General features: G+C 60.8%; 108 protein-coding genes, 5 pseudogenes and 1 riboswitch (2 of these 114 only partly in view). Of the genes and pseudogenes, 42 read left to right on the top strand and 71 right to left on the bottom strand.

From position 1 onward, the window contains the following. A protein-coding gene (gene purC / locus HCN50_RS07650) for a phosphoribosylaminoimidazolesuccinocarboxamide synthase (RefSeq protein WP_171708996.1) crosses the window boundary here: on the bottom strand, window positions 1-453 show its 5' portion. 315 nt of this gene lie to the left of the window's left edge; only the first 453 of its 768 coding nucleotides appear in the window; its start codon is at window positions 451-453; its stop codon lies off the left edge, out of view. Window positions 454-771: 318 nt separating this feature from the next. Between purC and HCN50_RS07645 the strand changes: the two genes are divergently transcribed. Then, window positions 772-1,095 (top strand): DUF1476 domain-containing protein, encoded by a 324-nt coding sequence (locus HCN50_RS07645; protein ID WP_171708995.1) that lies wholly within the window; start codon window positions 772-774, stop codon window positions 1,093-1,095. A gap of 89 nt (window positions 1,096-1,184) precedes the next feature. Here the strand turns inward: HCN50_RS07645 and HCN50_RS07640 are convergent, their stop codons facing one another. Beyond that, window positions 1,185-2,114, bottom strand: a complete 930-nt coding sequence (locus HCN50_RS07640) for a LysR family transcriptional regulator (protein WP_235976818.1) — start codon at window positions 2,112-2,114, stop codon at window positions 1,185-1,187. A 108-nt stretch (window positions 2,115-2,222) separates the two neighbouring features. On the opposite strand from HCN50_RS07640, the gene HCN50_RS07635 reads away from it, so the two are divergent. Continuing rightward, window positions 2,223-3,035: an isocitrate lyase/PEP mutase family protein gene (locus tag HCN50_RS07635; RefSeq protein WP_171708994.1), complete on the top strand. Its 813-nt coding sequence runs from the start codon at window positions 2,223-2,225 to the stop codon at window positions 3,033-3,035. Window positions 3,036-3,144: 109 nt separating this feature from the next. On the opposite strand, the gene cynS is transcribed toward HCN50_RS07635, so the two are convergent. The 4 genes from cynS to HCN50_RS07615 form a co-directional block, all read right to left on the bottom strand. Then, entirely contained in the window at window positions 3,145-3,633 is a 489-nt protein-coding gene (gene cynS, locus HCN50_RS07630) for a cyanase (protein WP_171708993.1), read from the bottom strand. Between the two features lie 68 nt (window positions 3,634-3,701). After that, window positions 3,702-4,628, bottom strand: a complete 927-nt coding sequence (locus HCN50_RS07625) for an ABC transporter ATP-binding protein (protein WP_171708992.1) — start codon at window positions 4,626-4,628, stop codon at window positions 3,702-3,704. 5 nt (window positions 4,629-4,633) lie between these two features. Next, a complete protein-coding gene (gene ntrB / locus HCN50_RS07620) occupies window positions 4,634-5,473 on the bottom strand; it encodes a nitrate ABC transporter permease (protein WP_171708991.1) in 840 nt (279 codons plus the stop codon). A 166-nt stretch (window positions 5,474-5,639) separates the two neighbouring features. Then, the gene (locus tag HCN50_RS07615; RefSeq protein WP_171708990.1) at window positions 5,640-7,022 is read right to left on the bottom strand and encodes a CmpA/NrtA family ABC transporter substrate-binding protein; all 1,383 of its coding nucleotides are present in this window, start codon (window positions 7,020-7,022) and stop codon (window positions 5,640-5,642) included. 165 nt (window positions 7,023-7,187) lie between these two features. Between HCN50_RS07615 and HCN50_RS07610 the strand changes: the two genes are divergently transcribed. Continuing rightward, a complete protein-coding gene (locus tag HCN50_RS07610) occupies window positions 7,188-9,110 on the top strand; it encodes a sigma 54-interacting transcriptional regulator (protein WP_171708989.1) in 1,923 nt (640 codons plus the stop codon). On the opposite strand, the gene HCN50_RS07605 is transcribed toward HCN50_RS07610, so the two are convergent. The 5 genes from HCN50_RS07605 to HCN50_RS07585 form a co-directional block, all read right to left on the bottom strand. Then, entirely contained in the window at window positions 9,060-9,419 is a 360-nt protein-coding gene (locus HCN50_RS07605) for a hypothetical protein (RefSeq protein WP_171708988.1), read from the bottom strand. The genes HCN50_RS07610 and HCN50_RS07605 overlap by 51 nt on opposite strands. Before the next feature lie 289 nt (window positions 9,420-9,708). Continuing rightward, window positions 9,709-10,320 (bottom strand): hypothetical protein, encoded by a 612-nt coding sequence (locus tag HCN50_RS07600; protein WP_171708987.1) that lies wholly within the window; start codon window positions 10,318-10,320, stop codon window positions 9,709-9,711. A 162-nt stretch (window positions 10,321-10,482) separates the two neighbouring features. After that, window positions 10,483-11,361 (bottom strand): sulfurtransferase, encoded by an 879-nt coding sequence (locus HCN50_RS07595; protein WP_171708986.1) that lies wholly within the window; start codon window positions 11,359-11,361, stop codon window positions 10,483-10,485. Window positions 11,362-11,398: 37 nt separating this feature from the next. Further along, window positions 11,399-12,520 carry an acyl-CoA dehydrogenase family protein gene (locus HCN50_RS07590; protein ID WP_171708985.1) on the bottom strand — a complete coding sequence of 374 codons (1,122 nt, stop codon included), beginning with the start codon at window positions 12,518-12,520 and terminating at the stop codon, window positions 11,399-11,401. A 34-nt stretch (window positions 12,521-12,554) separates the two neighbouring features. Then, window positions 12,555-13,097 carry an OsmC family protein gene (locus HCN50_RS07585; protein WP_171708984.1) on the bottom strand — a complete coding sequence of 181 codons (543 nt, stop codon included), beginning with the start codon at window positions 13,095-13,097 and terminating at the stop codon, window positions 12,555-12,557. Between the two features lie 226 nt (window positions 13,098-13,323). Here HCN50_RS07585 and HCN50_RS07580 point away from each other — a divergent pair, with 226 nt between their 5' ends. Further along, window positions 13,324-13,974, top strand: a complete 651-nt coding sequence (locus HCN50_RS07580; protein WP_171708983.1) for a TetR/AcrR family transcriptional regulator — start codon at window positions 13,324-13,326, stop codon at window positions 13,972-13,974. A 32-nt stretch (window positions 13,975-14,006) separates the two neighbouring features. Here HCN50_RS07580 and HCN50_RS07575 read toward each other — a convergent pair whose 3' ends face one another. From HCN50_RS07575 to HCN50_RS07565, 3 genes are all read right to left on the bottom strand, one after another. Beyond that, window positions 14,007-14,801 (bottom strand): DUF2182 domain-containing protein, encoded by a 795-nt coding sequence (locus tag HCN50_RS07575; protein ID WP_171708982.1) that lies wholly within the window; start codon window positions 14,799-14,801, stop codon window positions 14,007-14,009. Window positions 14,802-14,850: 49 nt separating this feature from the next. Next, on the bottom strand, window positions 14,851-15,483 hold the full coding sequence (locus HCN50_RS07570) for a DUF1326 domain-containing protein (RefSeq protein ID WP_171708981.1): 633 nt from the start codon (window positions 15,481-15,483) through the stop codon (window positions 14,851-14,853). A gap of 78 nt (window positions 15,484-15,561) precedes the next feature. Continuing rightward, window positions 15,562-16,776, bottom strand: a complete 1,215-nt coding sequence (locus HCN50_RS07565) for a TrmJ/YjtD family RNA methyltransferase (RefSeq protein WP_171708980.1) — start codon at window positions 16,774-16,776, stop codon at window positions 15,562-15,564. A gap of 300 nt (window positions 16,777-17,076) precedes the next feature. Between HCN50_RS07565 and HCN50_RS07560 the strand changes: the two genes are divergently transcribed. From HCN50_RS07560 to HCN50_RS07550, 3 genes are all read left to right on the top strand, one after another. Beyond that, complete coding sequence (locus HCN50_RS07560) at window positions 17,077-18,804, top strand: alpha/beta hydrolase (RefSeq protein ID WP_235976817.1); 1,728 nt, start codon at window positions 17,077-17,079, stop codon at window positions 18,802-18,804. Window positions 18,805-18,930: 126 nt separating this feature from the next. Further along, the gene (locus HCN50_RS07555) at window positions 18,931-20,145 is read left to right on the top strand and encodes an NADP-dependent isocitrate dehydrogenase (protein ID WP_171708979.1); all 1,215 of its coding nucleotides are present in this window, start codon (window positions 18,931-18,933) and stop codon (window positions 20,143-20,145) included. Between the two features lie 134 nt (window positions 20,146-20,279). After that, on the top strand, window positions 20,280-20,786 hold the full coding sequence (locus HCN50_RS07550) for a DUF3455 domain-containing protein (protein WP_171708978.1): 507 nt from the start codon (window positions 20,280-20,282) through the stop codon (window positions 20,784-20,786). Window positions 20,787-20,813: 27 nt separating this feature from the next. Here HCN50_RS07550 and HCN50_RS07545 read toward each other — a convergent pair whose 3' ends face one another. The 3 genes from HCN50_RS07545 to alaS form a co-directional block, all read right to left on the bottom strand. Then, window positions 20,814-21,488, bottom strand: a complete 675-nt coding sequence (locus HCN50_RS07545; RefSeq protein ID WP_171708977.1) for a DUF2270 domain-containing protein — start codon at window positions 21,486-21,488, stop codon at window positions 20,814-20,816. A gap of 208 nt (window positions 21,489-21,696) precedes the next feature. Next, on the bottom strand, window positions 21,697-22,020 hold the full coding sequence (locus HCN50_RS07540; RefSeq protein ID WP_171708976.1) for a septal ring lytic transglycosylase RlpA family protein: 324 nt from the start codon (window positions 22,018-22,020) through the stop codon (window positions 21,697-21,699). An 811-nt stretch (window positions 22,021-22,831) separates the two neighbouring features. Next, window positions 22,832-25,531, bottom strand: coding sequence for an alanine--tRNA ligase (gene alaS / locus HCN50_RS07535; RefSeq protein ID WP_171708975.1), 2,700 nt, complete (start codon window positions 25,529-25,531; stop codon window positions 22,832-22,834). Between the two features lie 212 nt (window positions 25,532-25,743). Further along, window positions 25,744-25,834, top strand: a riboswitch (glycine riboswitch). A gap of 137 nt (window positions 25,835-25,971) precedes the next feature. Here alaS and gcvT point away from each other — a divergent pair. The 3 genes from gcvT (at window position 25,972) to gcvP (ending at window position 30,555) form a co-directional block, all read left to right on the top strand. Next, the gene (gcvT, locus tag HCN50_RS07530) at window positions 25,972-27,117 is read left to right on the top strand and encodes a glycine cleavage system aminomethyltransferase GcvT (RefSeq protein ID WP_171708974.1); all 1,146 of its coding nucleotides are present in this window, start codon (window positions 25,972-25,974) and stop codon (window positions 27,115-27,117) included. A gap of 18 nt (window positions 27,118-27,135) precedes the next feature. Beyond that, the gene (gene gcvH, locus HCN50_RS07525; protein ID WP_171708973.1) at window positions 27,136-27,501 is read left to right on the top strand and encodes a glycine cleavage system protein GcvH; all 366 of its coding nucleotides are present in this window, start codon (window positions 27,136-27,138) and stop codon (window positions 27,499-27,501) included. A gap of 180 nt (window positions 27,502-27,681) precedes the next feature. Continuing rightward, complete coding sequence (gene gcvP / locus HCN50_RS07520; protein WP_171708972.1) at window positions 27,682-30,555, top strand: aminomethyl-transferring glycine dehydrogenase; 2,874 nt, start codon at window positions 27,682-27,684, stop codon at window positions 30,553-30,555. A gap of 229 nt (window positions 30,556-30,784) precedes the next feature. Here the strand turns inward: gcvP and HCN50_RS33550 are convergent, their stop codons facing one another. The 5 genes from HCN50_RS33550 to recA form a co-directional block, all read right to left on the bottom strand. Continuing rightward, window positions 30,785-31,357, bottom strand: coding sequence for a hypothetical protein (locus HCN50_RS33550; RefSeq protein ID WP_235976816.1), 573 nt, complete (start codon window positions 31,355-31,357; stop codon window positions 30,785-30,787). A gap of 48 nt (window positions 31,358-31,405) precedes the next feature. Then, window positions 31,406-31,768, bottom strand: coding sequence for a hypothetical protein (locus tag HCN50_RS33545; RefSeq protein WP_235976815.1), 363 nt, complete (start codon window positions 31,766-31,768; stop codon window positions 31,406-31,408). Continuing rightward, a complete protein-coding gene (locus tag HCN50_RS33540; protein ID WP_235976814.1) occupies window positions 31,765-32,241 on the bottom strand; it encodes a hypothetical protein in 477 nt (158 codons plus the stop codon). The genes HCN50_RS33545 and HCN50_RS33540 overlap by 4 nt, the downstream gene beginning before the upstream one ends. 5 nt (window positions 32,242-32,246) lie before the next feature. After that, on the bottom strand, window positions 32,247-32,777 hold the full coding sequence (locus tag HCN50_RS33535) for a hypothetical protein (RefSeq protein WP_235976813.1): 531 nt from the start codon (window positions 32,775-32,777) through the stop codon (window positions 32,247-32,249). Window positions 32,778-32,888: 111 nt separating this feature from the next. Further along, complete coding sequence (gene recA / locus HCN50_RS07505; RefSeq protein ID WP_171708971.1) at window positions 32,889-33,977, bottom strand: recombinase RecA; 1,089 nt, start codon at window positions 33,975-33,977, stop codon at window positions 32,889-32,891. A gap of 1,192 nt (window positions 33,978-35,169) precedes the next feature. Here recA and HCN50_RS07495 point away from each other — a divergent pair. The 4 genes from HCN50_RS07495 (at window position 35,170) to HCN50_RS07480 (ending at window position 37,076) form a co-directional block, all read left to right on the top strand. Beyond that, window positions 35,170-35,349: a hypothetical protein gene (locus HCN50_RS07495; RefSeq protein ID WP_171708969.1), complete on the top strand. Its 180-nt coding sequence runs from the start codon at window positions 35,170-35,172 to the stop codon at window positions 35,347-35,349. A 738-nt stretch (window positions 35,350-36,087) separates the two neighbouring features. Then, window positions 36,088-36,279: a hypothetical protein gene (locus HCN50_RS07490; protein ID WP_171708968.1), complete on the top strand. Its 192-nt coding sequence runs from the start codon at window positions 36,088-36,090 to the stop codon at window positions 36,277-36,279. 155 nt (window positions 36,280-36,434) lie between these two features. Continuing rightward, window positions 36,435-36,614, top strand: a complete 180-nt coding sequence (locus tag HCN50_RS07485; protein ID WP_171708967.1) for a hypothetical protein — start codon at window positions 36,435-36,437, stop codon at window positions 36,612-36,614. 219 nt (window positions 36,615-36,833) lie between these two features. Next, entirely contained in the window at window positions 36,834-37,076 is a 243-nt protein-coding gene (locus HCN50_RS07480; protein ID WP_171708966.1) for a DUF6894 family protein, read from the top strand. Window positions 37,077-37,256: 180 nt separating this feature from the next. On the opposite strand, the gene HCN50_RS07475 is transcribed toward HCN50_RS07480, so the two are convergent. The 3 genes from HCN50_RS07475 to HCN50_RS07465 form a co-directional block, all read right to left on the bottom strand. Next, entirely contained in the window at window positions 37,257-37,595 is a 339-nt protein-coding gene (locus tag HCN50_RS07475; protein ID WP_171708965.1) for a PilZ domain-containing protein, read from the bottom strand. 115 nt (window positions 37,596-37,710) lie between these two features. Further along, the gene (locus HCN50_RS07470; RefSeq protein WP_171708964.1) at window positions 37,711-37,941 is read right to left on the bottom strand and encodes a hypothetical protein; all 231 of its coding nucleotides are present in this window, start codon (window positions 37,939-37,941) and stop codon (window positions 37,711-37,713) included. 78 nt (window positions 37,942-38,019) lie between these two features. Then, window positions 38,020-38,298: a hypothetical protein gene (locus HCN50_RS07465; protein ID WP_171708963.1), complete on the bottom strand. Its 279-nt coding sequence runs from the start codon at window positions 38,296-38,298 to the stop codon at window positions 38,020-38,022. A 252-nt stretch (window positions 38,299-38,550) separates the two neighbouring features. Between HCN50_RS07465 and HCN50_RS07460 the strand changes: the two genes are divergently transcribed. Then, the gene (locus HCN50_RS07460; protein ID WP_171708962.1) at window positions 38,551-39,012 is read left to right on the top strand and encodes a PaaI family thioesterase; all 462 of its coding nucleotides are present in this window, start codon (window positions 38,551-38,553) and stop codon (window positions 39,010-39,012) included. Between the two features lie 137 nt (window positions 39,013-39,149). Further along, a complete protein-coding gene (locus HCN50_RS34210) occupies window positions 39,150-39,284 on the top strand; it encodes a hypothetical protein (protein ID WP_283812055.1) in 135 nt (44 codons plus the stop codon). Between the two features lie 395 nt (window positions 39,285-39,679). Here the strand turns inward: HCN50_RS34210 and HCN50_RS07455 are convergent, their stop codons facing one another. Beyond that, window positions 39,680-41,713, bottom strand: a complete 2,034-nt coding sequence (locus HCN50_RS07455) for a pyrroloquinoline quinone-dependent dehydrogenase (RefSeq protein WP_171708961.1) — start codon at window positions 41,711-41,713, stop codon at window positions 39,680-39,682. Window positions 41,714-41,769: 56 nt separating this feature from the next. Beyond that, window positions 41,770-43,215 (bottom strand): caspase family protein, encoded by a 1,446-nt coding sequence (locus HCN50_RS07450; RefSeq protein ID WP_171708960.1) that lies wholly within the window; start codon window positions 43,213-43,215, stop codon window positions 41,770-41,772. Between the two features lie 238 nt (window positions 43,216-43,453). Here HCN50_RS07450 and HCN50_RS07445 point away from each other — a divergent pair, with 238 nt between their 5' ends. Further along, window positions 43,454-43,849 (top strand): hypothetical protein, encoded by a 396-nt coding sequence (locus HCN50_RS07445; protein ID WP_311967381.1) that lies wholly within the window; start codon window positions 43,454-43,456, stop codon window positions 43,847-43,849. A 2-nt stretch (window positions 43,850-43,851) separates the two neighbouring features. Here HCN50_RS07445 and HCN50_RS07440 read toward each other — a convergent pair whose 3' ends face one another. After that, window positions 43,852-45,645 (bottom strand): ShlB/FhaC/HecB family hemolysin secretion/activation protein, encoded by a 1,794-nt coding sequence (locus tag HCN50_RS07440; RefSeq protein ID WP_171708958.1) that lies wholly within the window; start codon window positions 45,643-45,645, stop codon window positions 43,852-43,854. Window positions 45,646-45,775: 130 nt separating this feature from the next. Here HCN50_RS07440 and HCN50_RS07435 point away from each other — a divergent pair, with 130 nt between their 5' ends. The 4 genes from HCN50_RS07435 to HCN50_RS07420 all read left to right on the top strand — a co-directional run bounded on the left by HCN50_RS07435 (window position 45,776) and on the right by HCN50_RS07420 (window position 52,019). Further along, on the top strand, window positions 45,776-46,906 hold the full coding sequence (locus tag HCN50_RS07435; RefSeq protein ID WP_171708957.1) for a FecR domain-containing protein: 1,131 nt from the start codon (window positions 45,776-45,778) through the stop codon (window positions 46,904-46,906). A 61-nt stretch (window positions 46,907-46,967) separates the two neighbouring features. Then, a complete protein-coding gene (locus tag HCN50_RS07430) occupies window positions 46,968-49,694 on the top strand; it encodes an EAL domain-containing protein (protein WP_171708956.1) in 2,727 nt (908 codons plus the stop codon). A 174-nt stretch (window positions 49,695-49,868) separates the two neighbouring features. Beyond that, complete coding sequence (locus tag HCN50_RS07425; RefSeq protein ID WP_311967378.1) at window positions 49,869-51,059, top strand: GNAT family N-acetyltransferase; 1,191 nt, start codon at window positions 49,869-49,871, stop codon at window positions 51,057-51,059. 15 nt (window positions 51,060-51,074) lie between these two features. Continuing rightward, window positions 51,075-52,019, top strand: a complete 945-nt coding sequence (locus HCN50_RS07420) for a cupin-like domain-containing protein (RefSeq protein ID WP_171708955.1) — start codon at window positions 51,075-51,077, stop codon at window positions 52,017-52,019. 5 nt (window positions 52,020-52,024) lie between these two features. Here HCN50_RS07420 and HCN50_RS07415 read toward each other — a convergent pair whose 3' ends face one another. Both HCN50_RS07415 and HCN50_RS07410 read right to left on the bottom strand, forming a co-directional pair. Further along, window positions 52,025-52,663 carry an NIPSNAP family protein gene (locus HCN50_RS07415; protein WP_171708954.1) on the bottom strand — a complete coding sequence of 213 codons (639 nt, stop codon included), beginning with the start codon at window positions 52,661-52,663 and terminating at the stop codon, window positions 52,025-52,027. Between the two features lie 136 nt (window positions 52,664-52,799). Continuing rightward, complete coding sequence (locus tag HCN50_RS07410; protein WP_171708953.1) at window positions 52,800-53,465, bottom strand: DsbA family oxidoreductase; 666 nt, start codon at window positions 53,463-53,465, stop codon at window positions 52,800-52,802. A 161-nt stretch (window positions 53,466-53,626) separates the two neighbouring features. Here HCN50_RS07410 and HCN50_RS07405 point away from each other — a divergent pair, with 161 nt between their 5' ends. Continuing rightward, a complete protein-coding gene (locus HCN50_RS07405; protein ID WP_171708952.1) occupies window positions 53,627-54,421 on the top strand; it encodes a thioesterase family protein in 795 nt (264 codons plus the stop codon). Here the strand turns inward: HCN50_RS07405 and HCN50_RS07400 are convergent. The 4 genes and pseudogenes from HCN50_RS07400 to HCN50_RS07385 all read right to left on the bottom strand — a co-directional run bounded on the left by HCN50_RS07400 (window position 54,409) and on the right by HCN50_RS07385 (window position 58,220). After that, window positions 54,409-55,230 carry a helix-turn-helix domain-containing protein gene (locus HCN50_RS07400; protein ID WP_171708951.1) on the bottom strand — a complete coding sequence of 274 codons (822 nt, stop codon included), beginning with the start codon at window positions 55,228-55,230 and terminating at the stop codon, window positions 54,409-54,411. The genes HCN50_RS07405 and HCN50_RS07400 overlap by 13 nt on opposite strands. 90 nt (window positions 55,231-55,320) lie before the next feature. Beyond that, window positions 55,321-56,142, bottom strand: a complete 822-nt coding sequence (locus HCN50_RS07395) for a helix-turn-helix domain-containing protein (protein WP_171708950.1) — start codon at window positions 56,140-56,142, stop codon at window positions 55,321-55,323. Window positions 56,143-56,731: 589 nt separating this feature from the next. Further along, window positions 56,732-57,626 (bottom strand): annotated as a pseudogene (locus HCN50_RS07390) (IS630 family transposase); the annotation flags it as partial. Between the two features lie 75 nt (window positions 57,627-57,701). After that, window positions 57,702-58,220 (bottom strand): hypothetical protein, encoded by a 519-nt coding sequence (locus HCN50_RS07385; protein WP_171708949.1) that lies wholly within the window; start codon window positions 58,218-58,220, stop codon window positions 57,702-57,704. A gap of 326 nt (window positions 58,221-58,546) precedes the next feature. Here HCN50_RS07385 and HCN50_RS34740 point away from each other — a divergent pair, with 326 nt between their 5' ends. Continuing rightward, window positions 58,547-60,181, top strand: a complete 1,635-nt coding sequence (locus HCN50_RS34740; RefSeq protein WP_376700259.1) for an acyl-CoA dehydrogenase family protein — start codon at window positions 58,547-58,549, stop codon at window positions 60,179-60,181. A gap of 929 nt (window positions 60,182-61,110) precedes the next feature. Here the strand turns inward: HCN50_RS34740 and HCN50_RS07375 are convergent. The 7 genes from HCN50_RS07375 to HCN50_RS07345 all read right to left on the bottom strand — a co-directional run bounded on the left by HCN50_RS07375 (window position 61,111) and on the right by HCN50_RS07345 (window position 66,838). Next, complete coding sequence (locus tag HCN50_RS07375) at window positions 61,111-61,779, bottom strand: hypothetical protein (RefSeq protein WP_171708947.1); 669 nt, start codon at window positions 61,777-61,779, stop codon at window positions 61,111-61,113. A gap of 55 nt (window positions 61,780-61,834) precedes the next feature. Then, the gene (locus HCN50_RS07370; RefSeq protein ID WP_171708946.1) at window positions 61,835-63,244 is read right to left on the bottom strand and encodes a hypothetical protein; all 1,410 of its coding nucleotides are present in this window, start codon (window positions 63,242-63,244) and stop codon (window positions 61,835-61,837) included. 145 nt (window positions 63,245-63,389) lie between these two features. Then, the gene (locus HCN50_RS07365; RefSeq protein ID WP_171708945.1) at window positions 63,390-64,118 is read right to left on the bottom strand and encodes a hypothetical protein; all 729 of its coding nucleotides are present in this window, start codon (window positions 64,116-64,118) and stop codon (window positions 63,390-63,392) included. A 13-nt stretch (window positions 64,119-64,131) separates the two neighbouring features. Continuing rightward, the gene (locus HCN50_RS07360) at window positions 64,132-64,698 is read right to left on the bottom strand and encodes a hypothetical protein (RefSeq protein ID WP_171708944.1); all 567 of its coding nucleotides are present in this window, start codon (window positions 64,696-64,698) and stop codon (window positions 64,132-64,134) included. A gap of 14 nt (window positions 64,699-64,712) precedes the next feature. Beyond that, window positions 64,713-65,117 (bottom strand): hypothetical protein, encoded by a 405-nt coding sequence (locus HCN50_RS07355; protein ID WP_210264806.1) that lies wholly within the window; start codon window positions 65,115-65,117, stop codon window positions 64,713-64,715. Window positions 65,118-65,232: 115 nt separating this feature from the next. Further along, a complete protein-coding gene (locus tag HCN50_RS07350; protein WP_171708942.1) occupies window positions 65,233-66,507 on the bottom strand; it encodes a hypothetical protein in 1,275 nt (424 codons plus the stop codon). Between the two features lie 10 nt (window positions 66,508-66,517). Further along, window positions 66,518-66,838, bottom strand: a complete 321-nt coding sequence (locus HCN50_RS07345; RefSeq protein ID WP_171708941.1) for a hypothetical protein — start codon at window positions 66,836-66,838, stop codon at window positions 66,518-66,520. Window positions 66,839-67,123: 285 nt separating this feature from the next. Between HCN50_RS07345 and HCN50_RS07340 the strand changes: the two genes are divergently transcribed. From HCN50_RS07340 to HCN50_RS07330, 3 genes and pseudogenes are all read left to right on the top strand, one after another. Then, window positions 67,124-68,878, top strand: coding sequence for a hypothetical protein (locus HCN50_RS07340; protein ID WP_171708940.1), 1,755 nt, complete (start codon window positions 67,124-67,126; stop codon window positions 68,876-68,878). Window positions 68,879-69,104: 226 nt separating this feature from the next. After that, window positions 69,105-73,391: a cytochrome gene (locus HCN50_RS07335; RefSeq protein WP_311967370.1), complete on the top strand. Its 4,287-nt coding sequence runs from the start codon at window positions 69,105-69,107 to the stop codon at window positions 73,389-73,391. Between the two features lie 139 nt (window positions 73,392-73,530). Beyond that, window positions 73,531-74,564, top strand: a pseudogene (locus HCN50_RS07330) (IS110 family RNA-guided transposase). Window positions 74,565-75,417: 853 nt separating this feature from the next. Here HCN50_RS07330 and HCN50_RS34735 read toward each other — a convergent pair. The 20 genes and pseudogenes from HCN50_RS34735 to HCN50_RS34205 all read right to left on the bottom strand — a co-directional run bounded on the left by HCN50_RS34735 (window position 75,418) and on the right by HCN50_RS34205 (window position 91,981). Beyond that, complete coding sequence (locus tag HCN50_RS34735) at window positions 75,418-75,633, bottom strand: hypothetical protein (RefSeq protein ID WP_376700270.1); 216 nt, start codon at window positions 75,631-75,633, stop codon at window positions 75,418-75,420. A 464-nt stretch (window positions 75,634-76,097) separates the two neighbouring features. Continuing rightward, window positions 76,098-76,682: a flavin reductase family protein gene (locus HCN50_RS07320; protein ID WP_171708938.1), complete on the bottom strand. Its 585-nt coding sequence runs from the start codon at window positions 76,680-76,682 to the stop codon at window positions 76,098-76,100. 7 nt (window positions 76,683-76,689) lie between these two features. Beyond that, on the bottom strand, window positions 76,690-77,535 hold the full coding sequence (locus HCN50_RS07315) for an ATP-binding cassette domain-containing protein (RefSeq protein ID WP_171708937.1): 846 nt from the start codon (window positions 77,533-77,535) through the stop codon (window positions 76,690-76,692). Between the two features lie 8 nt (window positions 77,536-77,543). Then, a complete protein-coding gene (locus HCN50_RS07310) occupies window positions 77,544-78,350 on the bottom strand; it encodes an ABC transporter permease subunit (protein ID WP_171708936.1) in 807 nt (268 codons plus the stop codon). Beyond that, window positions 78,347-79,519, bottom strand: a complete 1,173-nt coding sequence (ssuD, locus tag HCN50_RS07305; RefSeq protein ID WP_171708935.1) for an FMNH2-dependent alkanesulfonate monooxygenase — start codon at window positions 79,517-79,519, stop codon at window positions 78,347-78,349. Before ssuD ends, HCN50_RS07310 begins: the two co-directional genes overlap by 4 nt. Next, complete coding sequence (locus tag HCN50_RS07300) at window positions 79,516-80,469, bottom strand: sulfonate ABC transporter substrate-binding protein (RefSeq protein WP_171708934.1); 954 nt, start codon at window positions 80,467-80,469, stop codon at window positions 79,516-79,518. Before HCN50_RS07300 ends, ssuD begins: the two co-directional genes overlap by 4 nt. Window positions 80,470-80,509: 40 nt before the next feature. Then, entirely contained in the window at window positions 80,510-81,457 is a 948-nt protein-coding gene (locus tag HCN50_RS07295) for a sulfonate ABC transporter substrate-binding protein (RefSeq protein WP_171708933.1), read from the bottom strand. A gap of 300 nt (window positions 81,458-81,757) precedes the next feature. Next, window positions 81,758-82,699, bottom strand: coding sequence for an ABC transporter substrate-binding protein (locus HCN50_RS07290; protein ID WP_171708932.1), 942 nt, complete (start codon window positions 82,697-82,699; stop codon window positions 81,758-81,760). Then, window positions 82,696-83,796, bottom strand: a complete 1,101-nt coding sequence (locus HCN50_RS07285; RefSeq protein WP_171708931.1) for an LLM class flavin-dependent oxidoreductase — start codon at window positions 83,794-83,796, stop codon at window positions 82,696-82,698. The genes HCN50_RS07290 and HCN50_RS07285 overlap by 4 nt, the downstream gene beginning before the upstream one ends. A 35-nt stretch (window positions 83,797-83,831) precedes the next feature. Further along, a pseudogene (locus tag HCN50_RS07280) lies at window positions 83,832-85,015 on the bottom strand (acyl-CoA dehydrogenase family protein). Then, window positions 85,009-85,806: an ABC transporter ATP-binding protein gene (locus HCN50_RS07275; RefSeq protein WP_171708930.1), complete on the bottom strand. Its 798-nt coding sequence runs from the start codon at window positions 85,804-85,806 to the stop codon at window positions 85,009-85,011. Before HCN50_RS07275 ends, HCN50_RS07280 begins: the two are co-directional and overlap by 7 nt. Further along, a complete protein-coding gene (locus HCN50_RS07270) occupies window positions 85,800-86,840 on the bottom strand; it encodes an ABC transporter permease (protein WP_171708929.1) in 1,041 nt (346 codons plus the stop codon). The genes HCN50_RS07275 and HCN50_RS07270 overlap by 7 nt, the downstream gene beginning before the upstream one ends. Beyond that, complete coding sequence (locus HCN50_RS07265; RefSeq protein ID WP_171708928.1) at window positions 86,818-87,918, bottom strand: ABC transporter substrate-binding protein; 1,101 nt, start codon at window positions 87,916-87,918, stop codon at window positions 86,818-86,820. Before HCN50_RS07265 ends, HCN50_RS07270 begins: the two co-directional genes overlap by 23 nt. A 562-nt stretch (window positions 87,919-88,480) precedes the next feature. Next, on the bottom strand, window positions 88,481-88,804 hold the full coding sequence (locus HCN50_RS07260) for a hypothetical protein (RefSeq protein WP_171708927.1): 324 nt from the start codon (window positions 88,802-88,804) through the stop codon (window positions 88,481-88,483). Window positions 88,805-88,814: 10 nt separating this feature from the next. Further along, a complete protein-coding gene (locus HCN50_RS07255; RefSeq protein ID WP_311967362.1) occupies window positions 88,815-89,636 on the bottom strand; it encodes a nodulate formation efficiency C protein in 822 nt (273 codons plus the stop codon). Window positions 89,637-89,676: 40 nt separating this feature from the next. Further along, window positions 89,677-90,465: a hypothetical protein gene (locus HCN50_RS07250; protein ID WP_171708926.1), complete on the bottom strand. Its 789-nt coding sequence runs from the start codon at window positions 90,463-90,465 to the stop codon at window positions 89,677-89,679. Window positions 90,466-90,661: 196 nt separating this feature from the next. Continuing rightward, entirely contained in the window at window positions 90,662-91,006 is a 345-nt protein-coding gene (locus tag HCN50_RS07245) for a hypothetical protein (RefSeq protein WP_171708925.1), read from the bottom strand. Window positions 91,007-91,032: 26 nt separating this feature from the next. Continuing rightward, window positions 91,033-91,557, bottom strand: coding sequence for a thermonuclease family protein (locus HCN50_RS07240; protein ID WP_171708924.1), 525 nt, complete (start codon window positions 91,555-91,557; stop codon window positions 91,033-91,035). Beyond that, on the bottom strand, window positions 91,548-91,817 hold the full coding sequence (locus HCN50_RS07235; protein WP_171708923.1) for a hypothetical protein: 270 nt from the start codon (window positions 91,815-91,817) through the stop codon (window positions 91,548-91,550). Before HCN50_RS07235 ends, HCN50_RS07240 begins: the two co-directional genes overlap by 10 nt. Window positions 91,818-91,849: 32 nt before the next feature. Continuing rightward, on the bottom strand, window positions 91,850-91,981 hold the full coding sequence (locus tag HCN50_RS34205; RefSeq protein WP_283812054.1) for a hypothetical protein: 132 nt from the start codon (window positions 91,979-91,981) through the stop codon (window positions 91,850-91,852). Between the two features lie 87 nt (window positions 91,982-92,068). Here HCN50_RS34205 and HCN50_RS07230 point away from each other — a divergent pair, with 87 nt between their 5' ends. Together HCN50_RS07230 and HCN50_RS07225 are read left to right on the top strand one after the other, a co-directional pair. After that, window positions 92,069-92,287 (top strand): hypothetical protein, encoded by a 219-nt coding sequence (locus tag HCN50_RS07230; protein ID WP_171708922.1) that lies wholly within the window; start codon window positions 92,069-92,071, stop codon window positions 92,285-92,287. Between the two features lie 15 nt (window positions 92,288-92,302). Next, on the top strand, window positions 92,303-92,524 hold the full coding sequence (locus tag HCN50_RS07225) for a hypothetical protein (protein ID WP_171708921.1): 222 nt from the start codon (window positions 92,303-92,305) through the stop codon (window positions 92,522-92,524). A gap of 903 nt (window positions 92,525-93,427) precedes the next feature. Here the strand turns inward: HCN50_RS07225 and HCN50_RS07220 are convergent. From HCN50_RS07220 to HCN50_RS07210, 3 genes are all read right to left on the bottom strand, one after another. Continuing rightward, complete coding sequence (locus HCN50_RS07220; RefSeq protein WP_171708920.1) at window positions 93,428-93,688, bottom strand: hypothetical protein; 261 nt, start codon at window positions 93,686-93,688, stop codon at window positions 93,428-93,430. Window positions 93,689-93,957: 269 nt separating this feature from the next. Then, a complete protein-coding gene (locus HCN50_RS07215; protein WP_171708919.1) occupies window positions 93,958-94,284 on the bottom strand; it encodes a hypothetical protein in 327 nt (108 codons plus the stop codon). A gap of 660 nt (window positions 94,285-94,944) precedes the next feature. Further along, complete coding sequence (locus HCN50_RS07210) at window positions 94,945-95,784, bottom strand: DUF5655 domain-containing protein (protein WP_171708918.1); 840 nt, start codon at window positions 95,782-95,784, stop codon at window positions 94,945-94,947. Window positions 95,785-96,833: 1,049 nt separating this feature from the next. On the opposite strand from HCN50_RS07210, the gene HCN50_RS07205 reads away from it, so the two are divergent. The 5 genes and pseudogenes from HCN50_RS07205 to HCN50_RS07190 all read left to right on the top strand — a co-directional run bounded on the left by HCN50_RS07205 (window position 96,834) and on the right by HCN50_RS07190 (window position 100,139). Next, window positions 96,834-97,784: a Y4kA family protein gene (locus HCN50_RS07205; RefSeq protein WP_171708917.1), complete on the top strand. Its 951-nt coding sequence runs from the start codon at window positions 96,834-96,836 to the stop codon at window positions 97,782-97,784. 20 nt (window positions 97,785-97,804) lie between these two features. Then, window positions 97,805-98,041, top strand: coding sequence for a hypothetical protein (locus HCN50_RS07200; RefSeq protein ID WP_171708916.1), 237 nt, complete (start codon window positions 97,805-97,807; stop codon window positions 98,039-98,041). 54 nt (window positions 98,042-98,095) lie between these two features. Continuing rightward, window positions 98,096-98,527, top strand: a pseudogene (locus HCN50_RS07195) (SOS response-associated peptidase family protein); the annotation flags it as partial. Between the two features lie 294 nt (window positions 98,528-98,821). Next, window positions 98,822-98,887, top strand: a pseudogene (locus tag HCN50_RS34995) (hypothetical protein); the annotation flags it as partial. A gap of 49 nt (window positions 98,888-98,936) precedes the next feature. Continuing rightward, entirely contained in the window at window positions 98,937-100,139 is a 1,203-nt protein-coding gene (locus tag HCN50_RS07190) for an IS3 family transposase (RefSeq protein ID WP_446471642.1), read from the top strand. 728 nt (window positions 100,140-100,867) lie between these two features. Here the strand turns inward: HCN50_RS07190 and HCN50_RS07185 are convergent. From HCN50_RS07185 to HCN50_RS33040, 4 genes are all read right to left on the bottom strand, one after another. Further along, complete coding sequence (locus tag HCN50_RS07185; protein WP_210264805.1) at window positions 100,868-101,161, bottom strand: ATP-binding cassette domain-containing protein; 294 nt, start codon at window positions 101,159-101,161, stop codon at window positions 100,868-100,870. Window positions 101,162-102,974: 1,813 nt separating this feature from the next. Beyond that, window positions 102,975-104,330: a hypothetical protein gene (locus HCN50_RS07180; protein WP_171708915.1), complete on the bottom strand. Its 1,356-nt coding sequence runs from the start codon at window positions 104,328-104,330 to the stop codon at window positions 102,975-102,977. Window positions 104,331-104,367: 37 nt separating this feature from the next. After that, complete coding sequence (locus HCN50_RS07175) at window positions 104,368-104,724, bottom strand: hypothetical protein (RefSeq protein WP_171708914.1); 357 nt, start codon at window positions 104,722-104,724, stop codon at window positions 104,368-104,370. Next, on the bottom strand, window positions 104,721-105,290 hold the full coding sequence (locus HCN50_RS33040) for a hypothetical protein (protein ID WP_210264804.1): 570 nt from the start codon (window positions 105,288-105,290) through the stop codon (window positions 104,721-104,723). The genes HCN50_RS07175 and HCN50_RS33040 overlap by 4 nt, the downstream gene beginning before the upstream one ends. 130 nt (window positions 105,291-105,420) lie before the next feature. Between HCN50_RS33040 and HCN50_RS07165 the strand changes: the two genes are divergently transcribed. From HCN50_RS07165 to HCN50_RS34725, 3 genes are read left to right on the top strand one after another with little or no spacing between them, the layout of a single operon-like run. Next, on the top strand, window positions 105,421-106,119 hold the full coding sequence (locus tag HCN50_RS07165; protein ID WP_210264803.1) for a multiubiquitin domain-containing protein: 699 nt from the start codon (window positions 105,421-105,423) through the stop codon (window positions 106,117-106,119). Window positions 106,120-106,125: 6 nt separating this feature from the next. Further along, window positions 106,126-107,523 carry a ThiF family adenylyltransferase gene (locus HCN50_RS07160; RefSeq protein ID WP_171708912.1) on the top strand — a complete coding sequence of 466 codons (1,398 nt, stop codon included), beginning with the start codon at window positions 106,126-106,128 and terminating at the stop codon, window positions 107,521-107,523. Then, window positions 107,520-107,855: a ubiquitination-like system serine protease family protein gene (locus HCN50_RS34725; RefSeq protein ID WP_376700258.1), complete on the top strand. Its 336-nt coding sequence runs from the start codon at window positions 107,520-107,522 to the stop codon at window positions 107,853-107,855. Before HCN50_RS07160 ends, HCN50_RS34725 begins: the two co-directional genes overlap by 4 nt. 558 nt (window positions 107,856-108,413) lie before the next feature. On the opposite strand, the gene HCN50_RS35055 is transcribed toward HCN50_RS34725, so the two are convergent. Further along, a complete protein-coding gene (locus HCN50_RS35055) occupies window positions 108,414-108,857 on the bottom strand; it encodes a hypothetical protein (RefSeq protein ID WP_171708911.1) in 444 nt (147 codons plus the stop codon). A gap of 28 nt (window positions 108,858-108,885) precedes the next feature. Here HCN50_RS35055 and HCN50_RS35050 point away from each other — a divergent pair, with 28 nt between their 5' ends. From HCN50_RS35050 to HCN50_RS35035, 4 genes are read left to right on the top strand one after another with little or no spacing between them, the layout of a single operon-like run. Then, entirely contained in the window at window positions 108,886-108,945 is a 60-nt protein-coding gene (locus HCN50_RS35050; protein ID WP_311967567.1) for a hypothetical protein, read from the top strand. 18 nt (window positions 108,946-108,963) lie between these two features. Further along, window positions 108,964-109,089: a hypothetical protein gene (locus HCN50_RS35045; RefSeq protein WP_283812053.1), complete on the top strand. Its 126-nt coding sequence runs from the start codon at window positions 108,964-108,966 to the stop codon at window positions 109,087-109,089. Further along, complete coding sequence (locus tag HCN50_RS35040) at window positions 109,083-109,760, top strand: IS3 family transposase (RefSeq protein WP_512699167.1); 678 nt, start codon at window positions 109,083-109,085, stop codon at window positions 109,758-109,760. The genes HCN50_RS35045 and HCN50_RS35040 overlap by 7 nt, the downstream gene beginning before the upstream one ends. Then, window positions 109,714-110,370 carry an integrase core domain-containing protein gene (locus HCN50_RS35035; RefSeq protein ID WP_512699166.1) on the top strand — a complete coding sequence of 219 codons (657 nt, stop codon included), beginning with the start codon at window positions 109,714-109,716 and terminating at the stop codon, window positions 110,368-110,370. The genes HCN50_RS35040 and HCN50_RS35035 overlap by 47 nt, the downstream gene beginning before the upstream one ends. A gap of 1,141 nt (window positions 110,371-111,511) precedes the next feature. On the opposite strand, the gene HCN50_RS07145 is transcribed toward HCN50_RS35035, so the two are convergent. Both HCN50_RS07145 and HCN50_RS07140 read right to left on the bottom strand, forming a co-directional pair. Further along, window positions 111,512-111,784: a hypothetical protein gene (locus tag HCN50_RS07145; protein ID WP_171709208.1), complete on the bottom strand. Its 273-nt coding sequence runs from the start codon at window positions 111,782-111,784 to the stop codon at window positions 111,512-111,514. Window positions 111,785-111,848: 64 nt separating this feature from the next. Further along, on the bottom strand, window positions 111,849-112,100 hold the full coding sequence (locus HCN50_RS07140) for a hypothetical protein (RefSeq protein ID WP_210264802.1): 252 nt from the start codon (window positions 112,098-112,100) through the stop codon (window positions 111,849-111,851). Between the two features lie 1,117 nt (window positions 112,101-113,217). Between HCN50_RS07140 and HCN50_RS07135 the strand changes: the two genes are divergently transcribed. Further along, the gene (locus tag HCN50_RS07135) at window positions 113,218-113,628 is read left to right on the top strand and encodes a hypothetical protein (RefSeq protein ID WP_171708910.1); all 411 of its coding nucleotides are present in this window, start codon (window positions 113,218-113,220) and stop codon (window positions 113,626-113,628) included. A 395-nt stretch (window positions 113,629-114,023) separates the two neighbouring features. Next, window positions 114,024-114,092 carry the 5' end (the start) of a ferritin-like domain-containing protein gene (locus HCN50_RS07130; RefSeq protein WP_171708909.1) on the top strand. Its footprint extends 432 nt past the window's final position, so the window shows 69 of its 501 coding nt (coding positions 1-69); it begins with the start codon at window positions 114,024-114,026; its stop codon lies off the right edge, out of view.

Below are 114,092 nucleotides of genomic sequence, written 5' to 3'. Positions count from 1 at the left end.
GATGTCGTCGATTTCCTGCGGCGTCGCCCAGCCGAACGCGGTGATGTGCTCTTCCGACACCATGGGGTCGTTGAGCTGGTCGTTCTTGTAGTAGAACTCGATGATCGAGCGCGGTAGTTGGGTGCCCTCCTCGATGCCGAGGCGCTGCGACAGCGAGCCGGCCGCGACGTTGCGCACCACGACCTCCAGCGGCACAATCTCGACCTCGCGAATCAACTGCTCGCGCATGTTGAGGCGGCGGATGAAATGGGTCGGCACCCCGATGTCGTTGAGGTGCTGAAACAGATATTCCGAAATCCGGTTGTTGAGGACGCCCTTGCCCTCGATCACCTGGTGTTTCTTGGCATTAAACGCGGTCGCATCATCCTTGAAGTGCTGAATGAGGGTTCCGGGCTCCGGGCCTTCATACAGGACCTTGGCCTTGCCTTCATAAATTCGGCGTCGACGGCTCATTGGGATGTACCGTGTTTTGTTGAAATCCATGAAATTGGTGTGCTCCGGATGACAAGGGTTTGCGACCACGACGGAGCTGCCGTGAAGGCCAGATCCTGAACTAACACGACCGGAAACAGAACAAGAACCTCGCCTACGGGCAACCTATCCGATTGGCCCACCCAGCACAATCGACCCGGCTCGATTGGGCCCAACTTATCCCGGTCGCCTGCGGCCGAACGGCCTGTTGTTTTACCGAATCGCCCCCTCTATCTAGGTAGGCGATCGGGCCGCGACAACACGGCCTTGTTTACCATTTGCGGGGATTGGAACCGAAGAATGACCACTTTCGACAAGCGCGAGGAAGGTTTTGAGAAGAAATTCGCCCTCGACGAGGAGCAGAAGTTCAAGGCTGAGGTTCGCCGCAACAAGCTGCTCGGTCTTTGGGCAGCGGAAAAGCTGGGATTAACCGGCGATGCCGCCACAGCCTATTCCAAGGAAGTGGTCGCGGCCGATTTCGAACAGGCGGGCGATCAGGATGTCCAGAACAAGGTGGTGAAGGATTTTGCCGCCAAGGGCGTCGCCGTCACCGCGCAAGAAGTTCGCGTCAAGATGGACGAGTTGATGGCGGTGGCTGCCGCCCAGGTAAAGGCGGGGAACTGACCCCAACGTCATTCCGGACGACGCGAAGGGGCGATCCGGAATCTCGAGATTCCGGGTCTGGTCCTTCGGACCATCCCGGAATGACGGCGCTAACGTCCTAGCGCCCTGGTCTCCCGATATTCCTTCCGGACAATCTCGAGCAACCGTCGCGCCGCCGCGCTCAGGAAGCCGCCGCGGCGCGTCACCGTCACCACATCGTGGCTCGCCTTCAGATCGCGCACGCCGATGGTTGCGATCGTCTTTTGTCGCAGCTCCTCGGCTGCGTTGCTCTCAGACAGTAGCGCGATGCCGAGTCCGGCCTCGACCAGCCGCTTCTGCGCCGTCAGACTGTCGACCGGCGTCCACGCGATTTCACCCAGACCATGGGTGTGAAACAGCGCAAAGACATGCGCGGCCGTGATTTCGCGCCGTCCCGGCACGACCGGAAAGGCGATCCAGCGCTCGCCGCGCAGCTCGGCGAGCTTTGCGACCCGGCGGCCGGCGCGCGGATGGTCCAGCGCGCACACCACCTGCAGCCGCTCTGAGGCCAGCAATTCGCAATCGAGGTCGCGCGAGCCGTCGCGGTCGTAACGGAGCCCAATGGTCACCTCGCCGCGCCGGACCATGTCGCTGACCTCCGCACTGGTCGCGGTGCGCAAGCTCAATTCAACCTGCGGATGGGTGGCCGCAAACCGCTTGAGAACCGCCGACAGTCGCCCGCCGGCGAGCGTGCCAACCACGGCCAACGCGATGGGTCCTGAATTCGGCCGCGCCAATGCGCGCACCGCATTCTCTGCATCCTGGGCTGCGGCGACCGCGCGCTCGGCGTAAGGCACCAACACCCTCCCCGCGTCGCTCAACATGGTGCGGCCCGCGATCCGCTCAAACAGCGGCACGGCGAGCTCCTGTTCAAGCAGGGCAATGCGCCGCGAGATCGCCGGCTGGGAACGGTGCAGCGCCTTTGCGGCGCTCGAAATGCCGCCGCGGCGATGTACCGTCAGGAAAGTGAGAAGCGCATCGCTATCCAATTTGGCGTCCATGCAAAAAGCTGATGATATCTAGAGAAATAACAAATTTGGCTGATGGAGGATAGCCCGCTAGTTTCGTCGCCAGCCGGACAAGGCCAACAAACGAAGCGGAGATTGCCGATGCGAAGTCAGATGGAAAGAGCCGAAGCGTTTCGCGAGCTGCATGCGCGGCCCGGCGCGTTCATCATCCCCAATCCGTGGGACGCCGGCACCGCAAAGCTGCTCGGCGCGATGGGATTTGAGGCGCTTGCGACCACGAGCCTCGGCCTCGCCAACACGCTCGGCAGCGTCACCGTCAGCCTGGATGCCATCATCGAGAACTGCCGGGTGATCGCGGAAGCGACCGATCTGCCCGTCAATGCCGATCTGGAGAATTGCGGCGCCGACGATCCGAAGACTGCGGCAAGAGCGATCACGCGCGCGGCGGAAGCAGGCGTCGTCGGCGGCTCAATCGAGGATTTTTCCGGCGATCCGCGGCGGCCGATCTATGATTTCTCGCTCGCGGTCGAGCGTGTGCAGGCGGCGGTTGAAGCAGCGCGCGCGCTGCCCTTCCCGTTCACGCTGACCGCGCGGGCGGAAAACTTCCTGCACGGCCGCAAGGATCTCGACGACACCATCAAGCGGCTGCAGGCGTTCGAGGCCGCAGGCGCCGACGTCCTGTATTCACCCGGCCTCTACGACCTCGCCACGATCCGCACCGTGGTGTCGTCGGTGGGCAAACCGTTCAATTTGGTGATGGGCTTTGCCGATCCGACGCTGACGCTTCCACAGCTCGCCGACGCCGGCGTCAAGCGCATCAGCGTCGGCGGCGCGATGGAGCGCTACGCGCTGGCGGCGTTCCTGAAATGCGCCCGCGAGATGAAGGAGCGTGGCGCGTTCACCTATGTACGCGACATGGCGCCGATCGCCGAAGTGCGGGCGGCGTTTAGGTGATGCTCTCTCCCCGTCATTGCGAGCGCAGCGAAGCAATCCATTCCTCAACGCGGGGATAGATGGATTGCCTCGTCGCTTCGCTCGTCGCAATGACGGGTGGAGAGATGCCTCACCCGTCCTTGAACCCATATTCCGGCACATTGCCGCTGGCGCCGTAATATTTGTACGGCAGGAACTTGCCGGACATCGTGATCTTGACGCGATCGCCCTTCGGATTGGGCAGGCGCTCCATCACCATGTCGAAATCGATCGCCGACATGATGCCGTCGCCATACTCTTCCTCGATCAGCGCCTTCCAGGCCGGGCCGTTGACCATCACCAGCTCGTAGAAGCGATAGATCAAAGGATCGGTCGGCGGCATCGGCGTGCCGGTGCCGCGCATCGGCACCTCGTTGAGCATCGCGATTTCCGCTTTCGACAGCCCGAACAATTCGCCGGCATTGGCGGCCTGCGGTTTGGTCAGCTTCATCTGGCCGAGGATGGCCCCGACGATCAGCACCTCCGAATAGCCGCCGATCTTTTCGCAGATGTGCTTCCAGCTCCAGCCCTTCTCGCGCTTGATGTCGAGCAGCTTTTCGGTGAGGTCTTCACGTTTCATGGATGGTCTCCTTATGTATTCGTCATGCCCGGGCTTGTCCCGGGCATCCACGTCTTGTTTCGCACAGCCTAAGAAGACGTGGATGGCCGGGCCAAGCCCGGCCATGACGCCTCTGTGAAATCCTCGCCTGTCGATGTCACGATGAGCTCCGGCTTGCCCGGCCGCACCACAGGCACATTGCGCGGATCATGATCGGTCACGGTGGCGGCAAACGTCTTGCTGCGGCTGACCAGGAAATCGACGATGTGGTTGCGCACCGCGTAATAGAGCGGATGGCGGTGCAGATCGATGCGGCCGCGATCCTTCGGCAGTGGATTTTCCACGATCTCCGCCAGCACAGCGCCGGGGCCGTTGGTCATCAGAAAAATCTTGTCGGCGAGATAGATCGCCTCATCGACATCATGGGTAATCATGAACGCCGTCTGCCCCGTTTCGAGACAAATGCGCCGCACCTCGTCTTGCAGTGTTCCGCGCGTCAGCGCGTCCAGCGCCGAGAACGGCTCGTCCATCAGCATGATCTTTGGCGTGATCGAGAGCGCCCGCGCAATCCCGACGCGCTGCTTCATGCCGCCCGACAGTTCCGACGGCCGTTTGTGCTCGGAGCCGGTCAGCCCGACCAGATCGATGAACTTCTGCGCATGCGCCTTTACCTTGACGCGATCCCAGTTGCGCCACTTCGAGGTCACGGCATAGGCGACGTTGCCGAGCACCGTGCGCCATGGCAAGAGCGCGTGGCTCTGGAAGATCACGGCGCGGTCGAGGCTCGTGCCTTCGATCGCCTGCCCGTCGACGATCACGGCGCCCTCGCTCGGCTCGTCGAGCCCGGCCAGGATGTTGAGCACCGTGGTCTTGCCGCAGCCGGAATGGCCGATCACGCAGCCGAACTCGCCGCGCTTCATCGACAGCCAGAGATTCTCGAAAATCGTGGTCCCGCCGCCACCCGCGTCCGGATAGCGCCGCGCGATACCCTCGATGGAAATGAATTTGTCGGTCATCGCCATCACTCCGGAAACGTGACCATGCGCGTAAACCGCGCCAGGATCTGGTCCAGCAGCATGCCGACGATGCCGATCATGAGGATGGCGATGATGACGTTGGTGATCGAGAGATTGTTCCACTCGTTCCAGACGAAGTAGCCAATGCCGGTGCCGCCCACCAACATCTCGGCCGCGACGATCACGAGCCAGGCGATGCCGATCGAGATGCGCATGCCGGTCAGGATCGTCGGCGCGGCGGCCGGCAGGATCACGGTGAAGGCACGCCTGACGGTGCCGACTTCCAGCGTGCGCGCGACGTTGATCCATTCCTTGCGTACCGCGGCGACGCCAAACGCGGTATTGAGCAGCATCGGCCACACCGAGCAGATGAAGATCACGAAGATCGCGGAGATCGAGGAATCCTTGATGGTGTAGAGCGCGAGCGGCATCCAGGCCAGCGGCGAAATCGGCTTCAGCACCTGGATGAAGGGATCGAGCGCCTTGCTGATCAACGGCGACATCCCGATCAGGAATCCAAGCGGAATGGCGACGATCACCGCGAGCAGATAGCCGAGGCCGACGCGCGCGATGGAATAGCCGAGCTGGATGCCCAGCCCCTTGTCGTTCGGGCCATTGTCGTAGAACGGTTGCCTGAGGTGCTCCCACAATTTCGCGCCGACATCGAGCGGCCCCGGCATCGCCGATTTGCCCTGGGTTGCTGTCAGCCCCATCAGCTTGGCGTATTCCGGCGACATGGTGGTGGTCGCAGCCGTCGGGCGCGTGGCGAGATGCCAGATACCGAGGAACGCCGCAAACAGCGCGATCGAGACGACAGCCGCACGGATACGAAGGGAGGCGGTCATCGGGGACAGTCCTTCCGTATGTCGTCCCGGCGAACGCCGGGACCCATACGCCGTGCCGGCTCTGTGAGGCACGATGTTGGAGACCTTCCTTCATTACCAGCGCCGCGGAGTATGGGTCCCGGCATTCGCCGGGACCACAGCTGCAAATGGAGGTGCGAGCCTACCATCACGACGCCTTCCTGATCTTGAAGCTTGAGAGATAATCCTCGGGCTTGGCCGGATCGAACATCTTGCCCATCACCGAAAAGCTCTTGGTCGTCGCCGTGGGCGGCGTCAGGCCGGCTTCCTTCATCAGCCGCGTCGCGTCGGTGGCGAGATAGACCTGCGCGGCGATGCCGGCATAATCGATGTCGCCCTTGATCTGACCCCAGCGCTTCATCTGGGTCATGATCCACACCGCAAAGGATTGCCACGGGAACGGATCGAAATCGACACGGTTCGGCTGCTGGACGATGTTGCCGAGCCCGTCGGCAAAGGTACCGGTCAAAATCTGCTCCAGCACGATCGGCGGCTGGTTGAGATAGTTGGCCGGTGCGATCGCCGCGGCAATCTCCTTGCGGTTCTCCGCCTTGTGCGCATACGCGGTCGCCTCGATGATCGATTTGAGCAGCGCGCCATAGGTGTTCGGCATTGCCGTGACGAATTCCTTCGACGCGGCGAAGGCACAGCACGGGTGCCCTTCCCAGATGTCCTTGGTGAGGATGTGGATGAAGCCGACGCCGTCAAACACCGCACGCTGGTTCATCGGATCGGGGCCGAGATAGCCGTCGATATTGTCGGCGCGCAGGTTGGCGACCATTTCCGGCGGCGGCACCGCGCGGATCTGCACGTCGGTATCGGGATCGAGGCCGTGCTCGGCAAGATAATAGCGCAAGAGGTAATTGTGCATCGAATAGTCGAAGGGCACGGCGAACTTGAAACCCTTCCAGCTCTTCGGATCGCGCCTGTCCTTGTGCTTGATCGACAGCGTGATCGCCTGGCCATTGATGTTCTCCACCGCCGGCATGGTGTAGGGAATCGGATTGGAGCCGGCGCCCATGGTGATGGCGAGCGGCATCGGCGACAGCATGTGGGCGGCGTCGTATTCCTTGTTGATGGTCTTGTCGCGAATGACCGCCCAGCCGGCGGTCTTGATTACTTCGACGTTCAAGCCGTTCTTGGCATAGAACCCCATCGGCGCCGCCATGATGATCGGGGTGGCGCAAGTGATCGGAATGAAGCCGACCTTGAGGTCTTTTTTCTCGAGCGGCCCGCCTTGCGCGAAGGCCTCGGTTGCCGTCTTGAGCGGAATGAATTGCGACACCGCTGCCAACGCCGTCGCAGCTCCCACCGATTTCAGGAACGCGCGCCGTGCGGCATCCTGCGGAAACATCGCGCGCATCACGGCGGAGGCGACCACGCCCTCATAGCGCTTTTGCTCGCTCTCGGTGACGGACTGGACCTGTAGTTGCGCCGCCTGATGCTCGGCTTCGCTGAGGTGCCGGCCGCATGAGCAGCCACCGGCATGAAGACGACGATCGGGATCGAATGGATTGTCGAAGGTAGACATCAGCCCTCCTGCGCGACGTTGCCCCCTAATTAAGCAAGGCACATGCCAGCGCGGCGCGCGGGCGACAGCGCTGATATCGCGGGGATTTTGCTGACATTGGCGATTACGAAAATTCGTGATACACGAAAATTCGTAGCTCGATTACGAATTTTCGGAGTACCGCCGATGGATCTCGCGCTCGGTTCAACCGCCCCGCCGCAGGACGCCGAACTGCGCGCCGCCGCATTCGAATTCGCGATCGAGCCGACGCTGCTGATCGATCCGCATGCCGACCAGATCCTGGATGCCAATCCAGCCGCCTGCACCCTGCTCGGCTACGACCGCGCCTTGCTGCGGCAAACCAAGGCCAGCACGCTTCATGCCGGACAATTGCCAGCGCTGATCGTGTTCACGCAGGCCGTGCTCGACAAGGCCGCGTACTGGACCAACGCGTTGACCCCGCGGCATGCGACGGGACAAAGCCTGCGTCTGGAATATGCCGGCACGCTCTTGCCAAGCGAGGGCCGCTCGCTGGTGCTGCTCACCATGAGCGATCTCGATGCGCGCCGCCGCCGCTATGTCGATGCGGCGGCCGAAGATCACATGCGCGGCGGCATCGCCACCTGGCAGCGGGTCGAGCGGGTGTTCCAGGATATCGAGCGAGAAAATCAGTTGATCCTGCGCGCCGCCGGCGAAGGCATTTACGGCGTCAACGCCGAAGGCAAGACCACCTTCGTCAATCCCGCAGCCGAACGGATGCTGGGCTGGAGCGCGGAAGAGCTGGTCGGCAAGGCAATCCATCCGATCGTGCATCACACCCATCACGACGGGCGGCACTATCCCGATCACGACTGCCCGATTTACGCGGCGTTTCGCGATGGCGCCGTGCACCAGGTCGATGGCGAGGTGTTCTGGCGCAAAGACGGCACGGCGGTCTGGGTCGAATACACCTCAACCCCGATCCGCGACCGTGGCGTGGTGGTCGGCGCCGTGATCGTGTTTCGCGATGTGAGCCAGCGGCGCGAGGCCGACGAGAAGCTTCATGCGGCGCTGGCCGAAGTCGATCGCCTGCGCGAGCGGCTCGAACTCGAAAACGCCTATTTGCAGGAAGAAATCCGCATCGAAACCAACCCGCAGGGCATTATCGGCCAGAGCGAGGCGATCCAGAAGACGCTGCGGCAGGTCAAGCTGGTGGCGCCGACCACGGCCGCCGTGATGATCACCGGCGAGTCGGGTACCGGCAAGGAACTGATCGCGCGCGCGATCCATGAGGCAAGCAGCCGCCGCGACCGGCCGCTGATCCGCGTCAACTGCGCGGCGATCCCGCGTGAACTGTTCGAGAGCGAGTTCTTCGGCCATATCAGGGGCGCCTTCACCGGCGCAATGCGCGACCGCATCGGACGCTTCCAGCTCGCCGATGGCGGCACGCTGTTTCTCGACGAGGTCGGCGAAATCCCGCTGGAGTTGCAGGGCAAGCTGCTCCGCGTGCTGCAGGAGGGCAATTTCGAGCGAGTCGGCGAGGAGCGCACCCGCGCGGTCGATGTGCGCGTGATCGCCGCCACCAACCGCGACCTCAAGCAGGAGGTGCAGCGCGGCCGGTTTCGCGAGGACCTCTATTTCCGCCTCAACGTCTTTCCGGTGGAGTCGGTGCCGCTGCGCGAGCGGCGCGACGACATTCCGCTCTTGGCGCAGCACTTTTTGACGCGCGAAAGCAAGGCGCTGAAATCCGAGCTGCGATTATCGGAAGGCGACGCGCGCCGCCTTTCACGCTACGACTGGCCCGGCAACGTCCGCGAACTGCAGAACGTGATCGAGCGCGCGGCGATCCTCGCGCAGAACGGCCGGCTGCGTATCGACCTGCCGGATGTGCCGGGCGGCCCGCCCTCCTCCGGCGCGCCGCGCGTGAAAGCGGATAGCCGCCCGGCCGTCATGACATCAACGGAAATGCGCGCGCACGAACGCGCCAATATCCTCGCCGCGCTGCAAGCCTGCTCCGGAAAAGTGTTCGGCCCCGGCGGCGCGGCGGAAATGCTCGACATCAAGCCGACCACACTGGCCTCACGGATCAAGGCGCTGGGAATTGCGAATGCGCGCGGCTCGGCGGGCTAACGTTTTCCCCTCCACCAGTCGTGCCAATGCCCATACTGGCACTGCAAGTACAGCACCCCAAAGAATGCTGTTTCCAAGAACGACCGCCCACTGCAGCGGCGACGATAACCCTTCGTTCGGTACGCGTGAGATGGGTGAAAGGAGGGCGTCCGAAAGCGCCGTGGCTATACTTTCGAGTTGGCTCATATCGCCACCCGAGTCGAAGCGGCCCGTTCCCAAGGAAAAACTGACGAGAAGAAAGCTCAACGCCAACAATAGATGAACAGTTGCCAAAACTGCGGCAATCGTGAGGTATCTCAGGCGATTCATGCCGCCTTCTAACGCCCTGGTTGACCGGCGGCAGAGCCGTCAGTGTCGAACTGCAAACTAAACGGGCTCATGAACATTCGTACCTTTCCTTGTTTGCGGCAGTCGATCGTACAACTTGTCTCCGCCGATCACATCACGCCGTTCAATCAATCGTGGGCGGACGAGAACGACTGCCTTGGAGAAAAGGCTCGAACTCCTGTTTCAGGCACAACGGCGACATGCATCAATGTTGGCTTGATAATCGCCTTCCGAGAGTAGAGCGGACCTGACTTGATTACGGGCCCATGCCCTAGTAGCGGCGGCCGCCGACCGAGAACGACGAAGCGCCGGGCAGCGAGTTGAATTCGCTGTCGAGCCGCCCCGACTGCTGGACGTAGCCGACGCCGAGCGACAGGCTGAGATTCGATGTCGCCTGGAATTCGACGCCGGCATTCACGCTGGACATCGGCAGCGTGCCGGACTTGGAGTCGAATGGCGCGAACGGGCCGCCGATGCCGGTATTGTATTTCAGCGTGTCGAAACCGGCATAGAAGGTGACGGGCAAGCCGCTGTTCTTCAAGCTGTAGCCGACTTGCATGCCTTCGCTATAGACCGAGCCGAAATTGCCAAACGCACTCTGGCTGATGCCGCTCAAGCCCATGCTGCTGCGCTGGCTGCCGACAAAAAAGCCGTTCGAAAAATTGTAGCGCGCATAGGAAGAGCCGTTTCCGGCGTCGCGAAAGTCGAAGCTCGGAAAATTGCCGTAAGCGTTCGGGCTCTCGCCCGCTTCCCCGCTGAAACCCATCGGCCAGCCCGGGATCCAGTAATTCACCGGCGAGGCCTGGGCGTGAGCGGCGCGAGCGCCAAGGCACAGCATCGCCGCGACGAATACGAGACCGAATTTGCGTGAAAACATTGACATCCGCGACTTCCCGACTGCGCCAGAATTATACGCAGCGGATCGCGGAAACGCCAGAGCGACGCGATGGCGCGGTTCCATCATGTTGCGATGTGGAGCCGAGATCGATGCGGCGTGGTTGCAGTCTGATTTTTCAAGAATCAGACTGCAACATCGGACGCGCCGTCACGCCGCCCTGGTGGTGAGCTTCGCCTCCGTCGGCAATCCCTCCTCGATCGGCAGCGCGGGATCGCGCGACCATTCGTTCCAGGAACCGAAATACATCCGCACGTCCTTCACGCCGGCATTCTTCAATGCCAGGAACGTATTCGAGGCGCGCGCGCCCTTGAAGCAGTAGAGATAGACCGGCGTATTCTCTGTGATGCCGACGGTGGCGCATTCCGCCAGGATTTCGTTCTTGGACTTGAAGCGCGGTCCTTCGGCGGTCGGCTTCATCATGCGGTACCATTCGAGCCAGACGGCGCCGGGGATGCGTCCCTTGCGCGGGCAGAAATCCTTGCCGTAGGGTGAAGAGCTTTCGCCGATCCACTCGTCGATGTCGCGCACGTCGAGGATCGCGATGCCGGGCTTGCCGACCGCGGCGAGCATGGTCTTGGCGTCGATCAGGATATCGCCCGCTTCCGGCAGAACCGCAAACGAGGCCTTCACCGGCGACGGCACGTCCGTGGTTACCGGCAGGCCCGCGGCCATCCAGGCGTCGTAACCGCCATGCAGCACCTTGACTTTGGGATAGCCGAGCATGGTGAGAAGGTAATAACCGCGGCAGGACTGGCCGAAGCCGGAATTCATCGACTGTTCATAGATTACGGCGGTTTCCTTGCCGGAGAGCCCTGCGGCACCGAACGCATCGGCGAATTTTGTCTTGAGCTCGTGAATGCCTTCCGGCGTCGATGTCGCGAGGTAAGTGAAGATTTCGTGGACGTTGACGGCGCCGGGAAGATGTGCCGCGCCGTAAGCCTCGGGGTTGCGGGTGTCGATGATGACACATGGCTCTTGCTTGACGAATTCCGCGAGTTCGCCGGCAGTAATCAGAACGTCCGTCATGGCAGGCCTCTCCTGTTTTCGTGGTTGCGGGTTGGGGTCAGTGCTCGTCGCCGGCCAGCATCTTGCGAAGCTGCTTGGTGGCGGGGGTGACGATGGCGACGAAATAGGCTTCGCGCAGCCGGCGCTGGGCGCGATGGCTCTTCAGATAGCCGCGCGCACCGCAATGGAGCATCGCCGCATGCGCGGCCGCGACGCTGGCGTCGCCAAGCCGCAGCCGCAGCGCAACCACGCGCCGCCAATAGCTGTCGTCGGAGTTGTAGGGATCGCGCGCCAGTGCCATCGTCTCCTTCTCGAACTCGGCGTGAAGCTCGCGGAACTGTACTGGCTGCTGCGGCAGATAGCGGTTGACGTGGCCGAGCGGCGCCTCGACCTCGTCCATGATCTGGATGCAGTCCTTGATGAGTCCGAGCGCCATGCCCGCCTGCAGCAGGATGAAGCCGGCGCGGATTTTCTTGACGAACGGCCCCGCCGGCTCGGCGAGGATGAGTTCATCTGATACGAACATGTCGCGGAACTGCACGGCATAAGTGCCGGTGCCATCCATCGCCAAAAACGGCTTGCACGGCTGCAGCGTGATCGCGGGATTGGCGCAATCGGCGAGAAACATCACGATCCCGCCGCCCTCGTCCTCGCGCTCGAAGATGGTGCCGAAGAAATGATCGGCGCCGAGATTGGAGACCCAGGGCAACGCGCCGCGCACAATATAACCGCCCTCGACCTTGCGTCCCTTCAGTTTCAGCTTCTCGATGCCGAAGAAGTTCTTCATCGGGTTGGAGAGTCCGGTGCCGCCGAGCATCTCACCGCTGGCAAATTTGCCGGCGAATTTGGCGACAAGCTTTGGATTGCTCGAATTCGAGGCGTACCAGACCAGCGTGCTCTGGCACCACGCCATGAAAGCGGTGGCGCCGCAGACTTCGCCGAGCGCCGCGATCGATTGAATGGCGCAGCGCAGATCGGCGGTGCCATTGATGGGCTGATGGCTGCCCCAGGCGCCGGCGTCGCCGAGCCGCTTCAGCAGCACATCCGGGTAAGTCGTCCCCTCATCGATCTCCAGCACGAGGGGAGCGAGCTCTTTACGCGCGATGGCCGCGACCTGATCGGCGATCGACGCCGACGGGAGATCATCGATCGCGGGCCGGGATACCGCCAATGAAGCCATGAAACCCTCCACCCCAGTGCCTGCTGCGGCAACTTCAAGCGCTGACTTCGAGATTGACCGGCCGCGTGAACGTGTTGGCGACCGGCGACCACCTCTGGACGTGCGCTACCAGCGCGTCGATCTCGGCCTTGGAAATGCCTTCGCATTCCAAGTCGACCTTGACGCGAACGTCGGTGAAGCCGACCGGCTTCTCGCTGACGTCGCCAGTGCCCCACACCGCGGTGATGTTGAGATCGCCTTCGAGCTCGAGCTCGAGCTTGTTGACGATCCAGCCGCGGTGAACGGCGTTGGCATGCAGGCCGACGGCCAGGCACGAGCCGAGCGCAGCCAGTGACGCCTCCGACGGGTTGGGCGCGGTGTCGTCGCCCAACAGTCCCGGCGGCTCGTCGACGATGTAGGGGGCGAGGTTGCGGATGTAATTGGCGTGGCGGAATTTGCCTTCCGCCACCGTCTTGCACTTCAAGGTCTTTATGACCTTCGGATTGGCCTTGCCGTTGGCGATGAGCTGCTCGAGCCCGCCTTTGTCGATCGGCGCAAGGCAGCCGGTGAGCGCTGTTTTTTGAGCGAGGGCGGTCATCATTTCTCTCCCTTGGTAGGATACCGAACGTTCTGTTTCCTGCATCAAGCGTGCCAGAACCGGCCGAAATCAAAAGCCGAATATCTCTCGTCGCTTAAGACTGCCTGCCCGGAAGTTGATCAGCGCCGTGCTGCTCATGCGCGATGCAGTTGCTGCGTGCTTGCGATTATTTTCGGCGCAAAGATGCGGCTTGATGATTGCGCCCCGGTTCGATTAACTGGCGCGCATGGGCAAATCGGTTCCGAAGAAAAAGCAGTTCGCCGCGGGCGACGAGGAATCCGCGCGCAGCCGCCTGCTCGGCGCGGCGACGCATCTGTTCTGCAAGAACGGCATCAACGCCACCGGCATCGATGCCATCATCGACGAGGCCGGCACCGCCAAGACCACGCTCTACAAATTGTTCGGCTCCAAGACCAACCTCGTCAACGCCGTGCTGGAAAGCGAAGGCAAGGCGTGGCGCGAATGGTTCATCGGCGCGATGGAGGACGGCGGCGGCGACGCGCTGGCAAAACTGAAGCGGATTTTTCCGGCGCTGAAGCGCTGGTTTGCCGAGGAGCGCTTCTACGGCTGCCCCTTCATCAATGCGGTCGCCGAGCACGACAAGGACGCCAAGCAGTTCCGCGCCATCGCGATGCGCCACAAGAAGGTGGTGCTGGCGCATATCGAAAAACTCGCCGGTGAAATGGGCGCGGCCGAGCCGCAAATGCTCGCGCATCAACTTGCATTGTTGATCGACGGCGCCATCGTCGCCGCCATGGTGTCGCGCGATCCCGCTGTCGCCGACACCGCAGGCCTTGCCGCGGCCCCCCTGCTTGGGCCAGCCCAGGCGAAAAAGCCGAAGCGAATGGGTAGCCCCGCAGAGCTGGCCACCGTTTGAGGCCACACGGTCGGCAAGGCGGGCGGCCATCGCTACAACGCCGCGGGCGCCATGTCGAGCAGACCGCGCGCCAGGACAATCCCGCCTGCTGCGATCAGGCCCACGCCCGCGGCGCGGCTGAGCCATGGGCTGCGGGCCACTAGCTTCTCGAACCCGACATAGATGGCGACCAGCGCGATCCAGACCAGATTCATGACGCCGGCAACGAACAGCAGCGCCATCAGGAACCAGCAGCATCCGACGCAATAGCTGCCGTGCCGGAAGCCCATGCGCAGCGCGCCGATCGCTCCAGGCTGCCAGTATCGGCTCAGAAACAGCACCGGGCTCTGACAGTAGCGCAGGCAGGCGCGCTTGATCGGCGTCAACTGATAGAGCCCGGCGGCCAAGAGGATGCTTCCGGCGAGCACGGTGCTGGTGCTCGCCATCATGCCGGACAGCAGTCCCGCCTGATCGAGCCCCCACTGCGCGGCGACCGCGACCAGGCTGAAGCCCGCCCATATCGCGAGATAGCCGGCCAGAAACAGCCAGGCTGAAGCGAGCGGACGATCTGCCGCCTGCCTGCGCTTGATCGCCGCGAACAGCAGCACCATTGGCGCAGCGCTCGGCGTCATCATCGCGACCATCATCACCCACCACATCGCGAACATCAGCGATGCCTGGGCGAGCGACCATGGCTCGGGGTCCATCGGCATGTCGGCCATGCTCATGTCGATGCCGGCACCCGCGATCAGATAGCTCCAGGACAATGCGACCACGCCGGCTATTCCGATCGCAACGATCAGGCGGTCGTGACGCAAGGCGTGTTCGAGCGCCGAGGTCGCGGTCATGGCCTCTACCTCCGCCATGGAAACAGCCTGTCGAAAGCTGCCTGCAGCGTTACGCCGCGACACCCTCCGGCGTCTGGACCACGTTGGCCAATGAGCTGTGCGTGCCTTCGGTGTCGAACCGGATGGCGCCGGTCGAGCGGATGTTGGACGAGGCGACCTCCGCCGCCCGATGTTCGAAGCCCTCGGGCATCACGACCTGGACGCGGTGAGGCTCTCCGGTCACCGGATTCTTGATCGGCTCGACCTCGGTCTCAAGCACGCCCCTGGCCACCATGCGCGCGACGCGTCCATCCCTGTCGAATGAAAACTCGATCGGTACAAACAACGGCTCATGCATCTTGCTCACGATCAGGCTGAGGATCTGGAACAGCGTGCCTTCGGCGGAGTTCTGGCCCGACATGATCTTGAAAAGCGCGTCGCGTTGTTCGGGTGTGGCGCGCTCGTCGATGATCGGCTGTAGCTGGCCGTTGCCCTCATGCAGCGCTCCGGGAAAATGAACCGTCGCCGCGAAAACCAGGCCTTCGAGGTTTGTGTTTTCGAAATGCCCCTTGGTGATCCTCATGCCGACCAGGCCCTTGCAATAGCCGTGGGTCGGCCGCGCATTAAAATCGCACGGACAGCCAAACGCGCAATTGCAGTTCTTGATCCATTCGCCTTCGAGACGCCAGTCAGATGTAGCCATCGCACACCTCCCGTTGCGTTTTCGATTGCACTGCAGCCGCTTGAATTGCTCCTTGGGCGTTAACGGTCGATGGCGAGCTTACTCCGTTTGTGCCCGCGGGGACAGCGATCGTACTTTCTCCAGCCGCTCCAGCTCGGTCGCCAGATCCCGTTCGACATCGGCGACCCGCATCTCGATCACGCGGTAATCCCGTGCCTCCAGCCAGCCCTTCCGGGTGGCGCGGTCGGCGACGATGGCATCCGACTCGTTCGGATTGACCAGTTCGATGGCGATGCGATGCACGAAGGAGACGAAATCGGGGATGTGACGGCCGACCGGGGTCTGGCGCTTGAACTGGCCGGCGAAGCGGCGGTCGCGGGTCAGCGCCTGCCACAGGATGCGCTCGGCGTCGGTCGGGTTGCGGCGAAGCAGACGGGCGAGCCCGCGCACGGTCGAGCTGTCGCCGGGCACCGCCGGCCCCTGCCCGTGCTCGGCCAACAGCGCGCGCAGCCGCGTCGCCTGTTCGCCGTCCAGTACCCCGCCCTTGGCAGGGCCCTTGCGGCCTTCTGCGATCGCCATGATCACCCCGTGCAAGGTGTGCATGTCCTGCTTGGTCGGGTCCATCCGGGTGAAGATGTTGCGCAGGTTCACCAGCATGGTGTCGCGCTTCTCGCGCGGGCGAAGGAATTCGACCTTGTCGAGTTCCCGGACCAAATTGTCGAAGAAGGCCTGCATCTGGTGCTGCGAGGCCGGCTCGGAGCGCTCGGGCATTGCGAACGGCAGCGCGCCGCCGGTCGAGTGCTTGAACCATTCGTAGCCCACCAGCAGCACTGCCTGCGCCAGGTTCAGCGAGGCAAAGCCCGGATTGACCGGGAAGGTGATGATCCGGTTGGCAAGCGCGACCTCTTCGTTCTGGAGCCCCCAGCGCTCCCGGCCGAACAGAATGCCGGCCCCGCCGCCGGTGGCGACATGGGCCACGATCTCGGCGGCCGCCTTTTCCGGGCCGACCACCGGCTTGGCCTGATCATGCGCGCGGGCGGTGGTGGCAAACAGCAGCGTCAGGTCGGCAACCGCCTGCTCGACGGTATCGAACAGTTCGGCCCGCTCCAGAATGTGATCGGCGCCCGCCGCCGCCCGCTGCGCCGCGATGTTCGGCCAGCCGTCGCGCGGATTGACGATCCGCAAGTGTGACAGCGCGAAATTGCCCATCGCGCGCGCAGCCATGCCGATATTCTCGCCGAGCTGCGGCTCGACGAGGATCACAATTGGCCCGGCTAAGTCCAAACCAGCCTTGGTTTTATCGGTGCCGGACATGTCTCGACTTCACTTTCTGCTTCAGCTTGCCGCGTTCGTTCAACGTCTGGAGATTTTGAACGGGCCTCGCGATAAGCGCGCGCCGGTCAAAAGGTTTTTCGGAAGACGGCCGGAATTCTCCAGTCCGATAGCCGGGTTAGTAGCGTTTCCGCTGGCTCGCTCAAAGCCTCAATAATGCCCCGCGCGGGACGCCGCTTGCGGGCATTCGACTTTCGGATAGGCTAACAATCACAAACAAAGCGAAGCTGCAAACCAGCCCGAACGCCGAGCTCAACGGCGACGGAATCCAGGGAGGCGTCCATGCGCGGCAGGTGGTCGTTGGCGATGCTGGGCGTGCTCCTGATCCTGGCGGGCGGCCTGCTTGCCCATTTCACGCAGACCGCAGGTGGCATCCGGATTGAAGACATCCGTTTCAAGGGCGCCAAGGGCAATACCATGAGCGGGTTGCTCTACATCCCGCCGAACGCCACGCCGCAGATCCCGGCCCCCGGCATTCTCGCTGTCCACGGCTACATCAATTCGCGGGAGACCCAGGACGGCTTTACCATTGAATTCGCCCGCCGCGGCTACGTCGTGCTGGCTCTCGACCAGACCGGCCACGGCTATAGCGACCCACCGGCCTTCGCCAACGGTTTCGGCGGCCCCGACGGGCTTGCCTATCTGCGCAGTCTCGAAATCGTCGACAAGACCAATATCGGGCTCGAGGGCCATTCGATGGGCGGCTGGACCGTGCTGGCGGCGGCGATTGCAGCACCCAACGATTACAAGTCGATGGTGCTGGAGGGGTCTTCGACCGGCAAGCCGTTCGCCGCCGAGGGTAACCCGAACTGGCCGCGAAACGTGGCGCTGGTGTTCGCCCAGTACGAGGAGTTTTCGACCCTGATGTGGGACGTCGACAATGCCCGCGATGTCGTCAAAAGCCCGAAACTGTGGGCCCTGTTCGGGACGCAAGGCCCGGTGGAACCGGGCAAGGTCTATGGCGACATCGCCCAAGGCAACGCGCGGGTGCTCTATACCCCCGCCATCACCCATCCGGCCGAGCACATCTCCCATGAAGCCATCGGCTACAGCCTCGACTGGTTTGCCAGGACGCTGCAGGGCGGCACGCCCCGCCCGGTCGATGACCAGATCTGGTTCCGCAAGGAAATCGGCACGCTGATCGCGCTGATCGGCTTTGTCGCGCTCCTGATCGGCGCTTTCGACGCGCTTCTGAAAGCGCCGATGTATTCGCACCTGCGACTGCCCGAAATCGCTGACGGCACCATGCCGGAGCCCGCGGCGGCGACCGGCCGCCGCTGGACGGCGGCGTTCATCCTGTCCGCCTTCATACCGGCACTGACCTATTACCCGGCGTTTGCCTTGGGCGGCACGTTCGTAAAACCTTCCGCCGTCCTGCCGCAGGGCATCACCAACCAGATCCTGGTCTGGGCCGTCATCAACGGCCTGATCGCGCTCGCATTGATCCGGTTCGCACCCAAGCGCGCCAGCCGGTCCGGCATCGTCCTGCCGTCAGTCGTGATCGCGATCGCAACGGTTGCGATCGGCTATGCGGCGCTCTGGCTTACCGACCTCGGCTTCAAGATCGACTTCCGGTTCTGGATCGTCGCGGTGAAGCTGATGAGCGCGAAGCAGTTCTTGATCTTTCTGATCTATCTCCTGCCGTTCACGGCGTTTTTCGTGATCGCGCTGCACGTCCTGCACCGCAATTTCTCCACCATGGCGGCCGGCCGGGCCGCGCTTTACCTGACCAATATCCTGGCCCTGACGCTGGGCTTCATCGTGCTGGTCGGCGGGCAGTACGCGATCCTGTGGCTCACCGGAAAGCTGTTCAACCCGCTGCCCGATCCCGGCTTCGTGCCGCTCTCGACCATCGTCGCCATCCAGTTCATCCCGCTGCTCGCGATCTGCGCCGTCATCGCGACCTTCACCTGGCGGCGGACCGGCTCCAGCCTGCCGGGCGCCCTGATCTGCGGCCTGTTCATGACCTGGTACGTGGTGGCGGGAACGGCGACCCAGGCAGCGTTCTAATCCCAAAAATGGGCTGAAAGTGCACAACGGCTCGGCTTCCGCCGGCCGGTTTGCGGTGCTATAGGCCCGCCTGTAATCACCCACCCCGCCCGTATCAGCGGTTTTCCAAAAAAGGCCCGTTCCGTCATGGCAAAAATCAAGGTGACCAACCCCGTCGTCGAGCTCGATGGCGACGAGATGACCCGGATCATCTGGCAGTACATCAAGGATAAGCTGATCACCCCCTTCCTGGATGTCGAGCTTTTGTATTTTGACCTCGGAATGGAGTACCGCGACCAGACCAACGACCAGGTCACGATCGACGCCGCCAACGCCATCAAGAAGGTCGGCGTCGGCGTCAAATGCGCGACCATCACTCCGGATGAAGCCCGGGTGAAGGAATTCGGCCTGAAGGAGATGTGGAAGTCGCCGAACGGCACCATCCGCAACATCTTGGGCGGCGTGATCTTCCGCGAGCCGATCATCTGCAAGAACGTGCCGCGCCTGGTTCCCGGCTGGACCAAGCCGATCATCATCGGCCGCCATGCCTATGGCGACCAGTACCGCGCCACCGACATCAAGTTCCCCGGCAAGGGCACGCTGAGCCTGAAATTCGTCGGCGAGGACGGCACCGTCATCGAGAAGGAAGTGTTCAAGACGCCGGGCCCCGGCGTTGCGATGGAAATGTACAACCTCGACGATTCCATCATCGACTTCGCCCGCGCCTCCTTCAACTACGGCCTGCTGCGCGGCTACCCGGTCTATCTCTCGACCAAGAACACGATCCTCAAGGTCTATGACGGCCGCTTCAAGGACATCTTCCAGGACATCTATGACCGCGAGTTCAAGAAGGAATTCGAGGCCAAGCGGCTGACCTACGAACACCGCCTGATCGACGACATGGTGGCTTCCGCGCTGAAATGGTCCGGCGGCTATGTCTGGGCCTGCAAGAACTATGACGGCGACGTGCAGTCGGACACGGTCGCGCAGGGCTACGGCTCGCTCGGCCTAATGACCTCGGTGCTGCTGACGCCCGACGGCAAGACGGTGGAAGCCGAAGCCGCCCACGGCACGGTGACCCGCCACTACCGCGAGCACCAGAAGGGCAAGGAGACCTCGACCAACTCGATCGCGTCGATCTTCGCCTGGACCAGAGGCCTCGCCCACCGCGCCAAGCTCGACAACAATCCGCAGCTCGCGAAATTCGCCGAGACGCTGGAAAAGGTCTGCGTCGCGACCGTCGAGGAAGGCTACATGACCAAGGACCTCGCGCTGCTGGTCGGCGCCGACCAGCGCTGGCTGTCGACCACCGGCTTCCTCGACAAGGTCGCCGGCAACCTCGAAAAGGCGATGGCGGCCTAAGCCCCTTCGCGAAAGCTCTATCCCCGTCATTGCGAGGAGCAAAGCGACGAAGCAATCCATCAAGCCGTTGTGCCGCGCTATGGATTGCTTCGCTGCGCTCGCAATGACGACGGCGCCGACGACGGAGAACCACCATGTCGTTGCTTGAGTACACTGCGCTCGCGGTCGTCTGTTTATCCGCCTCGCTCCTCCCTGCCTCCGCCCAGACGCCACTTCCCGACGCCATCGCCGCGCCGGGCGAGACCGTCGTCCTCACCCTCCACGCCGAGGGCGCCCAGATCTACGAATGCAAGGCTGCCGCCGACGGCAAGCTCGCCTGGACGTTCCGCGAACCGATCGCAACGCTCATGCTCGATGGCAAGACCGTCGGCCGGCACTACACCGGTCCGAACTGGGAGCACATTGACTCCAGCGCCGTCGTTGGCAAAGCGGTCGGCAATGCCCCCGGCGCGACGGCGAACGACATTCCCTGGCTAAAACTGACGGTCACCGCCGGCCGCGGCACCGGCATCCTCTCCGGCGTCACCACGGTGCAGCGGATCAACACCTCAGGCGGCAAGCTCGAGGGCGACTGCGACAAGGCAGGGACCTGGCGCAATGTACCCTACTCGGCGGACTACGTGTTCCTCCGCAAGGTCTGAACTCTCCACGTCATTGCTGTCGCGTGCTTAGCCCATCGCCACCTTGTCGCCGCGGTGCTCGCGTTGGTCGAGCCACATCGTGCCGAGCGCGAACGCCAGCCAGCCGACATTGTAGACAAGCCCAATTGTCAGAACGACCCAGCCTGGAATCGGTCCAACCGCGGCGCGATCGATAAATTCCGCCAAGGTCGACGCGGGCGTCGGATGGATTGCGATCTTGCCGTAATAGGCAATCACCTGGACGGCGAGAATCCAGACGTAGTTGCGACGCAGCCGCCGCCCCGCCGCGCGGACAAACGAAATGTGGTGGCGAGGCGCGGTGTAGTCGCGCCCGAGCGTCACCTGCCAGCTATCGTCGCGGGCTTCACCGGTGAATATCGGCGCGTAGAAATTTGTCTCCATCCATCGAGCTCGGGCGCGCCAGACATTGAAGTAGCGATAACGTCGCGCCTCCATGCCGAGAAAGACGGCAATGAGCAGGCCTACGAGCAGGAGCGGCAGCGGTGAAGCTTCCGGGCTCGAAAACGTCGTCGACAGGGCGATGCCCATTGTGACGATCGCCCAGTTAGTTGTGTTGTCGAGCCGCGTTCTCCAGATTGTCGAACGGTAGACTTCGCCCCGGTAGAGATGAGCGATGGCGCCCATTTCGGCAGAACTGAAGCTATGTTCGCGCTGTGTTTCGCTGTGAGCCGTAACAGACATGGCGGGACTCCGGTTGTCCGAACCGCGCATCACCGGAGTTGACCAGGAGCGTCCACATCATCAACGCCGATGAACCTATCCGGAATTGTGACGCCGCAACTATGCTCGCCCCGAGGCCGAATTACCACAGGGCGAACAACAGAACGATGCACCGCACTATCGCGGCCTGGCGTCCGCATTGGGTCGCGGGTTGTGGCTATGCTACACCTCAGCGGAGAGAGACCGTCGTCGTCCCGGCCATGCCAAGCTCACGAGCGGCCCCGGTGGACAGGTCGATGCACCGTCCCTTCACGAATGGACCCCGATCATTGATCCGGACGGTGACACTTCGCCCGGTCGAATGTGAGGTGACTGTGACGTGAGAGCCGAACGGTCTGGCGCGATGGGCCGCGGTCATCACATTTGGATTCATCCGCTCTCCCGATGCAGTTCGGCCGCCGCTGTAGCCATAGCGTGAAGCAATGCAGGTTTCGGCAAATACCGGCGCAGATAGACAGGTAAGCGCCAAGGCGGCGCATATCGGGCGGATCATCACGCTTCCAAGTCCGAGGCTCAATTGGCCAACTGCCAACTCTTACCGCACCTCCAAGTTCCGATAAGGCGTCAAAGCGACACAGCATCGGGCGGTAACGGGATCGTCTGAGCGCAGGAGAAACGGCCGTAGCAGCCGGCGCAGCACCATGGTTCGATCGATTGGTAGATGCCTGAGCCGCCCTACCTCTTGGCCGCAAGATACGTCGTCCATACGGCGCTGGCTAAAGTCTGTGATGTTTTGCGAGCGCATGTCTTTTCGACTTCCGCAACGATCGAAGACACACGGATTTTCGGCTGTGTTTGGCCACTGGCCGCTGCAACGTAATTGAGTCCCGTCCAGAAACCGTGAATCCAGACAGTCCCCTCCAACACATGCTCTTCGTTGGATCGCCAGTGAGCGCAACTCATGCTCCCCACTCCGACCATGTCGACTGAAACCTTGTCGTCTTGCGCCGACGCCACGCAGACCAAGGCGCCAAAGGCGATCGACGCAAATAGAGATGACTTTATCATCCACCGAGTCATGCTGGATCCTCTCGAACGCCAAAGTCGGCTGCTGCGTATGTCCAGCGATCGGGCTGTTCACCGGAATGCCGTACCAATGATGGCCGCAAGCTCAGCGGCACCATCGAGAGTTCGATCAACGTGGATGCGCTACAGCATCACCACGAATTAGGCCGCAGCGTGACGATTGAAGCTGACGCGATGCGCGACGCCGAAGGTCACATCTGCCCGGCAGTTGGCAAATCTGCCATTGCAATCGCCACTATCGTGCTGGCGATCGCTGAGACGTCCGGCTTACCCGCGCCTCACGCGCTCGCCATAGCCTGCTCGATCGCCGACAGCGCCGCGTTGGCCTTGGCACCATCGGGGCCGCCGGCCTGGGCCATGTCTGGCCGGCCGCCGCCGCCCTTGCCGCCGAGTACTTCGGAGCCCTTGCGCACCAGCTCCACCGCGTTGAAGCGCGCGGTGAGATCGCTCGTGACGCCGACCACGATGCCGGCCTTGCCGTCTTCGGTGACGCCGACGATCGCGACCACGCCGGAGCCGATCTGCTTCTTGCCGTCGTCGACGAGGCTCTTCAGATCCTTGGTCTCGACGCCCTCGACCGCGCGGGCGAGCAGCTTGACGCCGCCGGCTTCGCGCACGCCGCCGGCTGCGCCCCCGCCATTGGTTGCGCCGCCGCCCATCGCGAGCTTCTTGCGCGCGTCCGACAGATCGCGTTCCAGCTTCTTGCGCTCTTCCATCAGGGCCGCGATGCGCGAGGGCATCTCATCGATCGAGGTGCGCAGCTCCAGCGCCGCGCTCCTCGCAATCGCCATCGTGTCGTTGGCGTGCTTGCGCGCGTGACGCCCGGTCAGCGCTTCGATGCGGCGCACGCCGGAAGCCACAGCGCTTTCGCTGGTCACCGAGATCAGCCCGATGTCGCCGGTGCGGCGCACATGAGTGCCGCCGCACAGCTCGACCGACCAGCCGAGCGCGTTCTGGCCCTGCTCGCGCGGGCCCTTGCCCATCGAGACGACGCGGACCTCGTCGCCGTATTTTTCGCCGAACAGCGCGCGCGCGCCGGCCTCGCGGGCGTCGTCGACCGCCATCAGCCGCGTCGTCACCTCGTCGTTTTCCAGCACCACCTCGTTGGCGATGTCCTCGACGCGGGCGAGTTCTTCCGGTGTGATCGGCTTCGGATGCACGAAGTCGAAGCGGAGCCGGTCCGGCGCCACCAGCGATCCACGCTGGGCGATGTGGTCGCCGAGCACCTGGCGCAGCGCCTCATGCAGCAGATGAGTCGCCGAGTGATGCGCGCGGATCGACGAACGGCGCGAATGATCGACCTCGAGCTGGAGCGCGGTGCCCGCCTTCAGCGTGCCCTGCTCCACCTTGCCGGTATGGACGAAGAGATCGCCGGCCTTCTTCTGCGTATCGGTGACGCGGAATTTGATGCCGCCCTCGCCGGCCAGTATGCCGGTGTCGCCGACCTGGCCGCCGGACTCCGCATAGAACGGGGTCTGGTTCAGCACGATCGAGCCGGTCTCGCCGGCCTTCAGGCTGTCGACCTCCTTGCCATCTTTCACCAGCGCCGTCACGACGCCTTCCGCGCTTTCGGTCTCGTAGCCCAGGAATTCCGTCGCGCCGAGCTTCTCGCGCAGCGGGAACCAGACCGATTCATCCGCAGCCTCGCCCGAGCCCGCCCAAGAGGCACGCGCCTTCTCGCGCTGCCGCTCCATCGCGTCGTTGAACGACGCCTGATCGACGCTGATGCCGCGCGACTTCAGCGCGTCCTGCGTCAGGTCGAGCGGGAAGCCATAGGTGTCGTACAGCGTGAATGCGGTATCGCCATCGAACATGTCGCCCTTCTTCAGGCTGGCACTCTTCTCGTCGAGGATCGCAAGGCCCCGCGCTAGCGTCTTGCGGAAACGGGTCTCTTCCAGCCGCAGCGTTTCCTCGATCAGCTTCTCGGCGCGCACCAGATCCGGATAGGCCTGGCCCATCTCGCGAACCAACGCCCAGACCAGACGATGCATCAGCGGCTCGCGCGCGCCGAGGAGCTGCGCGTGGCGCATCGCGCGGCGCATGATCCGGCGCAGCACATAGCCGCGGCCTTCATTCGACGGCAGCACGCCATCGGCCACGAGGAAGGCCGACGAGCGCAAATGGTCCGCGATGACCCGGAACGAGGCGACGGTCTGCTCCTCCGGCCCATGCCCGAGGGCGGACGCGGTGGCATCGATCAGATGGCGGAACAGGTCGGTCTCGAAGACGCTGTCGACGCCCTGCAGAATGCAGGCCATGCGCTCCAGCCCCATGCCGGTGTCGATCGACGGCCGCGGCAGCGCGACCCGCTCGTCCTTCGTCACCTGCTCGAACTGCATGAAGACCAGGTTCCAGAATTCGAGGAAGCGATCGCCGTCCTCCTCCGGGCTGCCCGGAGGCCCGCCCCAGATGTGCTCGCCGCGGTCGATGAAGATCTCCGAGCACGGGCCGCACGGGCCGGTATCGCCCATCGCCCAGAAATTGTCCGAGGTCGCGATCCGGATGATGCGGTCGTCCGAGAAGCCGGCGATGCTCTTCCAGTGGCGCGCCGCCTCCTCGTCGTCGTGATAGACGGTGACAAGCAGCTTATCCTTCTTCAGCCCAAATTCCTTCGTGATCAGCTTCCAGGCGAGCTCGATCGCACGCTCCTTGAAGTAGTCGCCGAAGGAAAAATTGCCGAGCATCTCGAAGAAGGTGAGATGGCGCGCGGTATAGCCGACATTGTCGAGATCGTTGTGCTTGCCGCCGGCACGCACGCATTTCTGTGAGGTTGTGGCGCGCTGATACGGGCGCTTCTCGACGCCGGTGAAGACGTTCTTGAACTGCACCATGCCGGCATTGGTGAACATCAAGGTCGGGTCGTTGCGCGGCACGAGCGGCGACGAGGCCACGGCCTCGTGGCCGTTCTCCGCGAAGAAATCCAGGAATTTCGACCTGATCTCGTTGACGCCACTCGTGTTCGTCTTACCGCCGCTCATGTTCATTCCAATCGGAAAAGGGCCGGGCCAGGTCGGAACTAACCTTAATCTTCCGGCGGAACGCTTTTAGACAAGGCGGCCTGCGCTGTCCAGAAACTGTGCAGGCGGATCATAGGCTTGCCGCAGCACACAAGATGGCCACGCAACTCCCGTTGATAATGCTGGGGCTGCGTTGACAGGCTTGGCAGGGCTGTGTTTCCCTCTTATTTGTAAGACGTCACGTCGGGAGAGATCGGCTTCAGCGCCGGCGCCGAAGGAGCAACCGCCCCGGAAACTCTCAGGCAAACGGACCGCGTGACGAAATAGCATCTGGAAAGAGACGCCGGGCGGCGTGCGCCCAGGGTGTCCGCCGACGGGATAATACTCTCAGGCACAGCGACAGATGGGGCTTTCTTGGGGTTTTCGGAGGCTGGTCTCCGGAACCCATGAGGGCCTGACGGATGCTGGCGAGCGACAAATCCTCCCTAAAACGCACCCCATTGCACGCGCTCCATGTGGCGCGTGGCGGCAAGATGGTTCCGTTTGCGGGTTATGAGATGCCGGTGCAATTTCCGGCCGGCGTGCTGAAGGAGCACCTCCATACCCGCAGCGCCGTCGGCCTGTTCGACGTCTCGCATATGGGCCAGCTCGTACTGCGCCCCAAATCCGGCCGGGTCGAGGATGCGGCACTGGCGCTGGAGCGGCTGGTGCCACAGGACATCGTGGCGGTTGCGCCGGGACGGCAGCGCTACGCCCAGTTCACCAATGAAGACGGCGGCATTCTCGACGATCTGATGGTAGCAAATTTCGGCGACCACCTATTCCTGGTCGTCAATGCCGCCTGCAAGGCCGAGGACGAGGCGCATTTGCGCGCGCATCTCTCCGATAGCTGCGTCATCGATGCGCTCAGCGACCGCGCGCTGATCGCGCTCCAGGGGCCGAAAGTGGAATCCGCGCTGGCGAGGCTTGGCGCCGACGTCACGGCGATGAAGTTCATGGATGCCGGCCCGCGCAAGGTGGCTGGCTTCGACTGCTTCGTCTCGCGCTCCGGCTATACCGGCGAGGACGGCTTTGAGATTTCGGTACCGGCCGCACAGGCCGAAGCACTGGTGACGATGCTGCTGCAAAACCCCGACGTGCTGCCGATCGGCTTAGGTGCGCGCGACAGCCTGCGGTTGGAGGCCGGCCTCTGCCTTTACGGCCACGACATCGACACCACGACGACGCCGGTCGAGGGCGCGCTGGAATGGTCGGTGCAGAAGAGCCGCCGCAGCGGCGGCGCCCGCGCCGGCGGATTTCCGGGCGCGGACAAGATTCTCTCACAGTTCGAAAAAGGCGCCGCCCGCCGTCGCGTCGGCCTGCGCGCCGAAGGTCGCGCGCCGGTGCGCGAAGGCGCGCTGTTGTTTGCGGATGCGGTTTCCAGCGAGGCGATCGGCACGGTGACCTCGGGCGGCTTCGGCCCGAGCCTCAATGCGCCGGTGGCGATGGGCTATCTGCCAACCGCACTCGCCAAGAACGGCACGCAGGTCTTTGCCGAGGTGCGCGGCCAGCGCCTGCCGCTGCAGGTCGCGCCGATGCCTTTCGTTCCCAACACCTACAAACGCTGATTCACCAGAGGACTCTTCATGACGACGCTGTTCACCTCCGACCACGAATGGATCCGCATCGAGGGCGATGTCGCCACTATCGGGGTCACGGACTATGCGCAATCGCAGCTCGGCGATGTCGTGTTCGTCGAACTGCCCAAGGTCGGCCGCAGCTTGAAGAAGGCCGAAGCCGCTGCCGTGGTGGAATCGGTGAAGGCCGCCTCCGACGTCTACGCGCCGATCTCGGGCGAAGTGATCGAAGTCAACGAGGCGCTCGCCGCCGAACCGGCTCTGGTGAATTCCGACGCCGGCGGCAAGGCGTGGTTTTTCAAGCTGAAGATTGCGGACAAAAGCGAACTCGGCGGCCTGATGGATGAGGCCGCGTACAAGGCACACACGGCGTGAGGATGATGAACTCCGCCACCACACACTCACTGTCGTCGCCCGGCAAAAGCGCGAAGCGCGTCTTCACGCAGGAGACCGGGCGACCCAGTACGCCGCGGCCTGTCGGTTCATTGCAGGCTTCCCGGCGTACTGGATGCCCCGCCTTCGCGGGGCATGACGACGAATAAAGAGGAAGGACCCATGAACGCGCCGCTCAAGACCACTGCTGAGGCCGCCACCGATTTCGTGCGCCGGCATATCGGCCCCTCGCCCAGCGACATCGCTGCGATGCTGGACAACATCGGCGCGAAGAGCCTTGACGAATTGATGAGCCAGACGCTGCCGTCCTCGATCCGGCAGAAGCAGCCGCTCGATCTGGGTCCGGCGCTGAGCGAAACCGAGGCGCTGTCGCATATGCGCGAGCTCGCCGCGCAGAACCAGGTATTCACCTCGCTGATTGGCCAGGGCTATTCCGGCACCATCCTGCCCGCGGTGATCCAGCGCAACATCCTGGAGAACCCGGCCTGGTACACGGCCTATACGCCGTATCAGCCGGAGATCAGCCAGGGGCGGCTGGAGGCGCTGTTCAACTTCCAGACCATGATCTGCGACCTCACCGGCCTCGACGTCGCCAACGCTTCGCTGCTCGATGAAGGCACTGCCGCCGCGGAAGCGATGGCGCTCGCCGAGCGCGCCTCGCAGGTCAAGACAAAGTCGTTCTTCGTCGATGCCGAGGTGCATCCGCAGACGCTCGCGGTCTTACGCACCCGCGCCGAGCCGCTCGGCTGGAACCTGATCATCGGCGATCCCCTCACCGATCTCGAAAGCGCCGACGTGTTCGGCGGGCTGCTGCAGTATCCGGGAACGTCAGGCGCGGTGCGCGACTTGCGGCCGGCTATTTCGGCGCTCCACACCAAGGGTGCGCTGGCGGTCATGGCGGCCGATCTGCTGGCGCTGACCCTGATCGCCTCGCCGGGCGAGCTCGGCGCCGACATCGCGGTCGGATCGGCGCAGCGGTTCGGCGTGCCGATGGGCTATGGCGGCCCGCACGCGGCCTATATGTCGGTGCGCGATGCGCTAAAGCGTTCGCTGCCCGGCCGCATCGTCGGGCTGTCCCTGGATTCGCGGGGCGCGCCGGCCTATCGGCTCGCGCTGCAGACCCGCGAGCAGCACATTCGCCGCGAAAAGGCCACCTCCAACATCTGCACCGCGCAGGTGCTATTGGCAGTGATCGCCTCGATGTACGCGGTCTATCATGGCCCGGAGGGGCTGACGCATATCGCGCGCACCGTGCACCGGCGCGCCGTGGTGCTGGCCGCGGGCCTAACCAAGCTCGGCTTTGCGGCGGCCTCACAGGCGTTCTTCGATACGATCACGGTCGCGGTCGGCGCCAGGCAGGGCGAAATCGTGGCACGCGCGCTGGCTGAGAAGATCAATCTGCGGATCGGTGGCGGCACACTCGGCATCGCGGTGGACGAAACGACCACGCCTGCGACGGTGGAAGCGGTGTGGCGCGCCTTCGGCGGCAAGCTGTCCTATGCAGATGTCGAGTTGGGCGCACGCGAAACGTTGCCCGCCGAACTGAAGCGCGACAGCGCCTTCCTCACCCATCCCGTATTCCACGCGCACCGCTCCGAGACCGAGCTGCTGCGCTACATGCGTAAGCTCAGCGATCGCGATCTCGCCCTCGACCGGGCGATGATCCCGCTCGGCTCCTGCACCATGAAGCTGAACGCGACCACGGAGATGATCCCGCTGACCTGGCCCGAATTCGGCTCGCTGCATCCGTTCGCGCCGCGCGAGCAGGCGGCGGGCTATCACGCATTGTTCAAGCGGCTGGAACAATGGCTGTGCGACATCACTGGCTATGACGCGATCTCGCTGCAGCCGAATTCCGGCGCGCAGGGCGAATATGCCGGCCTGCTGGCGATCCGCGCCTATCACGCGGCGCGCGGCGAGCCGCACCGCAGGGTGTGCCTGATCCCCTCCTCCGCGCACGGCACCAATCCGGCCTCCGCCCACATGGCCGGCATGGAGGTGGTGGTGACCGCTTGCGATGCTCGCGGCGACGTCGACGTCGACGACCTTCGCGCCAAGGCGGAGAAGCATTCGAAGAATCTTGCCGCGGTGATGATCACCTATCCCTCGACGCATGGCGTGTTCGAGGAGCACATCACCGAAATCTGCGACATCGTGCATAGCCATGGCGGCCAGGTCTATCTCGACGGGGCCAATATGAATGCGCAGGTCGGTCTCGCCCGGCCCGGCGATTACGGCGCCGACGTCTCGCATCTCAACCTGCACAAGACGTTCTGCATCCCGCATGGCGGCGGCGGCCCGGGCATGGGGCCGATCGGCGTCAAGGCGCATCTGGCGCCCTATCTCCCCGGCCACCCCGCAACCGACGGCGCCACGCCGCATCCGATCGGGCCGGTATCAGCGGCGCCGTTCGGCTCTGCGTCAATCCTGACCATCTCCTACCTCTACATCCTGATGATGTCCGGCGAAGGCTTGCAGCGCGCCACCGAGGTCGCGATTTTGAACGCGAACTACATCGCCACCCGACTCGATCCGCATTTCCCGGTGCTCTACCGAAATGCCAAGGGCCGCGTCGCGCATGAATGCATCGTCGATCCCCGGCCCTTGAAGACGACCAGCGGCGTCACCGTCGACGATATTGCAAAACGCCTGATCGACTACGGCTTCCATGCCCCGACCATGAGTTTCCCGGTCGCGGGCACGCTGATGATCGAGCCGACTGAATCGGAATCGAAGGCCGAACTCGACCGCTTCTGCGATGCTATGATCGCGATCCGAAGCGAGATCACGGAGATCGAGATCGGCCGCTGGAAGGTCGAAGCCTCGCCGCTCCGCCATGCCCCGCACACCGTGCACGACATTGTCGATGATGCATGGAATCGCCCGTATAGCCGCGCCACCGGCTGCTTCCCCGACGGCGTCTCGCGCACCGACAAATATTGGAGCCCGGTCGGCCGCGTCGACAATGTCTATGGCGACCGCAATTTGGTGTGCTCGTGCCCGCCGATCGCGGACTACGCGCAGGCTGCGGAGTGATAGTTGAGAGAGCAGTCATTCCGGGATGGTCCGAAGGACCAGACCAGAATCTCGAGATTCTCAGGTGCGCAATTGCGCACCATAGTTCGCATCTCCGATGCGCCCTGGAATGACAGCAAGGCAACGCGAGTAGGATGGGCAGAGCGAAAGCGAAACCATCACTTGCCACCCGCGGATGCGGGCCGATGATGGGTTTCGCTCCCGCGCTACCCATTTTGCGGCAACTCCGCTACGGCACGAGCAGGACCGGGTCCCAGCGCCACAGCCGGTCGTTGGTCAGGTGCGTGCCGCCCCACCATCGGTCGATTGGATTGTGGCGGCTGAAATCCTCCAGGCCCGCCAGGATCGCCTTGCCGAGCGGAGTGAGCGACAGCCGGCTTTCTTTGTACCGCGCGAGGCGCTTATAGTCGTCGTGCATCTCAAGGGAGAACGGCCATTCCGCGAGACCAGAAACAGCAGGCGCCGGCGCCAGCGCAAGCCCTTCGAGGAGAGCACCGGCTTCCCAATAGTCGAACACGCGGCGTTGGAAGCGCGCTTTGTGATGCGAAAATACGTCGAACGGATGCAGGTAGCCCGCCGAGATCAATTCGAGCATCCGCATTTCCGACGCGCCGAGCCCGGTTGCGCGCCCCGGTAGTTCTTCGAGCATCTCCAGAACGCATCGCCGAAGCTGCGGCAGGATGCTGAGATCCTTCGCCAGCAGATCGAACCACGCATGGGGCGTCGGCGCCCGGAGGGCCTGCCACGCAAGGCTTGCGATCTCGAGATGATCGTCGTTGATCGCTACGCCCGCAAATTTCATTTTGGCAAGCCGCGCCGGTTCTGTCTCGCCAAGAGCGGCATCCACATGTCACAGCGTAAGTCCCAAGCTTTTCGCGCGTGGGCCGAGATAGTCGAGCAGCCAGATCAGTACCAGTTGGGCGTTCGGATCCGTATTCATCCAGAGCTCAACCGTTTCAGCCCGCTGGCACGCCTCGACCAGTCCGAGATCATTCGTCTCGAATTTCTGCAGCCGCTGCGGCGGCATCGAATCGAGCCAATGGCCGTCCGGCTCTTGGCTCCTTCGTGGCGCCAGAAATGCTGCAAGCTCCGAATCTGAGCGTGGCAGTCCCCAGACCATCCGAAGCTTGATCGCGACAGCCAGATCGGCGTGACCGGCCGATACAATGCTGCCTGCGCTGGAGGAATCGGCCGTCAAGATCAGACGCGTCATGGTGCACCCCGTTTGGACTGCTTGCGGGAGGGCGCGATCAGCACCGGATTCCAGCGCCAGAGGTTATCGTTGGTCAGGTGCGTCCCGCCCCACCAGCGGTCGATCGGATTGTGCCGACTGAAGTCTTCCTTGTGGGCGAGAACAGCCTTGCCGAATTCGGTGAGCGACAACCGGCTGCGCAGGTAAGCCGGCCCCCGGTCCCGCAAATTCTTACGGTCGAGTGTGCGCAGTTCCTCATCGAGGCCGGCCACAGCCGGTCGCGGGCCATGCGCAAGCCCATCCAGCAAGTAGCCGTATTCCCACTCGCTGAAGATGCGCGTTTGCCGCAGTTGGTACAGATGGAAGAGCGCATTCGTCAGCGAGTATCCCCGCGCAATCAGCTCGAGCATCCGCATTTCCGAGGCGCCAAGCCCTGTCGAATTCGACGGCAGTTCTTCGAGCAGATCGACCAAAACGGGTTTGAGAAGCGGCAAGGCACTCAAATCCTTGCTGAGCAAATCGAAGCAAGCTTCCGGTGTCGCCACGCCTGCCAGGCGGCGCTCGCCGTCGCCAATTCCTTTTCCGTAACCTGAACGGCCGGCGGATCCCACCGGCCAAACTTGTCAAGCGCTCTCATCTCCAGATCGACAAGACGCAGCTTCAACCTGCCAACGGTTTGCGGATAAGAGCAGAAATAATCCAGCAGCCAGATCAATTTCATCTGCGCTTTCGGCCGCACGTCAAACCATAGTTCGACGGTTTCATAGTGCTGGCAGAATTCGGCCAGGCTGAGATCCCGGTGCTTCCTGCTTTTGCTGTGTTTCCACTGGCTACCGCCCCAGTCCGACCAGTGTGTAGCTCTGTCGTGGCTGTGGCTTGCGGTGCGCGGGCCAAGATGGGCTGCGAGTTCATCCGACGAGGGCTGCGGTCCCCAGACGAAATCGAAAAAAGCTAAATCCAGCGCGAGGTCGGCCAAACCATTCTTTGTAAAGTCTGACATCAACCAGTCGGTCAGAATCAGAGGCTTCATCACGACTCATCCATATCCATCAAACAAAACGGGCGCTGAGAACGTCGGCAACTCAACGTCCGCAGCGCCCGTGCACGTTTCAGGCCTTAACCCCTGAAGCGTTTCTGAAATTTACTCGTCCGCCGGCTCCTCACCGTCGGCATCGCGCTCGGCGGGACCGGCCAGAATCTGCTCGGCGATCAGGCCGGAGTTCTGGCGGATTGCAGTCTCGATCTTGGCGGTCATGTCGGGGTTGGCCTTGAGGAACGCTTTCGCGTTCTCGCGTCCCTGCCCCAGACGCTGGCTGTCATAGGAGAACCAGGCGCCGGATTTTTCGACGATGCCGGCCTTGACGCCGAGGTCGAGGATCTCGCCCATCTTGGAGACGCCCTCGCCATACATGATGTCGAACTCGACCTGCTTGAAGGGCGGCGCCAGCTTGTTCTTCACCACCTTGACACGGGTGGTGTTGCCGACGACCTCGTCGCGCTCCTTGATCGCGCCGATGCGGCGTATGTCGAGGCGGACGGAGGCGTAAAATTTCAGCGCATTGCCGCCGGTCGTGGTTTCCGGCGAGCCGTACATCACGCCGATCTTCATGCGGATCTGGTTGATGAAGATCACCATGGTGTTGGATTTGTTGATCGAGGCGGTGAGCTTGCGCAGCGCCTGGCTCATCAGCCGCGCCTGCAGGCCCGGCAGCGCATCGCCCATCTCGCCCTCGAGTTCGGCCTTCGGCACCAGGGCTGCCACCGAATCGACCACCAGCACGTCGATCGCGCCGGAGCGCACCAGCGTATCGCAGATTTCCAGTGCCTGCTCGCCGGTGTCGGGCTGCGAGATCAAGAGCTCGTCGATGTTGACGCCGAGCTTACGCGCATAAACCGGATCGAGCGCGTGTTCGGCGTCGATGAATGCGCAGATGCCGCCCTTCTTCTGTCCCTCGGCCACGCAGTGCAGCGCCAGCGTGGTTTTGCCCGACGATTCCGGCCCGTAGATTTCGACCACCCGCCCCTTTGGCAGGCCGCCGACGCCAAGCGCGATGTCGAGCCCGAGCGAGCCCGAGGACACCGTCTCGACGTCCATCGAACGGTCGTTCTTGCCCAGCTTCATCACCGAGCCCTTGCCGAACTGGCGCTCGATCTGGGAGAGCGCGGCAGAGAGGGCCTTGGTCTTATCCATGGAGGATCCTTCAACAATACGCAGGGCAGTGGCGGACATAATACGTGCTCCTTATGGCGGGGATTCGCGAGCGGGACAAACGGCGGAGAGCGGCTTTTTTGGATCCGATTTCGATGAGGAACCTGTACCACGTTTGTTCTATGTTCGCAATATGTTCTTTTTACCAGCGGCCGTATCGGTCTGTTTCCGACATCAATCGACCTCATGAATAGCCGTGCCGCTTTGAAAAAAGACTCGGAACCGGAACTCCAGCGGCGTAGTCTATTAGTATCACCGTGCGGTCCCCCGGCAGTTAACGGTGATGAGAACGCAAGTTGCGCTCCCGCCCTAACACAACAGGGAGCAGCGCCATGCAGAAGCGGCGCCGTTTCAAACCAATCGATCCCCTCGATAAGCGCCTTTCAGAGGAAGCTGAGCGTCTAAGGAAAGAAGCCAGAGAGACGCCTCCGGGCGTTGAGCGCGAGGAACTTTTACGCAGAGCACGGCAGGTGGAAACCGCCTCGCACATCACGGAGTGGTTGAAGTCGGGCGGTCTACAAACCCCAACCTAAGGGTAAGGTCGCCTTTGCCGGTGCGCCCGTTCTCTTGAAGTTGATCGTCAACCCGGACGGCTCTGTCCGCACGCGCAATCCTGTATGTTCAGCACGCATCGAGGGCTCCACGATGATCGGCGTGATCATTGCCGCAATCCTGTATGCCTCGCTGATTTATATATGCGGGCGCTACACTGCGAAATATGCGGCGCAGAGGGGGACGCTCCGAAGCTGTCTGGTTCGTCCTGGGCGGCCTGCTTTATCCTTTTCTGTATATCTTCCTCGCTTTGTTGCCGCCGCGGCGTAGAGAGGCGCTAGTCTAGCGGCGGCCAAAATTCCCTCGGCCGTATTGCGCAAAATAAAAGGGCCGCCTCTCAGCGGCCCCTGCCGGTACAAAATTGGATCGGGATGAAAAGCAGCCCCGGCGGCAGCCAGCATAAGGTTTTTTGCACCGGCTTTTGGAGTCCGTAGTACCACGGTGTTTCGATACCGGAACCGAGAATCTCCGGTCGATACGTCTCCAGGCGCACCTCCCCGAGTGATGGTCGCCTCCTCGCCTTTACTGACTGGGCAGCCGCCAACCACGCTGCCTTCTAAGTACACTTTTGTACTTCTCCCCGGAACGGATTCCGCCGCAGTGCGTAATCGGGTGCGGGGGCGGCGGATAGTCTCACGGGTAGTAACGGGGAACCAGGATTGTGCCGGGCAAGAAATATCTAACCGAACAAGCGGCAACCTTTCTCAAATTTGCAATGGCCACCACGGATCCGGACATCGCTGCAGGCTTTCTCGACAAGGCCGCCGACCTTTCGGCCAAGAGTGCAGAGGCGCCCGACGCCAGCCCCCGGGCGCCTGATGTAGAGCAGCCAGAAAGCTAGCTCTCGCGATGAGGCCGCCAAAGAGCGGCCTCATCGTTTTAAGGCGCCATCTTCAAGTGAAACACCAGACCGCATCGCCTACAATTTTAGACGTGCTTGCAGTTCGATCTGAACCGTCCGTCAAACTGCTCCCGGTAGGTCTTGCAGTATGCATACACAGGCTGTCTTCCTTGAACCCACCCTGCCAACGCTTCAACAGCATGGCACCGATCTCCTCACCTGGCTCCTCAGCCTCGGCCGCACACCCGAACCTTCGCGGGTGCCGCCACCGGTGCGGCCGGACGCGCCGTCGCGCACCCACATTCCGCCGCGGCAGCCTTATCCGTCGCGCCAGGAATAACCGGCCGGCACAGTCAGGCGCCGGCCGCGGGTCCGGCACGCCGGCAGCGCCATGGCGAGAACCGCGGCCGGCCCAGGCAGCCAAACGACCCCGCCGCATAGCCGATGGGGGCGAAAAATTCGCCTCGGAGCGTTGAACTTTTTTCATGCCGTCCAGACAAAACCTTGCCTGGGATATTGCATCACTCGGGGAATAGGCCTGCGCCGCCAAGCGATCATACTCCGCTTGCGCGGCGCAGCGCTTTTTTGCGCGCGGCCGCGGCCGGGAATTCGGCCGTGCTCCCGGGGATTGAAGCGAGGGGAAGAAGAAATTCCACCGCCCCTGCTATTGCGCGCAGCTGGAATATGGAACCTTTGCGGTTCCGCCGCCGTTAGTGCGGTGGAATGCGGGAGATTTCCATGAATCACAAAGGCGTAGAATATACGCTTGTCAGGTCGGAAACCCCGGGAATCTGGAAGTGGCAGTTTCGGATCGGCGACTTGGTCAGGTCGGGAAAGACCGAGGCAAGGCTTGCCCTGTTGGCCATGCGCCGCGTTCAATTGAAGATCGATCGCGAGCTGAAGCATCCGGCGCGCAAACTGACGTCCTGATTGGGCCCACTTGAAATTCCCGGCCCTGCCCGCGCCCTTCGCTTGGCGTCTAAACCGGCGCTGATCGATCCTGCTCAGTTGTATTCTAAGTATTTGCAATTTTAAGTATGAGATCTGAATTTCACGCGGTGGGGGCCGCAGCGGGATTTTTTGTAATGATTCACAAGGGCGTTGAATACACCGTGACCGCGGTCGCTCCGGGCGTCTGGAAATGGCAATTTCGCATCGGCGACAGGATCGTCACCGGCAAGACCGAGGCCAAGCTCAACCTGCTTGCCATCCGGCGCGTCCAGCTCCGGATCGATCGGGAGCTGAAAAAAGCCGAACGAGAATAGGTCTAAACCCGACCGGCTTCTTGCGCAGCCCCTGCATGGGAGAAATTATAAGTAATTACCTCGTTTTAGCGCCAAAACATCATTCGGTTTATATGCCCGGCAACGTGCATGGGCCCGTAAAAACCCGGAGTTGATCTTTCGGTACGGCAGAAGTCCACTCCACGGCCTTTGGTATCTCCGGGCCAACGGCGGCTCCTTTTAGCATCTGGTCAGCTTGCCATGCCGATCTACTTCTTCAGCGTTCGCCATGGCGAGGATGCGTGCGTAAGTAACGATGGCGCTGAGTTTCCTGATCACAACGCCGCCTGGAAGGAAATGACCGGGGTCTGCGGCGACATGATCGCGGACGTTTCCCGAAAGCTTTCCGAAAACGCCGAGTGGCAGATGGAACTGCTGGATGAAGGCAAAAAGCCGGTATTCCGGATACGCCTCGTCGCGGAGACGCTGCGGGAGAACGATTAAAGCCGCGCTAGCGCTCAAATCCTCATCCCCTGAGGAGCCTGCGAAGCAGGCGGCTCGAAGGTGGCCGCGCGGATAAGCTAGGGGCCTCATGGTTCGAGACGCGTGGAGCCTGTCATCGGGCCGCGCTACGCGCGGACCCGGTGGCGCTCCTCACCATAAGCGGCTTATGACACGGTAGAATTAGTCCGCGTGCACTTTTCGGAAAGCCTCTTCCGGTTCGGCCGCCGGCGCATTGCCCTGCCGCAGCTCTCGGGCGGAGACGAAGCGGACGCCGACCAGCTCGCCGCGCCGCCAGATCAAGGTGCAGACCCGCCGCACCTCGCCGCCCGCGGTGAGCGACAGGCCGAACATCTTCGGCACGGCGAGATCGCCGACATCCAGACAGGCACCATTATCGGAAATGTCGAGGATGTAGCACTCGATCCACGGTGCGTCCGGCGCCGGTATCAGGAATCCCGGCTTGTGCAAGTCGACCCGAACGAACTTGCGGGCACCGAGGTCTTTGCGGTCTCTCGCCATGATTTCTCCTGTCCGTAGAAATACTAGGCGGAACACCTGAATACCGAGTTATCGGTATCAGGCAAAAATCAGGGTATCGGCGTCAATCGCAGCGGCCCGGCGGAAACGCCGTTGCCTAATCGGCGCTGGCAAGCCGGCGCATCGTGAATTCGATCTCCCCACTGGGAAGCTCGCGCCAGCTTTCGACCGAACTCATATAGGCCGCTTTGGGATAGCGGTTGAGGAAGTCGCGCGCCCGGGCCCTCGCTTCCTCGCGCGGCAGCGTAAAAGTCTCGCGCAGAAAGCCATCGCCCGGCTTGCGCCGGCCGGCCATCCGACTCGCGAGATCGCGCGGACGAAAGACCATGTCGCAACTCCAGACAGATGACGACAGGTCAAAATATAGGGCTGCCGGCGAACGAATCCTACCCGCAGCCTGGCAGGATTAGTGGCTGCTGCTGCCGGTCTTGGTCTTCGGCTGCTTGGCGGGCGCCGCGGCCTTCGGCGGCTCATTGCTGCGCACAGTGCCCCAGGGATCGGAGGACGCCTTGGAGTCGGGAATCTTCCTCAAGGATTCCTTGTAGGCCTTCTCCTTGATCGCATCCTGCTCCTTTTCCTCCGGCGTCTTGGACTGCATTTCCGGCATCAGGTTGATATTGGGGGTCTGCGCGTGGGCCGGCACCGTCAACAACACCACCACCGCGGCCGCGCTCAGCATTCTCATGACGCTCTCTCCTTTGGGACGCTTTCAGCGTTTCGTTGGATAGATACCATCGGCCCAACGGCATCGCCAAGCACAAGCGCCCTCGCCTGTGGTTCGACGCACCCTGCGGCCGTCGGATGCGCAGCATTTTGGGCGATTACGTCCCAATCGCGACGGATCGGCCACATTTGGCGCACAGCGCCGCTGTTCCCTTCGCCGCCATGACCACTACAATGCGGGCAAGAACACTATCGGATGAGGAAACGGTCGTTCATGCAACAACAGCCACAAGCGGCAGAATTCGGCATCGCAGACGCAAGGCGCGTGCTCGGCGAGGTATTTGCGCCGTGGGTGATGGATCTCAATTTGTCGATCGAGCGCTTCGATTGCGCGCCATCAGGCGATGCCGCCGACTGGCAGCCGGGCGCGATCCTGCGCATGCCGTTCGCGGAGCGGCTTTGCCGCAACGGCGGCACCGTCTCCGGCCAGGCATTGATGGCTTTTGCCGACACCGCGATGGTGATCGCCAACCTCGCCGCCAACCGCGGCTATCGCGCGATGACCACGGTCGATCAGACCACGCATTTCATGCGCGCCATTTCCGCCTCCGACGTGCTCGCCGATGCGCGCGTAGTCCGTCTTGGACGCACCATGAGTTTTGGCCGTGTGACGCTGCTTTCCGCCTCGGACAACAAGCCGGTCGCGATGGTCTCGAGCGCGTTCGCGATGCTCTAGAAAATTGGGTGGCGGGCAAAAGCACGACCTGCGCCGTGCCCGATATTCACAGCGATGAGCCGGCCCCCGTAATTCCCTCGTCTTGCCAGAACATGATTCGTCTGGCGTCCTAGTGTCAAAATTGTTCGGAGGGAACAATGCTCAAAATTATCCTTGTGATGGCAACCATCACCATCATCGGTTGCGCAGCGGTGATCGCTATTTCTGAACTCGTGACCCGTGCGCGCCATCCACACCCCGCCCCGCCGCCGCTACGCCGCCGGGCGTTCTAGACGAGAGGGGTCGTCCGCAGCCTTCGCAGACCGGGCATGCAACCCGCTGATTTGCCGCGTGCCAAAAGTGCAGTTTCATGCCGCGGCGCGCGACACGATGGCGTGACGTGCAAATCACTTCTGATTTTCAGAAATCGTGTCAAGCCCACCCGGTCTTCCCCGCGCCCTCTGAATTGGAGAGGGCGGGAAGTTGAAAGCAAAGCTCGGACGCAAAGCGTCGCGAGATCGTTGCCTGATATTCAGTTGTCATCGTCCGCCAACGGGTCGCGCGAATGCGCGCCAGCGATTGAACGGAGAAGCCGCGGCGTACTGGATCCCCGCCTTCGCGGGGATGACGGCGGTGTGTGTGTCGCTAATCTCTCAAGTCATTGCGGCTGCACTACGCTGATGGAGACTCACATTCCTCTCGCCCTGCGCCGCCGCCAGCGCCAGACCGCAATCACCATCAGCAGCACCACCAGCCCGGCCGCGATCGCGCCGCTCGTGAATCGCCCGCCAGGCCGATCGATCGTGCGCGACATCAGAGAGGGCGCCTCGCCCGGCCGCGCCAGGCGGAACGCCACCACACTATCGCCAATGGTCGTGCCCGACTCCGAATGACCGCCGGCGCCGATCGCGACATATTGTTCGCCCTTCCACATGTAGGTCATGGGATTGGCGACACCCGGGACCGGCAGGCGTCCCTGCCACAGCTCGCGCCCCGATTGGGCGTCGAAGGCGCGCAAATACGCATCCATCGCGCCCGTGAAGACGAGACCGCCGGCGGTAATCGCAACGCCGCTGACCAGCGGCGTGCCAAACGGCAAGGCGATGCCGAGCGGGGCGCGATCCTCCGTGGTGCCGACGCGCGAACGCCAGAGAATCCTGCCCGCCTTCAGGTCGACCGCGACCATCTCGCCCCAGGGCGGCTTGTTGCAGAGCAGCCCCAAGGGCGACAGCGCCACCGTCCGTGTCATCGCAAACGGCGCGCCTTGCTGCCGTCCGAAGTCGTGGCCGGGCGGCGGATTGAACCCATCCGCCACAGCCGCGCGCGGAAGCAGCTTGACGATGTGGATCGCCCGCGTCGTGTTGGCGTAGAGAATTTGGTGGACCGGATCGAACGCCGCCCCGCCCCAGTTCACGCCGCCGCCGGTCATCGGAAACACCACAGTGCCTTGCGTCGACGGCGGCGTGTAGAGTCCGTCATTGCGGGCCGAGGCGACCTGCGCACGGCAGGCTTCCCGGTCCCAGAACGGAACGAGGCCGAACACGTCATCGGACGAAATCTGTTGCGGCAGCAGCGCCGGCACATGAGTCGGAAATGGCTGCGTCGGCGAAAGCTGCTCGCCTTCTGCGCCGCCTTGCGGCACGGCGCGCTCCTCCACCCTCCATATTGGCTTGCCCGTATCGCGGTCGAGCACGAAGACAAAGCCTTGCTTGGTCGGCTGGATCACGACGTCGCGCGGGCCGTCGCCGGTCTCAATGCGCGCCAACGTCGGCTGCGCCGGCAGGTCGTAGTCCCAGACATCGTGATGCACGGTCTGAAACGACCAGACGCGCTCGCCGGTCTCGGCGCGCAGCGCGACCACCGAATTGGCGTAGTCGTTGTTGCCGGGTCGCTTGCCGCCCCAAAAGTCGGGGCTTGGCGAGGATGTCGGCAACAACACGAGGCCCTTCTCCTCGTCCGCCGACATCGGTGCCCACACATTGGCGTGACCTGCGGTGATACCGTCATGCAGCAGTGGGTCGAAGACCCAGCGCGGCCGCCCCGTTCGCGCATCGAAGGCACGCACCGTGCCGGGTGGCGCCTCGACCTTGCGGTTGTCGGAGATCGCCGAGCCGACGATGACGATATCGCGGGCAATCACCGGAGCCGACGTGATCTGGAATTCGCCGGGCCATTCCAGTGGAATGCCGGTGTCGATTTTGATCTCGCCATTGCCGCTGAAATCGGCGCAGCGCATTCCGGTCCTCGCGTCGAGCGCGATCACGCGCGCATCGTTGGTGGCCATGAAGATCCGCGCGCGGCAGGCGGCATTTTCAGCCGCGCGCGCGTCGACCCAGTAAGCCACGCCGCGGCAATTGTAGCGGTTGGCCGGCCGTTGATCGGTCGAGATTTTCGGATCGTGTCGCCACTTCTGCACGCCGCTGCCGGGATCAAGCGCGATGACCTCGTTGAAGGGCGAGCAGAAGATCAGGCTGTCCTCGACGAAAAGCGGGGTGGCCTGAAACTTGGTTCGCCGCATCACCTCGCCCGCGCGGCTGTCGAGATCGCCGGTGCGAAACTCCCAGGCGCGGACGAGACGATCGACATTGAGAGGCGTGATCTGCGCGAGCGGCGAAAATCGCGATCCACCGCGATCGCCGCCCCAGTGCTCCCAGGCGCAGGCCGGAAGCGAGAAACAGAGGATGACAACGAAGGAAGTGAATAGACGAACCGGATTTCGCATTCCGCCCCCCGCAAGCGCCATGCAACGCTTGCGGGATGGATTATCCTATCGCCACCTCAGTATCCACCCCTGCGATAACCGTCGCCATAGTGGCCACCGCGGCCGCCGCCGAACCCGCCGAGACCAATGCCGATGCCGATGCTGACCGGCGGCGGTGGCGGCGCAGGCTCGTACACCTCGCGCGGCGGCGGACGGCGCACGACCACGACGTCGTCATCTACCTCACGCGCGCGCCGCGGTGGCTTGCGATCGACCCGCTTCGGCGGATCCGGCTCGACGCGCCGGACCGGCGCATTGACCTTGATCGGCTGCTGCGGCGGCTGCACGTTGCAGGGGCACATCGGTGCGGCGAGCGCGACGTTCTGCGGCACGGCTGCGGCGGCGGCCGAAACAGCCGGGGTGAAGTCGGGACGGTTGCGCAGCCGCTCCTCCAGCTTGCGCGCGGTGGCGCTGAGATCGCTGTCGGGGAATCGCGCCAGGAACGAGCGATATCCGGCGGCCGTATTGGTGAGCACGGCGTTGTTCCACGCCACCATGCGCCGGTGACGAACCAGCCAATCCCGCGCCAGCCGCCCGAGCGAGGTCTGCGGGTAGAGGCCGGCAAAGGCCTCATAGGCCTCGTCGGTGCCGTCGGCCACGATCAACGCGTTCGCCGCTTCGACCGGCTTGCCGTTCAGATCGCGCGTCCATTCGGCGACCGTCTTCTTCGGAGCGGCGGCAGGCTTGGGTCCTGCGACCAGTGCGCCGGAAAAGCGGAAATCCTCGGTCAGCGACGAGCTGTCCCACGGCGTCTGCCGCCCTTCGGTGACCTTGTTCACCGCGAGCCGCACCCGCTTGAAGGTCTCCTCGATCGGAATTCCCTGCTCCCTGCCCGCCGCGAGCAGCGCGGTCGTATAGGGGCTGTTGGAGCCGGAGCCGTCTTCCGCGACGGCACCCGGCGAGGTCGAGAACGACAGGAACGTGCCGGGCGCGCCGACCTTCGCATCGACAAGGGCAAGCCCGCTGCCGGCAGTCTTCAGGTCAGGGAACGGATTATTGCGGCAGGCATCGAGCATCAGGATTCGCATCCTGCTCGGCACCGAGGTCAGCGTGTTGAGGATGTCGTTGAGGCGCACCGCCTGAATCGGAATGTCGGCTTCGCGCTTGGCATCAATGTCGACCGGAATGAGAAAATTCTCGCCGTCGATCTGCAGCCCGTGGCCGGCGTAAAACACCAGGGCGACGGTATCGGCACCCTTCGCGGCCACCTTGCCGGCGAACTCGCTGACCGCCTCACGCATTTGATTTTGCGACAGATCGGCCGCGGTCGAAACGTCGAAGCCGGAATCGGTCAGCAATTGCGTGACCGCCCTGGCGTCATTGGCCGGATTGGGCAGCGCCGGTACAGAGCGATAGGCGGATTGGCCGATCACCAGTGCGAGGCGATTTTCGGCGGAAGCCGACTGCGAACCCAGAAGCAACGCGGCGGGAACCATCAATCCAAACAGCGTGTGACGGAGCATGATGCCACCTCCCGAGAATGCAGGCTACGCATTGGTCAAGGCCTCGGAGCCAAAGGTTCAAGCCGCCCGCGCCATGCGAGGCGTGACCACGCCGCGGTTCGCCGGCGATCTTGTCGCAGGTCCGATTTCCCGCGCAGTGATGTGAATCACAGTCTCGGAATCGTTATGTTGTCTGGGCCGCAATGCCGCTGTCCGGAACGGTGGCTCTACGGTAATACAACCTCCGATGCGGCGGATCGTGGTTCACTTTGCGCTGGTGGCAGGCGCAGCGTTGACGCTTGCGGGTTGCGGCTTTGCCGACATCCGCTCGCCGGTGCCGGAGCTCATGCGCGCCAAGGCACCCGAGCCGCCCGCGTTGGGCGCGCCGCCGGACGTCAAGATGCTGCTGAGGCAGAAACTGGACTCGGTATTCACGGCGGCCTCGCAGCCGACCCAGGTTCGCGTCTCCGAGCCGCGCCCCAACCTCCGCGGACCCGGCTGGACCGCATGCGTCAAGGCCGAAGTCGTGTCCGTGACCGGCAAACCGCTGGGCACGCAGACCTACCGCATCGAGTTTGCCGACGGCGCAATCGCCGACCGGCAGAAGGTCGAGCCCGAAGATACCTGCTCGACCGAGAGCTACGAGCCGGTCTAGCCCTACAAACACCGCGTCGTCGCCCGCACCGGGCAGAGCTTCAGCGCGCCGGTCAGCGAGAGCAGCACCCGCGCCCCGCGACCTGGGTTGTCAGGCGAACGATAGCTGAGCGGCGCGGCGGCGCCGATATCGGCTTGCAGGCCTTCGGCGAGGAAGAAGCGGACGCCACCGCCGGCGGACGTCAACGAAAGGCCCTCGCTGAGCCGATAGCCATCATTCCAAGCGACGCCGCTGTCGACGAAGGCGTAGAGCTGGTAGCCGCTCAGATATTTCAGGTTGGTCTTCTGGTCGAAGCGCAGTTCGACGGTGCCCGCAAGGCCGTTGTCGCCGCTGATCTCGGCGCTGCCATAGCCGCGGCCGAAGGCGATGCCGCCGAGATAGAATTGCTGCGAGGTGAAGAGCGGGCCGGACGCCGTCTGGCCAGCCGCGGCCAATTTCAACGACCACGCATCCGTCAGCGTCTGGTAGCGCGCGTACCAGAAGTTCAGCGCGGAGAATGTGCCGGAGGCGCCGACGCGCGACAGGTCATCATCGCCACGATGCGACGCGCCGAAGATGTCGAGGCCGTGGCGATAGTTCACCGTCAGATAATTGGTGCCGCCGAAATTGTCCTGCAGGCGGTAGTCCGAGGTCAGGCTCGCGGTGCGGATGCGATCGGCATAGATCGGGCCGAACACGTCGTTTTCGGACGCATTGGTGAATCCGGCGGCCGCGGTCAGCGTCAGGCTGGATCTCTGCGATTGCAGCGGCGCGATGCTGCCGCGGACCTCGAACGACTCTGTCTTGATGTTGTCGCTGTAGAGATGGCGGTAGTCGCCGGGCCAGACTTCGCTGTAATAGCCGGAGGCGCCGATGCGGGCACCATCGGTGCCGACGGGCACCTCGTAGGACAGCCGGCCGAATGCGAGCTGCCTGGGGTCGCCGGGCGTCGTCGAAAGATTCACCACGAAAGAATCGCCGGGCGCGAGATAGGAGTTGAACGCCGCCGTCCCGTAGCTTTGCCACGGCCCGACCGACGACGACCCCAGATTGTCGACGCCGAACGAGGTGAACACGTGCCAGGTCTTCAGCGACAGGATCAGGCGGAACTGGCCGCTCGCGGTGCCGATCTCTTCGATCGCGGTGTCCTCGATCCGCACGCCCGGGCGGCCGTTGATCAGGAGCAATTGCCGTTCGAGCGTTGCAAGCCGCGAGGGCCGCTCCGCCAGCACGGCAGCGAGCATCGGCCGGACGCCGAACTGGTCGGCGCCCTCTCCCTTCAGCGTCAGATCGGTAATGTTGCCTTCGATGACCTGAATGCGAAGCTCGCCGCTCTGCACATCCTGCGGCGGAACGATCGCGCGGCTGAGATGAAAGCCGGCCGCACGATAGGCGTCGCTCACCGCGCTGGCGATCGCCGCGAGATCGGCTTGCGACACTTTTTTCCCAACATAGGGTTGATACGCCGTCACCAGCCGATCCGGCGGAACTGCGACGGCGCCGCTGATCGTGACATGCCGCAGCACGAACAGCGACTTGGAATCTCCCTGCCCCTCCGTTGCCCCGAATTGCGGCGATGGCAGGCGGGGTCGTCCGTTGGCGCCTTGGCTCGATTGTTGATCCTCGAAGCGTTTTTCGATCTGCCTTGGATCATAGCCCGGCTGGCTCGCGTGCTCCGCGTGCGCCGGAAAACCGGTGATAGTCCACAGGCCGACGCTGATCGTCAGCAGGCAATTCCGGACATTGGCTGCTCGAACCGTGCATCTCCGTACATCTACGGAGAGGAACCGATGCACGTTGATGAAAGCGCTAGCCATATGATTTTTATTAGAAATTTATGGTAAACGAATGGTTAACGCCTCTCCGAAAGAGCACGGCTTTCGCTCACTCAATGTTGAAACATTTCCGATAGCGTCCCGGGACAAAGCGGCAATCGGAGAAAGTTTCATGGGTGCGCTTCCTCACCTCTCGAGAACACTCGCGGCGATGTTCTTCCTGGCGACGGCTTCCGTCGCCTACGCCGCCGATGGGGGCGACTGGACAGTCAGCAAATCCTCCGGCGAGGTCTGGCTCACCGGCAACGGCGTGCAGCAGGCATCGCTGAAACAGGAAGACGTATTGAAGCCAGGCGATACGGTTCGCACCGGCCGTCACGGCCGCGTTCTGTTGACGCGCGGCGAGGAGGTGATTCTGGTTGCGCCAAATTCGGTGGTCGGCCTTCCCGTCGAGAAGAAGGAAGGGCTTTCGACGACGATCATGCAGCAAGCCGGTTCGATCCTGCTCGATGTCGAAAAGCGCAATGTCAAGCATTTCGAAGTCGAGACGCCTTACCTCGCCGCGGTGGTGAAGGGCACGCAATTCCGCGTCACCGTCAACGCAGGAAAAACCACCGTCGACGTGATCCGCGGCCAGGTCGAAGTCGCAGACTTCAAATCGGGCCAGATCGCCCAGGTGATGGCCGGCCAACACGCGACGGCTTTCGCGAACGGCAAGGCCGGCCTGTCGCTGGGCGGGGCCGGCGTTCTCGCCCCGATCGAGCCCGGCAAACCCCGCGCGCCTTTGATCGAGCGGGTGCCGGTGCCGCGCAATGGTCTCTCCGCACCGCGCCATGCGGCCAACGGCCTGAACAAGCATGCGAGCGTCCATCCCGCCGGGCATGGCGTGACCCGCATCTCCTCATCGATCGGCGAAGTTCGGGTGAACTTCCACCGCGTCACCAACGGCCTTGCCCATGGCAGTTCTGCTTCGGCCGGAGCGGCGCGCGGCGCGTCTAAATCCAATACAGTCTGGAGTTCATCCACTCCAGGCACGGACACGGCCGCCGCCAACAATGGCCAAGGGGATAACGGCGACGGCGCCGCCGCCAGTGCCGCCGGTCGAGCCAATGGAAGCGCGGTAGCGGCTGTCGGCGGCGGTAACGCCAATAGTGGCAACGGCAATAGCGGCGACGGCAACAGCGGCAATGGCAACGGCAATGGCGGCAACGGCAATAGCGGTAGTGAAATTGCCTCCAATCGAGGCGGCAACGGAGCTAACGGTAGTGGCCGCGGCAACAGCGGACATGGAAGAGGCCGCTAGCGGAGGATCAACCGCAAGAGGCTGACGACCTTTCGACCCGACACACCAGAACGGTGACCAAGTGAAACGATATCGGTCGCATATTTTCGTGATGATTGCGTTGGCGATCGTCCTGGCGGGCGGCTGGCACAGCTCGCTTCGCAACGCGCTGGCCGACCTGCGGTTCGCCTGGCAGTCGCGACAGGTCTCTGGCAACATCGTGGTGATCGCGATCGACGCATCGTCGATCGACAGGATCGGCGTGTGGCCCTGGCCGCGCGTTCTCCATGCCGAGCTGATCCGTCAGTTGCAGAAGGCGGACGTCCAGGACATCGCGCTCGATGTCGACTTCTCCACGCCGTCGGATGCATCGTCGGACCGAAACTTTGCCGAAGCCCTGCAGAATGCCGGCGGATCGGTGGTGCTGCCTTCCTTCCAGCAGCCTCGCACCGACAGGACAACACTTCACATCAATCGCCCGCTGCAGCAATTCGCCGAACATTCCTGGCCCGCGGTGGTCAATGTCGAGGTTGGACGCGACGGCCTCGTCCGCCACTACCCATTTGGTGAGAAGCTGGACGGCAAATTCGTGCCCTCCATGGCTGCCGTACTCGCCGGCCAATACGCCGAAAAGCGCACGCCCTTTCTGATCGACTTCAGCATCAGAACGGCTGGAATCCCCAAAGTATCCTTTGCCGACGTCCTGCGCGGCGATCCGGCGACACTGCAAAAGCTTCAGAGCAAGAAGGTCATCGTCGGCGGCACGGCGCTCGAACTCGGCGATCGCTTCAGCGTCCCGAACGGCGTGATCCTGTCCGGCCCGGTGCTGCAAACCCTCGCTGCGGAATCGCTGTTGCAGAACCGGGCGCTGCAATGGACTTCGGGTGTCGTTACGGCGACCGGCCTGGCCCTGCTCGCCCTGCTGATGCTGTTCTCTTGGCGCCGCCTTTCCGCCGGCACGAGAGTGGCGCTGCTCGCCGCAACGGCGATCGCGATCGAGGCAGGCGCATTTGCGCTGCAGGCGGTGTTCCCGCTCATGCTCGACACGTCGCTGTTTCACATCGCCATCATCGTCTACATCGCGGCTACCGGCCTCGACGAAATCGACATCCGGGACCTGCTCGGCCGGGTCGCCGAGAGCCGCTTCCAGCGCGTAGCCATGTCGCTAGGCGACGGGCTGATCTGCACCGATTCCAACTACCTGATTACGGTGTGGAATCCGGGCGCCACCGCAATCTTCGGCTATTTGCCCGAAGAGATGATCGGTCGATCGTTCGACAAGATTTGCGCACGTGACGGCACCACTGCCACATCGCCTTTTTCCATCAGCGACGCCGCACGGCTTGCTGCGGGATCGGTGATCGAGTTCGACGGACGCCGCAGCAATGGCGAGGTGTTTCCGGTCGAAGCCTCCTTCTCCGGCTGGCAAGGCACCGACGGCTTTCAGTTCGGCGCGATCCTGCGTGACATCTCGGTACGCAAGCGCGAAGCAGCGAGAATCAAATATCTGGCGGAATACGACACGCTGACAGGGCTCATCAACCGAAACACGCTTCACGGCGAACTCGAAGCGAAAATCTCCGCGGCCGAAGCAAACGGCCACAAGGTTGCACTGCTGGTGATCGGCATCGACGGCTTCCAGCAGATCAACGACATGCTAGGCCACACCTGTGGCGATCTCGTGCTTCGCGCCATTTCGCAGCGCCTGACGGCGGCCATTCCGCCGGCGGGTCAGGTCGCGCGTTTGAGCGGAGACGAATTCGCCATCGCCGTTCCGACCAGCGACATCGGAGAAAGCCTCGGACGCTTTGCCGAACAGATCGGCGACGGCTTCGACACACCACTGTTGGCCGGAAATCGTCACCTCCGCGTCAAGGTCAGCATTGGAGCCGCCGTTTTCCCGGGCGATGGACGAACGGCGGACGAACTCCTCAGTAATGCGCATCTGGCGCTGAGCCGCGCCAAGGCGACCAACCGCGGCGGCTACGTGCTGTTCGAGGACTCGATCCGCCGCGAACTGGAGAAGCGCCTGACACTGGAAGCGGAGCTGGCGCTGGCTGCGGAACGCAACGAGTTCGAACTGTTCTACCAACCACAATTGCATCTGGCCGACGGCCGGTTGATCGGCGCCGAAGCCTTGATCCGCTGGCGTCATCCTGAGCGGGGCCTGGTTTCGCCTGGGGAATTCATGCCGGTAGTCAACACCTCGCCGATTTCCGATCGCATCGCCGAATGGGTCCTTCAAACCGCCTGCGCCAAGGGCGCCGCCTGGGAACGTGCGGGACACAAGCTCCGGATCGGTGTCAACCTTTCGCCCTCCCAAATGGTGTCTGGTGATCTCGCAATCTCAGTCGCGCAGGTGCTTGCCAACACCGGTTTGAGTCCAACTAGCCTGGAGCTCGAGGTCACCGAAGACATCCTGCTTCACGATGAGCAGGGCGCGCTGAATACGTTCCTCGAGATTCAGGAGCTTGGCGTTCGCCTCGTCTTCGACGATTTCGGCACCGGCTTTGCCAGCCTGAGCTATCTGAAGAAATTCCCGCTCGACGGGCTGAAGATCGATCGCTCGTTCGTGCTGGGCTTGCTGACCAACCCTGACGATGCGGCGATTGTTAGTTCGACCATTGGCCTTTCCAAGCAGCTCGGCCTGTCCGTCATCGCCGAAGGCATCGAGGACCGCTCCACGGCCGATCTCCTGGCCAGGATGGGCTGCGAGGAAGGACAGGGCTATTGCTTTGGGCGGCCGATGCCGGCAACCGAATTCGAAGCCAAATTCCTGGCGGCCCCTACCGCCGTCGAGGTGGCGTAACAGCTTCAATCGCTCGATCAGGCTGAACGACCCGTTAATGCGATCGCTCAAATCCGAGCGTCGCGACAACGCTATTTTCCACCTCTTTTCACTACGCTCGGCCGTGAACGCGATGGCCCAAGCGGCGCCTTGAGGCGTCGTGGTCACATGAATCGCGCACGGGGATACGGGGAAGTGGCCGACATTGCCGACATATCGACGGTGCATCGCGCATCGAGCAAGAACGCGAATGCACCGGGCTCCGGCGGGGCGTTGATGCCGCTGGCCGGCGTTTCCGCGACCCAGTGGCGCGCGCTTTCCGAGCGCGCCGCCGAACCGAACGGCTATTACCTGCCCGGATGGGAATTGGCGGTGAACGCATCGGCACGGGGGCGCGTCGATGCCGCCGCGCTCGGCGCGTGGGAGGATGCGTCCCGCCTGATCGGCCTAGCGCCCGTAATTTCGATGTGGCGTGCCTACAGGATCCCCCTGCCTGCCCTGGTCAGCGCCGATCCCTACGGCACGCTTTGTACGCCGCTGCTCGACGCTGATATGGCGGAGGAAGCCGTAACCAGCATGCTGCGTCGGGCGCGGCGGAGCGGCGCGCATGCGCTGATCTTCCGCGCCACCTCGCTCAATGGCGCCGCCATGAAAGCCTTTACCGACGTGCTGCGTCGCGGCGGCATGCAGCCGCTGGTGCTGCAATCGCATGTCCGCGCCTGCCTCGATGCCACCGGTGACGCCGATACGGTGCTGCGCGACGCGCTCGGCGCAAAGAAGCAGAAAGAGCTGCGTCGCCAGCGCAATCGCCTCGCCGAACACGGCCCTGTCCATTTCGACGTGGCGCGAACGCCCGAAGAGATTTCTGCCGCTGTCGAAACGTTCCTGATGCTGGAAGCCAGTGGCTGGAAAGGTCAACGCGGCACCGCGCTCGGCCAGCACGAGGGCGATGCAGCCTTCGTTCGCCGCGCCACGTCGGCGCTGGCCGAGACCGGCCAGTGTGAAATCGTGACCTTGCGCGCCAGCGAGATGCCGGTGGCATCCGCTATCGTGCTGCGCCATCTGGACCGCGCCTTCTACTTCAAGCTCGGCGTCGACGAGCGCTTCGCGAAGTTTTCGCCGGGCGTGCAACTGACACTGGAATTGACCCGGCATCTCTGCGCCGACCCGGCCATCTCGACGGTGGATTCCACCGCGAGCCCCGATCATTCCATGATCAACCCGATCTGGCGCGGTCGCCTTGCGATCGGCGATGTCCTGATTCCGCTACGGCGGAACGATCCCGTCGTGTCGCTGATCCGCGCAGCGCTCCGCTTGCGCGGCGCGATCCGCGAGCCGGCGCGCCGCATCGTTCAATTCGTCAGAGCACGGCAAGAAAAATCCTAACAGGAAAAATCCTAGATGAATACGCTCACAGCCATTGCGCCGGTGATCACGGCCGATCATGACGCGCTTCGCCGCGACTTTCCGCTAAAGCCGTTCGCGATCCGCCACAAGCTCGCCGGTCATCCGCTTCTGGCGCTACCGCGCATCGCGCAGTTGGCCTCTGAGCTGCCGCGCGATCTGATCGAATATAATTCTGGCAAGGTCGCAATCAGCCAGGATCCGGACGCGATTCCCACCGTCGACCTCGACCCCGTCGAAATCGTGAAAAGCATCGAAACCGCCGGCGCCTGGATGGTGCTCAAGCGTGTGGAGAATTCGCCCGAATATCGCCGTCTGCTGGAAGACACGCTGCTATCGGTCGCCCGCGCCCGCGGCTTCAACAGCTTAGCTGATGCCGGTTTCGAGCAGGTCGAAGGCTTTCTGTTCGTGTCCTCGCCGAACTCGACCACACCGTTTCATCTCGACAGCGAAGACAATTTCTTCGTCCACATCCACGGCGAAAAATTCTTCACGATCTTCGACAATACCGACCGTTCGATTGTTTCCGACGACGAGATCGAACGCTCGATGACCAAGCATCGTAACATCAAATACGATGAGAGCATTGCGACGCGGGGTACGGAATTCCACCTGTTCGCCGGTGACGGCTGCTACGTGCCCTATCAATGGCCGCACTGGGTGCGCACCGCAGGCTCGTACTCGATTTCGATGGCGATCACCTGGAAGACGCGCGAAGTGCGGCGGATGAACGATCTGCATTTCTTCAATTCGATGCTGCGCGGCATTGGCCTGCCGCAGCAGCCGCCCGGCAAGCAGCCAGCGCTCGACGTGCTGAAGCTCGCGTTCTATCGGACGGTGACGACGGCGATCAAGCCGCTGCGCGCCTCCATGGCGATGCGCCGCGTGTTGCGGCGGATCGCGCTCGGTAGACGGGCGAACTATTATTTGAAGGGAGCGTAGCCATCTCACTGCAGCGGCGAATGCGGCGCGGGCAGCATGATGGTCGAGTGCATTTCCTCGAGGAAGCCCGGACCCTTGCCGAGGAATTCCTGCCAGGCCGGGTCCTTCATCGCGCTTCCGCGGGCTTCGGCGCGGGCGTTGAGGCTGGGATAGGCCCAGATGTGGCAGGCTTCGTTCGGTTGGCCTGCTTCAGTCGTCCAGAGGCCGACGATCTTTGAATATTTCTCGCGTTCCGGCAGCACCGCGGTGAACGCATCGAGCCACTGCTTGAGACCGCCCGCGGCCTTGGCGCGGTAGTTACGGAGTTCGTAGACATTGCCCGTCGATGCCGGGGCAATTGGCGGCCGCACCGCGTTCATCAGGCGGACGTCCTGACGGACCAGCAAGGGACGGATCAGCGGCACGTATTCCCCGCCCCAGCGCGAGTTCTTCGCAAGCTCGGCCCGCAGCCGCGTGCGCTCGTCGAAACTGTTGTAGCTCCACATGTGCAAGACCTGGTTGAGCGGACCGATCTCGGTAAACCAGTAGCCCTCGAGCTTGCCGTAATCGTCCTTGCGGATCGCGCGCGAGATGGTACTCGCGGCCTTGATCATGTCGCCTAGCGTGCCGGGCCTTACGGTGTAGGTTCGCAGTTCATAGATCATGACGTCTCCCCAGGTTTTCTTGTTTTATTGATGGGGCGATACCCGCTGTCAAATGCCACACTGCGCCGTCCGGAAAGAGCCTCTCACCCCGACCCTCTCCCCGCAAAAGCGGGCGAGGGTGAAGAAAGCCAGGCCGTTATTCCGCCGCCTGCGCGTTGATTTCGCCGGACACTTGCCGGATGGCGCGGGCGAGTTGTTCGGCGGGCTGGGCGCCGGAAACGGCGTATTTCTGAGCGAACACGAAAGTGGGCACGCCGGAGATGCCCTTGTCGGAGGCCTCCTGTGCCTGGCCGGAGATCAGCGCGACATCCTCGTCGGTTGCCAGCCGCTTGCGCACGTCGTCGGCGTCGAGGCCGACATCGGCCGCGGCCTGCACCAGCACGTCGATATCGGTGAGATCGCCGCCATCGCGGAAATACAATTCCATCAGGCGCTGCTTCATCTCGGCAGCCTTCCCTTGCGCGTCCGCCCAGTGGATAAGGCGATGGCAATCGATGGTGTTGGGCTGGCGCTTCACCAGTTCGGGCCGATAGGTCAGCCCCACTTCGCCCGCTGCCGCCACGACGCGGCCGGCGATGCCCTTGTAGGCTTCGACCGAGCCGAATTTCGCGGTGAGATATTCGTCACGGCTGATGCCCTCGCGCGGCACCCAGGAATTGAGGAAGAACGGCCGCCAGCGCACTTCGACCGGAATATCCGGCACCAGCGCCAACGCATTCTCGATCCGGCGCTTGCCGATGTAGCACCAGGGGCAGACCACGTCGGAGACGATGTCGATCTTGAGGGGTTTCAGGGTGCTCATCGGACGTCCTCGCAAAATGATGCCCGGAAGGTAGTCCGATCCGACGGAGAGACAAGGGCAATATCAGCATGTCTCGTATCACTTCACCTCTGCGGTTATTGTGGCGCCCGGCCGGCTTTTCTAGAACTCCGTGCGTCGATTTGAACCGCGGAGCGCGATAGATGACCGCCATTTTCCAGCCGGAAGGCCCCCTGTTTCGTGCCACTGAACATGCCGGCGGGCCGTGGTCGCCGGATATGCTGCAGGGCAGCGCGACGACCGCACTGATGACGCGCGAGGTCGAGCGGCTGGCCAAGGCTTCCGGCTTTGCGGTGCGCCGCCTCACCTTCGATCTATGGCGGCCGGCCGGGCTGCGCGCGTTCGGTCTTGCGACAGACATGCTGCGCGACGGCCGCAAGGCGAAGACCATGCAGGTTCGGCTACTGGACGGCGACGTCGAGATCGGCCGCTGCACAGCGCTATTGACCGTGCAAGGAGGCGAGTCCCCGGCCGATCCATTCTCGAAGGACGCCGATGACGCGGCACCGGAGACGGGAGCGCCGCCGCCTGCCTTTGCGCAGAAATGGAGCCGCTATTTTCAGAACGTCTCCGTACGGTTGATCGACGGCGCGCTGGAAAAGCCCGGTCCCGCCGCGGCCTGGATGCGGCTCGACGTGCCCATGGTGGAAGGTGAAACAAACACGCCACTTCTGCAGGCGGTACAGGCGGCGGATTTTGCCAGCGGCGTCGGCCAGATCGTTGACATGCGCGAATGGACCTTCATCAATCCCGAGATCAGCCTGTATTTCTTCCGTCCGCCCGAAGGCGACTGGATGCTGATCCGCTCGCGCACCCGCGCCGGTGCGCATGGCGCAGGGCTGACCATGGCGAGCTTAAGCGATCGCGGAGGTCCGTTTGCCGAGGTGCTGCAGGCCATGACGTTTGAGCGGCGCGTCGCGCAGGCTCAGGCGTCCTGAGCGGCAAGCGCGGTGAGCACTGCCTCGGAAGCGGTGTCCGCCGGCATGAACATCTCCATCCGCAATTCCTGCAGCGTAACGTCCTGCGGCGTGCCGAGCGTCAGCACCGCGCCGATCAGGCCGATGCTGATCTCGCCCTTTCTCAGGCGTATCTCGCAGAGCGGCCCGGGTACGTCGGTTTCGTTGAGCTGCGGCGTCGGAATATCTGATAGCTTCAACAGGTCGCGCCAGGTCGATTGCAGCGCCAGATCGAGCGGCGCGGCCATTGCCTCGTGACGGGCGCGAGCGAGCAGCGCTGCGGCAACCTCCGGCCAATCCACCACGAACGGGCGCAGCTCGTCCGGCGCGAGAAACATCCGCATATGATTGAGCGGCCGCGCCATGCGCGCCTCGCCCAGCAGCATCGTCATCAGCCGCGCGGCGGCGCGATTGGCCTGCATCACGTTCCAGCGCCGGTCGGTGACGATGGCGGGAAACGGCTCGTGCCGGCACAACAGCAGATCGATGGCGCGTTTGGCGTCGGCGACTTCGGGCGCGGAGAGATCGCGCTCGCCATATTGCCGGGCGAAGCCGCCGGCCTCGAGCAGCGCATTGCGGTCGCGCAAGGACAGAGCGAGCGCGGACGCCAGTTGCAGCAGGATGTCGCGACTGCCCGCGGCCTTGCCGGTTTCGACGTAGCTTAGATGCTTGATCGAGATGCCGGCCTCGAACGCCAGATCGGCCTGGCTCATGGCGCGGCGGTTGCGCCAGCCGCGCAGGAGATCGCCGACCGGATTGATCCGCAGCGGCGCATGTTGGCGAGAGTCCATGCGGTGATTATGCGGAGGGGGAGCGGCGGTGTAAACCACAAGGATGTGGGTAGAGCGACTTGTCCGACGGAGCTCTATTCATCCTACAACTTATGTCAAAGCCGCTGCGATCTGCCGCATCCGCTCGGCGGTCAGATCGTCCGCGGGGAAAAAGGTTTCCAGCGCCAGTTCCTGCAGCGTGATGTCGACCGGCGTGCCGAACACCATGGTGGTGGAGATGAAGCTCAGCACGTCATTCCCATGCCGCAGCTTGAAGGGGATCGCGACGTTATCGGCCGAGACCGGCCCGGACCGCGCCGGCATCCGATAGGCTTTCAGCTCCTGATAGAGCTTGAGCAGTTCGGGATCGGCCGTCGCCTCGCACTGCCGGTGCAGCCGCTCCAACAGATGGGCGCTCCATTCGGCGAGATTGACCGTGCGCGGCGCAAGCCCCTCGGGATGAAAGGCAAGCCGCAGGATGTTGAAGGGTTGCCCGAGCAGATGCGGCGGCAAGCCTTCGAGCAGCGGCGCCACGATCCGGTTGGCCGTCACCAGATTCCAGTGCCGGTCGTAGGCCAGCGCCGGATTGGGCTCATGCGCCTTCAGCACCAGATCGATCGCCTGCCGGGCCGATTTCAGCGCGGGATCATCGAGCGAGCGTTGCGGAAAGGCCGGTGCAAAGCCGGCAGCGACCAGGAGCACATTGCGTTCACGCAAGGGAACCTCCAATCGCTCGGCGAGCTTGAGCACCATTTCACGCGACGGCGCGGCGCGGCCCGTCTCGACAAAACTGAGGTGACGGGCGGATATCTCGGCGTCCCCCGCCAGATCGAGCTGGCTCAGATGGCGCCGCTGGCGCCATTCGCGCAGGTGATCACCGACGTGGAGAGGTCTGGCTCGTTCGGCTCGCGCCGTGGCAGCATGTGCGTTCATGGTGGAAAACCTACCATGCGAATTTCATCCATTCCATTACGTCCGAGGTAATGGATTTTGACGTACAACTACTTGTACTAACAGGAATTTCTTTTTAGCCCTCCCCACCGATACCAACACAAATACCAACATCCCGAACTCACACACCGCCAATAAAAAATATTGACGAGCCGATTATTGGCGAGCCCTGCCCCAAGTTTTTTCAGGCCCGAGTTCGAAAGTGATCCAGCACGTGCGCGAGAAGTTCGTCTGCCGAGCCTGCCAAGCAATCACCGAACCCGCCGGGCCATCGCGCCCGATTGCACGTGTACGTGCGGGGCCGAAGCTGTTCGCCCCTATGAGTGCTGAGGCCGGCGTGAAGGCGGCGCTGAGCAAGTCGCCGACGACCAGGTAAAATGCCTTGCTGAAGCGTACCCTTCTTCGGCCTTTCCCAGACGGCGATGGAATGTGGCTCCTTGCGAGAAGTTCGATCATTCCGGGCTTGGGCGGGAAGCCAGGTTTCTCGCTGCGCTTCCGTACAGGTCAGGAGTGGGCCCGCGCGCGTGGGCTTCTGGGCTGCAGCTGGTCCACCTAGTGGTTCATCACAGTGATTTTGACTCTTTGGCGGTGGCTGGATAAGGGCGCGAGCCTTGTCGGTTGTGAACATCCATTGTGATGCGGGCTGGCTTTATTTCGCCGCCGTTGCCATGGTGCGATCTCTTTCGGAGCTTTTTGGGTCGTCGATGCGGCGGCCGAGACACTGGCGGTGCAGCACGCTGATCTCGCACTCGACCATGTTGAGCCAACTGGCATGTTTCGGGGTGTGGTGGAATTCGAGGCGGCGCAGGATGCGCCGGGCCTCGGCGGGCGCGAAGGCCTCATACAGCGCTCCAGGCTTGTGGGTCGACAAATTGTTCCTGCACGACACGGATACAAATGGCGCCGGGATAATGGACGTCGACGAGTTCACGCATGCATTGGGCGTAGTCCACGGCGGCGCGGCGGTCGGTGACCTTGACGTTGCGCCAGCCGCGATGCGGATCGAAGGTGACGAAGAGATTGACGGTGCCGTTGCGGCGATACTCGTAATCGTAGCGCTCGCGCTGTCCCGGCTCGGCTGGAATCGGCTGACGGACCTCGCCGATCAGCTGGACGGGGGTCTCGTCGAAGCAGACCAGAGGCCGCGCGGGATCCGGCGCTTCAGCGTAGAGATCGAGCACGTCCTCCATGCGGGCGACGTATTCGCCATCGACCTGGGGGATGCACCACATGTCTCGGCGCCACGGCTTGAGATCGTTCTCGGCCAGCCGGCGGCGCACCGTCCCGCCCGACAGGCTGTCGTGATCGGTGAGCTTGACCATCATGTCGGCCAAAAGCGTCAGCGTCCAGCGTTTGCGGCCGGCGGGTGGCTTGGCGCATGCGATCGCCACCAGCAGGGCCTCCTCCTTGCCGGTCAGCTTGCGCTCCGCGCCCGGACGCGGCTCCGCGATTAAAGAACGGACGACTAAGTAAAATGCGAACGTGATCGGATTTGTCGAGGGTGTCCGCTATGGCACCAGAAGCGCCTTGAAATGGACCTGCTAAAGAATCCCGTTCTTCTGCGGGCTGGTGCGGCGGCGGTTTGGCGCTTTGTCCAGTAGGCCGGCAAGCCGCAGACTTTCCAGGATGCCTTCCAGCCGCTGCACACGGATCATCGAAGCAACCATTGAAACTGCGTCCTGCTGCTGGATCGTGAAGTGCACATCCGGAAGTTGCTCAGACATCGCCTCCAACAATGTCTGCGGGTTGGTAACGTGATCTCGGACCGCATGCGCCGCTTCCTCAGCGAGGTAGGTCGCAAAATCGCCGTCGACGACGAACCCGACGAAATTGAAGTCATTGCGGGTACGCTCCTTGATCGATTGCCGAATCAGCTCGCTTTGGTGTTTTGCCTCAACGAAGAGCATAAAGACCGCATCAGGCAGGTTGTCGCGCGGCACGTTCTTCAAATCAGCGATTCGGGCGTAAATGTCCTTCCCTGCGCCCTCGTTCCGCTCGAATCGGGCTTGAACCTCCTGGGTCTCGTGCTTCCGCAGCATTTTCTTCTTCTTTCCGAACATCGCACATCCTCCTAAGACTAGGCCGCGAAGCGCCTCCAGAAGCGAAGGTGCTTGCGTTTCGGTGAACGCCTCTCAAGCGAGCATCATCTCACTCTGCTGGCCATGGGGCGCATGACGGACCTCTCCCTAGGCTCTCTTCGGGACGAATCACCACTCAATGACTCTGCGTGAATCTTGAGGAGAATGGAGGTCACTGACTACAACGAGAGTTGTCCTCTGAGAGGTCATATAGACAAGATGCATCTTGATGTGAGCCCGCGCAGCCCTCGCGATAAATCCCGATCAGGGGCAACCTGCTTATAATACGCTCGCATCCCCGTATACCAATGTGTACTCGAGCTAGCCACCGGGATGATTGGCACCAAGGGTGGGCGCAATCATTATGGCCTTATATTGTCCAGACAATTCGAGGGGCTATGAACAGTCAAATCTACTCCCTGTTTGGGGAGGCGCAGGAACGCACAGCTGCAGGTCGTGCACCTACGCTATATTCCAGTTTGATCGATGACCTGGGTCAGTTGAATTTCGCGGACGCGGATGACCGTCGAGCATTCCCTCCGACCCTACACAGCACATTAGCAAGGCATGGACTGTTCGGGCTCACTACACCAGCAGAGCACGGCGGATTAGCTCTTCCGTTGCAAGAGGCCATCGACCTCATCTCCGCCACCGCATCGTTCGATGTCTCGGCTGCCTCTACCCTCGTCATCCATAACTTCCTGGCCTTGCCCTGCATCGAAGCTGCACCGCACATCCCTGAACAAAGGCATGTCATGCGGGGTGCAACACGCGGTGACCTTTGCGCTTTCGCTTTGACGGAGCCTGGAGCTGGCTCTGACCCGCGGCATATACAGGCTTCGGCTTTCATGCACGAAGATAGAGTTCGTATCTCCGGCCGCAAAATTTGGATCGGCCTCGCTGACTGGGCTCGTTGGATCGTTTGCTTTGCGCGAGCCTCCGGTCCTTATGCGAAAGGTCGGTTCGTTTGTGTACTAGTTGATAGGCAGGCTCCGGGCCTAAAGGTCACGCACGAGCATCGCACACTCGGTCTACGTGGCATTATTCAAAATACTCTAGAGTTCCAGGATGTCGAGGTGCCGAGTGCCTACGTGCTCTCTCGCGATCAAGACGGCTGGGGAGCAGCAGCATCTAGTATGAACCGCGGGCGTATCGGTGTGGCTGCTATGGGCCTTGGAGCCCTTGAGCGCGCTATCCAGGTCGCAGCCTCATATGCAAGCCATCGTCGACTAGGTAAGCTGCGCATGATTGAGAACAGCTATGTCGAGCAGTTATTTGAACGGATGGTACTCCGGCGGGAAGTAGTGAAGGCAATGCTGGGCGCATCCTGCCGACTTATCTCAGCGCAGGGCGCGCCGAACGTCCACCTTGCGTCGGCAACGAAGGTGTTGTCGTCAGAGTGGTGCGGCCTCGTCGCTGATCAATGCGTCCAACTATTGGGTGGCCGTGGTTACGATGAGAGAACGCCTGTAGCTAAAATCTATCGAGACGCTCGCATTCTCCGCATCTTCGAGGGTCCGACTGAGACGCTCCTATCGCACCTCGGCCGCTGCCTTCTCTCTAGAGCCACACGTGACGAAATAGCCGATCTTTTTCTGTCTCTTGGTGCGGCGCCAGTCCATGCTGCTGCAATTGAGGAACTCTCTGGGCTCAATGAGACAGACGGTGCCGTGCTAATCTATGCAGGTTGGCTCACTACACTAGGACTAGCACAAGCTGTCATGTCTGCTGGTTGCTTCTCCGCCTCAGATTGTGCCGCAGCCGCGGCTGACCTAATCAGTTCCGAATTAGCAACTCTCCGTAGTCGCGCGCCGGCACGGCCATCTTTCGAACGCCGCATTAACGCTAGTCGGATTCTGAATACCTTCCTTCAAGACGCAGCTTCTTCCATCCGGTCACCTGTCCTCACAGACGATTACCTCAAATTGGCTCAGTATGTCTGACAGCTAGCCGTTCTTATGCATGGGAGGGATGATGAGGGTTGGCGAGTGTAGCTTAAGCACTGGAAGCAGTGTAGGGGGTTGCTTGAAGCCGATCCTCCTCACCGTTCTAACTGCCACACCCGCCTGCCGGACCGTACAAGCGCGCCACTCCTATCCCAGCCGTTGGCCGCAAGAACATCACCGCCCGCTTTCCGAGTAGTCGGAACTTCCTGCCGCTGCGCCGATTCTCGAAGCGCTGAAATGGGAGCGCTCGATGTCGGCTATACCGGCGATCTGTCTTCCTCACCGTCTGTGCCACTGACGCGCTCGGCGGCACCAGCTCTGATGCCCGCGCGCAAACGATCCTGGTTCAGGCTTCTGAGGCGGCGATGATCCCAATCCCGAGCGGCGTCAGAGTGCGGTTCGCCACCGGCACACGGACATGCGCCGCGGCATGCAGAGCCTGGCTCTTGCGGTTCAGGAGAGCTTGAAGCGCGATCCTCATACAAGCGACGCCATTTCGTGGCGCTGCGGCCCGCTAACGATCCGCCGTCAACGTGGTGGCCGGGCGACCGCTAGGGTGCGCGCGCCCGGACCAGGTAACAAGCCAACACGATAATCCGCAACTAGATTGGTTCGGACGAGGCCAATTCCACGCGAAAATCCGGGAAGCCGGAAATTCGAAATCCCTGTCCCGCGCTAAGCGCAGGAACGATGACGAGACCTAGGATTCGTCCCGGCAGGAGCGATCCCGATTCTGATGACCAACGAGCTGGCCGGCGAACCTTCGCCATGTTGGCCAGCCTAATGGGAAGGCGATTGCTAATGGCTAAAACGTTCGTCAAGACCTTAGAACCGCCCAGATAGAAAGCGAACGCATCGGCATGCCTCCCCAGATGTAGAGACAGTGTGCAGAGGATGAAGGGAGCTCGCTCCCTGACAGCGTACTCCTATTCCGATCCGCAAACTGGATCGGCTTTGTCGTTATAAACCGGACTCCAGTGCAATGTGATCGAGCAATGGTAATTGTATTCGGCCACCGAATTCATGAAGCCCGTGCGGCGTGACTCCTCTCTCGATCTTACGTCATCAACCAGATGAGGTTGGTTGCCCAGACCTCGGCTCGCGATCACGCCGTTTGTGAACTCCGAGCAAAAGGCCCCTTGGTTATACCCGCCGCCCCGCCACCCACTTGTCCCTTGAACCGTCATCTGATTGGCCCATCCCTTAATTCCGAACGCTGGATTCTGGCAGGTTTTGTAAGTTGGAGCCTTGATACACACCTGGTCCATCGCCGCCTTGGCCATCTGAATGCCGCATTGTCTGACATTTACCAATTCGCCGGCGAGTTGCTCGCGCAGGACATTTTCGTAGGCAGTGATTTCCGTCTGCCCTTGGAGCGTGCCGCCAGCGGACCCAAGAAACTGCTTGATCAGTCCCTTCGCCTCAGCCGTCAACTCGCCGTTCGCACTTACGAGACTCGAACTCCCGCGCGTTTTCACTTCTCCGCAAATTCGCTGCGCGAAATCCGCCGCTTCCGCCAGACAGCTTGCTGAGGCGTGTTGAACATTTGAGAACGTCAACAGTGACACTACAACAGGAAAGAAAAGGGAACGCATGCTCTTGCTCCGCCGGAATTGGAGAAAAACTTAGAACGCTAGCAACATACTTGGCCTACTCCTCCAGCTCGACTGCGAGCGCCCCATCAGCCACTCGCGACTTGACTGGACCAGCGTTTGGGTTGGCTCCTGAAACGGTCCAGCGATTCAGCACTTCGTCACCCTGGGTCTTCTGTATTGTGGCCTCATATTCATATTGGGCCTGATCTCCCGCCGGTGGGAATGAGAATGACCACGATCGATCCGTGACAGATGGAGCCACTTCGATGTTGGCACTGCCCGCTTCCACGCGAGACTTCGTTGTCACCATCAACGTAAGGTCGTAGTTCAGCCAACCTCGGCCTTTGCAGCCAAGCCACGTGTGGAATGGTCCTCGATCGGCACCGCATCCTTGAACATGGCCTGGAACCGAAACGCAGCGTGGTCCCGAAGGCTGAGGAGCTCCAGCTGAGGAGCCGCAATTGGCGCTGGTTATGCTCAGCGTTCCAGTGGTTCGAACGGCATTCTCGTCAGCGGCGCAGTATGAGGTCGTAACGTCGAAGGTGTCGTCGCAGTGGTCGTTTCCGGTGCGAGAAAACTTACGAACCGGCTCGGCTCTACTGCTTTCGATGAGATGGGTAGAACGTATCTTACCGGATACTGACCATTTAATTTGAGGTCGGATCGTAATTGCCGCAGCAACGGGAGCCTGTGATACAGATTTCTCACGACACACCAAGCCGAACCACAATGTGCGATCAAGCGCGGCCAATCCCGCCACTTGGACGCTTGCCGCTCGAACTCTGTTCAGCGTTGGAGAAGCGATCGTGTCAGGTAGCTCGACCTTTATCGAATGATCCAGCCGCTCAACGATTCTGGCGGCTTTGCCGTCCACTGACGCGGTGAGCGTGCTGCCTTGTGTCAGATAATTGCCTCTCAGCGTCATGACTGGTTGGCCCTGAGATGCGACGATCTCGCCGGGGAATGCCGCAACGATCCTTGGACGTAAGTCCCGGCACGGGAGGGAGAAAAGAGCGTCGTATGCGGAAATATCCGCCTCTACTATTGTTTGTCGCGCCTCATCTCCGGCTCTTTTTAGCAGAGCTTCCGTTGCCTTCTGTACTTGCCGTGTCAGCGCCTCGGCGTCTTCCACTATTCGACGCTCCTGAACATCAAGAGAACTAACCGCTTGATCCATCCGGTCCTTCATAATCTTGTTCATGTCTTGAAGGACGTTTTGTGCGTTTGCCTGAAGCGAATTCCCAAGACCACGTAGTTCATCTCCCGCCTGCGCAATCGCCGCCTTGAATTGGTCTAACGCGGCCGATAGTGCCGCCGATGCAGCACCTACTGTTAAGATGCCCGCCTGCGCGGAGGCTGGAGCTGTCCCCATTGGCGAGTAAGGGGCATACGGAAGAAGCGCACTAGCACTGGCGATCAAGCCGGCGAGACCTAGTCGACCAATTCTACAGGTAAGCGTTTTCATGTTCTCACCGATCAACAGATGTGTGCCCTTAATCAAATCGCGCTACCGGTTTTAACGCTGCCACCACGCTCGACCTCTCAAGCTACACCCGGCGCAGGCACGAGCTGGATGCGGAGGGCAAGGCGTGTGGAAGGAATGCCCTGGCTCAACACCAGGGGACGCAGACTCGGTGGCCACCGACCTTGCCAATTTCGATCGGTGGAGGAGCGGACGGCAACTGCGGCAGGGGCGGCAGTTGCGGCAACTGGCCGATCGGCGGGATATTCAGCCCGCCGATCGGAACGCCGGGCATCAAGCTCGGCACCCAAGGCGCGCGGATGGGTCCCTGCGCGGTCACCTGCAACGGATTACGAATGAAATCGGCAGCACTCCCGCCAATCCCAAGGCGCGCCATGATGTACTCGCGCGCTTGCGGTACCAGCGCATTCGGTCCGCCAAATGGCGTTCCCGCGAGCAATCGACCCGCATCAATCTGCCGGGCGCCCTCGGGGATGACTTCTTGCATGCCGCCGAACAGGAAATAGCTTCCAACGTCAACGATCCTTTGATAGGGCGCGACATTGTTCCGGCATTCCTCGAATGCCTGGAAAATGGCCGCGATGCCTTCATCTCGTTTGGCCGAAATTCTTTCGATCGTGTCGATCAGATCGACCGCCGTGATGTTCCCGCTATTGTCGGCCTGCGGAAACCTGCGCGGATCGAAGCCCTTGGACTGGGCCGAGGCCGCGATCTTCATGAAATAGTCGATGGTGTGCTGATATTGCTCGCGGATTAGGGCATCGCGCTGCCCGGCGGCATCGCTGCACATGTCTGCCCTGGCCGATCCAATCGCAAGAACGGACGCAAGCAGTGACAGGACGATGGACCTCAACATCTCGGCCTCCCATCTAACAGCCGCCGAAGATCTTCTTGGGATCGCGGATGATGCAAGCCACATCCCCGCCGATGCCCAGTCCGTTCAGCACGTCGTCCCGCAACTTCGGGATCAGGGCGTTTGGACCGCCGAACGGCGTTCCGGACAGCAATTGGGAAACGTCAACATGGGTCATCCTGTCCGGAAGAACGGCTGACAATCCGCCTGTTGCAAAGAATACCGCGGCATCGGCGATCTTTTGCGGAACGGCGAAGCCCTTGTTGCACTCGTCTACGGCCTGCGCGACCTGCTTGTAGCCGCTGGCTTTCTGGATCGCGAGCTTCGTCACCAAATCAACCAGATCCACCGGCTCCACTCCGCCCTGCGGAGTTACGTAGGGATATCTTTTGGGATCGAATCCCTTCTCTTTCAGAGCCCCGCTGATCTTCATGAAGAGGTCGAGCTTTGGATCGTACACGCTGTTGATTTGCTGGTACCCCCTGTCGCCGGTTTCGACGCATTTGTCCGCCGCGAACGCAGCTGGAGCAGCAAGTTGAACGAGGGCGATCAGGGCCAGGCCAGAAACACGAAGCGATGTCATTGCATCCTCCTTTGTCAGCATCCCGTTACGGTGATTTTGATTCCAATCTGGTTCAGAAACTTGATCACGTCGTTGCTAGGTCCCGGCCCGCAGCGAAGGTCGTTGTTGATGTTGGTGAGGATCTTCAAGAGATCGTTATTCGGCCCTGGGCCATGCTTGAGATCGTTGAGCATGGTGTTGATCGCCTTCACCAGGTCGTTGTTCTTGCCGAACGGATCATCCTTGCCCAGCTCGACCGCGATCTGCGCGAGGGCCATGATGATGAGTCCGGTCGCCGGGTCGATATCGCCGCAGGCGTTGGCTGCGCAAACTTGCGCGGCGATTGCAACCTTCTTGGCGACGTCTTGAGAGAATGACTGGGAAAAAGAGAGCAGAAGGAATCCCAGCGCAAAGCCCGATATTCTGCGAATGAATTTCATTGCCGCCTCCACGAGACATATTGATTTCTTGTCCAGATGGAATTTCACCGGGCGGAGCGGAGGTGCTGCACCCGATCGACATTGACTGTCGATCGAAAGCAAGCACCTTCGTCCTTCAGGGCCCGACGTCGTATGGCGCCACCACCAGATCGTAGATCCTGCCCGTGGAGTTTTGGCGAATCCCGCTGAGGTAGACTTGCTCACCTTTGGTCGCCATGTCGCTCAGCGAATAGATCCTGCTGCTGCCGTCTGCTTGGCACAGCAATTTGACGTCCAACGCGACATTGGGAAACTCTACGGAGAATGCCTTGCCGTAAGCGAGAGCAACGCTTCCATTGGATCGCCGTTCAAATCCCGCAATGATCTTCGCCTTGCTTCCGGTGACCCAGACCGTCGCGCTATCGGAATTGTTGCTCGGATTCCAGTCCATCGATTTGTCCTGAATCGTCCAACTCCAGGGAGCTTCCGCAGTTGGAATGACGAAGGCGCAGGGGTTGTCACCTGCGTTCTTCTGACAATGCTTTTGAACATTTCCGAGTTTGTAACCGTCGGGCGCTTCAAGGTGCAGAAGAGCCGACTTCGGCCCTCCGCCGCTTATGTCCGTGCCGCCCGTTGAGATCGACTCGGGTGGACCAAGGGTATCCTGACCGTTCTTGATTTCCTCGACAACCGCACAGGTTCCGTACGGGCCAGAGAGCGGAAATCTGATGGCACTGTACGGCAACGAATTGTCCGGGATGATCTTGGTCTTTGAAGTCAGGAGGATTGTGCCGGCGCTGCCATTACTGCGCGTGCAGCGGACGACAGTGGTCACGTTGCTTGGCACCGAAACCGTCTGATCATTGCCTACTTTACACTGGAGCCCCTGTCCGGCGCCCAGCGTCACCTTGGCTTTCTGCGTCTGGTCGATGGGCTGAAAGGCGAGGCTGAGGAGGAGGTCGCGGGGATCGCCCGTAAATTTTAGCGAGGCGTGAATACCGCCTCCTTGTGCATTCATGCAATCCGCCCAGGCTTTGGCGATCACCGGGCTGGCGGTCTTGACGAAATTGATGACGGAGGAGTCGTACTGTTTGTATCCGGAATTGAGCGTATCGAGCTGCGAAAAGAATTGATCATTTTGCTGCCGATCATTGCTCAGGCCGAGCTTGACGGGGGCGCCGTCGTAGACGATCCCACTGTCCAGCGTTTGTTTCTTTGAAAGCGAGTTCGAGCCCGAGTTTGTTGATTTATACCAATTTAGGAACGCCGAGACGTTCTGTACGTCGGATTGGCCAAAGCTGTATTCCCAAATTCCGTTCGCGAGAATGTTCTTGCAACGGTCATCTTCAGCTTGCGCGGTTGCGGCAGAGACCGTGACGAGCGCTGCAGCAAGAAACCCCATCCTTGTCATCGGTAGCCTCCTAATGTGCGTGACCGACGTCGACCGTGACGGAGTCGGCGCCATTGGCGGTCATCACCAGCCTGTACTGGCGCCCGGGAGGGCGCTCCTCGTATCTCAGGGGAATCGTCGTGACCATCTCGCCGGCCTTGTCGTGCGGCCTCTCCGAGGTGACGTCGAGAATCAGGATGTTGGGATCGATTCCTTGCGGCGAGCGGCGCGTGAGCCTGACGTGCCAGCCCGCGGTCGGCACCTGCACCTCGCCGATCACGATCAGCTTCGGGCCACCGTCCGGCACGTGATCGATCCAGGCCCTGAACGTGTCTTCCAAAAGAACCGGCATTGATGAACCCTTCTTCCAAATTGCAGGGCGGGACGTGCCGAAACGGTCCCGCGCTTGCTGCGTGGCCGATACGGTTGCGCAGCAAAACGCCGGTCGATGGATCCAAGTCCAGCCTGTCCCGGGCACCTCGGAAGCCGACAGATCCAGCCCCGTGGCTTCCCTGGGTGCGCGGTGAAAACTGGCATCGGGGCTGTTCGCGCGACGCGACCCCTGCGTTCGAGAATTGAAAAAAAAGCGTGAAAGTTGCGTCTAGTCCGTTATCATCGGGGCGGGGATGATCGGCGAATGTTGGCCTTGACGTCGAAATTCAAGCTGCGTCTTCTGGGTCCGTTCAGCCTCATGGACCCGGAAGGACGCCGGATTGCGATCCCAAGTCGCAAGGGAGCAGCGCTGATTGCCATGCTTGCCGTCTCGAAGGACGGCGAGAGAGCTCGAGGCTGGCTGCAGACTCAACTGTGGGGCAGCCGTGAGCCGAAGGAGGCGAACGGAAGCTTGCGGCGCGAGCTGTCGGACTTGCGGAGACGGATCAATCAACACTCCTGGGCGCCCCTCGTCTGCGAGCGGGACAGGGTGCGGCTCGACCTCAGCATGATCAGCATCGACGTGCTCAAGCCCGACGAAGAAACGCTCGACTCCGGCCAGCGGGGCGAGTTTCTCGAGGGGTTCGATATCCCCGGGGAGGACGCGTTCGAGGATTGGCTCCGCGAACAGCGCATCCGACTGGCGAGCTCCGAGGCAGGCCACGCCCGGAGCGAGACGGCTCCGAAGCCTTCGGATGCCATCGCGATCGTCCAGCCCGACTTTAACTGGTCGGCACAGGGCCCGAATGACGGCCCCTCGCTGGCCGTCCTGCGTTTTTCAAACCTGACGGGCAATCCGGAGGAAGCCTATTTCGCAGAGGGCTTCAAGCAGGAGCTGATCAACCGGTTATCGCGCGTGCGCTGGCTAGCCGTTATCGCCGGCGATTCCGGTGGTCCACGCGTCTCGACGATCACCGCCCAGGAAGCACGATCGCTGGGCGCCAAATATCTCGTCGACGGGACCATCCGGACTTCGAGCGATCTGACGCTGATCGACGTCACGCTCTACGAAGCGGCACGCCTCCAGGCGGTCTGGTCCAAGCGACTGCAGATCGTACGATCGGTGATTGCGACCGCTCTCGACGAATGCCTGCAGGAGCTGGTCGCACATCTCGGCGCCAAGATCGATCATGGAGAGCAGTCGAGCGCGCGGGACCGGTTGCCGTCGGGAGCGAATATCACCGATCTCATCTGGCGGGGCCGATGGCACCTCTACCGCCTGCAGCGCGCGGATTCGGATGAGGCGCAGGAGCTTTTCGCCAAAGCCCTGGCGCTCGATCCTCACTCCGCGGAAGCCTTGATCAATGTCACCCACGGACTGGCCTGGTCGATCTGGACCGGACGACAGCCGGCGCATCGCGTGTTGGAAATGCGACGCCTCGCACAGCAGTCGATGCGCGCCGATCCCTCCGATGGCCGGGCGTACTGGTTGGCGGGCACCGCGGAGACATGGTTACGGCATATGCAGCCTGCGCTCGACCTTCTGTTCCAGGCGGTTGAACTGACGCCGAGCTTGGCCATCGCTCACGCCCAGATCGGCAGCACCCTGAATCTTGCGGGCAGGCCTGAGCAGGCGGGCGAGCCCCTCCAACTGGCAAGGCGGCTTAGCCCGTTCGACGTGCATCTCTTCTTCGTCCTTGGCGAGCTGGCGATGAGGTCCAGTCTGCTCGGCGATTACCGCGAAGCGATATCCTATGCGGACCTCGCCATCGTCCGCCGGGAGCAATATTGGTACGCCCACATGGTCAAGATCGATGCCCTCGTGAAGCTGAGGGAACGGCAACAGGCCGTGGCGGCATTTGAAGAGCTTCGGAGCCTCAAGCCCCGCTTTTCGAGCACATATATTGACTGGATCCCATTTGAGAATCGCGCGCTGAACCGGCGATTTGCCGAGTCAGTCGATTCGGTCGCGGCAGGCCAAGCCCGTCTGGCCACCGGGAGCAACAATTCGCGACGTTAGGACGTTGAGATTATTTCAGAACCAAGGGGGCGTTATGGGGGACGCGAGGGCGGCAGGTGGATTTTTCGCCGGGTGGACGCTTAAATATTTCGACAAAATTGCCGCGGCCAAGGCGATATCCAAGCAAGAGAACGCATCTGCGGAAGATGCCTTTGACTTCAATGACCTTGGCCCTGACAGGCGGTGGTCGCCGGTCCTGAGACGGCTTTGGTTGTGGTCGTCGCGGGTGGCATTCGCCTTCTTCCGGATATTCTGGCCGTTCCCGAAGTTCGGCCGCCTCATCATCATCACCCGCAATGCCGACGCGCGAGCCGTGCTTTCCAAACCCGAGATCTTCGCCGTGCCCTATGGCGAGGAGATGAGGGAGCTTGGCGGAGAAAAGGCAACATTCGTGCTCGGCCTCGAAGGTGCGGAGCAGCGTTGTCAGCACGAACTCATTCGCCGCCTGATAGAGCCGCAGGACGCAGACTGGCTTGTCGAGCGGACGCGGCAAATCGCCGATACACTGATCGATGCCTCCCAGGGGCGCATCGACGTCATGAAGGATCTCATCACGCGTGTGGCTGCCGAGACCTGCGCCGAGTATTTCGGGCTGAGTATCGACGATCCCGATGCTTTCGCCGAATGGTCGATGGCGATATCAGCGTTGCTGTTCGCCGATCCGTTCGGCAATCCGGCCACCCGCAAGCTCGGGCTGGCCGGAGCGTTGCGCGTGCGCTCCGTGATCGACGCCGCCAAGGAGAGGCTTTCGGTCGCCCCGCCGGTGCCGCCCGAGGGATTGGGCAAGACGATCCTTCAGCGCCTCGTCGAGACCGGCATCTCGGACAATGAAATTCGCGCGATCATGGTGGGCATGATCACGGGATTCATCCCGACCACGACGCTGGCAGCCGGCAACATCATCGAGCAGTTATTGTGGGGTGGATTCGACGAGGCGGTCGCGGCGGCGAGGAAGGCGAGCCGCGGCGAAGAGGCCGCGCGCAAACGGCTGGAACAGCTTCTGTTCGAGGCCGCGCGATTGAATCCGGCGCTCAACCCCGGCCAATGGCGCCATGCCGTCCAGGACGGCACCGTCCCGACCCGCTGGGGTTCGCATCGAATTCCGGCCGGATCGATCCTGCTGGTGGCAACGGCGTCTGCAATGCGCGACGACAGTTCCCGAAACAACGAATTGGTGTTCGGATCTGGCGCTCACGCGTGCCTCGGCAAGACGCTCGCGATGGCCCAGATCACCGCGATCTTCGAGTCGTTGCTATCCAGGGAAGGAGTGCGCGCCAGCAAGGGGCGGTGGGGACGCATGTTCCGGGTCGGCGTGTTTCCCCGGCGGCTCGACATGGAGTTCAAGCCGGCGTTTGGCTCGCAAGCCCAGAGCATGGTCACCGTGCTGACCCCGCTCGCAAAAGAAGCCGACCTCGAAGCCTGGCAGAGCGCGATTCACAACCTCATGAAGCCGGGCGCGCCTGATCTCCATAGCGCGCTTCGCGGCACGAATATCATCCATTTCGCCTCGCTCAACGCCGTCGATCTTGGCGATGCGGCGGCACCCGCGCCGCACCTGCTGCTGGAAATCAATGGCGATGGTGATCCCGACGACCTGATCGATGCGATCGATGCCTCCGCCAGTCCATGGCTGCGGCCACTCTTCAGCGCCGCAGAGAGCGGCGAGGCGGTGCCAAAGCCGACGGTGGGCAACGGTCAATCGCTGCGAGAGCTGTTGACGGCCCGCAAGATTGACCTGCAGGCCCGGCCATGGGGAACGACCGGATTGTGCTTTTACGGCCTGCCCGGCCTGTCGATCGCCAGCATCCGGCAGCAGGAGGAACTGGCAAATTTCTGCCGCGATGCCGTCGACTATTTCGTCACGCTTCACGCTGGCCTCGGCAGCCATGCGGCAGCCGCCCTGCAATTCGTTCGACGCCTCATCCACGGTGATGCCGAACTGAGCCGAATGGGCGAGAAGGATGCGGGCAAAGACATAAAGAAGCTGATTGAACGCGGCAGCGCATTTCGTCGCTCGCTGATGATCCCGAGCCGTCAGGAGCCGCCGACCATCTGCTGGAAGGAGCCGGATAGCCGCCTCGGTGCCGTCCTTTCCTCGCCGACACTGTTTCCGCTCTATGGCTTTCTGGCGCTGGCGGCGGTTATCGTGAGCGTGCTGTGCTTCTACTGGTTCGGATTTACGCTGTCGCTTGCGTGGAGGGATCTTCCGATCACCGCCGGGCAGATCGCGATCGCCCTGGTGTCGGGAGGGATCGGTACCGCCACCCTCGCCGGCATCGTCGTCGGCGCTTTTGCCATAAAGCTGCGCCGGGCCGAAGCCACCGACAAGCCGGAGGATTTCGATCCCGACCTTATCAAGGTCGGCGAGGTCGCAAGGCGAGAAAACGATCCCGGCTTCGCGCAAAACCATTTCCTGTCGGTGTCACCGCTCAAGCCCGGTCCGTTCCGCAAGTTCACGCTCGGCATGGCGCTGTGGGGAATCGAACTCGTCGTCTCGCGTGCCTTCCGTCCCGGCTTTATCGTGAACATGGGGACGATACATTTCGCACGCTGGTTCCGGCCGTCGGGTTCGCAGCGGCTGGTGTTCCTTTCCAACTACGACGGCAGTTGGGAGAGCTATCTCGAGGACTTCATCACCAAGGCCTACCCCGGCCAGAACGCGGCCTGGAGCAACGCCGTCGGCTTTCCGCGGACAAACTGGCTGATATACGACGGCGCGCAGGACGGCGACCGGTTCAAGCGATGGGTACGCCGCCAGCAACAACCGACGCAGTTCTGGTTCAACCACTTCCCGCACCTCACGGCGGATCAGATGCGCGACAACGCAGTGATCTCGTGGGAATTGGCGCGCGCAACGACAGACTCGCAAGCGCGCGCGTGGCTCAGCTATTTCGGCTCGATGCCGAGGACCGACACCGTGATCGAGACGCAGGAGGTCCAGGCGCTCGTGTTCCGCGGCTTCAAGCGGCTTCCGTTCATGAAGTTCGCTGCAATCAGCCTTCCCGCAGATCGCGCGGTTTGCCGCGACTGGCTGAAGTCGCTGGCGAATGGGCGCAATCCGCACGAATTGCGGACCTTGGAAACGGAAGACAGGCTTCTTGAAATCACTTTCGGCGACAGACCGCTGTTCGGCGAAGACGAACGGTCGGCAACCTGCGTCGCCTTCACGGCGGCCGGCTTCTCCCATCTTGGCTTTCCCGAGGGCGACGAGCCCGGCACGATGGCAACGTTTCCCACTGTGTTCAATCTCGGAATGTCGTCGCGACAGCGTATCCTCGGCGATTATTCGGAATCTGACCCGTTGAAGTGGCGCTGGTCGGACGTCGCGAGCGAAAAGCCCATTCACGTCGCACTTTTCGTATATGGAAAATCCAAGGCCGAGTGCGACAAACTGCTTGGGCTGCATCGTGCCAAGCTGACCGGTGCAAGCTTCATCGTCCACGAACTTGATACCCAGCCTACGGACAAGGGTATCGACTACGAACACTTCGGCTTCCGCGATGGCATCTCGCAGCCCGTCATCCGCGGCACCGAGCGTTTCGCGCGGGGCGCGCAGCCCAGGGACATCATGGCGCCTGGCGAGTTCATTCTCGGCTACAAGAGCAACCAGGGCTACTTCCCGCCCACGCCGGTGGTCACCCGCAAAAGCGACGTCCGCAATCACCTGGCTTCCGTCCCGACACCGGCGGAAAGCCGTTTCTCGGCGTTTCAGGATCCTCGCCCGCAGGTGCGCGACTTCGGGCGAAACGGCACGTTTCTAGCTATCCGGCAATTCGAGCAGCACGTTGACGCGTTTCATGAGTACGCCAAGCGCGCCGCTAAGAAATTGACAGACGATCTGGTTGACGAGGCGCGTGTGCCAAACCTGATCGGCGGCGCGCTGACGTCGGACTGGATCGAAGCCAAAATGATGGGACGCTGGCAAGACGGCGTACCACTGATCGACCGTCCGATCTGGATGACGCCCGCGGAGCACGCTGCCGAGCTATCCACCTGTGAAGTCGGCCGCGAACATGCGCATGCCAAGCATCCGCACCGCAAGAGCCGCATGCGCACGGATACCGATCTGGATTTCGGGGTTAACGATCCCCAGGGCCTTCATTGTCCGTTCGGCGCGCATATCCGTCGCGCCAATCCTCGCGGCAGCCTAGCTCCGGGGGACGACTCGCAATTGGCCATCACCAACCGGCATCGTCTGCTGCGGCGCGGCAGACCGTATAAGAAAGGAGATGAAAAAGGGCTTCTGTTTGTGGGCCTGTGCGCCGATCTCGAGCGCCAGTTCGAGTTCATCCAGCAGTCGTGGATCGGAGCCGCCGGTTTCGCGGGACTGACCAACGAGCCGGATCCAATCGTATCGGTGAAGCCCACCGCTGCGTCCACGCGGTTCACGATCCCGACTTCGGCCGGCTCGCTTGCACTGGAAGGAGGCGAGAGCTTCGTGACCGTTCGTGGCGGAGGATATTTCTTCCTGCCCAGTCGTTCCGCGCTGTTGTTCTTGGCGGAGCTTAAGTAGCCCCGCGCTCCAAACTAAGGCGCCCAAGCAGTGTTTCCGAAACAGACAAGCTTCTAATAGATGGGGTGATTGCGGTTGCTGCTCGAAAGGCTCAGCCTGGAAGGGAAGCCGGCGAGCCGGCGGCAGCAGGAGCGGGAACATGAAGCACTATGTCGGTCTGGATGTTTCGCTAAAGGAGACGGCTATCTGTGTTGTGGACGAGAATGGCGTCGTCATTCGCGAGGGCAAAGCACTTTCGGAACCGGAGGCCATTGTTGCCTGGCTCAACGAAAGCGGATTGCCCATTGTCAAGATCGGGATTGAGATAGGTGGTCTCGCTCGTTGGCTGTACAGCGAACTGCGTGCTGCCGGTTTACACGCAGTCTGCATCGATCCCCGAAGGCTGCGTGGCGTGACCAAGACAATGCCGATTAAGACCGATCGAAACGACGCCCGCGCTATTGCACAGGTAATGCGGGTCGGCTGGTACACCGTTGTCCATATCAAGGGTGACCTGAGCCAAGAGCTACGAATGCTTCTCAACAATCGCAAGACGCTTCTGATCAAGCAGATCGATATCGAGAATGAAATTCGCGGCGTCTTGCGCGTCTTCGGCCTAAAGCTGTCTGGTCGTATATCTCAAGTGACGTTTGAGCAGCAAACTAATGAACTCACAGATGGCCATCCACGACTCGCGGCGATGCTGCGCCCAATGCTTGTGGCTCGAGCCGCGCTGCGTGAACAGTACGGCGTCCTACACAAGATGGTACTTGAAATAGTACGCCGCGAACCGACATGTCAGCGGCTCATGACGATACCAGGCGTTGGTGCACTGACGGCAATCACGTTTCTAACAACATTGATGACCCGGATCGCTTTCAACGCTCCCGCGACGTTGGCGCCCATCTCGGCCTCACACCACGCAAATACGCATCTGGGGAAACCGATCGGAATGGCGCTATTTCGAGGTGCGGCGATGTGATGCTCAGAACCATACTTTATCAGGCCGCGCTTGCACTTCTAACCCGCACCCAGCGTTGGTCCGCATTAAAAGCCTGGGGTGTAAGGGTGGCCAAGCGACGCGGCCTTCGCCGAGCAGTCGTGGCAGTCGCACGAAAATTAGCGATCGTGATGCATCGAATCTGGGCAGATGGAAGTGAGTTCCGATGGACCAGCGAGGAGGCGACCGCATGATCAACTAGCAGTTCAGCGGATCCGACGAAAAGCCGGGACGACGTCCTGCGAGGACGAGGTCGGGATGACTGCGCTGCAACCTCTGTGCCTGCAGCACGCCCCTAGTAGATAGCAGCTCCCGATCTTCGGACTACCATCGTGAGGCGGCTATGAACGTCGACCTCGTAGACAAGAGCGAGCCTCGCAGGCTGTCGGTAACGAGCTGAACCCTTGTGCCAGCAACCGCAATCAGACAAGAGATTGCACATGCCCCAAGACCCGCTTCAGGAGCCGGCCCACGAAAGGCTGGGCAAGGCATAATAACGAGGCACAGACCTACGACATTTAGTGGGCGAGCTCAGTCGAGAACGCAAGATCATGCGCGTCCGGCCAATCGACTCTTGAATTTGATACTTGTCTAAAATCGACTCAAGATTCCTTGCTTCTTCGATTCGGGAATTTTTGTCACCCCCGTTGAAAATCAATAAGTTAAGCGACTCGCCTTTGATTGGTCCCGACAGAGACTGCTTCTGCGAAACATCATTGCGCAATCTTCCCTTTACTTCTGTCGCAACTCTACTGACGTGTGACGGCCTTTACGCGCAAGAAGTGCTCAGCAAAGGCCGTGACTAAGGAATTCGGCCGCGTTTCCACTTTGCATCAAATTTGCATCCGTTTCAGACGGTTTTATCAAGATCTACGGGAGCGGTCATATCTCATCACAGGGCAAAGACCATCGTTTAGTATTGAGAATCAACGGTGATGCGGGAAATTATCAAAGCTACGTCTGATGAGTGCACATGCCAGCGCAGGTGAATGGGACAATTCCGGCGTCTATCTTGGCCGAGTGGGTTAGGGGCAAGACGCAGATTTCTCAACGGAGATCACTATTGCAGCTAATTCGAAAAGTCAGAAGGTTAACGTTACCGCGCTTGGCGCAGCGCCTTGACGAGATCGCTCTCGATAGTTGCGTCCCCACCCCAATCAGTGTCGCCAGAGCGACGCCCTTGAGCATCTGCCAGGTATGTAAATCAACCTCATCCTCGAGGCCGACGTAACCGGCAACGTCGGTAGCCGGGAGGTTTTCGATTACGATCGAGTTTCCGTTCGGCAGGATGAGGGTTCAGACAACCAGAGCACGCTTCTGGCCAAACGCCACGACGCTATCGTATTTGCCCACGAGCGCGCTCGAACCTATCATCAAGAATGTTAACTCTTACTCTGAAAACAACCCGACGGATCCATACTCACGCCGACAAATGAGGGCAGTTCCTCAGTCACATGTGGACGCTCTACTCTCGCTAATTCGATTGCGTTGAACCTCAAGTACACATCGCCCCTCGGAGCCATTGCTCAGATTAGCCGTCGATAGATTTTTTCTAGACCTCTCGGTGCACACATCGTGCACACGCCGCCCTTTAACCAATTGGAAAACTTAAACTCTCGGCCCAACCATCATGGCAAGTTTGAGCTAACTCCAGCACCGAGCGTCAAAATGATCGCCTCTAGGTAGGCTTCACTGGCCTTAGGGGTCGATCTGACTATTATCAATCATCAAGCCGTGCCTCTGGCGCGCGGGAGCGGAACACTGATTTCCGCAAGCCTGAGCGCATCCTCATTGCGGTCAACCGCGACATATTGCCCCTGCCAATAGGCCAGCGCCGCGGTGCGTCTCGAAACCGATACATCCAACACCCGGCCGATCAGGATCGCGTGCGAATTCCGTTCGATCGTTTCCTCGATCTCGCAATCGATCGCGGCCAGTGCACTGGTCAATAGCGGCACGCCCGAGACCCCCGTCGTCCATTCGACGCGGGCAAAGCGCTCGGCACCCTTGAGCCCGTCCTTACCGGCAAAGCGCTCGGCGACGTCGATCTGATCGGATGTCAGGACGTTGACGCCAAAGAAGCCGTAGCGCTTCAGCAGCGGCCAGGAGGAGGCGCTCCGGTTGACGCTGACGATCAATGCCGGCGGGTCGACCGACAGCGACGATACCGAAGTCACCGTCATCCCCGAGATATCACGGCCCCGCCCGGCCGTGATAACGCTCACGCCGCCCGTCAACTGGCGCATGGCGCCGCGAAAATCACCAGATGAAACGTGACGGTTGATCGCGATATCTCGGATAACGGAGTTCATGACGGCCTCACAGGTCGGAAGTGTCCTCGGTGCCTTGCAGAAGGCTTTTCAGGATTGAGCCTTCCAGCGCGGCGAGTTCCGCCGAGCCCCGGCGCCTCGGGCGCGGGATGTCGACGTCGATGTCGTGCGCGATACGGCCGTCCTCGATCACCAGCACACGATCGGCGAGTGCAACCGCCTCCGCCACGTCGTGCGTCACCAGGATCGCGGTAAAACCCTGATCATGCCAGACCCGCTCCAGCAGCCGCTGCATCGAGATGCGCGTCAACGCATCCAGCGCACCGAGCGGCTCGTCGAAAGCCAGCACGCGGGGGTGGCTGACCAGCGCCCGCGCCAGCGCCACGCGCTGTTTCTGTCCGCCGGAAAGCACCGCCGGCCATTGCGCCCGCTTGTCGTCAAGACCGACCTCCGTCAAGGCGCTCTCGGCACGCGCCTGGGCATCTGGCGACGCCCGGTCGCGGCCGAGGCCGACTTCGACATTGGAGAGCACCCGCGCCCACGGCAGCAGCCGCGGTTCCTGGAACATGACCCTGATGTCTTCAGTTCGCGCCGCTTCGCCGAAATCGATGCTGCCGGCAGTTGCGGTTTCGAGGCCCGCGATTAATCGCAGCAACGTACTCTTGCCGCAGCCGCTGCGTCCGACGATGGCGACGGACTGGCCTGCCGGAATGTGCAGGTCGATGCCGCGCAACACCTCGTTGTCGCCGAATGATTTGCGCAAACCCCGGATGGTCAGCGAGAGACCGCGGGACGCAATTCTCCGGCCGCGGCGCCTAGACCGCGCCTGTTCGATGATCTCCGCGCGCCCCAAAGGCTCGGCTTCCGACAGACGAAAACGAAGGGCTTCCTGCATTGCAATCCTCAATGTTTCTGGAAAGCGGGGTGCCAGGACAGGGTCAGCCGCTCCAGCGCACGCGAGGCGCTGTCGGCCAGCTTTCCGAGCAAGGCGTAGATCAGGATGGAGAGAACCACGACATCGATCAGCATGAACTCGCGCGCTTGCATCGCCATGTAACCGAGCCCGGATGAGGCCGCGATGGTCTCGGCCACGATCAAGGTCAGCCACATGATGCCGAGGGCGAAGCGCAGGCCGACGAAGATCGACGGCAACGCGCCCGGAAAAATCACCCGGCGGAACAACTCGCCGTCGGTCATCCCGTAGATACGCCCCATCTCGATCAGATGCGGATCGACGGTGCGGATGCCATGCAGCGTGTTGAGGTAGATCGGGAAGAACACCCCGAGCGCCACCAGGAACAGCTTTGCCGACTCATCGATGCCGAACCACAGGATCACCAGCGGGATCAGCGCCAGATGCGGAATGTTGCGCACCATCTGCAGGGTCGTATCGGTCAGTCGGCTGGAAAGCTGCGACAGGCCGTTGGCGAGGCCGAAGGCAAAGCCGATGCTGCCGCCGATCAGGAAGCCGACGCTGGCGCGCCAGAAGCTTACCCAGATATTGCGCACGAGTTCGCCGGATAGCAGCAGCTTCCATCCCGCCAGCGCAACGTCGCTTGGCGCCGGCAGCACCCGCGCCGAAACGAAGCCGGTGACGCAGGCGACTTGCCAGATCAGGATGATCACAAGCGGCACGATCCAGGCAATGAGCCCATCAGCGCGCGGCATGCGCAGGCTTCGAACACGCGGAAGACTTTCGATCAGACTCATGATTGCGATGCCTTGACGGGGGGACGATGTTCGTTGGCGATGGCCTCGCCGAACGGTCCGGTGTTGACGCGGATCTGCGTCACATTGTTCGGCTGTTTGAGCGACAGCAGCGGAAACACCAGTTCGGCGAAGCGATAAGCCTCTTCTAGGTGCGGATAGCCCGATATGATGAAGGTATCGATGCCGACCTCCTGGTATTCACGAATCCGCGCCGCCACCGTGGCGGGATCGCCGACCAGCGCGGTCCCTGCCCCGCCGCGCACCAGTCCGACTCCGGCCCAGAGGTTCGGGCTGATCTCGAGCTTGTCGCGGCGACCGCCATGCAGTTGCGCCATGCGCTGCTGGCCGACCGAATCCATCCGCGAGAAGATTTTTTGCGCCGAAGCGACGGTCTCGTCGGTGACATGCTGGATCAGCTCGTCCGCGGCCTTCCAGGCTTCCGCATTGGTTTCGCGAACGATCACATGCAGCCGGATGCCAAACGAGAGTTTCCGTCTGCGCGTATCCGCAATCGCCTTCACGCGATTGATCTTCTCGGCCACCTGCGCCGGCGGTTCACCCCAGGTCAGATATTTGTCGACGGTATCGACGGCGACATCGATGCCGGCGTCCGACGATCCACCGAAATAGAGCGGCGGACGCGGCGACTGCACCGGCGGAAACAGCAGGCGGCCATCCTCGATGCGGATGTGCTTGCCTTCCACGTTGACCGTCTTGCCGGCCAGCAGGTCGCCATAGACGTTGAGGAACTCACGCGTCACGGCGTAGCGCGCGTCGTGATCGAGAAAAATCCCGTCGCCCTTGTTCTCGACCGGGTCGCCGCCGGTGACGACGTTGACCAGGAGCCGCCCGTTCGACAGGCGGTCGAGCGTCGCGGTCATGCGTGCGGCGACGCTCGGCGATTGCAGGCCGGGCCGCACCGCCACGAGATAACGCAGCCGCTCGGTCCAGGGCGCGATGGCTGACGCCACCACCCAGGAATCCTCGCAGCTTCGCCCCGTGGGCAGCAGCACGCCGAAATAGCCGAGCTGGTCCGCGGCTTGCGCGATCTGGCGCAGATAATTGAAGTTCACTTCACGTCCGCCGGTGGTGGTACCTAGATAGCGGCCGTCGCCGTGGGTCGGCAGGAACCAGAGGATGTCAGCGTTTAGTGACGAATGATTGCTCATGAGCCCGGCCTCCGCGCCGCGTCGGAAATCCTGATCTGCTTGGGAATGAGGCCAAGCGCAAAGAACGCATCGGCGACCTGCTGCTGGTCGGCGATCACGCTGTCCGTGATCGGCTTGATGCCATAGGACTGCCGCTTCAACGCGACCTCGACGACCGGGACCGGGAGACCGATTGCGGGCGCCAGTTGCTCGGCGACGGTGCGGATGTCACCCTTGGCCCAGTCATCGACCTCGCTGAGTTGGGCGAGCACGAGATCGACGATCTTCGGATCGGCCGCGAGGAACTTCTTCGAGGCGAAGTAGAATTGATAATTCGACACGAGGCCCGAACCGTCGGCGAGCGTCCGCGCGCCGGTGGCGGCTTCGGCGGCAGCCTCGAACGGATCCCAGATCACCCAGGCATCCACCGCGCCGCGTTCGAACGCCGCGCGTGCATCGGCCGGAGCGAGAAACACCGGCTCTATTTCGGAATATTTGACGCCGGCCTTCTCCAGCGCCTTCACCAGGAGATAATGGACGTTGGAGCCTTTGTTGAGCGCGACCTTCTTGCCTTTCAGCTCGGCAACGGATGTGATCTTGCTATCCTTCGGCACCAGGATGGCTTCACCCTTGGGCGCCGGGGGCTCGTAGGCGACATACTGGATCGGGGTGCCAGCGGCCTGCGCGAAGATCGGCGGCGCTTCGCCGGTATTGCCAAAATCGATGCCACCGACATTGAGCGCCTCCAGCAGCGGCGGGCCGGACGGAAACTCCGTCCATATCACCTGATAGCCGGCGACCTTCAGCCTGCCTTCCAGCGTGCCCTTGCTCTTGAGCAAAACGAGCTTGCCGTATTTCTGGAAGCCGATGCGCACGACCTTGTCCTGGCCGTAGCTGGCGCCGACCATGGCGCCGACGATGCTGAGAGAGAGCATGGCGCTCGCGATCAGGCGTTTGATGAAACGCATCATGATGACGTCCTCCGCGTTGAATGGGGTTGCTCTTGGAAACTCACGTCTGCGTGTTACGCCAGACGATGTCCCGGATGGTGATCTTCTTCGGGATCAGGCCGAGCTTGAAGAACCGGTCAGCGACGGCTTGCTGAGTACCGATCATCTCCTCGGTCACCGGACCGATCACGAACGACGAGCGGTTGGCGGCGACGGTCTGCACCTCCAGCGGCACGCCCGTGACCGCGGCGAGCGCATTGGCCACCGCATCGCGGTGCGCCTCTGCCCACCGGGCAGCTTCCGCCAGGCCCGCGATGATGTCTCGGGTGTGCTGAAAGTTGTTGTTCGCAAAATCGCGGTTGGCGAGATAGAACGAGTTGGTCTTCGCGACCTCGGAAGCGTTGACGAGGATGCGGCCGTTCTGCCGCTTCTCGCCGATCGCGAAGTATGGATCCCAGATCGCCCAAGCCTCGATGCTGCCGTTCGCAAACGCCGGGCCCGCATCGGGCGGCGACAGATAGACCGGCGTGATGTCCTCGTAGGTGAGACCGGCTTTTTCCAGCGTCGCGATCAGGACATTATGCGCGCTGGTACCCTTGGCGAATCCGATGCGCCTTCCTTTCAAGTCGGCAATGGTGCGAATGCCGGAATTGGCCGAAACCAGAATGCCCTGCCCGTTGGTGATCGGCGATCCCGCCACGTAGACAATGTTCGCATTCGCGGCCTGGGCAAAGATCGGCGGCGTATCGCCGACGGCGCCAAGATCGACACTGTTCGTGCTCATTGCCTCCAGCAACGGCGGGCCTGACGTAAATTCGATCCATTTGATGGAAGTTTGTTTTTCCGCGAAGCGCTTCTCCAGAATAGCTTGCTGTCGGGCGATCACGAGCACGCCGGTCTTCTGATAGCCGATGCGGATTTCCTTCACCGGCGCTTGCGCAACTGCCCGTGACGACAGCGCGGCAACCGCCCCGCCAACCGACCACCCAAGAAAATCCCGACGCTTCATCACATTCTCCTGAACGATCACGGCCGCAACACTGCGCGATCATGCGATGCGGGAGATGATGGTGTTGCTTCCGAAAGGTGTCGAGTGTTCTGCAAAAATAGCAATGACACCACTGTTGGATTGGCTCGCGACGACGCGTTTATTGTCGAAACATGATTGGGCAACGACGCATTTTTCCTGGACCTCGCGCCACGTGAATTTGTTCATCATGAATTAGGCAGCGGAACCGGCGCACTCGGAGTCAAAGAACGCCCGCCGATGAAATCGACGGGCGTCAAGACGTTCAGCAAGCCGGCAGAGTTAAAGACCCGCACCCTTGCCGATGGGCCCGGAAAACGAACGGTCGACGATATCGGCGGCGCTGAGCTTCTGCTTGATCAGGCCGGAGCGGAAATAGAGATCGATCGTTTGCTGCTCGTCGGCCACGACGCTCTCGTCGATCGGTGCCACGCGGATTTTCGCGCGGCTCAGCCAGTTCAGCGGTACGGCGGGCGGGATGCCCATCAGCCTACCCCATGTCTCGGCATAGGCGCTGACATTGGTTTGCGACCACGCCCGCGCCGCCGTCAGGCGCCGAATGAAATCTTCCAGTTCTGGCCGCTTGTCGCGGATCGCACTCGGCGTCGCGACCTGGAAACCAAGCCCCGGGGTGAGGCCCTCGGCCGTTATCACCCGCCGCGAATGGAACAGGACCTCTTCCTGGCTGACATAGGGCTCCCATGTCGACCACGCGTCGACGGAGCCTTGCGTATACGCGACCTTGGCATCGGACGGCGCGAGGAATACGATTTGGACATCGCTCGTCGACCAGCCCTTTGATTCCAGCGCGGCAAGAATCAACTGATGGCCGATCGAGCCGCGGCCGGTCGCGATCTTCTTTCCCCTCAAGCTCTCGAAATCGCGCACGGCTGAGTCCTTCCGGACCAGCACCGCGAGACCCTCGCGACTCTGCCGGATCGCAGCGATCGCTTTGACGGGAATGTTGGCGGCCGCGGCGAACGTCAACGGCGCGTCGCCGACCAGGCCGGTCTCGATCGCGCCCGCGCTCAACGCTTCCAGCAGCGGCGCCGCAGCCGGGAATTCCTTCCACTCGATCTTGTAGGGAACATCCTTCAGCATGCCGGCCGCCTCCATCACCGCCTGCGAATTGCCCTTTTGATCGCCGACCCGCAATGTGGTCTGCGCTTGCGCCGAGGCCATCGCACCCAGCAGCAGGCCCGCAATGAGAACAGCGCGTATCATTCCGCCGCCACTTCCCGCGCTACGCCACGCGCGGCGATCAGCTGGCGCGTCAGCGGAATCAGTTCGCGGCCATAGTGGATGGCGTCGATCAGGGGATCGAAACCGCGAATCAGGAAATGGCTGATGCCGAGATCGTAATAGTCGCCGAACACTTCGGCGACCTGCTCGGGCGTCCCGACCAGCGCCGTGGTGTTGCTGTTGGCGCCGGTGAGCTTTGCGATCTCAGTCCATAGCCGCTTGTCGATCCTTGTGCCCTGCTCGGCCAGTGCCAGCAGCCGCCGCGCACCGGCGGTGGCATGGCCATCCGCGGGTTTGCGATAGCCGGTCTTGTCCTGCAGCGCGGTGGCGCGCGCCAGGATTTCATCGGCCTTGGCCCAGGCCTTCTCCTCGGTGTCAGCGAGGATCGGGCGTACCGAGAGGCTGAAGCGCGGCGTGGGCCGGCCGTGCTTTGCGGCAGCGGCGCGAACCCGCGACGTCACATCGCGCACCTGAGCGTAGGATTCGCCCCACAGCGCGAACGTATCGGCATGCTTGCCCGCCACCTCGATCGCCGCGTCCGAGCCGCCGCCGACGAAGATCGGAATGCCCTCTCTGCGGTACGGCTTCAGCTGCGAGAATCCGTTCTGCACCTGATAATATTTTCCCTCATAGGAGAACGGCTTTTCGCTGCTCCATTCGGCGCGGACCACATCCAGGAACTCACTGGTCCGGGCATAGCGTTCGTCCTTGTCGTCAATGACGTTGCCGTCCTGCTTCAGTTCGGTCGCGTTGCCGCCGGTGATGACGTGCAGCGCGACGCGACCGCCGGAGAGCTGATCGACGGTCGCGAACTGCCGGGCGAGCAGCGTCGGCGCGGTGAAGCCGGGGCGCTGCGCGATCAGGACATTGAGCCTGTCGGTAATCCCGAGCACGTGCTGGCCGATCTGCAATCCGTCCGGCGTGGTGGAATGGAATGCCAGAAGGACGCGATCGAAGCCGGCGTTCTCATGCGCCTTCGCCACGGCCTCGATGTGATAGCGGTCGAGGACCGGACCGCTCCGCACGATGATTTCGGACGAATTGTTGTTGCCGATGTATCCGATGAATTCCACGGACATGGGGTGCTCCAGATTTTGGGATTGTTCGTTGCTGTTCAGAGACCGAGCGCCAGGCGCCCGGCATTGACGCGCGTGGCATCGTCTTGCGGGGTGTGAACCAGCCCGCACAGCACGTCGCGAAAATGTCGCTCCAGCGGGTTGGCGCGGGTCAGGCCGTGATTGCTGGTCAGCGACAACGCGTCTTCAATGATGGCGACCGCATTGTGGGTGACGGTGAGTTTGACGATGCTGGATTCGGACGCGCTCAGCAGCACGCCATCGTCGAAATCGCCGGCGAAACTGTCGATCAGCCGTGCGTTGACGGCAAGCCGCGCTTCGATACCGCCGACGACCTCCTGCACTCTCGGCAATGTCGCGAGCGACGCGCCGAGATTGGATGGCTTGCGGTTCTTCAGGAATTCGACCAGCCAGTCGCGGGCGGCACGGGCGACGCCGTCATAGATCGCGGCGACGAAGATCGCATGCACCACGGACTGGGTGAAATCCGGCACCCGCCATTCTTCGGGCGCACGAACATCGATCTCATGGTCGAGCGGGAACACGACGTCTTCGAAGACGATGTCATGACTGCCACTGGCGCGCAGGCCAAGATGATTCCAGGTCTCGATGATCTTCGCGCCCGGCAATCCCGCAGGCACCAGGAACAGCCCGACCCGCGTCTCCGGCTCGTCGGTCTTTGCCCACACCGCATACCATTTCAGGATCGGCGCGCCCGTTGAATAGATCTTTCGGCCAGAGAGCCGCCATCCCGTCTCAGTCCGCCGCGCTGTTGTCGCCGGCAGGCCGCCGCGCGCGGGAGAACCGAGATCAGGCTCGACCCGCAGCGCATTGATCAGCGCCACGCCGTCGACCGCCTCCCGCGCCAGTTTGCGCGACAGACGCTCCGGCCAGCGCGTACTGCGCGCCATCACCAGATGCTGGATGTAATGCATGACAGCACCAGCGCCGTCGATGGATCGGCCTTGCCGAAGATGCCGAGGATGCGCGCCGTGTCGAGTGCGCCCGCGCCGTGGCCGCCCAGCGCCGCCGGTACGGTCAGCGCCAACAGTCCCGCCTCCGCAAGCTCCCTGAAATTTTCGTGCGGAAAGCTGGCGTCGCGATCATGCTGCGCCGCGCGCGCCGCAAACTCGGATGCCAACGCCCGCGCGCAATCGTACGGCACGGATGCAGCAACTACCGCAGACTCTCTTCGTACCGAACTGCTGTTCACGCTCACCATGTCGCGTCCAATCCAAGCAGACCAAGGATGTTACGCCGCAACTCCGCCAGTTTTGGATCGCCGCGGTGCCGGGGATAGGGACGGTCGACCGCGATGTCGGCCTTGATGCGCGCCGGGCGATTGCTGAACACGATGACACGGTTGGCGAGGAACAGGGCCTCCTCGACGTCATGCGTCACCAATAGCGTCGTAAATCCCTTGCGCTGCCACAGCGCCACGATCTCGGCCTGCATCGTGATCCGGGTCAGCGAATCCAACTTGCCGAGCGGCTCATCGAGGATGAGGATCTTTGGGTCGTTCACCAGCGCCCGCGCCAGCGCGACGCGTTGCGCCATGCCGCCGGACAATAGGTGCGGATAGGCATTGCGAAACTGCGACAGGCCGACTAGGTCGAGTGCGGCATCGACACGTTGACGCTGGCTCTCCAGGATGCCCTGCGCCTCCAGCCCGAGTGCGACGTTGTTCCAGACCGTTCGCCACGGAAACAGCGTTGGGTCCTGAAACACTACGACGCGGGACGGAAACGGTCCGGTGACGGGATCGCCATCCTCGCGGAGCACGCCGGAGCGCGGCGCTCCGAGCCCCGCGACCAGCCTCAGCAAGGTCGACTTGCCGCAGCCGGATGGGCCGAGTAACGCGATGAACTCGCCGGGCTTGACGCTGAAACTGACGTCTTCGAGCACCGGCAAGGCATTGCCGTCGATGTCGAAGGCGTGGCTGATGCGTTCGACATCGAGCGAAGCACCGACGGCGGGATAAGCAACCGCTTCGGCAAGGGCATGCGCTACCATTTGACGACTCCCTTCTGCCAGATCAGCAGGCGGTCGCGCGTCCGGAACAGCAGCGTGATCGCGCCGGAGCAGAGTAGCGACATCACGATCAATGCGGCATACATGTTGGCGTATGCCGCCCAGCCCTGCGCCCATTGCAGATACCACCCGAGCCCGGCCTTGACGCCGATCATTTCGGCGACCACCAATACCGCGAACGACGAGCCGAGGCCCATGAACAGGCCGACGAATACGTGCGGCAATGCGGCGGGAATGGCGACCTTCCGCACCAGGAAGAACGGCTTTGCGCCGAGCGTCCGCGCCACGTCGTAATAGGCATTGCTGACGCTCGCGACCCCGGACCAGGTCAGCACCGTGACCGGAAAGCCGGTCGCGAGCGCAATCAGGAACGTAGAGGCGCTCCAGCTCGACGGGAAGGTGAAGAACGCGATCGGCAACCATGCCGTCGCCGGCAGCGGGCCTATGAACCGCAGCACAGGATGCACCCAGTAACCCACGCTGCGCGACCAGCCGATCGAGACGCCAGTCAGGAAGCCGACGGTGGCGCCGATGAGATATCCGCCAAGCTGGAGTTTTACGGAAGCAAGGATGCTGTCCAGCAATTTTGGCAGATCATCGGTGTAAACCTCGATGATCGACTGCGGCGGCGGGAAGAACGGCAGCGGCAACCACGCGAATTTTGCGGTCGCGACCTCCCACAACGTCAGGAACAATGCCGATGCCAGCAGCCACGGCGCACGCCGCTGCAGGCCGGCATTGAAACGCCCGAGCCGGTTGCCCGCCACGCTCGCCAGGAAAATGGCCCCTGCGATGACGAGGGCAGCCGCCGCGAGCTGATGGGTGCGCGGCCAGTCGCCGATATCCGGCCACCAAAGGCACGATATACCGAAACCGACCCACGCCAGGCTTGCGAACACGCCGGTCCCGCCTGACGGAAGGGAGACCGCCAGCGAGGGCGGCCGCCCCGAAAGTGCGGCACCCTCCTCCGCCGATTGCTTCAGAGCGACCGTTTTAGACGCCGAATACGTCGACATAGATCCGCTCCGCAAATTTTGCCGTATCGGTGCTGGCCTTGAACACCGAAACGCTTTTGAGATCGTCCGCGTAGGCCTTCAGTTCCCGCTTCAACACTTCGCCGACGGGATGGTGATGATGGGTGTGGTAGCGCACCATGGCTTGCAGGTCCTGCAAGCTCGCCGCCTTGGGCGCGTAAGGCTGGAAGGAGGCCGCAGCGACATCGGGATTCTGCGCCGTGTACATCGCGGCATCGAGCAGCGCCTGCGTGATGGCGCGCGCGACCTGCGGTTCTTCGCGAACCAGGCTGCCGCGCAATCCGAGGATGCAGCACGTCTTGTCCTTGTATTCACCGTCCAGATTGGAAGCGACTTCCTTGTAGGTGCTGTCCTTCAGCCAGATATGGGCGATCGGGTCGGACGCCAGGAACGCCTGAACCTCGCCCTTTTCGACCGCAAGCTGCAGCAGATTGCCGGGATAGGCGCGCCAGTCGATATCCTTGTTGGGATCGATGCCTTGCTTGGCAAGCTGGATCGAGAAGAAATTCTTGTCCGGGCCGCCGAGATCGCCGACCGCGACGATCTTGCCCTTGAGGTCGGCCAGCTTGTCGACATCGGAATTGGTGCGCGACAACACCCGCATGCAGCCGCCATGGGTTCCAGCCGCGATCTTGACGTCAAATCCCTGCTCCAGCGGCTTCAGCCAGCGCAGCGCCATGCCGAGGCCCGCGTCGCTCTTGCCGGTCGCGATCGCCTCCAGCAACTGGTCGGTCGAGCCACTGTAGTTGATTAGTTCGACGTCGAGATTGTGCTTCTTAAAGAATCCGTGGTCGATGGCCACCGGAACCGGCACGAGGCAGACCGCGCCGGCATTCCACGACAGTTTTAGCTTTCGCGGTGCCCCGGTCAGCGCCGGCGCGTCGGATGCGGTCTTGCAGATCAGAAATTGCGAGAAGTCGATGCGCGGCGACGCCGCACGGAACGGGAAGGCTTGCGCGCCGAACACGCCTAACGGTACGGCAAAGGCTGCGGCAGCCCCGCCGCGCAACAAGGTGCGGCGATCCAGCCCCGCCCTGTCGTTCTTTTCTTCTCGTGACATCCTGCACTCCTGCTTTAGAACGGCATAGCGCCGCCGTCGGCGCAGCACCTGCGTGCTGCGGCCCGTTATGTTTCACACTGGCGATCGGTTATTCGGTTGAACTCTGGCGAGATTCCCATCTCGCCTTGCTGATTTGACGCTCAAATGATGCGCGGCAGCAACGTCATCGTCAATGAAATGGAATTTTGAAAGTGAAAGCGAACGGAGAGTTTATCTCCACGTTGATATCGTCGCGCGATGAACGATTTTTGCGCTCGCAAAATGTACAGTGATCGTACATCGATTCAATTCTGATGCACTCAGATCGATTCAACTCACATAGCAGACACCTTTCCGCGAGTGAGTCACGAGACGATCATTGCCGGCGCATTTTTCATTCAACGTACCGGATGGCTCATTCCACCTGTTACCGCCAGGCGAACAAAATCGAAAAGATCGTAGTTGGGCGAGGACAATCGGTCATACGCGGTAGCGGGGGAGCGCTACGGACGGTCACCCACCCAATTTGAGCATTTGTTTTCAAAGACTTACCGGGCTGCCTAACCCTCTAATCGAGGTTTGGCTAAGCAGCCTTGAACCCGCGAATGACCCATCGGACCACGGCAACCGCCAACCACACTGCGAGCCACATCAACGGGAGCGGCAGCAGTGCACCAACTAGCGCGTTGCTCGGGCCAGGGTCCATGCTCTGGTAGGCTTTCGAGGCCTTCTCGCTGCACTCCTTCAAGTCAAAGTTCTTCGCCGCAGCTTTGGCGTTGGAACACGTCGAGTATGCAAGGCTTGAGAAATTCTGCGCGCTCTTCATGTCGCTGTTCCTGACATAGAAGAAGGCGACCAGCACCCAAATGACCGACAGCACTAACCCGAGCCGAATCCATCCTCGCATGCGCAACCCCCTATCTCGGAAAAGGTGATTGTAGCCCCTTGGTCGGAGTGCCTGCACGCTCAAGAGCCTTCTTCGCCGTGTCGAATATCATCTGCTCTTGCGGGTCCGCACTATCAAACCAATGGCCGGGAGCGTACGCAGCAATGCGACGCGCAAAGAGTGAAGCTGGCCGCCAGTCTTCCTTTGCGCGCTTGTCGAAGAGAACCGCCCCACCACGGGTGAAATAGGTGGGACCGGGAATATCGCAGTCCACCTGCAACTGAATGTGCCAGTAGTCACCAAGCTCAGGCTGCTTGAAATTCGACGGCACGTAGGTCACGTGAACCGGATCATTGGTGACACTACATCGGCCGCGCCTGAGCACCTCGCCAAGCTTCCCTTGCGCAGTCGTGACGAAGTTAAAGTTGGACAGGTCGCGCATAAAGCGAACGTTCACGCCTTCCTCTTGGTCCGTAACTTCACTGTCGATTAGAGAAAGCGCGAACGCCTGCCAGCCTAATTCCATCGGCCTCGCATATTCCGGGTAGAGCCACACGGCCCCATCCCGGTCCGGTTCAAAACTGATCGTATATTCGTCGCCTTCTTGATCGCTCGCGTGCCTAGCCCACGAGAAGGTCACCACGTCATGGTTGCCCGCCTTGCTAACCTTCCACCCTCTCGGGATGAAGTGCGCTACTTTCGAGACATTGGCGAAGATTTGTTCGGCGGTCTGACCGTCCTGCGCTCGCCATGTGCTCGCGACTTTGGCGATGGTGGTCTTGTCGTCAGCATTCGCAGGGACAACTAATAGCGACAAGCTTAGTCCAACTATGGTCCGAGTCAGCGAGGTCACTCTTCTTTCTCCCTGCAAAAAAGATCCCGCGACCCAGCGACTAGAACCCAAACTTTATGTAATCGCATCGAGCGTAGATGTCGCGTGATTGCCAAACGAACCTATATTCGCCTTGCTCGATCATATCGGAGCACTTCATGTTCCCCAACATACTGGCAGAAGGGATAGTGACGACCTTTTTCTGAACGTAGTTGTAGAAGGTTGGGTACTTCGCGTCCGGCTCCAGGCGCGCAACGGTCACTACCCCACAATGGCCATCAGGACCGTTGTTAGAGGCCCACGTTTGCGAACCAGACACGCGCTTAAACTGCAATGCAAAATTGTTTGTACCGACGATACAGGTTCGCGATTCTCTGTCGAAGTTCAGCGTAGTCAGCTTCACCATCGCCTGCTCGCTCGGATTCTTGCAGAACTCTATCACTGCGGAGACCGACTTAAGCAAGTCTTGCTTTGCCGGTGGCTCCATGGCGCTGAGCTGGGTATAGCCCTCATCGCCGGGTTTCGGATTCTTTATCTTCTCAACGGTCTGCTCCCACTGTGCGCACTCTTCGGCCTTCAATGGCTTCTCCGTTTTGAGTTGAGCAACAGACTTCGCGATCTCTTCCTGTAGCTTCTTGCCTCCACTTTCGCGACGCACGGAGGCCTGCGTCATATTGCAGTTCAAGGTGCCATCGGTTTGAAGATGACACTCGTAGTGTAGGCTGGACCATTCGGACGTGTTGTAGATAATGCCTGTCGTTGGGCGGTTCTGCGCATGCGCAAATACGGGCAGCAGCACTGATACAACCACCCAGCAAACCAATTTGCCAATCAGATTGAAGCCCCGCATCATTGCCCCCTAAGACTTACTCTCAACCCTCCGCTAGCGCAGCGGCATCATTGAAGAAAGGAGTCGACTAAAAACATTGTTATGACGGCCCCAACTAAGAAGTAGAAGCCACTCGACACTAACGACGCACTGCTTCGCGGCATCCTTGCGCTAATGAAAGACGTGACCCCATCGTCCGCTACATTCAGGTCCTGCATCAGTGCTTTTCGAAGCGCTCCCCGTAATCCACGGCCGCTATCAGCATTTTGTAATAGTAGCGCCTATCCAAGAACCAAAGCGCCAATAACAGGACGAAACTCACCATCATCAAAATGGTTGGCAGACCGACAGGTGAGATCAGGTCAAAGGGAACCGAAAATTTGGTATTCTCTCTTGCTGCTACTGCCGCAGCCGCGAACAGTGTAGCAATGGCGGTAAGGCCAAGCCAGCGCGTGCGGATGCACATGTCATTGAAGTGCATTTGTATGGACGCGATTTGCTTCCAGTATTCAACACGACCTCGCAGCCTCTCACTCGACAATTTATCGTCCAAACCCGTCAACCGGTCCCCTGCTCGTCCGCAACACTTTATGGGTGTGCGTTGGCGTCGTCCGAGCAGTCGCTCGGCTTTCCGCCCTGATTGACGCATGCCCTATAGAACCAAGGAGCAACGTAGCTTCCCGCCCATACGCCGCGCCCGATATGATTCGCCTTGCGCTGCGCCTTTTCGTACTTCCCCTTAGAGTATTTCGGCCAATCAAACGCAAGCCCACTGTCCACTAGCCATTCGGCCAAATCGACGCCATCAACTGAGCACTTTGCCACTGTGCGCCCATAGGCGTCCAGGCTGACAGGCGTACAGCTAACCGGCCGCCGAGCTATGAAGGCGTCCAGCTCATTGGCTGCCTTCGTTCCGCAACGATAAGGCAGGCTGTCCTCACCCCGGCAGAGCTGCGAGCTTTCGGGGGCATCGATGCCCCACAACCGAATGCGCGTGCCGTGAATTTCGAGCGTGTCGCCATCAATGACGCTCACCTGACCGCTTAAGTCATCAGCGAAGGCGACAGTGCAAAATGCCATGAGAATCAGCAGAGCGCTGCTGCTTAATTGCATTTTAGGTGACCTCCAACAATCGCCCTGCATCTCTCAACGATGGAGGTCACGTCACTTTCATCTACGTAGTCCTGACTCTGAGCTACACCTTCCGCGATATTCTCTACCGCTTTCTTGAACTCACGGTCTTTTTGTAGCTCCTTTGCGACATAGACGGGGCGGGCGGGAGCTACAATCTGGCGAACCAACATCGCGGCGTTTGCCAGCGTAACGAAGACCGCCACGGCCAAAACCGCCATGATCCATTTTGAAGTTTCCACCGTCACCCCTCAATTCAATTAAGCCTCGCCTTTCATTTCCGCTGCTCTGCCTCAGCTTTCTTTAGCTCGGCATCGGCATCTTTCCACTCCTTGGAACCAGGACGCATCTTGTCTCTGGCTTCGCGCCACGCTTGAACGCTTGATTGGTGCGCCTGATCTGTCATCGCCTGCCTCCTTCGAGCCCTTTCGGCAATCTTGACTCGTTTAGAACGAAATGCGAACATTTCCTAGCCCGCTGTTTGGATTTCCCCATGTCTGAAGCTGTCGCTCCCAACCTGCAAACCAAAAACGCGCAGGCATTGGAAGCGGCTGCCGATCAGGCAATAGCAGCTTGCGGGGGTGACGCGCGCGAGGCCGTGAAGGCGCTGTTGATTGCGAATGAATTTCTAGAACAGGAGATGGAAGCGCAGGTTTCGCGCGGGTATATTCGCGGCGTGAGGCACGGGCGATTCAACACGTATTCGGGCTAAGTGCGGAAGCTACAAATGGTGAAGTGGGTCTATAGAACGCGCGCTGGACAGGCTCAAATTGTACCGACACCAAAAGGTTATGCTCTGGTGTTCGATGGCGAGCCATTAGGGCACTATGCCTCACCAGCTTCGGCGGCGGAGGAACTGGCTAACGGTACGTGCCATTGGCCCTCTGCGGGCAATCCCTCCGACATGGGCATTCCCGAAGAACTCGATGAATGGATTCGGGTCGGGTAGGCAGAAGCGGCTTTGAAAGCAATATCGTTAAGCGCCGCTGATGGAAACGGATTCAAGCCGCCCTGTTTTGCCCAATTGAAGCGATACCAGGAAAAATTCCATCTGCGAGATGAGCTGCCACACCCCATAAGCACGTTCAATCATTCATGGTCGGAAGTCATATCCGCTTTTGACACGTGCTTCCGGGGTATAGAAGCTGTGCGCAACGCAGTTCCTTCGCCCAACGGAGTCCCACCGAAAACTGCAAGTGATCGCCAAACAGCGCTGATGGAGGCAACGCGAAATCTGTATTATCGAGCGACAGAGTTCGTCGAAAATGTCGACGATTGCACGTCGAAGAGCCTTAGCGCCGATCCGAAACGGCCTATAAAGATTTCGGGTGCGAGCGCGCTGCGGAAAAGGGTCTCCATCCCATGCAACAAACTCAAGCACAACCACAACCGGATTCACTACGTTGAAGCCGCGTTAGTTGCCTTTGTAGTCCCTGGATTTGCGATCTACCAGGTGAGAGGTGCTGCGATTGAGCCGAATCCAGAAATCCATAAAAAGCGCCAAGCGTTCTCGTTCAGTGTCGAACTCCGTCGAATTTTTGCATCGCTTTACCTATATGCATCTGAAGTTGGACAAAACATCTCGCGAGTGTGCGGCGCCTTCGATGGGAGCCGAGTGGCAGAAGACCCTGACGCTCGAACAATCGAGGTTATAAACAGGTTGGTCGCCTTTCCCCCGTTTTGTTTCCCGAACGAATCGTCCCGGCTGATGCCGTCAATTTCGTTCGACGGTCAAACTCTCGATATATCGGATGAGGGTGGCATTGCTTTCCCCGCTCCGCCGGGCTCTCGAATTATGTCGATGTACGTAGGTGACGGCTACACCAGGACCTTTAGCGTACCGTTTGGGTATTCAGCTAGGTAGATTGGTGGGAGCGGCCTTCGAGGCTTCGATGAAGGCGCGCCCCACGTCGCCCAGTTCAGGACTAAACTCAACTGCTAGCCGTCCGTCTTCCTTTCGACGGACGGCAACAAGGTGGCGACGATCTTCATCGAGCGCAGCGGCAAGCTTCTCTTGCATCTGTTCAGGAGATAGTCCCCAGCCCCACACATGCCGAGTGACTACCAGCTCCATGAGACGATTTGGGTCGTCGCGTATAGGTTTGTCGGTCAAGCGGTGCTCTCGCGTCCGTGAATCACCGTGCGTTCGATCTGCCACGAAAACTCTCTCAGCCACATAAATACGGCTGAGAGACTGTATGGAATTTCGGCTTCAGGATCGCCCGGCCGATCCGAGCTTTCGATCAGAACGAACTTGCCGTCTGGGCGTCTAACCAAGCGATCTACACATGGGTAATCGGTCGACGTGGACGGGCAAAACCCCATGTAACGACGCGTTGCGATTGTTCGCGAAGGTGGGTGAGATGACAAAGATTCTTACTCTCACAGTCCTGACAGAATTTCGGCCTTTGCGTATCGCTCCGACAGCTCCCGCGCTCGCTGTTTTCCCAGGCACCGCTTTAGATACTCCTGTCCGCAGTACTTCACTAACGTTTGGACCGCGATAGGCGGAATGTACCTCTTGCTTGATGCCGCCCAGGCAAGCGCTGGTAGAATGATGTCCGGCAACGAGTCGACGAGCACTAAGGTCTTCAGGCTGTCTTCACACTTGCGCAGGCGCATCAGCGCAGGAATGAGAACGTCAATCGGTGCCTCATAGGTCGCGCCCTCCCTCGGGGCGTATTGAATGCGGTCCGGCAGTCCTTGCATGTTACAGGTCCACAGTCCGAGGCGACCCAACACCGTCTGCCTTCTCGCCTGTTATTGAATGCGACGATGCGGGCAAAAGGGCTGCTCATTCTGCTGAGTGTCACGGCGCTAGGGGCTTACACTGTAGGCCGCCACAGCAGTCCCGTGAATAATGCACCAGTTGCGGCGGCCACGCAGCCGCAGCCTCACGTGGCCAAGCCCGTTGCTTTCGCAAGCCCTGCATCACCTCCTATCGCAGCGGCCGCGACCTCAAACGCTACTAGCAATCCGGTCTCCGGCGTCAGAGCCCAACCCGAGAAGGTCGCGACCGCCCACGCCCCCGAAAAGCCCGCACCGCCTGAGATCAAGCGCAAGGCCGAGATCGTACTGACTGCCGCGGCTATAGCTGCGATCCTGATCAAGGCAAGTCGGGACCAATATCACGCAACTGGCAGACCGTGCGCTTGTCCTGGCGACACCATGCGCAACGGCAGAGCGTGCGGTTCGCGGAGCGCCTATTCTCGACCGGGCGGCGCGGCACCGCTCTGCTACGCCCATGACGTTACACCTGCGATGATAGATACTTATCGAAAGACCGCTTCAGCTCAGCGCTGAGGGACGCGCCTGAACCCGTGGGGATAAGGGGATCTGACTTCAGTTGGAATGGACGTCCATCAGTGGTCAACCACCTTCGGCCACTTTCTTGTAAACCGTATCAGTGATTTGCATTGCTTGGTCGAACGTTGAGGGCGTCAGATGAAAGTAACCCCAGCCTCCCGACATCTCCACGAAGCCAGGAGTGCGAGCCTCTTCGGAGGTCAGCCTGAAGTCGAGCCGTATCCACTCCCGTTTAGGAAAAACGGCCACAAAATTCTGTCTCTTGTACTGAAAACCGATATAGTTTTGCGGCTGATAGTTCACCGAGACATTCGGGAGCTTTTTCAAAGCATCCTCGTACTTAGCGTACAAGTTCGCCAGCTGTTCCGAGAGCTTCTTTAAATGCTGTTCCTTACTCTTTGGTGGCTGCGTCTCCTTTGTAGAAAGGGTACCAGCCGTGTCGATCTCAATTCTCGGAACAAGCAAGGTCTTGTCGGTATCTTCATGCATGGCATATGAGATCAACTGCACGTCGAATTCTAAACTACGAGCAGCTCTCTTTATGCGCTCGTCGAACGCAGCAGCAACAACGATGATGCGGATGTTTTCGGTGATAGGCTTTGTGTGGCCTAAGGTACGAACGGTCTTTTCCAACCATGATGAGCTTTCGCTACACCAAACTGCGTAGTCCATAGCTTGGATCAGAGCTTCATAAGAGGAGCCACCTTCGCGCTTGAACTCAACGATGACAGGGTTCCCCTCGTCGTCCAGAGCCAATGAGTCCATAATCCCTACGCTCGTCGCGATAAACGAGCCAACATGCTTAAGCCCGGGCTCGAGTTTGTCATAGTCCCTTTCAAATACTTCTTGTATCTCCTTCTCCAGTACGGTCCGCGAAGTAGACGAAAGTCCAATTAGTTGCATCGGCATTCTTCTCTTACGCCCCAAGTTATGACGTTTCCTGACCCTAACATCCGAAACATTAAGATGAGAGATGATATTGAGCAAGCCGAAGACAGAACGCGAGTGATCCGACGATGACGGCCGATGAAATTGGTTGTGCTGCCGCAGCAGACGCGAGCGGCACTTGCGTCAACGTTGAGAAACGCTGGGCTGTTTAGCAGGACGGCTTCTACCTGCCGCTCGGCAAAGATCGCTGTCCACTGAACAGCTTCAGACCAAACCGCTAGAGTGGTCCCGCCTGTATCAGCACCATGGACGCGGCAGCGTTGGACAGCTCGTAGCGCCGCACGTGAAAAGAACTGCCAAACCCTCGCGGACCAAGATCGATCCCACACATCCACACCGTTCACCTGCAGCGCGCCGTAGCGACGACCGAGTTTGCGACTGTTGGCGCCCTCTGTCCCCGGCGGACACGAGCAGGCAACCAGATGGAAGTCCGGGCGGCCATCGCTGACGAGTTCGCGAAGTGGCCGTTTTCGCTGCCACACCCTTTTGACGTTCGGTCTCGCACCGCGCCCGGCGGGCGCAGCCGCGTGGACTACCGGTTTCGCTGGTGCGAAGCGGGTGCCGCAGCGTGTTCACCGGCAATCTTGGTCGCGACTTGAGCAGCAGCGAACCCGATGAAAACGCACACAGCTATCAACCGCGAGAATAGAGAGGTTGCTAGATATCGCTCTGTATCCAAGGAAATCGCGCAGGCCCGCGCGGGGAGCACATCGTCTGACTGTCGAAAGTATGCTGTCCAAGCGGTTGAGACAAAAAGGTTTTTGGGGGTATCCGCTGTTATTCGCGAGGCGGACTTAGGCCGGACCGGACGTCACCTCCGCTAAGAGCCATGGGCATCGATTTGCGGGCTTGACGCTTTGCGATTGCTCTTCACAGCACTGCACTTATCCGAGAATTCGAGTGGTTGTTGCTGTCCGGATACAGACTCTCTGGTTGCACTCTGTAAACTGGTTGTCCTCCGTACTTTGCGCGGATTACCAATTAAGACTTTTAGGCACGCCTCCATGCGTCGTCTTTTTTTTGCTTTCTTAGTTTTTGCGCTAACCGGCGGCTGTTCAATTAGGCCGCTGCCTCAGGACGTTGCGGGCGCAAAGTATGACACGTGGGACATTGTTCGGCGCATCCGATGCGAGATGCGCGAAGCGATCATTACCTATATCGACCGCGCGCTAGTAGCCCGGAACCTCGGTCATATCCCGCCTTTCGGGCAGCGCCGACCCGGCTTGTTCAAGGAGATGTACGACCAGAGGGACAAGCTTGGCCCAGATATGAAAAAGGTAATCGAAAGGTATGATGGCGCGCTTATCACTTACGACTTCACCTTCGACATTACCGAGAACAACAATCTATTGGCCACCGCCAATGTTGGCAAAGCAATTACGCGCGGTACGTTCGGGATTAGCTTGACGGGAGAGAATAACCGGGAACGGCACAATACGCGGACTTTCCGAATATCCGATAACTTCATAAAGCTTGTTGTGGAAAAGGACGAACAGGATTTCTGCGTGAAGTGGGACATCCGAAAGCAGGATGTTTACGCAGCCAATTACATTTATCCAATCACAGGAAATCTCAACCTCGCCGAAATGACGGGAACATTCCTAGACTTGAATCAGTCCGGCAATTTGACCGGCAAAGACAATACTCCCCCCGCGCTCTCGGATAACATTCAGTTCGTAACACGGTTCTCGGGCAGTATTAATCCAGCTTTTGAGATCAGCCCGTTGGGATCGAACTTCGAAGTTGCGAGGGCCGGGATCACGGCAACGGGTATCCGCGAAGACAAACACTCCGTCATTATTGTGCTCACCCTTCCGCCCGAAAACACCAGTAAAGCCGTGGCGCGGAATAGCCAGATTGAAATCGCGGAGGAACATATCGCGCGTCAGCGCGTCATCAAACAGAACAGCGATCTAGGTGATATCGCGCGTGAACTGCGCGGCGTCGGGCGATAATTTGCAAGAGGAGACTTCCCATGCCTGTGAGCGCTGAGGACAAGGCTTTAAGAAACCATCCTGTTACCTCTGAACAGTTACTCCATGCAATGAAGGCGATCATCGAGTCGCAGATGGAGACCCGTTTTCTGAGGGAATTCGAAAAGGCGTTCGTGCTCGCGAGCGACAAGGACATCGCGGATTTACAAAAATTCATTAGTAGCCACGGCGACCCTAGTAATCTGTCGGTCCAGAGAGTAGGACGCGAGCGATGCTAGCGAGGTAAGAACGCCAACTTCGAATTGCAATTGGAGATATAACCTCAGCAAAGGCCGCATTGGCGGGGTTGGCTGAAGGCGGAAAGCCGTTGCCTAGTGCCGTTCAACAGCTTCGCTGAGTATTCGCCGGAGCCGAACCCAGAAACCAAAAAGAAGGACGTGGTCTGGTTCGCAATCAACGATGACCGGCCGCTGACCTGCTTCGCGGGCATCTGGACCGAGTTCAAGGGCTATCGTGGGACGAAGTCGAAGCCGGTGCCGGGACCGCACAATTTCTACGGCTTCTTGACCACGACGCCGAACGCGGTCGTTGAGCCGATCCATCCGACGGCCATGCCCGTCATCCTGAGAACCGATCATGAGCGTGATGTTTGGATGAGGGCGCTGTGGGACGAAGCGAAGGCGCTGCAGCGGCCGTTGCCGGACGATGCGCTGAAGATTGTCATGCGGGGAGCGGACAAGGAAGACGTCCCCAGCGCAGCATGAAACGCTTGCCTCAACCGATACGTATGATCGGGCAAAACGTTCTTCAGCTCTCCTTGCACTGCGCCTCACTTATCCAGTTGCCCCGAAATGGGTCCTCGTATTCGAGGTTTGAATCCTCTAGTCGAGAATGCCAGCAAGCCTAGCTTTGGCGTAGGTAAGAGTGATGTCTTCGAAGCAGCTAGGAAACCTCACAACGGCTGCTTCAAACGTATGGTCGAGCAATCCAAGTCGCTTATGAAGCTCCTCCGAATGAGTGGACACCTGTAGTAGGCTCATTGAGCCCGGAGGTGTCGAATGGAACGTCAACGTCGGTCGTTTACCGAAGAGTACAAGCGTCAAGCCGTCGAACTGGTGGTGTCGAGCCGTCGTTCGGTCACGTCGGTGGCCAAGGAGCTCGGCCTGCGCGACTCTGCGGCGCTGGGTCGACAAGTTCCGCCAGGAGCCGGCATCGGCGGCGTGGCGCCCCACCACGCAGGCGACGCCAATGTCGGCGGACCAGGCTTCGGAGATCGCCCGGCTGCGCCAGGAGAACCGAACGGCTGCGCATGGAGCGCGACATTTTAAAAAAGTCGATCGCGATCTTCGCCGGAACCCGGACATGAGCTTCCGCTTCATCGAGGACCACCGCGACGCCTATCCGGTACGATTGATGTGCGCCGTGCTCGAGGTCTCGCCGGCCGGCTACTATGCCTGGCGCGAGCGCCGAGCGAGCGAGCGGACAAAATCCAATGCCACGCTCTTGGCTGCGATCCGGCAGGCCTGTCGAGACAGCAGCGGACGCTGCGGCAGCCCCCGCGTCCATGCCGTCCTGCGGACGCAGGGCCGTGGCGCCAGCCGCGGCCGGATCGAGCGGATGATGCGCCGGCACGGTATCCGCGCCATCATGGCACTGCCGCGCCGTGTGCGCACCACCGATAGCCGTCACGACCTGCCGATCGCGCCGAACCTGATCGCACGCGACTTCACGGCCCCAGCCCCGAACCGGGTCTGGCTCGCCGATATCACCTACATCCCGACCGCGGAGGGTTGGCTGTATCTGGCGGCCGTCATGGATCTCTTCAGCCGAAAGATCGTTGGCTGGGCCATGCGGGATCATATGCAGGTCGAACTTGCATCCGCGGCGCTGACGATGGCCATCCAGCAGCAACGGCCGCAGGCCGGACTGATCCACCACTCCGATCGCGGCGTGCAGTATGCCTCACACGCCTATCGCGACGCTCTCTCGGGCGCCGGCATAACCGCTTCGATGAGCCGCAAGGCCGATTGCTACGACAATGCCCCGATGGAGAGCTTCTTCCATACGTTGAAGGCAGAGCTCATATCATTGCAACTACACCACGCGCGCCGAGGCCCAGCGCGATATCTTCGCCTTCATCGAGGGCTTCTACAACCGAACCCGCCTCCATTCCGCAATCGGATATATCGCCCCGATCGAGATGGAGCTAAAAGCTGCTTAACCTGTCCACTTTTTTCGGGGGAAGATCAGATCGTTAGTAGCGGGGAAGCGCTACCTAGCCTAGCCACACTACAAGAGCTGTTCGTTCTCAGCTGGATCAGCGAAGTTGTCCGAATGCGCGGTGAAGGAATGACGTTTGCCACCTCCCTCAACTGAGGCTCATCGTCAGCACTCACCTACTTCCCAGCCCTCAAAAAAGTGGTTGTGCTCATCTGACGACCGAGGCGGTGCACCCACAACGTCTGCTCACGTTGGCTGTGATGAGATTTTTCTTGATCTCCCGGTGCACACATCGTGCACACGCGGCCATCTACCTTATTGAAAAACCTAAACTCTCGCTCCAATCCACCATGGGCGCAACGGAGAGGCGTTACCGATATTCTTCATCGCCCCGTTATACTATTTCCGTGAAAATAGTATAGCCGCCGGGCGCGCGTGATCGCCAAAGCCGTCCGCAATGCGGCAATATCCTCCACAGGGAACTCCTAGCCATATGAGCCAACTCCTCAGAAATGTCGCTGGGCACATCGCCATTCGCGATGCATCTGGCATCACCGCCGCGCTTGACGTCATTATGGAGGAGCGGCAATCAAAAGGGCGGTGTCGATTAGTAGCGAAACGGATTTCGACACCCCCGGACTTCTTCTCAACCTGACCTAATTAGCGCGTAAGCAAATGCGTAAGCGCGCAAGGATTCTGGAACTACAATCCTATCGTTGCCCGATACCGCCAATTCCGAGCGAGATTCCCTGGCGAGCGCGCGCCGTAAATGCTCCGCGATTCCTCTGTCGCTGCACGTGCGCCAATGAACATTTTAAGGAGGGCCTGCCGTAGTAGGAATGAACCGGACTTCTGAGGCCAGCCAGCCCCCGACGCGTGAGGCGTCAGATCGCGTCGTCGACGATCAAATGTGGCTTGCCCTGCGAGCAGGATTCGACACGTGCCCTAATGCGAAAGGTTGCGGCAAGGTTTTCCGGCGTCAGGACGCCAGCCGCCGTGCCGAAATCGTGCAACGTTCCATTGTAAAGGATAGCGACCTTGTCGGCGAATTTCAGCGCGAGGTCGAGATGGTGCAGCGCGATCAGCACGAGCATGCCGTCGTCATGCGCAAGGCTGCGCACCTGCCGCATCGCTTCAAGCTGGCGATGCATGTCCAGCGCGCTGGTCGGCTCATCCAAGAGTAGCACCTGCGGTTCGCGCACGAGACATTGGGCAAGCCCACAGCGTCGAATTCGTAGCCGCCGAAAGCACCACGCAGTCCCACTAGGTGCTACGGCAGCCCAGTGGGGCATGGTCGCTCTTCTCGCGAGCGGACGCGGTCCTCCTGTTTCACCAGGAAAACGTCGTTCGCGTGGATCGAACTTGGGAGGTTCGTTGAACATATTTGCTTTATCTCCGCCCGGCAGCCACCTGCGGTCACTGTGCAGCGGCCTTCGCGTTCGGCATGGGGCGAGATGGCCACTCAGCTAGCTTCCGATCTCTGGCACACGAAACGTGAACCGGCCGTCGAAGAAGCTACCGCACCATCTCATGACACGAGCTAAACACTGTTACCCTGGAAACTGGCCAAATAGCGTTTGCAACGCAGACAACCGAAGCTTTAGCCCAGCAGCTTGCCGTTCGTGATGGCGGGCTATCAACACCCGCCGCTAGCAAGTGCCGACAACGGCTCCGTCGAACAGCAACGCAAACTCCGAGGGACCCACTGAGATCTTTGAAAGAGCGATCTCTCCCTGCATTCGGCGACGCCGGTCAATCCATTCAGCCCGCCTTGACAACGCTGGCTGCCATAGGATTTTCCTTGATCTCCCGGTGCACACGTCGCGCACACGCGACCTTCTATGTGACTGAAAGACTTGAACTCTCACTCCAATCCATCATGAGCCAATTTGAGCTAATTACAGCCCAGAAGATCGAGGCCGATCAAGGATGGTCCGTTTGCGCCATAAGCTGCCCGCGACAAAATCCGCCGCTCTCATTGCGGTCAACCCAAAGGCCGGTGACCACACGTCAACCCTTCAGGTGTCGATCTGGAACCCGAAACACACCTTTGATCATATCAGGATTGCAAACACAGATTTGGACATGCGTCTTCTCGAAAAACCCTGACGTTGGGTACACACGATCACCTTCAATGAATATGCCTCGAACCGAATCGACAGGATCCACGCCACTTTCCTTTCGAATGCGATGAAACATTTCAATTACAGCGCAGTCGAGGTTGCGCCGTAGCCCATCGCTGTGGTTGCGAGGCAATGCGAAGTTGGCCTTCTTTGATATCGACACCAGCTCATTGTAGGCTATCTTAAGCTGTGCGATACCCGCAGCCGTCGTTAGATCAAGGCAAAGCCCGAGATCGATAGCTGCCCCTACCACAGCGGGTTTGCGTATTCTCTTTCGCCCCCGCTTAGTAGATCGCAGCTCTTCGGCGAACTGTATCCCCCGGACTGGATTGGACTCCCAGAAGTAAATCCCGGGTCCCAACCAGTCGTATTTGTTCGTACTCTTCTTGAAGTCCGTGCCGCCGACTAATCTACCCGCCACGGAAGCGCCGCAACCGTGATAGCCCAGAACGAACGACGTCGCCAACGTGTGCACAGATCTCTACCGATACCGCTTCGTAAGCTTACCTGCTTTCGTGCTAATCCCCAAATCGATCAGCGTTTTGCGCGCGGCACCCTTCGTTAGCGTTGCTTTACCGCTGAACGTCTTGGCTGCCTTCGCAAACGTCTTTACGTCTGCGCCGCCACTCGACTTCCAACCTGACGCCTGGCCGCGCTTGGGCGAAGTTTTCTTTTCCATTCTGGACCCTTTCAACTCTGCAACCGCTTCCGAAATTCCCGCAAGAACTCGTGAGAGAAGTCGTGACCAGGCTCCTCATCTCGGCGCGCCGCTTCACGCGCAGATCTTAAATGGGGGTGATCGTGCAGTATCTTTTCCATTATAGCTTCTACCTGCGCTGCGACCTTACCGTTACCGCTCTCATCCGAATCAGGCATCCGTTGCTCCCTCTGAAACGTCGACCCGTTGCTCCTTAGATCTCTGGAAATTGCTGAAGTAGTGCGGATTGAGTTCTGGTTTGAAGTAGTGCTTGCGCTCGATCCAGATAAATCCGTCACCCTTAGAAATCACCGCTACATCGACTGGCCCACCAACAGTCTCTGGACCAAGCGACATTCGCTTTTGGAAAGAATTCAAATTCACGAGCGATTGAGCCACGTGCGCCAGCTCATCGATCGGCAGATTTATGATCGCCTGAAGGATCGGACCACGGTGACGTTCAATCCTTTGCTTCTCAAGTTCCCGAACAAACGCACCAATTGGCTCGGCCGCCGTCGGCAAAATGTGGTCTTTCCACTTCGACTTTTGCTCATCTGAGAGATCGGAGATCGCGTCAATCACCTCATTGGGTAGCCGAACGACGAGATTCACAAATTCCTCAATCATACGCAATTCGAACACCGAGTTTACCCCTCGCAAGAAGGTGTCCACCATCTCCGAATGCGCAAATGGCTTCACCAGCGAAGGAGTTTCAGCACTGATACGTTCGACTGCAGCCTTCCGATGCTTCAGCCGCCCCGAATAAACTTCTCCCAGCTCGTACATCTGCATTGCCGGGAAGTAGTCCTTTCGACCAAATCCGGCGACGACGAGACCAGAGTGGGACTCGATTAAAATGTCGTCCTTTGACACGAGCAAGATCGCGATCTCGCGCAGAGCGTTCGTTGCCTCGGAGCCGATGGAGGCGGAAAACTGCCCGAATACCTTTGCTATGGATTGCTGAATCTCTCCGGATAACTTTCCAGCCAATACTCTGCCGACATCTCCACCTTCGCCTAAGAAGCAAGTAGCATTCTTCTTCGAACGCCACTCCTCAAGAGATTCGAAGATCACGCGCTTCGCAATTTCTGTCAGCTCCACTTCACTAAACGAAGCTCCTCGCGGCATTCGAAGCACATGCTCTTCGATTTGTTGCGTGATGGCGGTGTTGATGCCTTCGTAGAGGGTCTCGACCAAGCCAATGTAGGAGCGATGCTGAGCTTCCTCCGGGAACAGATAGTCATTTTTGTCTAGGAAGGCGATCAGCGCCTCACCGTACTCCTCCAATCGATCGTACTCCTTGGTTCCTAGTTCCTGCCTGAACATTTTCAGGATGGTTTCCCACGGTATCCCAAGTAGCGAGGAGTTGTTGTACACCATCACTCCTACAGGGTGGTGCTTGGACAACATAAAGAGCTTGTTCGCGGAGTTGTAGACTTTGTTATCTCGGCCGTTAGTAACCGTCGCTGCACTGTCCGCGGCAAGCGCGACAGCCAAGCTGTTCATCACGACGACCTCGGAAGTCACTGCTCACGCTCCTTGCGAACGACGGTGTCGGAAAGAATTACTTCTTCTTCGAAGATGAGAAGAAGCCTCGCTGCACGAGCTTTCGCAGGAGAACCGAGACTTCCTGGTTGCTTAACCTCTTGCCGGCTCCATACGCCATTCGCACCTCGCGAGGCATGGTTGATGTATTTCTCATCAATATCTCGAGGAGCAGACGGCGATCACCCGCGTTTGACGGTATTGGCGTAACAAGCTTTTCTTGGTGGATCGCCAAACGCGTCTCTATCAAAGCACGGACCTTCTTAGCAGCCTCGCCCGCCCCTCTTCCCGACAGGATTTCGGCATCTTTGGCGGCCACAACACTACCTTCGACGCCAGACAAAATCCTATCTAGTTGCGCGTAGTTGTCGCTCAATTTCCTTGCTCCTCGAGTATCCTGGAGATTCGTCTCCGTATTCGCTTCTGGGCGCTCGCATAGCGTCTTGCATTCATGTCGCTGCGCCTTTGGATTTCTTCCGGACCGAGCGCATCTGCTAACCCCTTCAGAACGGCAAGCGCATCACTATCATCTTCGAACGCACGAAAAATGCCTGTTAACATGCTGCGAGCAATTACCTCCCTTTCGGGACCGGGACGCTGATCGTGTACATCGATTTCGGAGTCCATATCGGGACCGATCGGCGTCACGCTCACATTAACCTTTTGCCTCCCCTCTCGCCAAATATCACCAGAGATGCTTCGTATTGTCCCGCACATAAACTCAACCATGGATATCGATCGAGGCCATTTCCGCAATCCACTCAGCGCTCGATCAATAGCTTCATGCAAGAGATCTTCCCATTCCCAACCTGGAAGCCCTGCTGAACGCAACCGCGCAAATCGCTCAAGCCGCACCCTATCGGCACTAGTCATCGTGCGTAGGGCATCTGCAACCTCCGCTGGTGTAGCCGTCTCGTCTGGATCACGTCGCGTCTTGCTCATGAGTCTTTGTACTATGCGGGCGAGCGTTCGCCTCTCGGACGCGAACAACAAAAAATTATTTCCTTGTCCGAGACACCGAGGCTGAGCCGCAAACGGCAGTGAAGCCCCCCAATCCATCGGAGTTTTCGCAATGTCACCAGACGACCCCTCCCAGAGAGTTGCGCAAGATACTGATTCTAAAAGGGAAAAGCCAGAGATCTACAAGGTTCAGATCGATAAATCGGTATTTGAACTCAATAATCCCACGCCCACCGGTCGCGACCTGTTGAAGCTCGCCGGAAAAGCTCCTGCCGAGCAGTTTGCCATCTACGAAAAAACGCAGGGAGGTGGACAGCCGATCCGAATCGGGCTCGACCAACACGTCGATCTTCGTAAGCCAGGTGTCGAGCGTTTCGTCACGCTTCCTCTCGACCAGACTGAAGGCCTCGCATCGCGTCGGCAATTTTCGCTTCCCACCGACGATGCGGCTTGGCTCGAAAACTCCGGCCTAGAATACGAACTGGTATCGGAGGGCGGCGTCCTGCGGGTCGTCATCTACGACCTTCCGATTCCGCCTGGCTACCAGGTATCGAAGGTGGACGTAAATGTGAGAATCGAACCTGGTTATCCTGACGCGCAGATCGATATGGTCTACTTCCATCCAAGGCTCTGTCGAAACGATGGCCGTGCGATTGCTGCGATTTGTGACGACCCATTCGACGGTAAGACTTGGCAGCGTTGGAGTAGACATCGCACGCCCGCTAACCCCTGGCGACCAGGCATTGACAACATTTCCACCCATTTTGCTCTCGTCGAAAGTTGGCTCGCCCGTGAACTGAATAAGGCCTGAACTAAGATGCTCGTCAGCCTGACCTTGACCAGCTCGCAGCATGGCGAATTGATGCGCCACCTGTTTCCCGACGACGGCTGTGAGGCGGTAGCGATCGCTCTTTGTGGCCGATGCGAGGGCGATCAGCGGCACCGGTTGCTTGTTCAGCAACTAGTCTTGGTGCCCTATGAATGCTGCACGGTTAGAGCACCTGATAGAGTAACCTGGCCGACAGATATCCTCGTTCCTCTCATCCATGAGGCAGACAAGCGTCGGCTTGCAATTGTCAAGATCCATGGACATCGTGGATACGATCGGTTTTCGGACGTTGACGACATGTCAGACAAAGCTCTTTTCCCTTCCATACACGCATGGATCGGGGATGGCCTTCCTCACGCGAGCGCGGTCGTCCTCGATGATGGACGCATGTTTGGACGCGCGGTCGATGAGGCTGGTGAATTCGTTGATCTCACCTCAATCAACGTGGTAGGCGACGATTTGATGTTTTGGCATCAAGCCGCGTCAAATCATAATCTGCCCGACTATGGTTATCGAATTTCCCAGACTTTTGGAGCACGTACTTATGACAGTCTACGAAAGCTCAAGATTGCCGTAGTCGGTTGCTCAGGGACTGGAAGCCATGTGATCGAGCAACTCGCGCGCAATTGCGTCGGCGCCTTAGTACTCGTGGATCCGGACCATATCGAAGAAAAAAACCTAAACCGCGTGCTAAATAGCGGTATGAGCGACGCATTGGCGCGCGCGAGCAAGGTCTCTGTCGCTAAAGCTGCCGTGGAGAGGATGGGATTAGGAACTCAGGTACTCGCGCTGGAGAATAACCTTTTCACGGAGCAGGCCGTAAAGGCAGTTGCCGAATGCGATATCGTGTTCGGTTGCGTTGACACGGTCGATGCGCGACATCTACTGAATAAGCTGAGCACGTTCTACCTGCTACCGTACTTCGACTTGGGTGTTCGGATAGATGCCGACGGCTTTGGCGGCGTCGACCAGGTTTGCGGTAGCGTGCACTACGTCCAGCCGGGCGGGTCTAGTCTTTTCAGCCGCGGCGTCTACAATATGGAACAGGTTCGTGCCGCAGGTTTATACAGAACGGACCCGGAGACTTACCGGTCGCTCCTGAAAGACGGCTATATCAAGGGTGTGCGCGAAGATCGCCCCGCGGTTGTCCAATTGAATGGCATCATCGCCAGCCTAGCAATTAGCGAGCTCTTGGCCAGACTCCATCCTTTCAGAGATGATCCGAATGAATCGTTCGCTGTTCATCGGATGAGCCTTAGTCATGGTATCTACGAGCACGAGCATGAAGGGCCGATGTGTCAAATGCTTGCTCGTCATGCCGGTCGCGGCGACGTCCAACCGTTGTTGGACTGGGCGGAACTCAGTTCGATCAACGAGGCAGCATGAATTGGCTTTGGCGGAAGCTTCGGCAATGGATCGGACTGAGACAGTTCGTAGTACCGGTCGAGGTGGAAGATTTGCCTGACTCACTAGAGCCGAACAAGCTCTATCTAATTGGTTCGCCTACGCAGCCCTGGTCGGCTGCTTTCATCTGCCCGTGCGGCTGCCGCACCGTCATTCAACTAAGCTTGATTCAGAACGACGACCCGAGATGGGCGTTGAGTTACGACGAGAGCCGCTCAGCAACGCTTCACCCGTCGATTTGGCGATTAAAGGGATGCAAAAGCCACTTCTTTGTGCGTCGGAATGAGATAATTTGGACAAAGGACCGTCGATGAACCTGGCGGTCGATGACAAGCGTTAGTCTAGGTTTAACCAGTGTAGCCCAACACCGCCGTCATCTCGCCAAGCGAAGGGAACCTCGACTTAATCACACGAGCGCTCCGATGCGACGGCTTGTGCTAAGCGATGAGTTGCTCACCCCTCGATAGTTCGAGTCAGTGGAGCGCTACCAACTCCCGCTTCCGCGATTCTTTGTTTCAAGTTGAACCATCGGAGCTGGGCAAAAGAGGCGACGCTCTTCGCCTCCGACAACAGCGGTCGCTCGTCCGGACACATCTAGCCCCCTGGCCTGGCGAATCTTCGTCGCGCAGGTCGCCCAAATTCACATGCCCTGCCCAATGAGGACCCGCTCATATTGGCTGTCGCAAGATTTTTCTTGATCTCCCGGTGCACACGTCGTGCACACGCCGCCTCCTAACCGATTGAAACATCTGAACTCTCGTTCCAATCCATCATCGGAGCCACAGAAAAGCGATACTCTTGATATTCCAATTACTTATCCTATCCCTTCAATGGACTAGATCAGGAACAAGTGCACACGTGTGCACTCCAAACTAGCCAAAATTGCACACGTTTGTACCGCATTTGATCTCCCGGTGCACACGTAGCGCACACGAATTCGCGACGGAGTGCACACGCAAATGCCGACCTTTACAAAGCTGAAGTCTGGTAGTTGGCGCGTTCAGGTCAGAAGAAAACGCCAGTACGTCGCGAACACCTTTATCCGACGCCGTGATGCCGAAGAGTGGGCATTTAAAGCGGAGCGCTCGATTGATCGAGGCGTTCCAATTCGACGCTCCCGTGCCCATGAGCAGCCGCGCATCTTCGCCGATCTGATCGCGTTGCATCTCGATGACCTTGCGCAGGTTGGCAAGCCCGTTCGACGGTCGAAGTCCATTGACCTTGCCCCACGGGCTTAATCCAGTTTGAAGTTCGTTCTGGCCCACAACAAGGACCAGAGCATGAAGCGCAGCCGCTTTTCGGAAGAGCAGAATCATCGGGATTTTGAAGGAGCATGAGGCCGGCGTGTCGGTTGCCGATCTGTGCCGCAAGCATGGCCTCAGCGACGCCAGCATCTACAAATGAAAGGCCAAGTTCGGTGGGATGGAGGTGTCGGAGGCCAAGCGGCTGAAGACGCTGGAGGACGAGAACACACGGCTGAAGCGGCTCTTGGCCGACGCCATGCTCGACAATGCTGCCTTGAAGGATCTCGTGGGAAAGAAATGGTGACGCCCGCGGCCAAGCGGAAAGCTGTCGCCCATCTCCGAGGCGCCTTCGGGATGAGCGAACGGCGGGCGTGTAAAACCATCGGCTGCTGCCGCATGACCATTAGATACCAAACGACCCGGGCGGACGAAGCCGGCCTTCGCCAGCGCATGCGGGCAATCGCCCAGGAACGTCGCCGCTTCGGTTATCGGCGCCTGCACGTGCTGCTCAAGCGGGAGGGATATCTGGTCAACCACAAGAAGCTGTTCCGGCTGTACCGGGAAGAGAGGCTCGCGGTGCGCCGCCGTGGCGGCCGCAAGCGGGCGATCGGGACCCGGGCGCCGATGACGGTACCGATGGCGCCGAACGACCGCTGGTCGCTCGATTTCGTGTCGGATCAGCTCACTGACGGCCGCCGCTTCCGTATCCTCACCGTGGTCGATGATTGCACCCGCGAGTGCCTGGCGCTGGTGGCCGATACCTCGCTCTCCGGCACCCGTGTGGCGCGGGAGCTGGACCGGCTGGTGATAGAGCGGCAAGCCCAAGACGGTGGTCAGCGACAACGGCACCGAACTCACCAGCAACGCCATCCTGACATGGGCCGATCAGAGCCGCGTCGCCTGGCACTATATCGCGCCGGGCAAACCCATGCAGAATGCCTTCATCGAGAGCTTCAACGGCCGGCTGCGGGATGAACTGTTGAACGAGACGCTGTTTTACCTCGTTGGGCCAAGCCCGCGTCGCGCTCCGGTGCTGGCGCGCCGATTACAACGATGCACGCCCACACTCGCGGCTCGGATGGAAGACGCCGTCCGAGTTCGCCTTCACCTGCCATCCGCGACGGGATCCGGCGCTGCGCTATGCCGAGGGCTCCGCGCCAGCTCCCGTCGCTGCCACCGCCCATCCGGGCAAATCCAATGGCCGGAACGAACTCAGGATTGGATAAAACTTGGGGGCAACGTCACCATGGTGCTTAAAGCCGTCAAGGTTTCGCTCGGTCGTGTGAATCTCAAGGACATAACCCGCGACAGATTGATCGAGTTCTCCTTCGGAAGGAAGCGAGCCGCGCAAGGCGCTGGACCGGCAACCCTTGCAATCGATTTCTCGTTCATTCGAGCGGTCCTACTCCACGCTGCTGCGGTCCATGGCATCGATGTCTGTGTCGACAGTGTTCAGATGGCACGAGCTGCGCTCAAACACTTAGCGTCGAGAAATTTCCGACGTGGTGCACCTTCCGCTGTTCGTACAATGCTACGATTGGCTCAGCACGCACCACCTTTCCGCGGCTCGCGTGCACCGATTTGAAGCTAACCAGCGCATCCAGGGCTCGGATTGTTGCCTTAACCATCGCTCCGCCATTGTTGGTTTCCGCGATGATCCGAGCGGTGCGTACCGGCCCGACAAATCTTCCGGAATGTAAACTTGCCGGTTGGTCCTGTCGGCTGCGAACTACGGGATGAAACGAATAGGACGAGGACGTCTACTCCGCTATCGCGCTAGCGGCCGTGAAAATCCTCTCACAAGGCAGACTCAGCATCGGCGCTTCGGGTGTGGCGCCATGATCCCCACCCTGCCCGCCTTATTGCATCCTTCGATCGCCGATTCCCGAGGTTTCGAGCGGCTGATGGCGCCGCTGGAGCTTGCTGCTTGGCGACAGGCCTGTTCTGCGCCGAGGTGCCCGGCGGCCGCGCGGTTCATCTACTCGGGTCTATACTTCCCTCGCCGCATCGACGATTACCCTGAAGGACCCTGTCTTCTACCAAGTCGTCGCTGTCGTCCGCGGCCGGGCGATCGATTGGACGAGCCGGCAGCTCGACCCGCGCGCACCACATCCCTTCATCCAACCAGCCACGGAACTTCGCCGTGACCGGACCAAGATCGGGCGCTCGCCCGAAGAACTGGGCTTTGACATGAGATGGAATTGGGACTCCCCCGCAGCCGCCGCACCGACGCTTCAGCAACGGAGATCGCCGCCGAGACGAGCCGGCGGACAAGAGGATCATGGTCAACGGCCAAGTCCGCGAGTCCAGGGCGCCGATCTATCCGTATGGAAGCGGCCGGCCGAGTTCGGATGCTATCCAGAGGCCAACTCGACCACGAGTCAGTGTGCACCCTCGCCCGCGATAAGTCCGTTTTTCTGAATTTGAGTCCGCGCTCAATAAGGCGCGTACCATGAACGCCCCGGATCAGGACATCGTACTGCACGCGATGGAGGACGCCAGGTGCATCCTCGCTGAGTACATCGCACCCGGTCCGCGCGATGCCACGCGAACGGTGCACCGGCTAAATGCCGTTCTCGATCGAGACGAAGTTGTCCACGCCATCGATCGAATGAAGCGGCGCCGCACAATTCGGGTTGTGGAGTAGCCGACCACGCCGATCACTTTCCAAGCACGAACTGAAGCTTGCCAGCTCTTCTTGGCTATCATGCTTGGTAGGGGTTACGCTACTTTCGGCGGCGGCGGGACTTCTTCGCCGTGCCGCCGGTCCCCATTTTGCGTAGCCGCCTTGCGTTGGCGGTCACGAGCCTCTGGTATTGACTGATTATCTGCTCTGCTGAAGCGCCGCCCATCAGGCTCGCGGTCGCCTTGGCCGCGGCATCAATCTTTTCGCTCACCATTAGACGGGCCTCTCGCCGCGCCGCCCGTTTTCCGCCCAGCATGAGTTTTGTCATGCGCAGCGCAATGACGCCGCTCGCCTCGACCGCCAACCTTGTCATGGAATCCAATGGCGCGAGTATTGTCCCGTGCTGCCAATGGGGCTACGGTTGCCGATTTGCCTTTTTAGGCCGGAGCGAGGTCGATCTCGATCTGCTCAGCCCGTTTTGCTTGCGCATCGTAAACCTTGATCTGAAGGTTGGGAAAACGCGTCTTCAAGCCTTTGGCTGCTTGGATAGCAGAACTTTGGGTTTTAAACTCTCGCTTCGCGTGGCCATCCACGATGAGGGCGTAACCACTCGTCGGAAGGTCGGTCGGCGCTTTGGTCGTTGTCGCTGGCGCCGCCACAGGCGATCGTTGCGTGCGCTGTTGTCGCATGGGAAGCTCCGCTTTGGGGGATTGCGCTTACAACGTTCGTGCAGCGCCAGGGTTCCTAAGAACTACAGCACCGGAGGCGGAGCGCCGTCCGATGCGAGCTCAGGGTTCGGTCCGTCTATCATCGGAGGAGAGAGACGCTTTACCACTCGTGCGCCGCACCGAAGCTCCGCCGGCCGCTGATCCATTAGCTGCTTCGTCCACTCGATGGCTTGTTCGTCCGTATAGCACGAGAACGCGCGATGGCTCGTGAAATGCCCGTCCGAACCTACAAAGTACGCTTGATACTTGACCACTAAATACTCCCTACTTGGCAGGCTGAAGTCGTGGCGAGCGAAGCAGCTCGCAAACGTGAGTGGCAGCCTCGTTCTGTTGGATCCTCTGAATGATGTGCTCCCTCGCGGCACCGTCCGGCAGCACTTTAGCTTGCTCAACTAGTTGCGCTGTATCTTGGGCAAGACGTTCCTCAAGGGAATGAGTTTGCTTGAAACGACGACGTTTGATGACCATGAACTGCTCTCTGTTGGAAGAAGGGCTTGGAGCGCTTACTGCGCGTCCTCGTCACCGCTGGTGCGATTGGCGGCAATATGCACTTTGCACCGAGCGTGCCCCGAACAATTGTTAGGTTATTTCAAAACTTAAGCGGTTATATACGTGCCGCTATGTCGGCTATCGGGCCGACACGCAGTATGAGGCCCTCGGCTCATACACTTTGCCGCGAGCCGCCGCCCGAGCTCGTCCGCCGGCCGAGCTTGACAGTCTCATTGCCAACCTCGCGCGGATCCGAGCGGACATGAGTCCTCCTGTGTCTGCCGACGCGCCGATCGGCAAACGAATTGAAGCTGTCCGAGATCCAGGTTGGTACGCGCCGCCACCCGAGATCACTCCGGGGATGGCCGTCCTAGTGATTAGGCATCCGGGACTGGGTTGGCTCAGTTTTGCCTTTCCGAAGCAAGAAGCTCGAAAGGTCGGAAACTATCTGGCAGCGCAGTCGCTTAATTAGCTAGCCAGGCCCGCCAGCGTGAACCGCCGGGCCGAGCTGCTGGCCTCAGTACTTGCCCCTGCAAAGGCGGATTGCCGCACGTACGCGGGGCCGCCGTGCTCTTTACTTCGATGGTTGTTGCCCGGCTGGTGGCGTCGCTGGTGCCGGTGTCTCACCCCCGAACCAGCCACCAGTCCAACCAAGCAGCGCAAGAACAATGATAACGGCCGCAACAACACCGGCTATGACCCGATTGTCCATTTCCCGTTACCTCCCTATTTGCTGGCTGCATCTACGGTAACGCATCATGCAGGTGATCGTTCGTTCAGAGTGCGGACGGCATCACGCCATCACCGTGAACTGGTTGTCGCACCAGCCAACTTGCTCGAGGCTTCCGTGGTCACCAATGCCGGACGGCTCGCTATCCTCTGCCGGGTCGTCGCCCTACCTGTCGGCGTCGTGTTGCTCGGCATCGACCGCGGGGAAGGCCCAGCGGTGCTGGCGCTACCACGCCTTGTTTTGATTGGTCATCCGCTCGAACGAACCTAGGCTTGGCTCGTCGTCGGAATCGTCCCCCCTCGTCGTCCGGTTCGGCCTCCTGCGCGTTGCGTTCAATGATCTTGTCTAGTTCGCCGCGGTCGAGCCAGACCCCCGGCACAGCGGGCAATATTCTATTTCCACGGCCTGTCAGTCGGTCATCATCGGGCAACGTGACACACTGGACATTTCATCCTTGATGTGTTGCCATCTTCTTGCTGCCGTCCTCTCAACAGAAGCTAGTCGTCGGCCAAGCGTTCCTGATCGAAAATGTCGCACACAGTGCGGCCCCCGGGCATAGCGCGATGTGACCGCCCCGCCTACCACACGCGAAGAGCTGGTTATCCCGTTAGGAACCTAGTTACGCAAATCCAGTTTGAGGTTCAACACCGAACGGGAGATGCATAATGACAATGACAGCACGAGATGTTTTTGTAGTAGGCCTCCGCAACGCTCATGCGATGGAGGTGCAAGCC

The sequence above is a fragment of the Bradyrhizobium archetypum genome (assembly GCF_013114835.1).
Taxonomy (GTDB): domain Bacteria; phylum Pseudomonadota; class Alphaproteobacteria; order Rhizobiales; family Xanthobacteraceae; genus Bradyrhizobium; species Bradyrhizobium archetypum.
This window is presented reverse-complemented; position numbering and strand designations above follow the sequence as displayed.

Coding starts and splice junctions, on each gene's coding strand:
- HCN50_RS07645 (WP_171708995.1), top strand. CDS start 772: ATGACCACTTTCGACAAGCGCGAGGAAGGTTTTGAGAAGAAATTCGCC.
- HCN50_RS07640 (WP_235976818.1), bottom strand. CDS start 2,114: ATGGACGCCAAATTGGATAGCGATGCGCTTCTCACTTTCCTGACGGTA.
- HCN50_RS07635 (WP_171708994.1), top strand. CDS start 2,223: ATGCGAAGTCAGATGGAAAGAGCCGAAGCGTTTCGCGAGCTGCATGCG.
- cynS (WP_171708993.1), bottom strand. CDS start 3,633: ATGAAACGTGAAGACCTCACCGAAAAGCTGCTCGACATCAAGCGCGAG.
- HCN50_RS07625 (WP_171708992.1), bottom strand. CDS start 4,628: ATGACCGACAAATTCATTTCCATCGAGGGTATCGCGCGGCGCTATCCG.
- ntrB (WP_171708991.1), bottom strand. CDS start 5,473: ATGACCGCCTCCCTTCGTATCCGTGCGGCTGTCGTCTCGATCGCGCTG.
- HCN50_RS07615 (WP_171708990.1), bottom strand. CDS start 7,022: ATGTCTACCTTCGACAATCCATTCGATCCCGATCGTCGTCTTCATGCC.
- HCN50_RS07610 (WP_171708989.1), top strand. CDS start 7,188: ATGGATCTCGCGCTCGGTTCAACCGCCCCGCCGCAGGACGCCGAACTG.
- HCN50_RS07605 (WP_171708988.1), bottom strand. CDS start 9,419: ATGAATCGCCTGAGATACCTCACGATTGCCGCAGTTTTGGCAACTGTT.
- HCN50_RS07600 (WP_171708987.1), bottom strand. CDS start 10,320: ATGTCAATGTTTTCACGCAAATTCGGTCTCGTATTCGTCGCGGCGATG.
- HCN50_RS07595 (WP_171708986.1), bottom strand. CDS start 11,361: ATGACGGACGTTCTGATTACTGCCGGCGAACTCGCGGAATTCGTCAAG.
- HCN50_RS07590 (WP_171708985.1), bottom strand. CDS start 12,520: ATGGCTTCATTGGCGGTATCCCGGCCCGCGATCGATGATCTCCCGTCG.
- HCN50_RS07585 (WP_171708984.1), bottom strand. CDS start 13,097: ATGACCGCCCTCGCTCAAAAAACAGCGCTCACCGGCTGCCTTGCGCCG.
- HCN50_RS07580 (WP_171708983.1), top strand. CDS start 13,324: ATGGGCAAATCGGTTCCGAAGAAAAAGCAGTTCGCCGCGGGCGACGAG.
- HCN50_RS07575 (WP_171708982.1), bottom strand. CDS start 14,801: ATGACCGCGACCTCGGCGCTCGAACACGCCTTGCGTCACGACCGCCTG.
- HCN50_RS07570 (WP_171708981.1), bottom strand. CDS start 15,483: ATGGCTACATCTGACTGGCGTCTCGAAGGCGAATGGATCAAGAACTGC.
- HCN50_RS07565 (WP_171708980.1), bottom strand. CDS start 16,776: ATGTCCGGCACCGATAAAACCAAGGCTGGTTTGGACTTAGCCGGGCCA.
- HCN50_RS07560 (WP_235976817.1), top strand. CDS start 17,077: ATGCGCGGCAGGTGGTCGTTGGCGATGCTGGGCGTGCTCCTGATCCTG.
- HCN50_RS07555 (WP_171708979.1), top strand. CDS start 18,931: ATGGCAAAAATCAAGGTGACCAACCCCGTCGTCGAGCTCGATGGCGAC.
- HCN50_RS07550 (WP_171708978.1), top strand. CDS start 20,280: ATGTCGTTGCTTGAGTACACTGCGCTCGCGGTCGTCTGTTTATCCGCC.
- HCN50_RS07545 (WP_171708977.1), bottom strand. CDS start 21,488: ATGTCTGTTACGGCTCACAGCGAAACACAGCGCGAACATAGCTTCAGT.
- HCN50_RS07540 (WP_171708976.1), bottom strand. CDS start 22,020: ATGATCCGCCCGATATGCGCCGCCTTGGCGCTTACCTGTCTATCTGCG.
- alaS (WP_171708975.1), bottom strand. CDS start 25,531: ATGAGCGGCGGTAAGACGAACACGAGTGGCGTCAACGAGATCAGGTCG.
- gcvT (WP_171708974.1), top strand. CDS start 25,972: ATGCTGGCGAGCGACAAATCCTCCCTAAAACGCACCCCATTGCACGCG.
- gcvH (WP_171708973.1), top strand. CDS start 27,136: ATGACGACGCTGTTCACCTCCGACCACGAATGGATCCGCATCGAGGGC.
- gcvP (WP_171708972.1), top strand. CDS start 27,682: ATGAACGCGCCGCTCAAGACCACTGCTGAGGCCGCCACCGATTTCGTG.
- HCN50_RS33550 (WP_235976816.1), bottom strand. CDS start 31,357: ATGAAATTTGCGGGCGTAGCGATCAACGACGATCATCTCGAGATCGCA.
- HCN50_RS33545 (WP_235976815.1), bottom strand. CDS start 31,768: ATGACGCGTCTGATCTTGACGGCCGATTCCTCCAGCGCAGGCAGCATT.
- HCN50_RS33535 (WP_235976813.1), bottom strand. CDS start 32,777: ATGAAGCCTCTGATTCTGACCGACTGGTTGATGTCAGACTTTACAAAG.
- recA (WP_171708971.1), bottom strand. CDS start 33,977: ATGTCCGCCACTGCCCTGCGTATTGTTGAAGGATCCTCCATGGATAAG.
- HCN50_RS07490 (WP_171708968.1), top strand. CDS start 36,088: ATGAATCACAAAGGCGTAGAATATACGCTTGTCAGGTCGGAAACCCCG.
- HCN50_RS07485 (WP_171708967.1), top strand. CDS start 36,435: ATGATTCACAAGGGCGTTGAATACACCGTGACCGCGGTCGCTCCGGGC.
- HCN50_RS07480 (WP_171708966.1), top strand. CDS start 36,834: ATGCCGATCTACTTCTTCAGCGTTCGCCATGGCGAGGATGCGTGCGTA.
- HCN50_RS07475 (WP_171708965.1), bottom strand. CDS start 37,595: ATGGCGAGAGACCGCAAAGACCTCGGTGCCCGCAAGTTCGTTCGGGTC.
- HCN50_RS07470 (WP_171708964.1), bottom strand. CDS start 37,941: ATGGTCTTTCGTCCGCGCGATCTCGCGAGTCGGATGGCCGGCCGGCGC.
- HCN50_RS07465 (WP_171708963.1), bottom strand. CDS start 38,298: ATGAGAATGCTGAGCGCGGCCGCGGTGGTGGTGTTGTTGACGGTGCCG.
- HCN50_RS07460 (WP_171708962.1), top strand. CDS start 38,551: ATGCAACAACAGCCACAAGCGGCAGAATTCGGCATCGCAGACGCAAGG.
- HCN50_RS34210 (WP_283812055.1), top strand. CDS start 39,150: ATGCTCAAAATTATCCTTGTGATGGCAACCATCACCATCATCGGTTGC.
- HCN50_RS07455 (WP_171708961.1), bottom strand. CDS start 41,713: ATGCGAAATCCGGTTCGTCTATTCACTTCCTTCGTTGTCATCCTCTGT.
- HCN50_RS07450 (WP_171708960.1), bottom strand. CDS start 43,215: ATGCTCCGTCACACGCTGTTTGGATTGATGGTTCCCGCCGCGTTGCTT.
- HCN50_RS07440 (WP_171708958.1), bottom strand. CDS start 45,645: ATGGCTAGCGCTTTCATCAACGTGCATCGGTTCCTCTCCGTAGATGTA.
- HCN50_RS07435 (WP_171708957.1), top strand. CDS start 45,776: ATGGGTGCGCTTCCTCACCTCTCGAGAACACTCGCGGCGATGTTCTTC.
- HCN50_RS07420 (WP_171708955.1), top strand. CDS start 51,075: ATGAATACGCTCACAGCCATTGCGCCGGTGATCACGGCCGATCATGAC.
- HCN50_RS07415 (WP_171708954.1), bottom strand. CDS start 52,663: ATGATCTATGAACTGCGAACCTACACCGTAAGGCCCGGCACGCTAGGC.
- HCN50_RS07410 (WP_171708953.1), bottom strand. CDS start 53,465: ATGAGCACCCTGAAACCCCTCAAGATCGACATCGTCTCCGACGTGGTC.
- HCN50_RS07405 (WP_171708952.1), top strand. CDS start 53,627: ATGACCGCCATTTTCCAGCCGGAAGGCCCCCTGTTTCGTGCCACTGAA.
- HCN50_RS07400 (WP_171708951.1), bottom strand. CDS start 55,230: ATGGACTCTCGCCAACATGCGCCGCTGCGGATCAATCCGGTCGGCGAT.
- HCN50_RS07395 (WP_171708950.1), bottom strand. CDS start 56,142: ATGAACGCACATGCTGCCACGGCGCGAGCCGAACGAGCCAGACCTCTC.
- HCN50_RS07385 (WP_171708949.1), bottom strand. CDS start 58,220: ATGTTCGGAAAGAAGAAGAAAATGCTGCGGAAGCACGAGACCCAGGAG.
- HCN50_RS34740 (WP_376700259.1), top strand. CDS start 58,547: ATGTGTACTCGAGCTAGCCACCGGGATGATTGGCACCAAGGGTGGGCG.
- HCN50_RS07375 (WP_171708947.1), bottom strand. CDS start 61,779: ATGCGTTCCCTTTTCTTTCCTGTTGTAGTGTCACTGTTGACGTTCTCA.
- HCN50_RS07370 (WP_171708946.1), bottom strand. CDS start 63,244: ATGAAAACGCTTACCTGTAGAATTGGTCGACTAGGTCTCGCCGGCTTG.
- HCN50_RS07365 (WP_171708945.1), bottom strand. CDS start 64,118: ATGTTGAGGTCCATCGTCCTGTCACTGCTTGCGTCCGTTCTTGCGATT.
- HCN50_RS07360 (WP_171708944.1), bottom strand. CDS start 64,698: ATGACATCGCTTCGTGTTTCTGGCCTGGCCCTGATCGCCCTCGTTCAA.
- HCN50_RS07355 (WP_210264806.1), bottom strand. CDS start 65,117: ATGAAATTCATTCGCAGAATATCGGGCTTTGCGCTGGGATTCCTTCTG.
- HCN50_RS07350 (WP_171708942.1), bottom strand. CDS start 66,507: ATGACAAGGATGGGGTTTCTTGCTGCAGCGCTCGTCACGGTCTCTGCC.
- HCN50_RS07345 (WP_171708941.1), bottom strand. CDS start 66,838: ATGCCGGTTCTTTTGGAAGACACGTTCAGGGCCTGGATCGATCACGTG.
- HCN50_RS07340 (WP_171708940.1), top strand. CDS start 67,124: ATGTTGGCCTTGACGTCGAAATTCAAGCTGCGTCTTCTGGGTCCGTTC.
- HCN50_RS07320 (WP_171708938.1), bottom strand. CDS start 76,682: ATGAACTCCGTTATCCGAGATATCGCGATCAACCGTCACGTTTCATCT.
- HCN50_RS07315 (WP_171708937.1), bottom strand. CDS start 77,535: ATGCAGGAAGCCCTTCGTTTTCGTCTGTCGGAAGCCGAGCCTTTGGGG.
- HCN50_RS07310 (WP_171708936.1), bottom strand. CDS start 78,350: ATGAGTCTGATCGAAAGTCTTCCGCGTGTTCGAAGCCTGCGCATGCCG.
- ssuD (WP_171708935.1), bottom strand. CDS start 79,519: ATGAGCAATCATTCGTCACTAAACGCTGACATCCTCTGGTTCCTGCCG.
- HCN50_RS07300 (WP_171708934.1), bottom strand. CDS start 80,469: ATGATGCGTTTCATCAAACGCCTGATCGCGAGCGCCATGCTCTCTCTC.
- HCN50_RS07295 (WP_171708933.1), bottom strand. CDS start 81,457: ATGAAGCGTCGGGATTTTCTTGGGTGGTCGGTTGGCGGGGCGGTTGCC.
- HCN50_RS07290 (WP_171708932.1), bottom strand. CDS start 82,699: ATGATACGCGCTGTTCTCATTGCGGGCCTGCTGCTGGGTGCGATGGCC.
- HCN50_RS07285 (WP_171708931.1), bottom strand. CDS start 83,796: ATGTCCGTGGAATTCATCGGATACATCGGCAACAACAATTCGTCCGAA.
- HCN50_RS07275 (WP_171708930.1), bottom strand. CDS start 85,806: ATGGTAGCGCATGCCCTTGCCGAAGCGGTTGCTTATCCCGCCGTCGGT.
- HCN50_RS07270 (WP_171708929.1), bottom strand. CDS start 86,840: ATGTCGACGTATTCGGCGTCTAAAACGGTCGCTCTGAAGCAATCGGCG.
- HCN50_RS07265 (WP_171708928.1), bottom strand. CDS start 87,918: ATGTCACGAGAAGAAAAGAACGACAGGGCGGGGCTGGATCGCCGCACC.
- HCN50_RS07260 (WP_171708927.1), bottom strand. CDS start 88,804: ATGCGAGGATGGATTCGGCTCGGGTTAGTGCTGTCGGTCATTTGGGTG.
- HCN50_RS07250 (WP_171708926.1), bottom strand. CDS start 90,465: ATGCGGGGCTTCAATCTGATTGGCAAATTGGTTTGCTGGGTGGTTGTA.
- HCN50_RS07240 (WP_171708924.1), bottom strand. CDS start 91,557: ATGCAATTAAGCAGCAGCGCTCTGCTGATTCTCATGGCATTTTGCACT.
- HCN50_RS34205 (WP_283812054.1), bottom strand. CDS start 91,981: ATGACAGATCAGGCGCACCAATCAAGCGTTCAAGCGTGGCGCGAAGCC.
- HCN50_RS07230 (WP_171708922.1), top strand. CDS start 92,069: ATGTCTGAAGCTGTCGCTCCCAACCTGCAAACCAAAAACGCGCAGGCA.
- HCN50_RS07225 (WP_171708921.1), top strand. CDS start 92,303: ATGGTGAAGTGGGTCTATAGAACGCGCGCTGGACAGGCTCAAATTGTA.
- HCN50_RS07215 (WP_171708919.1), bottom strand. CDS start 94,284: ATGCAAGGACTGCCGGACCGCATTCAATACGCCCCGAGGGAGGGCGCG.
- HCN50_RS07210 (WP_171708918.1), bottom strand. CDS start 95,784: ATGCAACTAATTGGACTTTCGTCTACTTCGCGGACCGTACTGGAGAAG.
- HCN50_RS07205 (WP_171708917.1), top strand. CDS start 96,834: ATGCGTCGTCTTTTTTTTGCTTTCTTAGTTTTTGCGCTAACCGGCGGC.
- HCN50_RS07200 (WP_171708916.1), top strand. CDS start 97,805: ATGCCTGTGAGCGCTGAGGACAAGGCTTTAAGAAACCATCCTGTTACC.
- HCN50_RS33040 (WP_210264804.1), bottom strand. CDS start 105,290: ATGAGCAAGACGCGACGTGATCCAGACGAGACGGCTACACCAGCGGAG.
- HCN50_RS07165 (WP_210264803.1), top strand. CDS start 105,421: ATGTCACCAGACGACCCCTCCCAGAGAGTTGCGCAAGATACTGATTCT.
- HCN50_RS07160 (WP_171708912.1), top strand. CDS start 106,126: ATGCTCGTCAGCCTGACCTTGACCAGCTCGCAGCATGGCGAATTGATG.
- HCN50_RS34725 (WP_376700258.1), top strand. CDS start 107,520: ATGAATTGGCTTTGGCGGAAGCTTCGGCAATGGATCGGACTGAGACAG.
- HCN50_RS35055 (WP_171708911.1), bottom strand. CDS start 108,857: ATGATTCTGCTCTTCCGAAAAGCGGCTGCGCTTCATGCTCTGGTCCTT.
- HCN50_RS35045 (WP_283812053.1), top strand. CDS start 108,964: ATGGAGGTGTCGGAGGCCAAGCGGCTGAAGACGCTGGAGGACGAGAAC.
- HCN50_RS35040 (WP_512699167.1), top strand. CDS start 109,083: ATGGTGACGCCCGCGGCCAAGCGGAAAGCTGTCGCCCATCTCCGAGGC.
- HCN50_RS35035 (WP_512699166.1), top strand. CDS start 109,714: ATGCAGAATGCCTTCATCGAGAGCTTCAACGGCCGGCTGCGGGATGAA.
- HCN50_RS07145 (WP_171709208.1), bottom strand. CDS start 111,784: ATGACAAGGTTGGCGGTCGAGGCGAGCGGCGTCATTGCGCTGCGCATG.
- HCN50_RS07140 (WP_210264802.1), bottom strand. CDS start 112,100: ATGCGACAACAGCGCACGCAACGATCGCCTGTGGCGGCGCCAGCGACA.